Source organism: Pantoea sp. ACRSB, from assembly GCF_022346905.1.
Lineage (GTDB): Bacteria > Pseudomonadota > Gammaproteobacteria > Enterobacterales > Enterobacteriaceae > Pantoea > Pantoea piersonii.
The window spans coordinates 110,795-226,137 of record NZ_JAKRNL010000005.1; the positions used below are offsets into that span (position 1 = coordinate 110,795).

Consider the following 115,343-nt stretch of genomic DNA (forward strand, 5'->3'; position numbering starts at 1 on the left):
GGGCTTCGCCATGGGCGTCGGCATCTGGGCGATGCACTTTATCGGCATGCTCTCTATGACCATGGAGATGGTGATGAGCTACGACGCGTCGCTCACCGGCATCTCAATGGCGATCGCCGTTATCGCCTCAATCTTTGCGCTCTGGCTGGTCTGCCGGGGCGAATTGCCGATGAGAAAACTGCTGGGCGGCGCGCTGGTGCTGGGCAGCGGCGTGGTGGCGATGCACTACACCGGGATGGCGGCGCTGATGCTTTCACCCGGCATCAGCTGGAACTGGAGCTGGATTGCGCTCTCAGTGGTTATCGCGCTGGTGGCGTCAGGCGCGGCGCTGTGGCTGGCGTTTAACCTGCGCGACGGCACGACCGGCCGTACAACGCTGCTGCGTCTTGGCGCTTCGGTGGTGATGGGCCTCGCTATCGCGGGCATGCACTATACCGGCATGGCGGCGGCGAGCTTTCCGGCGCACAGCCATACGATCAAGATGGGCGTCAACAGCAACTGGCTGGCGATCCTGGTGACGGTGGTCACGCTGGCGATCCTCGGTATTACGCTGCTGGTGTCGATGCTCGACGCGCGCATGCAGGCGCGCACCGCGATTCTGGCGCGCTCGCTGGCGGAGGCAAACCGCGAACTGGCGCAGCTGGCGCTGCACGACAACCTGACGCGCCTGCCGAACCGCATTCTGCTGGAGGATCGTCTGGAGCAGGCGATCAATAAAGCCAACCGCGAGCGTACCCAGTTTGCGCTGATGTTTATGGACCTCGACGGCTTTAAGGCGGTAAACGACGCCTTCGGCCATCACGTCGGGGATAATCTGCTGATCGCCGTCACCGAGCGCATGAGCGAGCAGATGAAAGGGTATTACACGCTGGCGCGCATGGGCGGCGATGAGTTTGTGCTGCTGATTGAAATTAACGATCCCAACGACGCCGCCACGGTGGCGGATACGCTGGTCAAAGCCATCGAGCGTCCGTTTGCCATCTCCCGCTATGAACTGATGGTGTCGCTGAGCATCGGCATCGCGGTCTACCCTGGCGACGGCAAAGATGAGCGTGAACTGATGTTCAACGCCGACGCCGCGATGTACCACACCAAAAACAACGGGCGCAACGGACATAACTTCTTCCAGCCCTCAATGAACACGCTGGCGCAGACTCAGCTGCAGCTTAATAACGATCTGTGGCACGCGCAGGAAAATGGCGAGCTGCGGCTGTTCTACCAGCCGAAATATTGCGCGCCGCGCGGCCCGATTATCGGTTTTGAAGCGCTGCTGCGCTGGCAGCATCCAACGCGTGGCCTGCTGACGCCCGATATCTTCCTGCCGCTGGCGGAAAAGACCGGCATGATCGTCAATATCGGTAGCTGGGTGATCAACGAAGCGTGCCGCCAGCTGCACGAATGGCGTCAGCAGGGGCACAGCAACTGGTCGGTGGCGGTGAATCTCTCGGCGCTGCAGTTTGAGCAGAACAGTCTGGTGGGGACGGTGATGGCGGCGCTGGCGACGCATGATATTCCGCCCGAGCTGCTGACGCTGGAGGTGACGGAAACCACCGCGATGCGCGATCCGGACGAGAGCGTGCGTATTCTTACCGAGCTGACGCGGCTGGGAGTCAAAGCCTCGATTGACGACTTCGGCACCGGCTATTCGAGCCTGCTCTATCTCAAGCGCCTGCCGGCCAGCGAACTCAAGATCGACCGGGCGTTCGTCAATGAGCTACAGCATCACTCCGAGGATGCCACCATCGTTTCTGCTATCGTCGCGCTGGCGCAGTCGCTCGATCTTAAAGTGGTGGCGGAAGGGGTAGAAACGGCTGAACAGCAGGCGTTTTTAACCGGTTTAGGCTGCAATACGCTACAGGGGTATTTACTGGGTAAGCCTGTGCCGCCGGAGAAAGTCGCCGACCTGCCTGATTTCGCGCCGCTGGCAGAGCAGCAAAACAGCGTCACGTCGCCGCACACCCTTTGCGAAGCGCTGCCGGGATAAACCGGCAGCACAAAGTGACAGCATTGTTGCGTTGTTATTTGTGTTTGGTTAGCAAATACCTGCTTTTATGGTGTTTTTGTTGACGTGCGCACATTGCAACGGCCGCCAGGTTTGCCACACTTAGCTGAAAGCTAACCGGAGAACCTGTATGACTGCCCCCTCTTCCAGTCTGTTGTTAGTGATGTCCTTCGCGGCGGGCACCTTTGCCGCCGGATCGTCAAATAACCCGCAGCACCTGATGCTCGCCAGCCCATCGGGCGGTGTGCCGAACAATCCGCTGCCGCTTATCATCTGGCCGCGCGTAGCGCTGAATGAGATGCAGGATGACATGCAGGATGATGCGCAAAATGAAAAGCAGGAGGAAGAACCCGACTTTGCCGGCTGGTTTGAACAGACCTTCGCGCGTAACGGCTGGCCGCCCTCATGGCGCTACGACATCTTTCCCTACACGCATTTCCATCCCAATACGCATGAGCTGCTGGGTGTGGCGCAGGGCTGGGCGGAAGTGCTGTTCGGCGGTGAAACGGGCCGTATGGTAACGCTGCGCGCGGGCGATGCGGTACTGATCCCGGCGGGCGTCGGCCATAAGCAGGTCTATGCCAGCGAAGACTTTATGGTAGTCGGCGCGTATCCGGAGGGCTTTGCGCCGGAGACGCAGCGCGATGAGCCAGAGAAACTGCACGCGGCGCAGCAGCAGGTGAAAGAGGTGCCGCTGCCGACGCGCGATCCCTTTACCGGCAAAGAGGGCGCGATGACCGATATCTGGACACCGATCGCCGACCATTTCTGAGCCGCGCCGCGTCATAAATTTGAAAACATCTCGTCTTATTTTTGGCGTCACCATCGTCGAAAAAAGGCGCGTTATGTTCTCTGTCGATCAGGTTGTCGAACGCTTCTGGCCACAGGCTCGCCCCGCTGGCTGGCAGCGTCGGGTATTGCGCTGGGCCTTGCATGAAGAGGAGTTCCAGCGCTTCGCCGCGCGCTATCCCCATCTGAAAGGGCTGGATATGATCGAGCAGGTGCTGGAGCACCTCGACGTGCGCTGCGAGCTGAGCGAACGCGATCTGGAGCAGATCCCGCCGCGTGGGCCAGTTGTCATCGTCGCCAACCATCCTCTCGGCGCGCTTGACGGTCTGGCGCTGCTGTCAGCGGTGGCACAGGTGCGGCGCGACGTAAAAATCGTCGCCAACCGTATGCTGATGATGGTGGAGCCGCTTAATACCCTGATGCTGCCGGTAGACAATATGGGCAACCGCACCAGCCGTGACCAGCTTCAGCGCATGCAGCAGCACCTCAGCAATGATGGCGTGCTGATTATCTTCCCGGCGGGCGAAGTTTCACGCCTCAGCAGCCGCGGCGTGCGCGACGGCCGCTGGCACCACACCTTTCTGCGTCTTGCCGCGCGCGCCCGCGCCCCGCTGGTGCCGGTATTTATCGACGGGCGCAACAGTGGACTCTTCTACGCGGCGGCTAAAATCGCCCAGCCGCTGGCGCTGCTGATGCTGGTGCGCGAGATGTTTCGCCAGCGCGGCACGCGCATCAAGCTGCATATCGGCGCGCAAATTCCCTTTGCGCACTGGCACGACGGCCATACGCCGGGCAAAGCGCTGGCAAAACGGCTGCGCAAACACCTCTATCGCATCGGCCAGCAGCGTCCTGGCCTGTTCCAGACCGAAAAAGCGATCGCTCGCGCTGAGGATCGCGCCGAGCTGAAGCGGGCGCTGCGCGCGAGCGAGCATCTCGGCACCACCGGCGACGGCAAGCAGATCTACCTGTGGCGGCGCAACGGCGCGACCTGGGTGCCGCTGCTGCGCGAGCTGGGGCGTCTGCGTGAAATCGCCTTTCGCGCGGTGGGTGAGGGCAGTGGCCGCCGTCGCGACCTGGATAATTACGACGACGATTACTATCACCTTATCCTGTGGGATGACGCGCAGCTGGAGATCGTGGGCGCCTACCGCTTTATTCCCGGCGACGAGCAGCTCTCCAGGCGCGGGCTGGAAGGGTTTTACAGCCATAGCCTGTTCCACTACGACGAGCGCATGATGCCGATTTTGCAGCAGAGCATCGAGCTGGGACGCAGCTTTATTCAGCCTGCCTACTGGGGTAAGCGCGGGCTCGATTACCTCTGGCTCGGCATCGGCGCTTATCTGGCGCGCTATCCCCAGACGCGCTATCTGTTTGGGCCGGTCTCTATTTCCGGCGGGATGCCGCTGGCGGCGCGCGATCTGCTGGTGGCCTTCTACCGGCTCTATTTCCCTACCGAACTGCCGCTGGCGACGTCGCGCCGGCCCTATCCTGCGTCGCTGCCGGACGTGCTGGCGCAGTTTAGCGGCGACGACTATCAGGAAGATTTGCACAGGCTCAAGCTGCTGCTGAGTAATCTTGGCTGCGCCATTCCTACGCTCTATAAGCAGTATTCGGAGCTGTGCGAGTCTGGCGGCGTGCAGTTTATCGATTTCGGCAGCGATCCTGAGTTCAATCACTGCATCGACGGACTGGTGCTGGTGGATTTAACGCGGCTGAAGGCGTCGCGCTACGAACGGTATATTGCGGTACATAAGGTGGTGGCAGAGGCATCGGAGGGGTAAGCTCTGTGGCGCGTCACAGGTGACTGATTTTGTTATGCGCTAAGCCCGGCCGTCCAGGTCGGGCTTTTCGTGCATTTTCGCTTTTGCCTGCTTATCCTTTACCGTCTTAAACCCGCCATTACACAAGTTTATTTACAGTTGAACATTTTCTCGCCACTGCCGATAAAACACCTACTAACTTTCGTCATCCGCTTATTAGTGCTTGTCAAAACAGGGCATTTCGGATGTAGTCGGGGCCTTATTAAGACCTTTCTTAATTTCTGGGGACAACCTCAGGCAGCGCAGCAACAGGCTAATAACAATGGATAAAAATGCAGATGTTATGTATCGGTTACTGGTACAAAGCGTGATTGATTACGCCATCTATATGCTTAAACCAGACGGCACTGTCGCTAACTGGAATGCAGGGGCGCAACGGGCGAAAGGCTACACGCCGGATGAGATCGTCGGTAAGCATTTCTCACTGTTTTACAGCGAAAGCGATCGGCAAAAGGGCGTGCCGCAGCGCGGTCTGGATACTGCCGCGCGCACCGGCAGCTTCGAAACCGAAGGCTGGCGCTACCGTAAAGATGGCAGCGCATTCTGGGCGCATGTGGTTATCGATGCCATTCGCGACCCCCACGGCGAGCTGATCGGCTTCGCCAAGATTACGCGCGACTGCACCGAACAGCAGGCGCAGCAGCGCAAAGAGCGTGAACAGGAAGCGCGTTTCCGCCTGCTGGTTGAGGGCGTAACCGACTACGCCATTTATATGCTGGATCACGACGGGCTGGTCGTAAACTGGAACGCCGGGGCGCAGCGCGCCAAAGGCTATGTTGCCGAAGAGATTGTTGGCCAGCACTTCTCCCGCTTCTATAGCGCCCAGGATCGCAAGGCGCTTATTCCGCAAAAAAACCTCCAGACAGCCTATCGCACCGGTCGTTTCGAAGATGAGGGCTGGCGCTACCGCAAAGACGGCAGCGCGTTCTGGGCGCACGTCATTATCGACGCCATACGCGACGACGGCGGCAAGCTTATCGGCTACGCCAAAATCACCCGCGACTGCACCGAGCAGCAGGCGATGCTGCGCGCGCAGCGCGAGCAGGAGCAGCGCTTCCGCCTGCTGGTGGAAGGCGTCACCGATTACGCCATCTATATGCTGGATATCAACGGCTGCGTAGTGAACTGGAACGCCGGGGCGCAGCGCGCCAAGGGCTATGTCGCCGAAGAGATTGTTGGCCAGCACTTTTCGGTGTTTTACAGCGCGCAGGAGCGTTTGCAGCGCGCCCCGGAGACGAATCTGGCGACCGCGCTGAAGAACGGCCGCTTCGAGGATGAGGGCTGGCGCTACCGCAAGGATGGCAGCGCCTTCTGGGCGCACGTGGTCATCGACGCCATCCATAATGATGAAGGAAAGCTGATCGGCTTCGCCAAGATCACCCGCGACATTACCGAGCGCCGCGAGCAGGAACAGCAGCTGCTGCGCGCCAAAGACCTGGCCGAAGCGCAGAGCGCTAAAATGTCGGCGCTGTCGAAATTCCTCGATAACATCATCGCCAATATTCCCTCCTGCGTGGTGGTAGAAGACGCCATTACGCGTGAGATCCTGCTGGTCAACGATCGGTCGGAAAAGCTGTTCGGCCTGTCTAAAACGCTGCTGATCAATAAAAAGCCGCACGAGTGCATGTCGGCTGAACTCAGCGACTATTTCAACAGCCTGGCGGATATCGCGCTGCGCAGCGAGGGCATTCACCAGCGCGAGCAGCTGCTGCTTACCGCCAGCGGCGAACGCATCCTGCATACCCGCGCCACCACCATCGCCGGGCAGGATGCGCGCCAGAACTACATTATGCTGATCGTCGAGGATGTCACCGATCAGCGCGCTGCCGATGCGCGCATCCATCATATGGCGCATCACGATAACCTCACCAGCCTGCCGAACCGCATTCTGTTCCGGCAGCGGCTAAGCGAGGCGCTGCGGCATGATGCGCAGGGCAGCCGACAGACCGCCATGCTCTGTCTGGATCTCGACAATTTCAAGAACGTAAACGATGCGCTTGGCCACCAGATCGGCGACGAGCTGCTGCGCGCGGTTGCCAAACGGCTGCGCGCCGCGCTGCGCGATCGCGATACGCTGGCGCGTATCGGCGGCGACGAGTTCGCTATCGTCCTGCCTTCCGTGAGTAACGCGGAAGAGGCGGCGCTGGTTGCCCAACGCCTGATCGAAGCGATACGTCCGCCGGTTAACGTCGAAGGCCATAACCTGAGCGTCGGCCTCAGCGTCGGCATCGCCATGAGCGCGGCTATTACCAATACGCCGGAGCAGATGCTGCGCTGCGCCGATATGGCGCTCTATGAAGCCAAGCGCAACGGCCGCAACCGCTATGAGCATTTTACGCTGGCGATGGATGACGTGGCGCGTAGCCGTCGGGTGATAGAGAACGATCTGCGCGAGGCGATTGGCGGACGTCAGCTTAAGCTCTACTACCAGCCAATTACCGACGGCGAGGCGGTGCAGTCGATTATCGGCTACGAGGCGTTGATGCGCTGGCACCATCCGGTGAAGGGGCTGATTATGCCGAACGACTTTATTCCCATCGCAGAGGAGAGCGGCCTGATCCATATGCTCGGTGCTTATGCGCTCTACGAAGCCTGCCGCGAGGCGACAAGCTGGGAAGGCAAGCAGACGGTATCGGTCAACCTCTCGCCGCTGCAGTTTAAAAACAGCTCGCTGGTATCGGTCGTGGAGGCTGCGCTGCGCGATTCCGGCCTGGAGCCAGGCCGGCTGGAAGTGGAAATCACCGAGTCGGTGCTGCTTGACGACTCGCTCGGCAATATCCGCACGCTGGAGAGCCTGAAAAAGCTTGGCGTGCAGATTGCGCTGGATGACTTTGGCACCGGCTATTCGTCTCTCAGCTATCTGCGCTCTTTCCCGTTCGATAAAATCAAAATCGATAAATCCTTTATCAGCGATATGGGCGACAGTCGCGAAGCGCTGGCGATTATCCGCGCCATTACCGGCATGAGCCGCAGCCTCGATATTCAAATCACCGCCGAAGGGGTGGAGAGCAGCGAACAGTTCGCGAAGCTGCGCGAAGAGGGCTGTACGCTGTTCCAGGGCTACTATTTTGGTCGCCCGCAGCCGTCGGAGCTGCGGCTCAAAGCGCTCAACAACCCGGCCTAGTCATAGAGGCCGTGTTGCTGTACCGGCGCGTGGCTGGGGTTGTCGCGAATACGGCGTACCGACTCGCGCACCACCAGTTTGCCGTGTAGCAGCAGCGTGCCGGGCAGCGCCTGTGCGTTCAGGCGCATGCTCTGCACGATGCGCACCGCCTCCGCGCCCAGCTCGTCGCGCGGCACCTGCACAGACGTCAGCGGAATATCGTGGATGGCGGCAAGGTTAAAGCCATCCATGCTCATCACCGAGACATCCTGCGGCACGCGCAGTCCCGCCTGCTGCAACGCCTCCACCGCGCCGGCGGCGATATAGTCGCCGCTCGCCAGAATCGCCGTCGGCCGCTGGGCGAGCGGGCAGTGCTTCAGGTATTCACCCAGCCTTTCCGCCGCCTCAAGACGGCTGAAGCTGGTCAGCGTCAGCAGATGCTGGCGGCTGTCGAAGCGCAGATTCATGGCGTGCCAGGCGTCGCGCACCCCCTGTAAACGCTGCTCCATGGTGTAGCGGCGCAGGCAGTGCAGCGACAAAATCTGGCGGTGTCCCTGTTCAAACAGATAGCGCGCGGCGCTTTCGCCTATCAGCTGATGATGCGGTGAGACCGAAGAGAGCCGCATACGGCGGTCCATCGCATTGATCAACACACACGGCTTGTTTATCTCCGCTGCAAGCTGGTGGATATGATCGTCGTCAATACCCACCAGCAGCGCGGCGTCGGTCTGCTGCATCTTCTCCAGAAACAGCGACGTGTCGCTCTCATTCTCTTCCAGCGCGCAGTAGCGTAAACGCACCTCGTGCGGGGCGATCGCCTGCGCAATCCCCTGAATAACCTTGTAATAAAAGATATCGCTGCGCACGTCGAAGGCGCGCGGCGGCGCAAACACCATCAGATTATTCAGCAGCAGACGGCCGCTGTGCAGGTTATCCAGCACTCCCTGCTGCTGCGCCACCGCCAGCACCTTGTCGCGCGTGCTGGCGCGGGTATTGGCTTTGCCCGCCAGCACGCGCGAAACGGTGCTGATCGACACGCCGCTGAGCGCCGCAATTTCGCTGATTTTCAGCCTTTGTTTCATTTTGTGATCGTCCTCAAATCTGCCAATGAAAAATTTTTCATTGCATGCTGAATCGCGTCAGATAAGGCAAGTAATGTGGTTTAAACGCGCCGGAAAGTTTGCCATGAAAAAAGTTGCAAAAAAGAGGCTATACCGACGTTTCGCGCTTTTTTAAGGTGCCAGACAGGTTCACGCGGTACGCCAGAGGGCGGTGTGAAGGATCAATCTGGCCGTTAAAAGCCTGCACAGGAGCTGACAAATGAGCCTTGAATCTACAACTAAGCCTATCGGCGCGACGCGTACGATGCGCACCATCAAAAATCTGCGCTGGTGGATGCTGGGACTGTTTTTACTGGGCGTGACCGTTAATTACGTGACGCGCAATTCGCTCGGCATTCTGGCGCCGGAGCTGAAAACCAGCCTGAATATGAGCACCGAGCACTATTCATGGGTCGTCGCGGCGTTTCAGCTCGCCTATACCCTGTTTCAGCCGCTCTGCGGCTGGCTGATTGACCTGATCGGCCTGAAGATGGGCTTCCTGGTCTGCGCGCTTGTCTGGTCGGTAACCTGTCTGCTGCATGCTGGCGCAGGCAGCTGGCTGCATCTGGCGCTGCTGCGCTTTGTGATGGGCGCGTCGGAGGCGGCGGCGACGCCTGCTAACGCCAAGGCGATTGGCGACTGGTTCCCGAAAAAAGAGCGTCCGGTCGCCGCAGGCTGGGCGGGCGTTGGCTTTTCGGTCGGGGCGATGCTGGCGCCGCCGATTATCTATGTGGCGCATATCTCTTTTGGCTGGCAGGGCGCCTTTCTGCTGACCGGCGGGCTGGGGCTGCTGTGGGTCGGTCTCTGGTGGTGGGGCTATCAGTCGCCGGAAAAACATGGCCGCCTCTCTGATGAAGAGCGCGCCTGGATCACCCAGGACAACGAAGCCGTGGGCGAGAAGCTGCCGTTCTTTCAGGCGCTGAAAACCATCGGAAAAGAGAAAAAGTTCTACGGCATCGCTATACCGGCGTTTCTCGCCGAACCTGCCTGGGCGGTGCTCAGCTTCTGGGTGCCGCTCTATCTGGCTAACGAGCGCGGCATGGATCTCAAGCAGATTGTGATGTTCGCCTGGCTGCCGTTTCTGGCCGCCGATCTCGGCAGCGTCGCCAGTGGCTATCTGACCAAAATTTACGTGAAGTGGTTCGGCCTGACGCGCGTCAACTCTATCGTCGCCAGTTCGATCACCGGCGCGGTGCTGATGATCTCGCTGGCGCTGATGACACTCGTTAAAGATCCCTATCTGGCGATCGCCCTGATCTCTATCGGCGGCTTCGGCCATCAGGTGATCTCCTGCATGCTCAGCGCGCTGGTGGTGGAGCGTTTCGATCGCCGCCAGATGGCGACGGTTAACGGCATGCGCGGCTCCTGCGCCTGGATCGCCAGCTTTATCTTCTCTCTGATTATCGGCGTGACTGCCGACACCATTGGTTTTAACCCGCTGTTTATCGCCATGGGCTTTTTCGACCTGGTGGGCGCGATTTTCCTGGTGATGTTTATCGCCGAACGTCGTCAGCGCAGCGCTGAACAATAAGGACACTTTGATGAAAACCCTGAAGAACTGGACGCTGAGTCAGCAAGCGGATCATTTTGTCGAGCTGAAAGTGGATAACCGGCATCTGCTGCGGCTGTACGTGCTGGAACCGGGTCTGATACGCGTGCTGCTGAAGCGCGAAGGCAAGCTGGCGCTAAACCGCACCTGGAGCATCGCGCCGGGTGACGATGTGCCCTGGGAAGGGCGCGATCGAGAATCCCTCGACGGCTTTACGCTGCCCGCGTTTCAGCTGGAGCATGAGGAGAACCAGCTGCGTATCAGCACTGACCGTTTACGCGTGACGGTGCATCATCCGCTTTGTCTGAGCTGGGATCATTTTCATCAGGGGCAGTGGCAGCCGCTGGCGGCCGATCGCCATACCGGCGCCTATCTGCTGAACGCACACGGCGACGGCGTAGAGCACTATCAGCGCCGCCAGCCGCAGGATCGCGTCTACGGCCTCGGTGAAAAAACGGGCGATCTGAACCGCAGCGGTCGTCGCTTTGAGATGCGTAACCTTGACGCCATGGGCTATAACGCCGCCAGCACCGATCCGCTCTATAAGCACATTCCTTTTACCCTGACGCAGCGCGACGGCGTAAGCTTCGGTCTGTTTTACGACAACCTGAGCAGCAGCTGGCTCGATCTCGGCAACGAGCTGGACAATTATCACCTGCCGTATCGACGCTACCGCGCCGAAGCGGGCGATCTCGACTACTACATGATGCTGGGGCCGAAGCTGCTGGATGTGACGCAGGCTTTTGTGCGCCTGACCGGCCGCACTATTTTCCAGCCGAAGTGGAGCCTGGGCTACAGCGGTTCGACCATGCACTACACCGACGCGCCCGACGCGCAGCAGCAGCTACAGGGCTTTATCCGTCTCTGCCGCGAACACGAAATTCCCTGCGACTCGTTCCAGCTTTCGTCGGGCTACACCTCCATCAACAACAAGCGCTATGTCTTTAACTGGAACTACGACAAGGTGCCGAATCCCAACGGCATGAGCGAGGCGTTCCACGCCGCGGGCATGAAGCTGGCGGCCAATATCAAACCCTGTCTGCTGCAGGATCATCCGCGCTATCAGGAAGTGGCGTCGCAGGGACTCTTTATTCGCGACTCGGAGCAGGATCGCCCGGAGCGCTCGGTGTTCTGGGATGATGAGGGATCGCACCTCGACTTTACTCATCCGCAGGCGGTGCGCTGGTGGCAGGAGAACGTGACCACGCAGCTGCTGGAGAAGGGCATCGACGCCACCTGGAATGACAATAACGAATATGAAGTCTGGGACGGCGAAGCGCGCTGTCACGGCTTCGGCCAGAGTATCGCCATTAAGCATATTCGTCCGGTGATGCCGCTGCTGATGATGCGCGCCTCGCTGGAGGCGCAGCAGCGCTTCGCGCCGGAGAAGCGTCCCTATCTGATCTCCCGTTCCGGCTGCGCCGGTATGCAGCGCTACGTGCAGACATGGAGCGGTGATAACCGCACCAGCTGGCAGACGCTGCGCTACAACATCCGCATGGGGCTGGGCATGAGCCTGTCCGGGCTGTTCAACGTCGGCCACGATGTGGGCGGCTTCTCTGGCGACAAGCCGGACGCCGAGCTGTTTGTGCGCTGGGTGCAGAACGGCGTGATGCATCCGCGCTTTACCATCCATTCGTGGAACGACGATCACACCGTGAACGAGCCCTGGATGTATCCGGAGGTGACGCCGCTGATCCGCGAGGCGATCCGTCTGCGCTATCGTCTGATGCCCTACCTCTACACGCTGCTGTGGCAGGCGAGCACGCAGGATGAGCCGATGCTGCGTCCAACCTTCCTCGATCACGAAGAGGACAGCGAGACTTACCGGGAAAACGACGACTTTCTGCTGGGTCGCGATCTGCTGGTCGCCAGCGTGGTGGAAGAGGGCAGCCGCGAGCGCGAGGTCTATCTGCCGCGCAACGCCCACGGCTGGTATGACTGGCACAGCGGCCAGTGGCTGGCGGGCGGACAAACCGTCACGCTGGATGCGCCGCTTGACCGCTTGCCGCTGCTGGCGCGCGCCGGTTCCGCCATTCCGCTGGGACGCTGCGAAACCACGACCGATGCGCGGCTCGACAGGGTGCGCGAGCTTCAGCTGTGGCCTGTGCCAGGCGAGGCGCACACGGAGGGCGAGTTTTTCGATGACGACGGCGAAAGCCACGGCTGGCAGCAGGGCAATGCGCTCTGGATGCGCTGGACGCTGCAGAGCAGTCGCGAACGCCTTGAGCTGACGCTGGAGAAGCGCGGCGATTATCAACCCGCGTGGCGTGAAATTGAGGTGTTACTGCCCGCTGGCGAGACGCGTGAGCTATGGATCAACGGCGAGCAAACGGCGCGGTTCAGCCTGTAAGGCGCAGCGCCCCGCAAAGCAAAACGGCCCGCACCAGGGATGGCGCGGGCCGGGTGAGCACAGATGCCTTAAGCGACTTCACGGTCGGGCCGTTCGGCCCGCACAGGCACCTTAGCTGTTAGCGCCGTGGCTTTCCGTATTCATACGTCCCAGATCTTTGTCGACCAGGAACAGGCCTTCGCCTTTGTTGCCTACCAGCGCCAGCTTATCCAGTACGGTTTTGAATAGCTTCTCTTCTTCATGCTGCTCAGCAACATACCACTGCAGGAAGTTAAAGGTGGAGTAGTCGAGCGACGTAATAGCCGCATGCGCCAGCTCGTTAATTTTGCGGGTAATCAGCTTTTCATGATCCAGCGCCTGCTCCAGCAGTTCCGGCAGCGAGTTATAGGCGACCGGCGGCGCGGCGATGGTGCCCAGCACCGGCATAGCGCCCGTATCGCTCAGGTATTCAAACAGGCGCTGCATGTGCTCCATCTCTTCACGGGAGTGCTCTTTCAGAAATGCCGCTGCGCCTTCCAGACCTTTATCGCTGCACCACGCGCTCATCTGTAAATAGAGATTAGCGGAGAAAAATTCGAGGTTAAGTTGATCGTTAAGACGCGAAGTCATTTCAGCAGTCAGCATGGTCGATTCCTTTAAAGAGGCAAAATAATTAGCAGGGGAGAAGTGGTGAATTATGCACCATGAGACCGGGCAAAAGATAGCTTTTTACTAAAAAATTACATTTTATCCGATTGATTTAAATAGAATTATTTAGTTATTTGAATACGAGCGATTATCATTCTGCGGTACGTTTCCCGTCGCGCTCGCCTGGCGCGGCGCATCTGCACACTCTCGGTGCAACGCCGCCTGCATTGCCGGCCGGTTACAAAAACAGAAAGATATTCGCTGCCTCATTAGCTCGCTGAGAAATATAAACCGGCGCAGATTTAATCAATTATTTATTCAAAACGCAGGGAGAGAAAAACTTTATTTTCAAAAGAGAGCTTTTACGGCGGTTGGCATAAAACCTGCAGCTACCAGAGTTCCATATATTGCAACCAATAAACGACTTCGCGGGAATAATCATGTCTGACGAAAAAATAGCGCTGAGAAGCGAGCGCGTCTCAGCCAGTAAAGGAAGTTATCTGGCGCTGTTTGTCGCGGTGCTCTTTTTTTCAGGATTGCTCTACAAGATCGACGGCTTTCGCTGGCTGGGGGCCTTTGACTTTACCACGCTGGGCGGCAGCTTCGGCACCATGAAAGATCCCGCCAGCAACACCTTCCTCGGCGCGGGCGGGCTGAGCGCCAAAGCGGGCTTTCTGTTCGCGCTCTCGCTGACGCCGACCGTGATGCTGGCGCTGGGTGTGCTGGAGATTTTCACCCACTACGGCGCGATGCGCGCGGCGCATAAGCTGCTGACGCCGCTACTGCGGCCGTTGATGGGGCTGCCGGGACGCTGCGGGCTGGCGTTGATCACCGACCTGCAGAGCACTGACGCGGGCGCGGCGCTGACGAAAGAGATGTATGACCGCGGCCAGGTCACTAAAAAAGATATTGTGGTGATGAGCGCCTGGCAATATTCCGGCGCGGGATTAATCAATAACTATTTCGCCATCGGATCGGCATTATTCGCCTCAATGACGCTGCCAATTATTATTCCGCTCGCGTTAATGTTCGTTCTTAAATTTGTCGGTGCGGCGTTGACGCGTTGTGTGTTAAACAGTGTTTATAAAAAGGATTTCGACCATGGAAAATAACGGCGCGGTTAAAGTCAGCCAGAATCCCTTTGATATTTTCGTTACCGGCGCGCGCAAGGGTTTCCACATCGCTATCCATAACCTGATGCCTAATGTGGTGATGGCTTATGTGCTGGCGGAAGTGCTCAACCTGCTCGGCATCATGCCGTTTCTCGGCAACGTTTTCGCGCCGGTAATGGGCCTGTTCGGCCTGCCGGGCGAAGCCATTACCGTGTTGCTGACCGCCTGGCTCTCCTCCTCGGCCGGTACGGGAGTAGCGGTGAGCCTGCTGGCTAAAGGGGTGTTGACCGGCGCGGACATTACTATCCTCGCGCCTGCGATTTTCCTGATGGGATCGCAGCTGCAGTACATGGGACGTCTGCTGGGCGTGGCCGATGTGCCAAAAAAATACTGGCCGCTGCTGATGCTGGTGAGCGTTATCAATGCGGCGATCGCGATGTTCGTTATGCGTCTTTTTATCTAGGAGAGAAGCGGTGTCAAAGGTCTTAGAGCATTATCACTACCTGCATGAAATTCCGGAGCTGGGCTTTCAGGAATTTAAAACCTCTGCTTATATCGCCGAACAGCTGGAAAAGGCGGGGCTGAAGGTAACGCGTAATATCAACCAGACCACCGGTATCGTGGCGGAGATCGACAGCGGCGTGCCTGGGCCGGTGCTGGCGCTGCGCGCCGATATGGACGCGCTCGGCCATATTATCGACGGCGTGGCCTGCGCGCGCCATACCTGCGGTCACGATGGCCACTCCTCCGTGGTGCTGACCGCCGCGCAGGAGCTGCTGGCGGAAGGCGCGGTAAAAAAAGGACGCCTGAAAATTCTGTTTCAGCCAGCCGAAGAGCTGGGTGCCGGCGCGCTGGCGATGGTAGAAGGCGGCGCGCTGGATGACGTGGAGATGATCTTCGGTTTCCATCTGCGTCCGCTGGAGGAGTGCGTGGTCGGCCAGGCGACGCCAGCAGTACTCTATTCCGCCTGCTCGACGCTGGAAGCCACTATCAAAGGCGCGCCCGCGCACGCCGCGCGCCCGCATCTCGGCGTTAACGCGCTGGACGCGGCGGTGCAGGCGGTCAATGCGGTAAACGCGATTCACCTCTCGCCGGGGCTTAACTGGAGCGTGAAGGCGACCCGTTTTCTCTGCGACGCGGGCGTCACCAACTCGGTGCCTGACGAGGCGCGGGTGGTATGGGATCTGCGTTCGCAGGAGAACGCGCCGATGGAGGCGCTGAAAGAGAAGGTAACCCAGGCGATCCAGCACAGCGTCGCAGCGCTGGGCGGCACGGCGAACATCGTGGTGCTGAAAGAGATGCCTGCGGCGGAGATCGATAATGAGGCGACGGAGGTGATCCGCGCGGCGATTACCGAGGTGCTGGGCGCAGAGGGGCTGCTGGAGGCGAAAACCACGCCGGGCAGCGAGGACTTCTTCTTTTATCCGGTGAAGCGCCCGAACGTGAAGGCGGGCTTCTGGGGACTGGGCACCAACCTGGTGCCGGGCCTGCATCATCCCGATATGCACTTCGATCTTAACGCGCTGGAAAACGGCGTGAATATTTTCAAATCCTGCGTAAAAAGGGTGCTGGGGTAACCAGGCGAATGCCCGCCTGAGGGCGGGCTGTGCTGAAATTTTCCCTGCCTCTGTTCGCCGCCGCGCGCAAAATATTGTATGCTATGCCGCCTTAACGAAGACTGGGTAACCGGAATCGCCGCCAATGTAGAACGCGCATCAACCACCGCCTTCTGACGCTGTTGCGTCACGCCTGGCTCCGTTTACCTGCCGGATTTCCGGCCATCATGATTACTCTGCAGCGTCCTCTCGTGTGACGTTGCCTCGATGAGAAGAACTCACTCATGTCTAATTTCATGCAAGAGGTGGCGCGCCGCCGCACCTTTGCGATCATTTCGCACCCCGATGCCGGTAAAACCACCATCACTGAAAAAGTGCTGCTGTTCGGACAGGCTATTCAGACTGCCGGTACGGTAAAAGGCCGCGGCTCCAGCCAGCACGCTAAATCGGACTGGATGGAGATGGAGAAGCAGCGCGGCATCTCTATCACTACTTCGGTAATGCAGTTCCCCTATCGTGAGAGCCTGGTCAACCTGCTCGACACCCCAGGGCACGAAGACTTCTCGGAAGATACCTACCGCACCCTGACGGCGGTGGACTGCTGCCTGATGGTGATCGACGCGGCGAAAGGCGTCGAGGATCGTACCCGCAAGCTGATGGAAGTTACTCGCCTGCGCGACACGCCGATCCTGACCTTTATGAACAAGCTCGACCGCGATATCCGCGACCCGATGGAGCTGCTGGATGAGGTGGAGAGCGAGCTGAAAATCGCCTGCGCGCCGATCACCTGGCCTATCGGCTGCGGCAAGCTGTTCAAAGGGGTTTACCACCTCTATAACGACGAAACCTATCTCTACCAGACGGGGCAGGGCCACACCATTCAGGAAGTGCGCATTGTCAAAGGGCTGGATAACCCGGAGCTGGATAACGCGGTCGGAGAAGAGCTGGCGGCGCAGCTGCGCGAGGAGCTGGAGCTGGTAAAAGGCGCTTCGCATGAATTCGATCGCGAGCTGTTCCTGAGCGGCGAAATCACGCCGGTCTTCTTTGGCACCGCGTTGGGCAACTTCGGCGTCGATCATATGCTTGACGGCCTGGTCTCCTGGGCGCCTGCGCCGATGCCGCGCGCGACCGACGTGCGTACCGTTACCGCGCAGGAAGAGAAGTTCACCGGCTTCGTGTTTAAAATTCAGGCCAATATGGACCCGAAACACCGCGACCGCGTCGCCTTTATGCGCGTCGTTTCTGGTAAATATGAGAAGGGCATGAAGCTGCGCCAGGTGCGCACCGGCAAAGATGTGGTGATCTCCGACGCGCTGACGTTTATGGCGGGTGACCGCTCGCACGTAGAAGAGGCCTGGCCGGGCGATATCATCGGCCTGCACAACCACGGCACCATCCAGATCGGCGACACCTTTACTCAGGGCGAGAACATGAAGTTCACCGGCATTCCGAACTTTGCCCCTGAGCTGTTCCGTCGTATCCGCCTGCGCGATCCGCTCAAGCAGAAACAGCTGCTGAAAGGGCTGGTACAGCTGTCGGAAGAGGGCGCGGTACAGGTGTTCCGTCCGGTGCACAACAACGACCTGATCGTTGGCGCGGTGGGTGTGCTGCAGTTTGACGTCGTTGTGGCGCGTCTGAAAAGCGAATACAACGTCGAAGCGATCTACGAAGCGATTAACGTTTCCACGGCGCGCTGGGTTGAGTGCAGCGATGCGAAGAAATTCGACGAGTTCCAGCGTAAAAACGAGGTCAACCTCGCGCTGGACGGCGGCGACAACCTGACCTACATCGCGCCGACCATGGTGAACCTGAACATCACGCAGGAACGCTATCCTGACGTAATCTTCCGCAAAACCCGCGAGCATTAATCCGCGCTACAACAGGGCCGCCCAGCTTTGGCTGGCCCTGTTCTTCCCTTCCAGACTCCTCCTAAAAATGCTGTTTTTTCTCTTAACTGGCGTGTGATCAACCAGTTATTCAAGCAGAACGCGAAACACCGACTATGATTATTCTGTCGGACGGCAAAAGAGAAGTTACTTCTTAATGACGTCCAACGATGCAGCAGCGCCGTTTGCTGCTGTTGCGCCCACGGGTGTGGGTGAGCTCACTGACAGAAGGAAGATATCGATGAATAAGACTAAGATTGCCCAAACGCTGATGGCGGTAATGGTTGGTTCCGCCCTGTTAAGCGGCAGCGCCCTGGCTGATGACTCGCTGACGCAAAAAGCGCAGCAAAGCGCGGATAACGCCGGTGCGAAAATCAATAGTTCTATGAAAAAAGTCGATGGATTTATGGATGACAGCGCCGTCACCGCAAAAGCCAAAGCGGCTCTGGTGGATGACGAAGCAATAAAAAGTACGGATATCTCCGTGAAAACGCACGATGGCGTAGTGACCCTGAGCGGTTTTGTCACCTCGCAGGATCAGGCTGAAAAAGCCGTCGCCGCCGTGAAAAAAGTGGAAGGTGTGAAATCCGTCAGCGACAAACTGCACGTTAAAGACAGCAAATCACAAAGTATGAAGGGATATGCCGGCGATGCGGCAACGACTAGCGAAATTAAAGCTAAACTGTTAGCCGATGACATTGTTCCTTCGCGTAACGTCAAGGTAGAAACCACTGACGGCGTCGTCCAGCTCTCAGGAACCGTCGCGACTAAAGCGCAGTCGGATCGCGCTGAAAGCATCGCGAAAGCCATTGAAGGCGTGAAAAGCGTTAAGAATGACCTGACCGTGAAGTCTTAACGTCGTGAGCGCGGCGTCTGCGTGACGCCGTACTGACAAAACAAGACCCAAACTGGGAAGAAACAAGCAGTTCGATTTCACTATGGTAAGGAGAGGCTTATGTTTCGTTGGGGTATTATTTTTCTGGTAATTGCACTGATCGCGGCGGCGTTAGGATTTGGCGGCCTCGCCGGTACGGCAGCATGGGCGGCTAAAGTTGTCTTCGTTGTCGGTATTATCCTGTTCCTCGTGAGCCTGTTTACCGGCCGCAAACGACCCTGACCGGTTGTGTCATTCTGATTTTTGCAACGAGCATGCATAAAGCGGAGGCCAGCCAGCTGCCGCGCGGCGTTAAGGATAACGCACTACGCGCGGCAGCCGTCGCCAGAGAGAGTGGCGGCGGGTCGGGAGAAGAACATGGCTGGTTCTCCGGGATGCCGTTGCGTGAGTGGACTGATGCAACAGTAAACCTCAGAACCCTTCTGAGGAACAGAAGTGGGTATCCGGATCCCTGTAACGCTGGGCGCAACAGAGCCTTTAGCACTATCCCCCTTTAAAGCACAAAAAATCGCCCTGGTCTGCGAAGGCGGCGGTCAACGCGGCATTTTTACCGCAGGCGTGCTGGATGAGTTCCAGCGAGCGAAATTCAATCCCTTCGATCTTTTTATCGGCACCTCGGCGGGCGCGCAGAATCTCTCAGCCTTTGTCTGCGGGCAGCAAGGCTACGCGCGACGCGTTATTACGCGCTATACCACCAGCAAACTCTTTTTCGATCCGCTGCGTTTCGTGCGCGGCGGTAATCTGATCGATCTCGACTGGCTCATTGACGTTACCCAGCGCGAATTTCCGCTGGCGCTGGAGAGCGGCAGACTGTTGTTCGACGGCGGGCGCGAATTTTATATGTGCGCCTGCCGCAGCGACGACTACACGCCCGGCTATTTCGCGCCCACCAGCGCCAACTGGCACGATCTGATTAAAGCCTCAAGCGCCATCCCCGGCTTCTACCGGCTCGGCGTCGATCTGGAAGGCATCAGCTATCTCGACGGCGGCATCAGCGACGCCATTCCGGTGCGGGAAGCCGCGCGACGCGGCGCAGACACCATTGTAGTGATCCGCACCGTACCGTCGCAGATGTTCTACACGCCAAAATGGGTGAAGCGTATGGAGCGCTGGCTTAGCGCCAGCGCGCTGCAGCCGATGATCAATATCCTGCACCATCACGAAGCGAGCTACCGTGAAATTCAGCAGTTTATTGAGCAGCCGCCCGACGACCTGCGTATTATCGAAATCTATCCGCCGCACGTGCTGGCGAGTATGGCGCTGGGCAGCCGCATCTCCTCTTTAAATCAGGACTATCATCTGGGACGACGCTGCGGCTGCTACTTTCTCGCCACGCTGGGCAAGTGGTTAAGCGACGCCGAGCCGTTCACGCGCTATACCACCGTCACGCCGCCCGCGCCTGTGGCTAACGCGCCTGACAACCGGCCAGTTATGACGCCGCCGGTCGCGGGCAACGACGCAGACTATGATGAAGGTTCACTGGCATGAGATTTACCGATACCCACTGCCATTTCGATTTCCCGCCCTTTGTCGGCGATGAAGAGGGAAGCATTGCGCGCGCCGCCGAGGCGGGCGTGGAGCGCATTATCGTACCGGCGGTCGATGCCAGCCGTTTTGCGGGTATCGCCGCGCTGGCGGCCCAGCATCAGGCGCTATATGCGGCGCTCGGCCTGCATCCCATCGCCATCGATCGCCACGAGGATGCGCATCTCGACCAGCTGGAAAGCTGGCTGCAACGCAAACCGGCGAAGCTGGTGGCAATAGGCGAGATCGGCCTCGATCTCTATATGGAAAATCCGGATTTTGCGCGTCAGGAATATTTGCTGGATGCGCAGCTACGGCTGGCGAAGCAGTATGAACTGCCGGTGATCCTGCATTCGCGCCGCACCCACGACAAGCTGGCGCTGCATCTGCGCCGTCACGATCTGCCGCGCCGCGGCGTGGTACACGGTTTCGCCGGCAGCCTGCAGCAGGCGCAGGCCTTTATCAGGCTCGGCTACGCTATCGGCGTCGGCGGCACCCTGACCTATGCGCGCGCCAGCAAAACCCGCAACACCCTGGCGCAGCTGCCTCTGGAAGCGCTGCTGCTGGAGACCGACGCGCCCGATATGCCGCTGTACGGCTTCCAGGGGCAGCCGAACCGGCCAGAGCGCGCGCGGCTGGTGTGGCAAACCCTGTGTGAACTGCGCCCGGAGCCGCCGCAGGCGATCGCCGAGGCGCTGTGGCGCAACACGCAACGCCTGTTCAACCTGCCTGATTAATGCTCTCCTGATGTGATAATAGTAACATCACGCTTCTCTGCGTTATAATTAGCCCTAACGCATTCCGTTCATGGCGGCAGTGTGATGAATCCCACATAAAATGCCGCTTTCTGTTGTTAGAATTATCACATTCAACCGGCGCTTTAACGCCAGTTTGTTATCTGGAGAACACCATGACCGACATTACCGCTGCGGCGCAGCGCGCGCTGCAACTGATGGATCTGACCACCCTGAATGAAGACGATACCGACGAGAAAGTGATCGCGCTCTGCCGCCAGGCGAAATCGCCAGCGGGCAATACCGCCGCGATTTGCATCTATCCGCGTTTTATCCCGGTCGCGCGCAAAGCGCTGCGCGAGCAGGGCACGCCCGATATCCGCATCGCCACCGTGACTAACTTCCCACACGGCAATGACGATATTGATATCGCGCTGGCGGAAACCCGCGCAGCCATCGCCTATGGCGCAGATGAAGTGGACGTGGTCTTCCCTTATCGCGCCCTGATCGCTGGCAACGCCCAGATCGGCTTTGAGCTGGTAAAAGCCTGTAAAGAGGCGTGCGCGCAGGCTGACGTACTGTTGAAGGTGATTATTGAAAGCGGCGAGCTGAAAGATGAAGCGCTGATCCGTCAGGCTTCTGAAATCGCCATCGACGCAGGCGCAGACTTTATCAAAACCTCTACCGGCAAGGTGCCGGTCAACGCCACGCCGGAAGTGGCGCAAATCATGATGAGCGTGATCCGCGATAAAGGCGTGAAAGAGAAGGTCGGCTTTAAACCGGCGGGCGGCGTGCGCAGCGCGGAAGACGCAGCCATCTACCTCAAGCTGGCGGACGATATCCTGGGCGAAGGCTGGGCCGACGCGCGCCACTTCCGCTTTGGCGCATCCAGCCTGTTAGCCAGCCTGCTGAATGCGCTGGGCCATCAGACCGCTTCCAGCAAAGCGGGCTACTGATTGCGTGACGGCGGCCGCAGGCCGCCATTCTCATCACAACCCTGATTAAGGGGGCGACTTTGTTTCTGCCGCAAGAAATCATTCGTAAAAAACGCGACGGCCAGACGCTGAGTGAAGAGGAGATCCGCTTCTTCATCAACGGCGTGCGCGACAACAGCGTTTCTGAAGGACAGATCGCCGCGCTGGCGATGACCATCTTTTTTCACGATATGTCGCTGCCGGAGCGCGTGGCGCTCACCATGGCGATGCGCGACTCCGGCACCGTATTGAACTGGCAGTCGCTGAATCTCAACGGGCCGGTGGTTGATAAGCACTCAACCGGCGGCGTCGGCGACGTTACCTCGCTGATGCTGGGGCCGATGGTGGCGGCCTGCGGTGGCTATGTGCCGATGATCTCCGGACGCGGCCTCGGCCATACCGGCGGCACGCTGGACAAGCTGGAGGCTATTCCTGGCTTTGATATTTTCCCGGACGACGATCGCTTCCGCCAGATCATCAAACAGACAGGCGTAGCGATTATCGGCCAGACCAGCTCGCTCGCGCCGGCGGATAAGCGCTTCTACGCCACGCGCGATATCACCGCGACCGTGGATTCCATCCCGCTGATCACCGCCTCTATCCTGGCGAAAAAGCTGGCGGAAGGGCTGGATGCGCTGGTGATGGACGTTAAAGTCGGGTCAGGCGCCTTTATGCCGACCTTCGAAGCCTCGCTTGAGCTGGCTCAGGCGATTGTCGGCGTGGCGAACGGCGCGGGCTGCACAACCACTGCGCTGCTGACCGATATGAACCAGGTGCTGGCTTCAAGCGCAGGCAACGCGCTGGAAGTGCGCGAAGCGGTGCGCTTTCTCACCGGCGCGGAGCGCAATCCGCGTCTGCTGGAGGTCACGCTGGCGCTGTGCAGCGAAATGCTCATCTCCGGCAAGCTGGCGGCCAGCGAAGAAGAGGCGCGCCGTAAGCTGTTGCAGGTGCTGGAAAACGGCCAGGCGGCGGACGTGTTCGCGCGGATGGTCGCGGCGCAGGGCGGCCCGGCTGATTTTATCGAGCGCCACGAGGCTTATCTGCCGCAGCCGATGCTCAGCAAGGCGGTCTACGCCGATCGCTCCGGCATCGTCAGCAGCATGGATACGCGCGCGCTGGGGATGGCGGTGGTCGCGATGGGCGGCGGGCGCCAGCGCGCCAGCGACGCTATCGACTACAGCGTGGGGCTTAGCGATATGATTACCCTGGGCGAACGCGCCGATACGCAGCGTCCGCTGGCGATCGTGCATGCCAGCAGCGAGGCGAGCTGGCTGCAGGCGGCCGCGGCGGTGAAGGCGGCGGTCACGCTGAGCGACAGCGCGCCGGAAGCCACGCCCGTGGTCTATCGCCGCGTTAGCGCCAGCACATAACATTATCAGGCCGCAAAAGTGCGGCTTTATGCTGCCTCTGAGCAGGCATTCGGGTATACTGATCTGATCGCTTTTTTTTGACTTGTCACGCGCATATGCGCAGGAGACTTGCATGAAACGTGCTTTTATTATGGTGCTTGATTCCTTCGGAATCGGCTCAAGCAAAGACGCCGATAAATTCGGCGACGCAGGATCGGACACGCTGGGACATATCGCCGAGGCGTGCTTTAACGGCGAAGCGGACAAAGGCCGTAAAGGCCCGCTGCATCTGCCGAACCTGACCGCGCTGGGGCTGGGTAAAGCCGCCGAGCTTTCGACTGGCCGCTTCCCGCTGGGCCTCGATCCCAATGCGGAAATCAAAGGCGCTTACGCCTACGCCAGCGAACTCTCTTCCGGTAAAGATACTCCCTCCGGCCACTGGGAAATTGCGGGCGTGCCGGTGCTGTTCGACTGGGGTTACTTCACCGACAAAGAGAACAGCTTCCCGCAGGAACTGCTCGACAAGCTGGTCGAGCGCGCGAAATTGCCGGGCTATCTGGGCAACTGCCACTCTTCCGGGACGGTGATCCTTGACCAGCTGGGCGAAGAGCATATGAAAACCGGCAAGCCGATTTTCTATACCTCGGCGGACTCGGTGTTCCAGATCGCCTGTCATGAAGAGACTTTCGGTCTCGATCGCCTCTATGAACTGTGCGAGATTGCCCGCGAAGAGCTGACCGAAGGCGGCTACAATATCGGCCGCGTTATCGCGCGTCCGTTTGTCGGCGACAAAGCGGGCAGCTTCGAGCGTACCGGCAATCGCCACGACCTGGCTGTCGAACCGCCTTCGCCGACCATGCTGAAAAAGCTGGTGGACGAGAAGGGCGGCGAAGTGATCTCGGTAGGTAAAATTGCCGATATCTACGCTCATCAGGGCATTACGCAAAAGGTCAAAGCCACCGGTCTGGACGCGCTGTTTGACGCCACTATCGAGCAGATGAAAAACGCGCCTGACCAGTCGATCGTCTTTACCAACTTCGTCGATTTCGACTCGACCTGGGGACACCGCCGCGACGTCGTCGGCTACGCGGGTGGGCTGGAGCTGTTCGACCGTCGTTTGCCGGAGCTGATGGCGCTGGTAAAAGAGGATGACATTCTGATCCTGACGGCTGACCACGGTTGCGATCCAACCTGGCAGGGCACCGAGCATACGCGCGAGCATATTCCGATTCTGATCTACGGACCGAAAGTTAAACCCGGCTCGCTGGGCTATCGCGAGACGTTCGCCGATATCGGTCAGACGATTGCGCACTATTTTGGCCTGTCCGATATGGACTACGGCAAGAGCATGCTGTAAACAGAGCCGCTGAATTTAAAAAGGATAAACAACAATGGCAACTCCTCACATTAATGCAGAAATGGGCGATTTCGCTGACGTCGTGCTGATGCCTGGCGACCCGCTGCGCGCGAAGCACATCGCGGAAACCTTTCTGGAAAATCCGGTTGAAGTAAACAACGTGCGCGGCATGCTGGGCTATACCGGCACCTATAAAGGCCGCAAAATCTCCGTTATGGGCCACGGCATGGGCATCCCGTCCTGCTCGATCTACACCAAAGAGCTGATTACCGACTTTGGCGTGAAAAAGATCATCCGCGTCGGCTCGTGCGGCGCGGTACGCGCGGACGTTAAGCTGCGCGATATCGTTATCGGCATGGGCGCCTGCACCGACTCTAAAGTCAACCGCATGCGTTTCAAGGATCACGACTTCGCGGCGATTGCTGACTTCGACATGGTGCGCAACGCGGTTGACGCGGCTAAGGCGCTGGGCGTAGACGCGCGCGTCGGCAACATCTTCTCTGCCGACCTGTTCTACACGCCAGATCCGCAGATGTTCGACGTGATGGAAAAGTACGGCATCCTGGGCGTAGAGATGGAAGCGGCGGGTATCTACGGCGTGGCGGCAGAATTTGGCGCGAAAGCGCTGACCATCTGCACCGTTTCCGACCATATCCGCACCCATGAGCAGACCACCTCTGCCGAGCGTCAGACCACCTTCAACGATATGATTAAGATCGCGCTGGAGTCGGTGCTGCTGGGCGACTAAGCCTGCGCTTGCCTCTCCCCGTCTCGTCCGTATAAAACGCGAGACGGGGAATATCAGGCGATTTTCGTAACATTCTCACCAAATGACACACTTTTCACCACTCCTGTGCATCTTCCTGCTGGTGCTCACCTCTTAGCTGCCTATCATTAGCGCGACAACAAAAAATAACCTGTCCGCCAATGCCGCCTAATGAATTTTCGTAATTTCGAAGCTGAAGAAAAGCTCTTCGCGCGTCGCGCGCTGGTCGCCTTTGCGCTGGTCGTTATCTGTTTCACTATTCTCGGCGTTAACCTCTATCGACTGCAGGTGCGCGATCACAGCTACTATCAGACGCGATCTAACCAGAACGATATCAAAATGATCCCAGTCGCGCCGACGCGCGGGCTGATCTACGATCGCAACGGTATTCCGCTGGTGCATAACGTCACCTGGTACGACATTACGCTGACGCCGTACAAAATCGACGATATGCAGGCGACGCTGAAAGCGCTGACACCCATCGTTGACCTGAAGCCGGACGAGATCGACGCCTTTACCCGCGCGCTGAAGCAGAGCAGCCGCTACAAACCCGTGATGCTGAAAGAGGAGCTGACTGACGAAGAGGTGGCGCGCTTCTCGGTGAATCAGTATCGCTTTACCGGCGTCAGCATCGATACCTATCAGGATCGTGAATATCCTTACGGCGCGGACTTAGCGCACGTTGTCGGCTACGTCTCCAAGATTAACGACAACGACTATAAGCGTCTGAACGCCGCGGGCATCGCGGAGAACTACGCCGCCGACCATAATATCGGCAAGCAGGGCATCGAGGGCTATTACGAATCGCTGCTTCACGGCAAGCCCGGCTATCAGGAAGTGGAAGTGGATAACCATGGCCGCATCGTGCGCGTGCTGAAAGAGGTGCCGCCGGTCGCGGGTAAAAATATTACCCTGACCATCGATCTGCATTTGCAGCAGTACATAGAGAGCCTGCTGGCCGGGCAGCGCGCGGCGGTGCTGGTGGAGGATCCGCACGACGGCTCGGTGCTGGCGATGGTCTCCAGCCCCAGCTACGATCCTAACCCCTTTGTAAAAGGCATCAGCTATCAGTCCTACAAGACGCTGTTGCAGGACAAGAATCTGCCGCTGATTAATCGCGTCACTCAGGGACTCTATCCGCCTGCTTCAACGGTGAAGCCCTATATGGCGATGTCGGCGCTGCTGACCGGCGTCATCACGCCGCAGACCACTTTCTTCGGCGCGCCGACCTGGACGCTGCCGGGCACCGACCGCCGCTACCGCGACTGGAAAAAGAGCGGCCACGGCATGCTGGACGTCACCAAAGCGATTGAGGAGTCCGCCGACACCTTCTTCTATCAGGTGGCGTTTATGATGGGCATCGACCGTATTCACAGCATGCTCAGCCAGTTCGGCTACGGCAAATCAACCGGCATCGACCTAAACGAAGAGTACAACGGCCTGCTGCCGAGCCGCGACTGGAAGCTCAAGGTGCATAAAAAAGGGTGGTATCAGGGCGACACGGTCTCGGTGGGTATTGGGCAGGGCTACTGGATCGCCACGCCGATTCAGATGGTGAAGGCGATGGTAGCGCTGATCAATAACGGTAAAGTGATTGCGCCGCATCTGCTGGCAAAAGCGGAGCGCGGCAAATCGGTGGAGCTTTATCAGCCTGCGCTGCCTCAGCCGCAGATCGGCGACGCGCGCTCGCCTTACTGGGCGCTGGTGCGCCGCGCGATGTTCGGCATGGCTAACGCGCCGAACGGCACCGGCTATAAGTATTTCCATACCGCGCCTTACGGCATTGCGGCGAAGAGCGGCACCTCGCAGGTGTTCAGCCTGAAGCAGAACCAGACCTATAACGCGAAGATGATCCCGGTGCGCCTGCGCGACCATATCTTCTATACCGCGTTCGCGCCTTTTAACAATCCAAAGGTTGCGGTGGCGCTGATTCTGGAGAACGGCGGCAATGAAGGCGTGACCGCCGCGCCGGTTATGCGCGAGATCCTCGACCATATCTTCCTGCCGCCGCCGACCCCGGCGCCGGTCGAGACGGCGCATCAGCCGTAAAGCAGCGGCTTATCTGCCGTGGCAGAGCGTTACCGAAGTCCTCTTATTTACGCCCGCACTGACGCAAACGCTGCTTATCTGTTAAGCCGCTGCCAGCCAGATGAAGCATCTGGCTGGCGGCGCGATCAGCGGAAAAACACCCGATTGCGGCCATGCTTTTTCGCGTCGTAAAGCGCGGCGTCGGCGTTGTAGTAGAGGGTTTCAAAATCGCTGCCGGGCGCGCAATAGCTGACGCCCAGGCTGGCGGTCACCAGACGCTCCGGCAGCGCGTTAAGCGGCGAAGCGTTGAGCGAGGCGAGAATCGCGCCCGCTACGATCACCGCATCGGCCAGCCAGGTATTGGGCAGCAGCACCGTAAACTCTTCGCCGCCGATCCGGCCGATACTGGCAAGCGGCGGGAGGTTGCGCTGAATGCGCGCCACCATCTCACAGATGACTCTGTCGCCAACCGGATGACCATGCTCGTCGTTGATGCGCTTGAAGAAATCGATATCCAGAATAATCAGCGCCGCCGACGAGCGGGCCAGCGTCTGCGTAATGCGCTGAATAATGGCGCTGCGGTTCCAGACATCGGTCAGCGGATCGTGCGTCGCCTTATACTCCAGCTCGCGCGCCAGCTGCGCCAGGCGTTCATTGGCGCGGTTAAGCTCGCGTTCGGCGCGGTCGCTGCGCGAAATCATGCGCCAGGTTTCGCGCATCAGCCGCTGATAGTGCTGGTTTAACTGCTGCAGCGCGGCGCGGTAATCCTCCGCCTTCAGGCTGGGCTGCGCCGCCACGTCGCTGGCGCGGTTGAGCGCCTGGGTCTCTTCACTGAACAGCTCTTTCAGCTCCATCATTGCGGCGTTTCCGCATGCAGCTGCACCGTCAGCGCGTCGAAATCGAGCTGCAGCTCCTGACCAAACTCTTCCGAAACGTCATCTTCCTCGTCGTAATGCCAGTTCAGCTGAATGGTATTGCCGCGCTGCGCCAGCTGGTTGAACTGGTCAAACAGCCCGAACAGCATCTTGGTGCTGGAGCTGTTGAAGTAGCTCAGCGCGATCTCCACGACGACCGGCTCGTCCTGACGCGGCTGCCAGCTCTCCAGCGCGCTCTGTAACGGGCGATAAAACGCGGCGGCGTTTTCCGGCCAGGATTCCCCTTTCAGGGTAAAACGCTGCGCGTCGAAGTCGAAATCGACGTGGGGCGTGCAGTCGGTGGCGGCAAGTTGAATGGTTTGCATAGAGGGATCTTTAATCATGACAGATGGTAGCCTTAAGCCAGAAAGCGGAGAATTCGCCAGCTTCCAGCGGACGCAGGTCATACTCCAGCGGTTCGCTGACGTCGCGCGCCAGGGTTAACAGACCGATATTGGCCCCTTTGCTCCAGGCGGGGCTTTCCGCGCGCAGACCATGGCGATAGGCCTGTTTAATCTCCTCGCTGCTCATTACGCGCAGCGATTCCAGATTGTCGCGCAGCCGATCGCAGGCGTCGTGATCGACCAGGTTGGTGCTTTCCAGCGTATATTTTCCCGCATCATAGCGTAGACAGACCGAACCGAAGCGGTAAAGCTGCTCCTCATGGGGCAAGGCGCGGCTGTCCTGCGAATAGCGCAGGATATTCTGTGCGATTTCGACAAAGCTGGAGAAAAGACGGCGGCGTACTTTGGCGGACCCTTCGTGATTCTCCAGAAACAGCCTGACGACTTCGCCCATTGCCGTAATATTCTGCGGCGAGAAAAAACCTGTGTATTGAAGCGCGACCAGACTCTGCGATCCGGCGACACAGGGCGCTTCCCTCAACGACCCGTTGTTCATACTTTTCCCGGTGCGGTTAATAACGCAGGCCGAACCAGGTCACATCGTCGCGACGCGCCTGATTGCCCTGCCACTGTAAATAGTCCTGCTGAAATGCCTGCGACAAAGCGGGCATCGGCAGATGCTGATACTGGGTAAGCAGCCGCTGAATGCGCTTTTTACCGAACATGATGTTGCGTTCGCCGCCCAGCTGATCGCTTACGCCGTCCGTAAAGATAAACAGCATGTCGCCGGGATGCAGCGGCAGCACATGTTCGCGCCACACATAGGCTTCCGGCGTATCGGTATAGCCGACGCCGACGCGATCGCTGTTGAGCGAGATGGCACCGTCGCTGACCTGTCCCAGCAGAAAGGCCTGGGTGCGTGCGCTGGCCCAGCGCAGCTGATGCTGTTCGGTATCCACCGACAGCACCATTGCGTCGCAGCCGTCGTTCGACAGCGAGGTTTGCTGCGACGCGCTCAGCTGGCCGAGGGTGCGTTTTATATGGTGGTTCAGCGCCTGCAAAATAGCGGCGGGCGAGGCGAGATCGCCTTGCTTCATCGCATTCTCCAGCGCCGACTGCAAGATGACGGTCATAAACGCGCCTGGGATGCCGTGGCCGGTACAGTCGGCGATCACCGCCATCCAGCCGGTCTCGTGGCGGTGAAAGGCGTAGTAGTCGCCGCCGACGCCGTCGCGCGGCTGCCAGTGCAGACACCAGTCACTCAGCATGCGATCCATCAGGCGAGTGGAACGATCCAGCATGGCGTCCTGGATCACGCGGGCATAGTCAATGCTTTGCAGGATCTGCTGATGCTGCTGCGCCTGTAGATCCGACACGCGGCGGATCAGATCGACGCCTAATCCAATGCCGACGTAACGCTCCTGCTCGGTAAGAATAAAACCGTCCGCAACCGATTTGTCGCCGTTCTCTACTACCTGCTGCGCGACGCTCTCCAGAGAACTGTCGATATCGATCACCAGCGGGAACTTGTCCATAAAAGCGATGCAGCTTTTTCTGTCATACAGTTCGCGGAAAAAGGGACGCGCCATCTGCGACAGGAAAATATGGCGGTTGATCATGCCGAAGGGCTTGCTCGCTTCGACCACCGGCAGGCCAATCAGATCCTTATGCTCCGTAAACAGCGCCATCACTGCGGCGTTGTCGGTATCGGGCGTGACGAAAGGAACGCTGATGCAAAGCACGCGGGCGCTGTAGCGGCTGGAGGCGGACGTCATCGCCGAAAGGCTGTCGGGCAGCTGCATGATGACCAGAACAGGTTGGTTAAGATTAATCCTAGATTAAAGGCGCTTGATGACGCTTTTATGTCAAAAAAGAAGGCGGATAAAAAGAGGGGGTTTATCGTGTGCTAAGGCAAATTCCCACGGAAAAGCCGGCAAATGCCGGCTTCACTGACTACTACTGGCTCAGGGTTTCGGTGACGTGGCTGATGGCACGCACCACTTCCGACGAGCTGTCGCGCAGCTCGCTGATGACGTCGCCAGCCTGCTGGGCCAGTACCACGCCCTCATCGGCGCGCTTCATATTGGACGCAATGCCCTGCAACGCTTTGGTCGCCAGCAGCTGATTTTGCTGCATCCGGCTTTCGATCTCGCTGGTGGCCTGATTGATATTAGCCGCCAGCGTGCGCACCTCATTCGCCACCACGGCGAAGCTGCGGCCGTGTGTGCCCGCGCGCGCCGCCTCTACAGCAGCGTTAAGTGCGATCAGGTTGGTTTGATCGGCGATGCGGCGAATGCTGGCAACAATCTCACCGATACGATCTGAGGAGTCGCTGAGATCGGAGATATCGTCTGAGATGCCATGCAGCTCGCCCGCCAGCGCGTTAATCGTCTGCACGCTATTTTCAATCACGCTGGCGCCGTGACGGGTGCTCTCGCGGGTCTGCAATGCCGTCTTATAAGCCTGCTGCGCGGCGTCGCGCTCCTGCTGGTTTTTCTCGACCTGGGCCGTCACGTCGGTGGCGAACTTCACCACCTTATAAAGGATGCCTTCAGCATCAAAAACCGGGTTATAAGTCGCGCGTAGCCAGACGGTGCGGCCCTGTTTATTCACGCGCTGGAACTGGCCGGAGATAAACTCGCCGCGATTGAGCTTTTCCCAGAACGCTTTATATTCGGCACTCTGGCGCAGCTCCTCGGAGCAGAAGCGGCTATGCGGCAGGCCGATTACCTCATCGGCGCGATAGCCCATGGTGTTGAGAAAGTTAGCGTTCGCCTTCAGCACTTCACCCTTGAGGTTGAAGGTGATAACCGCCATCGAGCGATCGATGGCGGTAGTCATGGCGCGCTGCTCCTGAGCGTCGATAATGCGCGCGGTAATATCGGTGGCGAGCTTAACGATTTTTACCACGCGACCGGCGCGGTCTCGAACCGGCACATAGTTCGCCTCCAGCCAGACCGGACGGCTGTTTTTCGCCAGGCGTAAGTACTTGTCGCTAAAGCTTTCGCCGCGCTTCAGGCGCAGCCAGAAGTCACGGTATTGAGAGGACTGCACAAAGTCGGCGGTACAGAACAGGCTGTGATGCTGACCGATAACCTCGTTCAGCGCGTAGCCCATCCGGTCGAGAAACAGCGAGTTAGCGTTAAGAATGATACCTTCCGGCGTGAACTCGATCATAGCGATAGCGCTGTTAAGCGAGTTAAGCGTCGCCGAAGGGCGCGTTTGTTTTTGCCACGCAAGGCGTGACAGAAGACCTGATGGAATAGTGGAAAACATGGTGCACCTTATTATGAGTATGAAGTGTCGCTATCGTTATCGGCAAAACTGGTGAAAAAGTCAGCGCAGCGGTGCGCGAGTGCACGTTTTTTTATCAGCTGTTTGGCGGGTTGCTATAAAACTCAGCAGTCAGTGACAATTTGATGAAAAGCGTTTGACGCTGCGAGGGCATTAAGGTTTAATGCGCCCCGTTGCCCGAATAGCTCAGTCGGTAGAGCAGGGGATTGAAAATCCCCGTGTCCCTGGTTCGATTCCGGGTTCGGGCACCACAAATTAAAGAACCCAGCCTTATGGCTGGGTTTTTGCTTTTGTGCGGAACCCGTTATCGAACAGGTTCGATAGCCTCGCCGCCTCCCTGCGGCTCGCCCTTGCGGGTTTGCCGCGCGGGCGCAACAAAGCAAAAATGCCCTCGGCATTTTGTCCGGGTCGGGCACCACAAATTTGAAACCCTCGCTTCGGCGGGGGTTTTTGCTTTTGTGCGGAACCCACCGCAGCTAACGCGCGCGTATGCCCGGCAGCACTACCACCATCCCCAGCGCCAGCGCGGCAAAGCCCAGTAACGCTGCGCTTGCGCCCAGTCCGGCAGAGGCTAAGCCAAACAGCGCCGAGCCTGCGACCTGTCCGGCCGCCAGCATAAAGAAGGCGACGCCAACGCCCGATGCCGTCGAGGCGGGCGTGGCGGCCGCGCCATAGACCAGCAGCACGCCGGAAAGCGTCACGTAGCCTGCGCCGCCCAGCGCTACGGCGGGAAAAAGCCACCACGAAAAGCCATCCAGGCTCGCCAGCAGCAACAGCGGCAGCGCCATACAAATTTGTGACAGACGATAGATTTGCACCAGGCTGAGCGCGCGTCGCGCCACGCCGGTCAGCGCGCCCGCAATCCCCGCGCCGCCGCTTATCAGCCAGAGCAGGCTGCTGGCGCGCGCATCCAGGTGAAGGTGATTACGCAGCATATCCGGGCCAAAGCTCCACCAGGCCGCGCTGGCGGATCCGCTAATAAAAGCCACGATCGCCAGACGTATCAGCGATCCTTGCCGCGCAAGATCGCGCCAGCCAGCACGATCTTGCACTCTGGCGCGACGATCGTTGGGCAAATAGCGCCGCGCCGGAACTAAACAGATCAAGGCGAGCAGCGCAAAGGCGACGCAGGCCGCACGCCAGCCGCCGGGCAGCATCAGCAGCACCGGCACAGACAGCATAATGCCCGCGCTGGTGCCGGCATTAATCGCCGTATTGGCGGACTCCTGCTGCGCAGGCGGTAGCGTGTCGCCGACTGCGCTGGCGATGGCAGGTGAGGCGACGCCCGCGCTCAGCCCGGCGATAAAGAGTCCGGCGGCGAGCATCAGCGGCGAAAAAGCGCAGGCGAGCAGCAGCAGGCCGCCAGCGGCGCAAAGCGCGGCGAGATAAGCCGAGGCTCTGGCACCAAAGCGTGCCACCAGCCAGGGCGCGGCGGCGGTGGAGAGACAGTAGGATATATAGCTACAGGCGGTGACGATCCCGGCGAGATGGATGCTGAACGGAATTTCCTGCATTACCGCAGGCATCATCAGGCCCCATGAAAAGCGCGCCATACCGTAGGTGACGGCAATCAGGGAAAAGCCGGTGACGCCCAGCGCCACGGAGGATCTCACGACTGCTCCGCGCGCGGCAGCAGCCGCTCGGCGGCATCGCCCGCGTGCTTCGCCGCGTCCGGCCCCAGCATCAGCGCCGAGATCACCGCTCCTTCAAACAACATCCAGACCGCATTCGCCATGCGCTCATCCGGCACGCAGTCGCCGATATAGCGGCGCAGCGCATAGCGATAGTCGAGCGCATGCGCTGCCAGCATCGGCTCTTTCTCCGCATATTCGCCCCAGGCTTTGATGAAAAAGCAGCCCTGCGCCCCATACTGTTCCGTCCATTCGCCAAGGGTCTCAAACAGCCGTCGCAGCGCCTGCGGATGCTGCGCAGGCGGGAGATCGCCGAAAAAGCGCGCCCGGCGCGCCGCCATCACGCTGAGGGTCAGCGCTTCGCGCGAGGCAAAGTGATGATAAAGCGTGCGCGTCGAGACGCCCGCTTCCCGGCACAGCTGGTCGGTGCTGGTGGCGTGAAAACCGTTGGTATAGAACAGCCTTTCAGCCGCCTGCAAAATATCGTCGCGTTTGTTCATACTATTAAAAGTAAACCGATCGTTTTACTTTTGCGTAGTGGCACAGACGATTTATTTTTTGGGCGGCGCGGAATTCAGCCGAGGCAGCGCAGATAGCGCGCCCCGGAGCGCATAACGACCTCCTTCGCCTGCTGCGTCACATCCTGTCCTTCAAACGCGCCGTAAAGCCGCGAAAACGCCAGCGCGTCGCAGCGGCGCAGCATCTCGCTCACCGTCGCGGCGGAGAGCGGCAGCATATTGGGGTAGCTCCACATAAACGAGACCGCATCTTTCCCCGGCGCGACCTGAATAATATCGCCCGCCAGCACTACGCCGCCGTTGGCTTTCCAGTGCAGCACGCTGCCGCCGGCGAAATGGCCCCCAAGCCGCACGATATCAACCTCCTCGTTTAACGGCAGCGTTTCGCCCTGCCAGAACTGAATGGCGGGGCTGCTGCGCATGACCCATTCAGCATCATCAGCGTGCAGATAGATCGGCGCATTAAATTCCGCCGCCCAGTCCTGCATGGTGGTGTAGTAGTGCGGATGCGAGATAGCGATGGCGGAGATACCGCCAAGGGCATGGATGAGCGCGATGGTGGCGGGATCCAGGCTGGCGATGCAGTCCCAGAGAATATTGCCGCCGCCGCTGCGCAGCAAAAGGGCGCGCTGGCCAATGGCGAAGTTCGGTACGGTTTTAATGCTGAGCAGACCCGCCTCAAGCTGCTGCCATTTGTTCTGATGACTGCGGGTTAGCGTGGCGAAATCGGTCCACTGCTGTCCGGCGGCGGGCACCCACTGCCGTTCGTCCTCGCAGATTTTGCAGCGCTGGGGCGAGACCTCGGCATATGACGTGCCGCATGTGGCGCAAAGTTTCATTAGTACCTCCTCCTGGGTTAACCATGCTCTGACTATAGCCTCTGGCCGCGCAGAGGAATGATTGTCCTGCAAAGAGGGGAAATATGACGCGCTGCCGCTGAGTATGCGGAAAGCTCGATTTAAACCGGATAAAATATTGTGGTTGAGCGGATAAAGCGCGGCTCATCACGTTTCCAGCGCTTCTCTTTACAGAAATATCCGCACAGGCAAAATACATCTTATTTCTCAACGTCCGCGTGCCATGTCTGACGAAGCGTTACGCCAGCAGATACAGATTTTGAAAAAGCATAATGCGCGGCTTAAGCGTATAGCGCATGACGCCCGCAGCAAGCTCGACGCAGCGCTGGACGGCACCGGGCTCTGCCTGTGGCAGCTCGATATTCCCAGCGGCAAGCTGGTGATCTTCAACCGGCGCTGGGGCGCGATGCTGGGCTATCAGCCAAAAGAGAGCAAAGCGCTCTTTTCCGAGTGGAAAGAGAGCCTGCATCCTGACGATGCCACAGAGGTGCTGAAAGCCTTCTACGACCATATCAACGGCAAAGCGCCTTACTATGAGGCGCTGCACCGGATGATCGCCAAAAACGGCAGCGTCACCTGGGTGCTGGATCGCGGCCGCATCAGCGAATGGGATGAGCAGGGCAGGCCGCTGAAGGTAACCGGCACCCATATTGATATGACCAAAGAGAAACAGTACGAATCGCAGCTGGCGATGCTGGCGAATCACGATCCGCTGACGCAGCTCGCCAACCGCCATGCTCTGCGTAACGCCTATAGCCAGATGCGCAAGGAGAACGCGCTCTGCGTCGCCTTTATCGATCTCGACGATTTCAAACATGTGAATGATACCTTCGGCCATCGCAGCGGCGACCGTTTGCTGATCCAGCTCAGCCAGCGTCTGTGTGACGCCTGCCCGGAGCCGGTACTGGCTGGCCGACTGGGCGGCGATGAGTTTGTGCTGCTGATGCCGTTTGGTCAGGATGATCCTCGAGTGGCGCAGGTTGGTCGCGCCTGTCTGGAGGCAGCGCTCACGCCTTTTGAGCTAGAGAACGGGACGGCGACCATCGGCGCCTCTATCGGGATTGTGCAGGTGCAGCCGAATGAGGGATTCAACGCGGCGCTGAGCCGCGCCGATGAGGCGATGTATCGCATTAAGCGCAACGGAAAAAACGGCGTCGGGCTGGGATAACCCGCCTGGTCAGCCGGTCAAAACGCGAAGCAGGTGCCGCCTGGCGTCACTTCCGCCCTTTTATTTCTTTTCTTTAAAGCCTTTTGTCACGCGGTATTAATCTGTTTTTCAGTAAGCGCGTCAGCAGCACTATTCACAGCCAGACCAGCTACAGCGTGCCGTAGCTGGCAGGCAACAGGGTGCTTCGCAGCGTTATTTAGTGGCGATGGCTGGAACATTACAAAGGCTCTGCCAGGCTTGATAGCGGAATATCTTCGGCAAGCTGCCCAGGATTTTCTCACAATTTCCGATCGCTAAAATGCCTTAACGTCTTATCAAAATTTCTGCTTTAGGTTTCACCTCGCGTCCAGGTTAGCTTGATTAACAAGACACAACCTCACTGATAACGGAGACCAGATATGAGCACCTTTACGACAAAAGATGGCGTAAGCATTTACTTCAAAGATTATGGTAAGGGAGAGCCGGTGCTGTTCAGCCATGGCTGGCCGCTGGATGCTGATATGTGGGAGAGCCAGCTGGTTCACCTGGCCGAGAACGGCTACCGGGCGATCGCGTTCGACCGTCGTGGTTTTGGTCGTTCCGATCAGCCGTGGGAAGGGTATAACTACGACACCTTCGCCGACGATATCCACGGCCTGATTGAGCATCTGGGGCTGAGTGATATCACGCTGGTAGGTTTCTCTATGGGCGGCGGCGACGTAACGCGCTATATCGGCCGCTACGGCACAGAAAAAGTAAAAAGTCTGGTGCTGCTTGGCGCGGTCACGCCGATCTTCGGTCAAACCGCCGACCATCCTGAAGGGCCGGAAAAAGCAGTCTTCGACGGCATTATTGCCGGGCTGCGTAAAGATCGCGCGCAGTTCATTAAAGAGTTCGCCACGCCGTTCTATGGACTTAACGCCGGTCAGACCGTTTCCGACGGCGTACTGACGCAGACGCTGAACATTGCGCTGCTCGCTTCGCTGAAAGGCACTATCGACTGCGTTACCGCCTTCTCGGAAACCGATTTCCGCGCCGATGTGGCGAAAGTGGACGTGCCGACGCTGATCATTCACGGCAGCAACGACCAGGTTGTGCCGTTTGAGGCGACTGGCAAGCTGGCGCACGAGCTGATCGCCGGTTCAGAGCTAAAAGTTTACGATAACGGCCCGCATGGTTTCGCCGTCACGCATCAGGAGCGGCTCAACCAGGATCTTCTGGCATTTTTACAACAGCATTAATGCTGTTTTCTGTAAATCTCACTGCCAAACGCCCTTAAGGGCGTTTTTTATTTTTACGCCAACGCCTTTATAGCGCGGGATATAAAACAGGGAGTAAGGTTTTCCTGGAATCCGCCTTCTGATTATTTATTAGTCATATCTGACAGCTTCAGCAATAAAATAACTTTTTTAGCCGCTTCGTTTTATTAACTATTCACGGTTCGCTTATTTATTGAGGAATTATCTTATTTTGCAGCGAAAAGTGATCGTTTTATGATCAGCGGCTTCGCTTATAAAAATTTTCACTCCTTTTTTACCGCTCCGCTTAAATGATCCCATTCGTCCAGAATATCGGTTAAATAGACTCGTTTTCCGGTGTTATAAGGATAAATAAGGCATTGCCCTTGAGGTTTTTTACACGCTGATAACGCGAACGCATGATTTCCTCCAGAAACAGTTGGCTTGTTGATTTGTTTGCTGCTGCGGGTGCTTTTGTTAAACACAAAGACACGGAATACTTGATTCATTATTTTTAAAAGCTACATTTAACGCTGCGCTATCAAACTTGATGAAGCGTAGGCTGTGATATTTTTATTATTAATCCTTAAGAGGAACACAGTATGTCTCAATATCGTGGTGGAGCTGGAAACTTTGCGGTTGATCGTGAACGAGCAGCGGAGGCGGGTAGAAAAGGCGGCCAGAAGAGCGGCGGCAATTTCAAAAACAACCCAGAACGCGCTATCGAAGCCGGGAGAAAAGGAGGCAAGATTAGCCGTCGTGGCTGAAATATCAGTAAGTTAGATGGATAAGCTGTCAACATTTGACCGCGAGTGAGTCATATTTTTTCTCTTTTAGTTCTCCTTGCGAAACTTCCCTGACAATAGCATGTTCCTGTCTTTTTTTAAGAACCAGGATCGCCCTAATTAAACCGGACCAGGCCTGTTCCTTGTCCGGTTTTTTTAAACTCTGTTTATAAAAATGTGAAATTCACAAGCTTTAGTTTCAGATTTACATCTCCTGACATTGAAGACTAAAGCAATTCAATCCTGTCTTAATTTATACAACAACATGGTAAGTTGTACAATTATTCCGAGCGGAATAACAATTAAGTTGTACAACAACTATGAATAAACTCTTGGCTAACTCTTTGGTATAAATAGAAAAATGCATTTTGCATGCCACTTTTGCATAAGAGGCGATTAATTTTTTTAGATATTCACGCAAAAGCTGGACAGACTTTATTGGTAATGAAGGAAAGAAATTGCCAGAGATGGAGACCATCTCTTTTCTGCATCTGAAGAAAGGAAAGGTCTCGTACAGCGGTCAGCAGTTTGTAGCAGGAAGGAGAGCAGGCGGTCTCCATAGCGTTTTAGCCACAAGGAGGCAGCATTACACTTGCTGCTCACGGCTGCCAGGGCGTCACGGTTGGTTATTACCTGTTCCTTTAAATAAAGGTGGTCTCAGAAGCGTGCAATGTGAATAAGAAAGAAGCAAAGAGCATAGGTAATCTAAAAGATAAATTCAGATATCACGCCAATTACCGCGAAAGTATGTACTTACTATACTTTAGAGATTAAAGGTAAGGCGCTGGCCCTGATGAGCCAGCGGCATCATTAAGGCGTGGCGGGCTGCCAGGTATTGAGCGCTTTAGCATCAATGCGCTTCGGCAGGAGTTTCGCATCATAGAAAGCGTCCGCGATAGTTTGCTGCTCCGAGAGATCGCTTTTCTTCACCGGTACGACCTGATAGCTGCGCTGCGCGTTGGCTTTCTCAATGGTGGCTACCGGCAGCTTGCCCCATAACGGTGAAAGCAGCGCGGCCGCATCGGCAGGATGCGCTTTTAGCCAGGTAGCTTCCTGCGTCAGTGCCTGGTAAACGCTATTCAGCACCTGCGGATGCGCGCTGGCATAAGAGGTAGAGGCGAGGTAGTAGCGCTGATAGCTCGCCAGTCCTTCGCCGCTCGTTAGCACGCGTGCATGCTGCTCTACCTGCGCGCTGGTAACGTAAGGCTCCCAGGTGACCCATGCCGCTACGCTGCCATTCTCCAGCGCCGCGCGTCCGTCAGCGGGCGTCAGCCAGGCCGGGGAAATGTCGCTGAACGTCAGCCCCGCCTTTCTGAGCGCAGCGATCAGCAGATAGTGGCTGCCCGCCGCTTTAGTGACGGCTATTTTTTTCCCTTTAAGATCCTGTAGCGTTTTTACCGGCGAGTCGGCGGGCACCAGAATCGCCTGCGCCTGCGGCGATGGGGTTTCACGCGCATAGTAAGTGAGGTTTGCCCCCGCCGCCTGGGCAAACAGCGGTACGGTATCCGCTACGTCGGCCGAGAGATCGATGTTATTGAGATTAAGCGCTTCCAGCAGCGGCAGCCCGCTCGAGAATTCATGCCAGCTCACTTTTACCCCCTGCGCCGCCAGGGATTTGTCGAGATCGCCGCGCTGTTTGATTAGCGTAAGCAGCGTCGAGGATTTCTGGTAGCCGATACGGAGCGTTTCATCTGCGTGCGTAGAGAAAGAGAAAAGGGCAGTGAGCAAAAGCGCACTGCCCGACAACAAGCGGAAAGGTTTCATAGGCGTTTCCTGGGAAGGTTAATCATCAGATGATGATAAAAGCGCGTCAGGGACGCGCTAAACGCCTTTTTTGCATAAGCTTTGCGGCAGAGTGGGAAAGGGCTAGTTCGCCATCAGGTGGCCATACATCGCCATCAGACGACGCGTCACGCCGTTGGTCCAGCCGAAGCCGTCCTGCAACGGGTATTCGCCGCCGCCGCCGGGACGCGCGCGATCGCCGCTAATGTCATATTTCTCCACCAGCTTATGGTGCAACTGATAGAAATTGTTGACCGTCGTTAGCCAGTTCACCGCGATTTCCGTCGCCAGCGTCTCTTCACCATACTGATTGAGACCGATTACCGCCATCCACTGTAGCGGCGCCCAGCCGTTGGGTTTGTCCCACTGCTCGCCGCTTTCAACCATAGAGGCGACCAGTCCGCCGCTGGTCAGCAGCAGCTGGCGCAGCGCGATAGCCTGAAGATGCGCCTGCTTCGGCGTTGCGAGGCCGACAAACAGCGGCACGACGGCAGCGGCGGTAAACGCGCCGAAGCGCTCGCGTCGCCAGTCGTAGTCACGATACACGCCCGCCGTACTGTCCCACAGATAGCGGTTAATGGCGCGCTTACGCGCTTCGGCTTTTTTCTGCCACGCCAGCGCGGTCAGCTCCTCTCCCTTGGCATGAGAAAGCGTAGCGATCATCAGCTCCAGCTTGTAGAGAAACGCGTTCAGGTCGATCGGGATAAACTGCGTCGTACGGATGCTCGCCAGACGCTTAGGGTCGCGCAGCCAGCGAGAGGAGTAATCCCAACCGGATGCCGCGCCCGCACGCAGATCGCGATAAACTTCGCTCGCCGGACGGCGAGATTGACGCGCCGTCTCGACATCCTCAATCCAGGATTCATCGCGCGGCGTATCGCGATCGTCCCAGTAGCGGTTCAGCAGCGAGCCGTCGGCCATACGCACAACGTGGCGATACGCCTGACGCGGCATCAGCGCGCCCGCACCATCCATCCAGAACTGATACTCTTTCATCAGCTGGTCGAGATAGCGTTTTGCACCGCGCACACCATCTTCTTCAAACAGCTCTACCATCAGCGCGAAGACCGGCGGCTGCGAACGGCTCAGATAGTACGTACGGTTGCCGTTGGGAATGTGGCCGTAGTTATCGATCAGCCATGCGAAGTTATCCGCCATATGACGCAGCAGATCGTCGCGCCCGCTCTCCGCCAGGCCGAGCATGGTGAAGTAGGAGTCCCAGTAATAGGTCTCACCGAAGCGGCCACCAGGCACCACGTAGGGTTTCGGCAGCGGCAGCAGCGATGAATGCGGCAGATGCTGCTGCGGCATTTTAGTTAATACTGGCCACAGGGCATCAATATGTTCGTTGAGCGTTTTATCCGGGTTTGAAACGTAAAAACTTTCATTTATCGCCGGTAAATAAAAATGGTCCGCCACAAAGCGCGCCAGATCGAAATCACGGCTGCGTTTCTGACGACGATAACGCATCAGCACATCCAGCGGATCGTATTTAGGCGAGCAGTCTGGAAAGGTTTTGCTGTCTTCGAAGATGCGCGACATCTGCACATGCTCGAACAGTTCCATGTAGCGATCGGCAGGCGTGAGCGCATCTGGCGCCGGTAAGCCTTCAATCAGCTCCGGTTCCGGCTCGTGATCCTGCATACGATCTAGCTTGAGCTCGTGGGGATCGTATTGATACTCAACTTCCGCCCCTTTGCGAACCTCATCGAATGCGTTGAGTTGCTGGCGATAAGTATTAATAGCGGCCTCCTGGAGTCTGAGGGTTTCATAAAAGAAAAATTATAGACTTATGGCTGGCCCAAACAACAATGCAGAATATCTATGAACGTAATAAAAATTGTCTATCAATAGGTTATTTAGCGGAATTGCTCTGGTTATCAAGCAAATAACGCGCGCTCCTGAAACATTTATTTAGGAGTAATCTTTGAAGAAAGAAAATAACTAACGAAGAGTTGAAAGAAAGCGGCAAAAATTGACAAAAACCGACGTTGCCGCTGCGCTGTGGAATGAGCTATTTGTGGCATTTTTTTACGCAGCTGTAAAAAACGCCCGGTAAAAAGGGCGTTTGAACAGCGGCTGGCAATGTGTCAGCGCGGCCGGCAGGGGCCAATCGTCAAGACGTCCGGCGCGTCCGGCCCCGCCAGCCGCTTGCGGCCTTATTCGCTGACGCGGTAGCGCTCCAGCCAGTGCGCGTAAGGGGCAGGCAGCACCCATGACGGCTGCGGCTTGTCGAGCGCCAGCGCGGCCTGGTAAGGCCAGTGTGGGTTTTTCAGGTGAGCGCGGCCTACCATCACCAGATCAAGCTGACCCTTTTCAACGGTGGCGTTGGCAATAGCTGGCGCATCAATGCCCCATGCGGAAGCGACCGCAATATCAGCCTCGCGGCGTACGCGTTCGGCAATCGGTGCCAGGAACGCGGGGGTGCCCCACGGAATGTTTGCGTCCGGCGTAGAGAAGCCGATGCTGACGCTCAGCAGATCCAGACCGTTGGTGCGCCAGTAGCGCGTCAGGTCGATCGCCTCCGCCAGCGTCTCTTCATCGCGGCCGTCATACTCCAGCACGCCGAAACGGGCGGTCAGCGGCAGATTTTCCGGCCAGACTTCACGTACGGCGTCAAAGGTTTCGCGCAGGAAGCGGCTGCGGCCTGCGGCGTCGCCGCCATACTGGTCGGTACGCTGGTTGGCGTGCACCGAGAAAAAGCTCTGCGCCAGATAGCCGTGAGCGAAGTGCAGCTCCAGCCACTCATAGCCCGCATCGCGCGCGCGGATAGCCGCCTGCACGAAGTCATTGCGGACGCGCGCGATATCGTCGAGCGTCATTGCGCGCGGTACCTGCGGCAGGTTGTTACCGAAGGCGACTGCAGAAGGAGAGAGGGTCTCCCAGCCGCGTCCGTCGTCCGCCGCGATATGGTCGTCGCCTTCCCAGGGTTTGTTAGCGCTCGCTTTACGACCGGCGTGGCCGATCTGGATGCCCGGTACGGCGCCCGCCGCTTTGATCGCCTGCGCGACCTGCGCCAGGCCTTCAGCCTGCGCGTCATTCCATAAGCCAAGGCAGCCGGGAGTGATGCGGCCTTCCGGTGAAACGGCGGTCGCTTCGACGATCACCAGGCCTGCGCCGCCGCGCGCCAGCGCAGCGTAGTGGACGCGATGCCAGTCATTGACCAGGCCCTGTTCAGCGCTGTACTGACACATAGGCGGCACCGCGATGCGGTTGCGCAGCGTAACGTCTTTCAGACGGAATTCAGAAAACAGAGACATAGCACCCTCTTAATCATTGATCAGTTCGATCGCCTGCTTGCCCGCAACGTTACGGCGCAGTTGCGTCGTGAAGGAGCAGCAAGGAACGATTCGCTGTGCAATGTACCCTGAGAGCTTTCGCGCAGCCTACGCTCCCTGTGCTGCCGGACGGACAGTGAGGGAGCGCGACAGGCGGGAAAGGCAGAAAAGCGCCCGCCCGCCTCTGGCTTATTTCGCCAGCGTCGCCTTAATCACGTCCTGCCAGGCCGTGGTGGCGCGGCCGATCAGTTTGCTCAGGCTGCGTGAGTCATCAAACAGCCCGCCCTGCGACGCGCCTTTGTCGGAATCCGCCAGCATCTCCGCCAGGCCATCCGGCAAACCGGCGCCTTTCAGCGCGGCAGCGAACTCGGCGGGGGAAAGATTGACATAGTCCACCTGCTCGCCAGACTGACGCGCAATTTCAGCAGCGAACTCCGCCAGGGTGTAGCTGTCGTCGCCCGCCAGCTCATAGATTTTACCTGCCTGATCGTCGCGGCTAATCACCTCTGCCGCGGCTTCGGCGTAGTCCCGACGCGCCGCCGAGGCGATACGTCCCTCGCCAGCCGACCCGATAAACGCGTGGTGCGTCAGGGCAGGGGCGATGCTGGCCGCATAGTTTTCGGTATACCAGCCGTTGCGCAGCAGCGCGAAGGGAATGCCAGACGCCTGTAACAGCGCCTCGGTGGCGCGGTGTTCGACGCCTAGCCCCAGCGGCGAGCTGTCCGCATGCAGCAGGCTGGTATAGGCGATAAATTTTACGCTGGCCGATTTGGCCGCGTTAATCACCGCCCGGTGCTGTGCTTCGCGCTGGCCTACCTCGCTGCCGGAGATGAGCAGCAGCTTGTCTACGCCGGAAAAGGCTGACATCAGGGTATCGGGCTGGCTGTAATCCGCTTTACGCACCGTCACCCCTTTCGCCGCCAGGTCTGCGGCTTTTTCCGGCGACCGTACGGCAGCGACAATCTGCTCCGCCGGCACTTTTTTCAGTAATGCCTCAATGACCAGACGGCCTAGCTGGCCGGTTGCGCCTGTGACTGCAATCATTTTTCGCTCCTTAGTATTTGTCGTTGTCGAAAGCCAGAGTAGGATAAAGGCTAACTTTTAGTAAGTACTTACAGCTTTGTTAGTTTGAGAGAATTGAATTAAATGTCTGAAAAAATAAGTGAAAAATTTAGCCGCGGTGAGCTGCTGAACGTTAACTGCCCGTCGCGCGAGGTGCTTAAACGCGTTACCAGCCGCTGGAGCGTGCTGATTTTCCTCGCATTGCGTAACGACAGGCTGCGCTTCAGCGAGCTGCGCCGCGCCGTTGGCGGCATCAGCGAGCGTATGCTGGCGCAGACGCTGCGCCATATGGAGGAGGACGGGTTTGTCGAGCGCATCGCCTACAATGTCGTGCCGCCGCATGTGGAGTATTGTCTGACGCCGCTTGGCCGCGAGCTGGAAGGGCAGGTGGTCGGCCTCGCGGACTGGCTGGAACTTAACCTGAACCGGATTCTGGCGCAGCGCGAGAAAGCCTGACGGCGCGCCGCTACGCTACAGCTCGCATTTTGAATCGGCCTTATCCGCTGCAGCCTGCTTTCGCGGCGGGCTTTATCGCAGCGCGGCTTTACATCGTTATCAATACAGCGAGCCGCGCGAGGAGGTTTGCTGACGTTCTGTTCTCCCGTTTCTCTTTCCGCGTCGTGCCCGCAGTCGCTGAACAAAAAAGCGAAAACCAAACGGCTAAAACGAGGCGCGCCAATATCCGCCTGAATAAAAGCGTTGCTGCATCGGTTATTACCGCTGCGTAATGTTAGTTTTTTATTAACAACTTTATCTCATCTTTTTGTGACGGATTAATTAAGCGTGACGGAATAGTGAATAATGGCTGAGTGTCATAAATCACACTTTTTAAACGTAACGCCTTAAAAGCGATTCTTAAGCTTCTAAATGCTTAATTTGCATTAATTAAGGCCTGTACTAAACTGAAGGATTGCCCGTTTTCCTGCTGTGGGTATAGAGAAAATAACACGCCAAAACAGGGCGTTGCGTATGTAAAGAATTGCTATGTGACTTTCGTCACTCCCCTCACATAATCACGCAACAATAAATAACAAAGATGTCACATTAAAGCCTGTGAATTAACCTAAAACCTTGCGTTAAAATAGGTAATTACGGACAAAAACAATGACCAAAATCAAAAAACGCTGTTATAGTTTTCGCATCCCAGACTGTTTCTGTTTGTCAGGCGCGAGTTCCTATAAATTCGCGCCAGCAATAGGCTTAAGCACAGCGTAAATATTAACGCTGTGCTTTGGTTGTTAACTATAAGTAAATATATGGTGTTATATGTGGCAACGAGGTAAGCAATGTTCGGATTAGACGCCTTTCACCTGGCCAGGATACAGTTCGCGTTTACTGTTTCCTTTCATATCCTTTTTCCCGCCATTACCATCGGCCTCGCCAGCTTTCTGGCAGTGCTCGAAGGCATGTGGCTGAAAAGCCGTAACGAAACCTACCGCGATCTCTATCACTTCTGGTCCAAAGTCTTTGCCGTTAACTTTGGTATGGGTGTGGTATCAGGTCTGGTGATGGCCTATCAGTTCGGCACCAACTGGAGCGGCTTCTCGCAGTTTGCGGGCAGTATTACCGGTCCGCTGCTCACTTATGAAGTCCTGACCGCATTCTTCCTGGAAGCGGGCTTCCTCGGCGTGATGCTGTTCGGCTGGAACCGCGTCGGCCCAGGGCTGCACTTCTTCGCGACCTGTATGGTGGCGCTGGGCACCCTGATCTCTACGTTCTGGATCCTCGCCTCTAACAGCTGGATGCATACCCCGCAGGGCTATCTGATCCAGAACGGGATTGTGGTGCCGGAGGACTGGCTGAAAATTATCTTCAACCCGTCGTTCCCTTACCGTCTGTTCCATATGTCGGTCGCCGCCTTCCTTGCCAGCGCCTTCTTTGTCGGCGCGTCCGGCGCATGGCATTTGCTGCGCGGCAACGATAATCCGGCTATCCGCAAGATGTTCTCTATGGCGCTGTGGATGGCGCTGATCGTCGCGCCGATTCAGGCGATGATTGGCGATGCACACGGCCTGAACACCCTTGAGCATCAGCCAGCGAAGATCGCCGCGATTGAGGGACACTGGGAAAACCCGCCGGGCGAAGCGACGCCGCTGATCCTGTTCGGTATCCCGGATATGGATGAGGAGCGCACCAAATATGCGGTGGAGATCCCTTACCTCGGCAGCCTGATTCTGACGCACAGCCTGGATAAGCAGGTGCCAGCGCTGAAGACGTTCCCGAAAGAGGATCGTCCTAACTCGCTGATCATCTTCTGGTCATTCCGCGTGATGGTGGCGATGGGGCTGCTGATGATTACGCTTGGCGTGGTCAGCCTGTGGCTGCGTTATAAAGGGCGTCTTTACCAGTCGCGTCCGTTCCTGTGGTTTGCCTTGCTGATGGGGCCGTCTGGCTTGATCGCGCTGCTGGCGGGCTGGTTCACGACGGAGATTGGCCGTCAGCCCTGGGTGGTTTACGGCGTGCAGCGCACCATTGATGCGGTGTCTGGTCATGGCGATCTGCATATGAGCATCAGCCTGCTGGCCTTTATCCTGGTTTACTCTGCGGTGTTTGGCGTGGGTTATATCTATATGATCCGTCTGATTAAGAAAGGCCCGCTCACCGGCGAAGGCAAGGATGTGCGTCACGGCGGTCCAGGCCATGGCAAAACTCCGGCTCGTCCGCTCTCTGCGGCACATGAAAGTCTGAACGATCCGCAGGAGGGAAAATAAGATGATCGATTTTTCCATTATCTGGTTCGCGATTATTGTTTTCGCCACCCTGATGTATATCGTCATGGACGGTTTCGATCTCGGTATCGGGCTGCTGTTCCCCTTTAATAAGGATGCGGTCGAGCGCGACATGATGGTTAATACCGTCGCGCCGGTATGGGATGGCAACGAGACCTGGCTGGTGCTGGGCGGCGCAGGTCTCTATGGCGCTTTCCCGCTGGCTTATTCCGTGATCGCCGATGCGCTCTCTATTCCGCTGACGGCGATGCTGATTGGCCTGATCTTCCGCGGCGTTGCCTTTGAGTTCCGCTTTAAGGCGACCGAAACGCACCGCGCGTTTTGGGACAAGTCTTTCGTGGCAGGCTCTATCCTGGCGACCTTTAGCCAGGGCGTGGCGGTTGGCGCGATGCTTGACGGCATTCAGGTGACGGGCCGTCATTTCAGCGGTTCCGCAATGGACTGGCTGGCGCCGTTCCCGCTGTTCTGCGGCGTGGGTCTGGTTATCGCCTATGCGCTGCTGGGCTGTACCTGGCTGATTATGAAAACCGAGCATGAGCTGCATCGTAAGATGTCTGCGCTGGCGACGCCGCTGGTGATCGCGCTGCTGGTAGTGGTCGGTATTATCAGCCTGTGGACGCCGTTCAGTCATGATGCTATCGCGCAGCGCTGGTTTACCCGTCCGAACCTTTACTGGTTCCTGCCGGTTCCGGTGCTGGTGCTGCTCTGCTCGTGGGGCATTATTCGCGCCATTAAGCGCGAGGCGCACTATTCGCCGTTCCTGCTGACGCTGGCGCTGATTTTCCTTGGCTTTTCGGGCCTTGGCATTAGCGTATGGCCGAATATTATTCCGCCTTCCGTTACTATCTGGCAGGCAGCGTCTCCGGCGATTAGCCAGGCCTTTATGCTGGTAGGCAGTTTGTTGATTATTCCGATGATTCTTGGCTACACCTTCTGGAGCTATTACGTGTTTCGCGGGAAAGTCAAAGCAGACGAAGGATACCATTGATATGCGAACCGAAGTCGACAGCATGAAAAACCACAATGAAGCCAAAGCCCCGTTGTGGAAACGCATTCTGTGGCTGGTGGTGATCTATGGAGCAAGCGTGCTGGCGCTCGGTGTCGTGGCCATGCTGTTCCGGATGATGATGACCGCAGCAGGTATGCGAAGTCACTAACAGTTTTGGTTGATGTAAAGGCTGGCGTTGCCAGCCTTTTTTTATGCCTTTATATGGGCAGGGATAGGGGTTAGGCCGATGCTGGGGCAGGGCTGGTGCTGACGCCAATGGCATGGGCCGATCGCAAAGTCGCTCAAGGCATCCATGCTCGCTCGGCCCGCGACATCCCTGTCGCGGGACGCTTTGCTCTTCTGCCCATGCCATTAGCGTTTCAGGCATGGGTGCGATTGTCTTTTGTTTAAGGCAGTTCCTTCGCGAGGGCTTTGCTTTTTTGCCTGTGCCATTAGCGTTTCAGGCATGGGTGCGCTTGTCATTTGTTGAAGGCAGTTCCTTCGCGGGGCTTTGCTTTTCTGCCTGTGCCATTAGCGTTTCAGGCATGGGTGCGATTGTCATTTGTTGAAGGCAGTTCTTTCGCGGGGGCTTTGCTTTTTTGCCCATGCTACCCCCCATCGTCACCTGTAACCTGAAGGCTAGCTCCGCTAGCCTTTTTGCTTACCAGGCTAAGCATTAAATGCCTTTTACAGCCGCTTTGCTTGCGCTTTCTTTACCCTTTCTTACATGCGTAAGACGTTTTTGTTATGATTATGTGACTAATCTCGCAATACTTTCTACGATCCTCACAGAAATGCTCAGCCTGAACGTAAAAAAACAGTACATCAGCGATCTGGTTGACTGGATAGAGGCGAATCTGACCGACGATCTCAATATCGATCTGATTACCCTGAAATCCGGCTACTCCAAATGGCACATGCAGCGCATGTTTAAAGAGATGACCGGCCAGACGCTGGCGGCCTATACGCGCAAGCGTCGTTTGACGATGTCCGCTATGGCGCTACGTCTGACCCGCATGCCGCTGATCGATATCGCGGTGCGTTTTGGTTTTGATAACCAGCAGAACTTTACCCGCGTGTTCAAGAATCATTTCTCCCTCACGCCGGGCGCTTTCCGCCGCATACCTGACCTGCAGCTGAAAAGTTTTCACGGGCCTATCTCTATTCATGGCGAAATGATGCAGGCGCAGCTGGTAGAGCGCGATGAGCTACAGCTACGCGGCGAATTGATTGAGTGGGAGTGTAAATTCGGCGACTACGTGCGCGACCATGCGCAGACCGTTGCGCAGCAGGCGCGCAACTTTGTTCGTCTGGCTGGTCAAAAGGTCGATCGCGGCTGGCTCGGCTTTCAGTATGGCCCTGGCAACTCAGCGGAACAGCAGCATATCAGTCTGTTCCAGGCGCTGGAGAGTCAGCACGCCGATATTCTGGGGCCGAATATCGTCAACTGGACGTCGGCGCGCGGCCTTTATGCCACTCTCTCATGGCAAGGCTCGCCGGAACAGCTGACGCGCTTTATCGCCGATCTTTACTACGTGCATCTGCCCGCGCTGGGCGTCGCGCGCCGTCAGGGAAAAGATCTGCTGCGTCTGGATATGAAAGCCTCAACGCCTGATGCGCTGGTGGGTCTCTTCTCTGTGCCTGTCACCCAGAGCTGACAGCAGCTTTTCGTGCGGTGAAACGTGATAAACCGCACGATTTTATAAAACAGAAGCGCTTTCTGGCGTAAAATTCCTGCCTTAACCCAGAAGCTATGCGTATATCGTGCATAAGGCTGGCCGGACTGGATATTCATCTGCCTTTCAGGTTCTTTCCGAACCAGATATAAAACGACGACAATCATGAAACTTTCTTCGCTGTTACTTACTACGGCGCTTGCTGCTTTGCCGCTCTTTGCCAGCGCTCAGATGGCTGAACCCTTTACGCCGCCTGCTGGTCTGCATCCGCATGCCCAGCCGACCCAGCACGAAATCCAGGGCGATAACGCGCTGCCGCAGCATTCGCAGAAGCACTTCAGCTCAGACGCCTTAAACGACAACGTCTGATCGCTGCGCGCGCCGGTTCAGCGCGCCTTCGCTTTACTCTTTCTCCTTTACTTTTCGCATGCAGGCGCTGGCCTGCGTGCCCGTTCGGCTGCGCGGAAATAGCACAATCGATCCTTGCGCGTAAGATATATCATGAGTAATCTGAGCGTCTCAAATGAGAATCATTTCTGACTTTCTTACGCATTGACGTCCGCAGCCGGCGACGCTAACCGGCTTCGTAAAAGGAGAACCTATGCATTCCGACAACAGAGCGTCCAGAAGCCGCGCGCCGCAGCGCGTGCGCAACGAGCTGCGTTTTCGCCATATTACCGTCGCCAGCAAAACGCTGGTTGCGGGTGAATTCTGGCGCGTCACCTTTCACGGCAGCGATCTGGCAGGCTTTAATTCGCCGGGCTTTGACGACCATATCAAGCTCTTTTTCCCGCAGAACAGCGACGACGCTCAGCAACTGCCGCAGATGACTGATGACGGCATCGTCTGGCCGAATGGCGCGCGTCCGCCAGCGCGCGACTATACGCCGCTCGCCTTCGACGGCGAAGCGTCGCTAACGCTCGACTTTTACATCCACGACGGCGGCGTCGCCAGCAACTGGGCGCAGCAGGCGAAAGAGGGCGATCGGCTCATTATGGGCGGCCCGCGTGGTTCGCTGGTGGTGCCGACCGACTACGGTTTTCAGCTCTATGTCTGCGATGAAACTGGCCTGCCTGCCTTTAAGCGCCGTCAGGCGGCTATCGAGGCGCAGGAGCTGCATCTGTTCGCCTGCGTAGATGAAGCGACCGGGCGCGACTATCTGCCCGATTTAACCGGCGTGAATGCCCACTGGCTCGGGAGCGGCGCGGCAGAGGCGAATAAACTCGACGCGCTTATCGCCGCGCTGGATAACATCGCCGTTCCGTCGTCAGATTACTTTATCTGGCTGACCGGCGAAGGCGACTTCGCGAAAGCGCTCGGCGACTATTTTGTCGAGCGTCGCGGCCTGGATGCCACCTTTGTGCGCGCCGTCGCTTACTGGCACGCAAAATAAGCCGCCGCCGCCGCCCGTGTTGAATTTTGCCAGGCGGCGGACTACTATCTCCCTCCCGACAATACTCCCCCTTCAGGCAGGCAATGAAACAGGATCCGGCTTTCTCGTGTCATCAGGATTCCCCCGCGCGCGGTGGCTGCGGCGGTCGCCGTAAACGTCGTGAGAAGATGCTGGATGCCAGCGATATTCGCCTGTTAATGCTGCACTTTCTGGCGCAAAACGATGCGCATGGCTACGAGCTAATCAAATCAATCGAAGAGCTTTCCAAAGGGGAATACTCTCCCAGCCCCGGCATTATTTATCCTAACCTGACGCTGCTGGAGGAGATGGACGCTATCCGCGTAGTGGATTCGCAGGCCTCGCGCAAAGCCTATACGCTGAACGCGGCGGGACGTGCGCTGCTGGCAGAACAGCAGGCATCTGTCGAACATATTATCGAGCGTCTTTCCTCGCTGGCTATCCTGGTCAACAACCGCAGCATTCCTGATGTAGAGCAAGCCATCCATCGGATTCGTTCCGTGTTGAATAACCGCCTGTCGCAGGAAGCTATTACGCCGGAAGCGCTGGAGAATATCGTCGACGCGCTGAATGCGGCGGCGGATAAGATCGCCGCCAGCTAAAGCCTCTTTCTCAGCTTTTCTTCTTATCCACATGTCCCAGTGAACGCTCCGGGAAGCAGACGTCGCGCACGCGCTGCTTTAGCGCCGCCGCGTCTGGAAAGCCGCCGTCGCGCTTACGCTCCCAGAGAATTTCATCATTAATGGTAATCACGAAAACCCCGCCGGTGCCGGGCCGGAGCGTGACTGCCGCCAGATCGTCTGCGAAGGTATGTAAAAGTTCCTGTGCCATCCAGGCGGAGCGCAGCAGCCAGTTACACTGCGTGCAGTAGTGGATAGTGATGGTGGGTTTCTCAGTCATGGCGATTTTCCACAGTGGCAGTAGTCAATGACGTAACGCGCAGATTAGCAAATTGTGCGGTATAAGATACATCTTAACCTGCACCTAGTTGATAATGATTCCCACTTGCATTACAGTCCTTGCGTAATTAATCATAATAAAAACGGTGTTTCTTTTTACGGTTTTTATGTGCGAAACCGTAGTCTGACTACTGATAGCAAGTAAGTGAGCGAATACTAACATTTATAAAGGTATTTGCGCTTATGTCTTTAATGTTTCAGGGATTGACCCAACAGCGGCTTTGCAAAATTGCGCTGCTGGCCTCTTCAGTTCACGTAGCCTGCGGCTATGCCGACAGCGATACGCTTGCCGCTGAAAAAAACAGCAGCGAGCCTGTGATGACCGTTACCGCACCGAAACCTGACGCGGGAAATAAAACCACTCTTACCGCCGATGACCTTCAGAAACGCGGGGCGAACGATTTCGGCTCTATTATGCGTTACGAGCCGTTAATCAGCGCCAACGGAGCGGCAGGCGGCTCTTCAGTAGGTAAAAGCGGCTTCGACCGCGCAGGCTACACTGGCTACAACATTCGCGGTCTGGAGAGCAATCGCGTCGGACTCGACGTTGACGGCATTCCGCTACCGACCGCCACAGGCCGACCCTATGTCAGCCGCGTCGGCAATAACACTTTTGGTATTGGTCGCGGCGACTATATCGATCCCTATATGTTCGGCAGCATAGATATTGAAAAGGGTGCAACGGCGGTCAGCCAGCCTAACACCGCTATCGGCGGTAACGTCTCTTTCCATAACAAAAGCGCCGATGACTACCTGAGCAGCAGCAAACACACCTATTTCGGCTATCAGAGCGGATACGACTCCTCTAACCGTAGCTGGCACAACGGCATCACGGCGGCAGCGGGCGACGACGAGCTGCGCGGGGTGTTCGTCTACAGCCGCCGTGACGGTCAGGAAACCAGAAACAACAGCGGCGTGAAAGCATCTTATCCGGCCAACTGGCACTCTGATGCCTTTATGACCTCAGGCATCTGGCAGCCGAACGATCGGCATAAGCTGAGCGCCACTTTTGACTACTACCAAAAAACTAACCATACCCACTACGATGGCTGGAGCAGTGCCGGCACTGCCGTCTGGGGTACCACGCAGCAGCAGAGCGATACGCGCCGCTTCGGCGTCAGCCTCGGGGATGAATGGACGCCTTACAATGACCTGCTTGATACGCTGACCACGCGACTCTACTGGCAGAAAACCGAGTCGCACGACAACACCTGGATGCCGAGCAGCGCCAGCGCTTATAAAAGGGTCTGGTCGGACTACAACACCGATAGCCTGGGCTTTGACACCCGCGCCACTAAAACCCTGGGCCGTCATGAACTGAGCGCCGGTATTAACGCCCGCGGGGAAAAAACCGAGCGTCCGTTCCGCTCTACCTCAGCCTCGTCGTATGGTAACGCTGGCGCGATTATGCAGCCGCAGGCCGACAGTCGCAGCTATACCGTAGCGGGCTACGTCCAGGACAAAATCAATTTCGACCTCGCCAGCCATAACTTCGCGGTGATCCCCGGCGCGCGCGTGATGTACCAGAACACCAAACCGCGCGACCTCTCCGATCTCGCCTCCGGCAGCAGCGTGCTGGCCGCAGAACAGCTGGAAGCGCTTTACGGCTCCGGCAACAGCGATACTAAGGTATTGCCGTCGCTCACCCTCCAGTACGATCTGACGCCTGCGCTGATTACTTACCTGCAATACAAGCGTGGCGTGCAGTTCCCGACCGCCAGCCAGCTTTACGGCTCATGGAATATGGGCGCCAGCTATGCAGGCACCGCCCAGTATGCCTTGATCGGCAACACGGATCTGAAAACGGAAACCAGCAATAATATTGAATGGGGTCTGAAAGGCCAGGTGACGGAAGGCGTCACGGTGAATACCTCGCTGTTCTACAACCAGTACAAAAACTTTATCGCCTACACGCGCTACACCCGCTCTGGCAACCCTGAAAAATTTGTTAACGTGCCGAGCAATATCTACACCTCTTACCAGGCGGAAAACCGCGATAAAGCCTATATCTACGGCGCCGAACTGACGACCAAAGTTAACTTTGGCACCTGGTTTCAGCCGGTCGACGGGCTGAGCGCCACCTTTGCGCTGGGCTATAACGAAGGGAAGTCAAAATCGAACTACACGGGCGACAAATATGTCGATCTCGACAGCGTCGCGCCGCTGAAGGCGATCGTCGGCCTGGCGTGGGACGATGCGCAGCGCGGCTATGGCGCCGCCGTTACCGCGACCTTTGTTAAAGGCAAGCGCGCCACCGAGACCAACCGCGAAAGCTACAGCAATACAGGTTCGGCGATTACCGACTCCACCAGCGAATATATGCGCGTGCCGGGCTATGGCATGGTGGATGCTACCGCTTACTGGCAGGTTGCGAAAAATGTCCGGCTGAGCGGCGGCGTCTATAACCTGACCGACCGCAAATACTGGGATTACACCAGCAGCCGCCAGCTGACCACCGACACGGCGCAGGATCGCAATGATGTGGCGCTGGCGGTAATGCCGGGCCGTACGTATCAACTGGGCGTTAACGTCGAATTTTAATCACTCGTCCGCCCTGCGCAGGCGCAGGGCGCTTTCTGAAGGGAGCAACGCGCAATGAACCCACTTTGGCAGCAGTACCAGCTAGTGAAAAGCGAACATCCGAAAAAATATGCCCGCGACCTGGCGGCCCTGATGGGCATCAGCGAAGCCGAGCTGTGCCACGCCCGCGTCGGCCATGAGGCGCAGCCGCTGAAGCCGCAGTTTCGCGAGCTAATGCTGGCGCTGGAAGCGGTTGGCGAAACGAAAAATATCACCCGCAATGCTTATGCGGTGCATGAGCACCTTGGCCATTACCAGAACGTCAGGTTGGGCGACCACGCCGGGCTGGTGCTTAATCCACGCGCGCTCGACCTGCGGTTTTTCCCTGACCAGTGGCGCAGCGCTTTCTTTCTGCGCGAGCAGAGCGCGCGCGGCGAGCGGCAAAGTATCCAGATCTTTGACCGTTACGGCGACGCGGTACTGAAAATCTACGCCACCGACCATACCGATATGAACACCTGGCAGGTGCTGATTGCGCGCTTTGTTGATAACGCGCCCGCCGAGCTGAGAGTCGAGGCGGCGGAAGCGGCTAATTTCGCCTGCGATTTCGACGCCGCCGCCCTCGACAGCGAGTGGCGCGCCATGACTGACGTGCACCAGTTTTTCCGGTTGCTGAAACGTCATAACGTTTCACGGCTGCAGGCGTTCCGCGCGGCGGGAGACGATCTGGCGTGGCGCGTGGATAACAACTCGCTGGCGCGTCTGCTGGCGCAGGTGCAGGAGGAGGGGAATGAAATTATGATTTTCGTCGGCAATCGAGGCTGCACGCAAATCTTCACCGGCGCGCTGGAAAAGGTCGTGCCGACAGGAAACTGGCTCAACGTATTCAATTCAAACTTTACGCTGCATCTGATGGCGGATCGCATCCATGAGAGCTGGGTGACGCGCAAACCGAGCGGCGACGGCTTCGTCACCAGCCTGGAGCTGTTCGCCGCCGATGGCACGCAGATCGCGCAGCTCTACGGCCAGCGCAGCGAAGGCACACCGGAGCAGACGCGCTGGCGCGAGCAGGTGACTTCACTGAGCGCGGCGGGAGAGGCGGCATGAAACGGCTGATCCCCTGGCTGCTGTTGCTGGCGCTGCCGACGTTTGCAGCGGAGCGCATTATCTCCATCGGCGGCGACGTCACGCAGATCGTCTATGCGCTGGGGGGCCAGCAGGCGCTGGTGGCGCGCGACAGCACCAGTCAGCATCCGGCGCTGGCGAAGCGGCTGCCGAATATCGGCTATATGCGTCAGCTCAACGCCGAAGGCATTCTGGCGCTAAAGCCGACGCTGGTGCTGAGCAGCGCGCAGGCTAAACCTTCGCTGGCGTTGCAGCAGATCGCCCAGGCGGGCGTAAAGGTGGTGGAAGTCACCGGCGAGAACAGCCTCAAGGCTATCCCTGAAAAAATCACCACCATCGGCAAGGCGTTGCATCGCGATGAGGAGGCGCAGGCGCTGGCGGATCGGGTTAACCGGACGCTGGCGACGCTGCCAAATCAGCCGCTGCCGGTGAGGGTGCTGTTTATTATGACGCACAGCGGCATGAAGTCGCTGGCGGCGGGCAGCGATACCGCCGCCGACGGCGCTATTCGCAGCGCAGGCTTAATCAACGCAATGGGAACGATGCCGCATTATCAGACGCTGTCGCAGGAGGGCATTATCGCCGCCGCGCCGGATCTGGTGGTCATCGGCAGCGACGGGCTAAAAACCTTAGGCGATGAAGAGAAGGTGTGGCGACTGCCTGGCCTGGCGCTGACGCCCGCAGGCCAGCATAAAAACCTGCTGGTGATCGATGAGATGGCATTGCTCGGCTTTGGTCTGGATACGCCGGGCGCGATCGTTAAGCTGCGTAAAGCGGCGGAAGCGGCGCAACATGGCTAACCCGACCGCGTTGCGCTGGCTGGCACTGATGCTGCTTAGCATGCTGGCGGCGATGGCGATAGCGGCGAACCTGGGCGCGATGACACTCTCGCTGCGCGCGCTGTGGCAGGCGCCGCTCAGCGATATGGTCTGGCAGATCTGGCTGAATATTCGCCTGCCGCGCGTGCTGCTGGCGGTGCTGATCGGCATGGCGCTGGCGGTTTCCGGCGCGGTGATGCAGGGGCTGTTTCGCAACCCGCTCGCCGACCCCGGCCTGCTCGGCATCAGCAGCGGCGCGGGGCTGGCAGTAGCCATCGCCATTAGCCTGCCGCTGGCGCTGCCGCCGCTGCTGGCGCTCTGGCTGCCGACCCTGGCGGCCTTTCTCGGTAGCCTGGCGGTGATGGCGCTGATTTTTAGCCTCAGTCGGCTGGCGCTGGGCAATCTGGCGCGTCTGCTGCTGGTGGGCATCGCGATTAACGCGCTGTGCAGCTCGGTGGTGGGGGTGCTCTCCTGGCTGAGCAACGACCAGCAGCTGCGCCAGCTGTCGCTGTGGGGAATGGGCAGCATGAACCAGGCGCAGTGGTCGATGCTGGCGGTGTGTGCCGCCTTTATCCTGCCGTCGCTGCTGCTGACCCTGCTGCGCGCGCGCCATCTCAATCTGCTACAGCTGGGCGAAGAGGATGCCCACTATATGGGGATTGATGTCAGACGCACGCAGCGGCAGCTGCTGGTGCTGAGTGCGCTGCTGGTGGGCGCGGCGGTTTCGGTAAGCGGCATTATCGGCTTCGTCGGCTTAGTGGTGCCGCACATGATGCGCTTTTGTCTCGGCAGCGATCATCGCTGGATGCTGCCAGGTTCGGCGCTGGCGGGCGCCATCCTGCTGCTGCTGGCGGATACGCTGGCGCGCACCATAGTGGTGCCTGCCGAAATGCCGGTGGGCCTGTTGACCAGCCTGCTGGGCGGTCCCTGGTTTCTCTGGCTGATCCTGCGCCAGCAGCGAGGAGTGGAATAGTGGAACAGTTAGAGGCGCGCAACCTGCGCTATTCACGGGGTGGCAGGCTGCTGATCGATTCGCTGGATCTGTCGCTGGTGCCGGGCGAACTGGTGGCGCTGATTGGTCCGAACGGCGCAGGCAAATCGACGCTGCTGCGTATGCTGACCGGCTTTCTGACGCCCGATTACGGCGAGTGTCGGCTGGGCGACAGGTCTTTAGCCGAATGGCCGCGCGCGAGTCTGGCGCAGCGGCGCGCGGTAATGCGCCAGCAGAATCCGGTCGCCTTCTCTTTACCCGCTGCTGCCGTGGTGGCGATGGGCCGCGCGCCCTGGCCTGGCGGGGATACGCAAGCCGTGGTCGAAGAGGTGATGGCGTTGACCGACTGCGGAAAACTGGCCGAACGCGACTATCGACAGCTCTCCGGCGGTGAGCAGCAGCGGGTGCAACTGGCGCGCGTGCTGGCGCAGCTCTGGCAGAACGGCGCGCCGCGCGGCTGGCTGTTTCTGGATGAGCCGACCTCGGCGCTCGATCTCTTCTGGCAGCAGCAGGCGCTGCGCCTGCTGCATCGGCTTTCGCGCCAGAAAGATTTTAGCGTGTGCATTGTGCTGCACGATCTTAACCTCGCCGCGCTCTGGGCCGATCGCATTTTGCTGCTGCATCAGGGCAGGCTGGTGGCGCAGGGATCGGCGCAGGCGGTGATGACCGAAGAGACGCTGACGCGCTGGTATCGGGCAGACCTGCGCGTTTCTCCTGACCCTGAGAGCGGCAGACCAGGCATTCGGCTGCGCGCCTGAAGCCGTTTGGCTTACTATTCATAGCGTTAGCCTTTAACGGCGCGCCGATTTTCGACCATACTTTCTATTCTGAATCCACAAACAGGGAAGCAAAGTATGAACGATGCATTAGATCAGGCCGCCGAACAGCTTGGCGAGCGGCTTCTCTCCTCTGAGTGGCGGTTAGCGACCGCCGAATCCTGCACCGCCGGCTTGATCAGCATGACGCTGGCGAAGGTAGCAAACAGCGGCAACTTCTATACCAGCGGCTTTGTCACCTACAGCGATAATGCGAAAAGCCAGCTGCTGGGCGTGCGGCCGGAGACCCTTGAAGAGCATACCGCCGTCAGCGAACAGACCGCGCGCGAGATGGCGATCGGCGCGCGCGAACGTTCCGGCGAGCCGGTCAGCCTGTCGATTACCGGCTATGCCGGGCCAGACGGCGGCGAAGACGGCACGCCAGCGGGTACTATCTGGTTTGGCTGGGCGCTGCCTGACGGCAGCGTGGTGGCAGAGATGCGGCGCTTCGAGGGCGAGCCGAAATCGGTGATGGAGCAGGGCGCGCAGTTTGCGCTGGAGCGCCTTGCGGTGCTGCTGCGCGACGCCGCCCTGCATCAGAACGCTTAACGACAGTCAACGATCAGGCGGCCGCGCACCTTGCCGTCCAGCAGATCCTGCGCGCCCTGTTTCGCTTCGCTGAGCGGTATTAGCGTAGTGAGCTGCGTCAGAATATCGTCACTCAGCAGTTCCCCGAGCCGCTGCCACGCCTGCTGGCGCAGCGGTTTCGGGCACATTACGCTGTCGACGCCGGTCAGCGTCACGCCGCGCAGAATAAAGGGCGCGACGCTGGCGGGCAGATCCAGGCCCTGCGCCATGCCGCAGGCGGCAACCACGCCGTCCCGCTGGGTTGACGCCAGCACGTTGCTCAGCGTATGGCTGCCAACGCTGTCGATGGCGGCCGCCCAGCGCTCTTTCGCCAGCGGTTTCCCTGGCTGCGACAGCTCGCTGCGCTCGATAACTGAACGCGCGCCGAGGGTGTCGATCAGATAGCCCTCATCGCTGGCGCGTCCGCTGGCGGCAATCACCTCAAATCCCAGGCGTGCCAGCAGGTTAACGCTGAAGCTGCCGACGCCGCCGCTGGCGCCGGTGACCAGCACCGGGCCGCGATCGGGCGTGACGCCCTGTTTCTCCAGCGCCATCACGCACAGCATCGCGGTCAAACCCGCGGTACCAATCGCCATGGTTTGCAGCGGACTCAGAGTGGCAGGCACCTCCACCAGCCAGTCGCCAGGAACGCTCGCCTTCTGCGCCAGGCCGCCCCACTGTTTCTCGCCGACGCCCCAGCCGGTCAGCAGCGCCACATCGTCCAGCTGCCACTCCGCATGGCGGCTGGCGGTAACGCGGCCGACGAAATCGATGCCCGGCACCATAGGGAACTGCCGCACAATCGGCCCCTTATTACAGATGGCCAGCGCGTCTTTATAGTTCAGCGTGGACCAGGCGACATCGAGGGTGACGTCATGGTCGGGCAGCTGGGATTCGTTGAGATCTTTCAGGTTAGTGCGGTAGCCTTGCTCATCATTTTCAATGACTAATGCTTTAAACATGCAGCCTCCGGCAATAGGAAATATGCCGGTCAGTCTACTCCTCTGCGGCGGGAAGAGGTAGAGAAGGGGCACATGATGCCTGGACGCGCCGGCAGTTGCATAACATTTCATAAAGTTAAGATAATTAAGCAATTATCTGTAGGGGTTCTGATTTGACCCTTTAATTATCATCTGTTTAGCTTATGTTAGTCAGCAAGGTTATTTACTTTTGCCGGGTTGTCCTCGCGCGAGAAAAATGACATTATTGCGCCCTCTTTTCCGCTTACTCGTGAGGATGTCGTTATGGTCGGAACAATGCGCAACCGCACTTGCCTCCGCTCGCGTTACCCTGCGCGTAAGGCGATCTCCTCTGCTATCTTCGCTCAGCATTTCCCGCTCACCATGCGGTGAGGCCAGCTAAACGTTCGCTGTTGGGCATGCGTAAAGACAGACGCGCTCTGGCTTTACTGATGTCTATCGGGTGCGGCTTTACCTTTTGCTCCGCCTCCGCCTGACGTTATTCGCCGGGGAATCTTCCCCATTGCTGTGCCTCTGGCACCCACTCATCCTTCACCGTTGGGGATTTGTGTTATGACACCACTGAAAATTGCCGCCAGCGCTGCTGTGGCTCCCAGCCTTACCCTGAATACCGGGCGTGACGTAGTGACGCTGGACAATACCGATTTTACCGACGTGGCGGCAGTGGTCGTCTCGCTGGCCGATACGCGCAGCGGCGTGCTGGCGCTGTTGCGCCATACCGGCTTCAACCTGCCGGTATTTGTCGCCAACGCCTGGGAAGAGGAGGTGCTGCACCTGCCGGGCGTGACCGGCGAGCTGGACGGCTCTGCGGAAGCCTGGGCGGCGCTGGAAACGGCCGCGGCGGAGTATGAGGCGAACCTGCTGCCGCCGTTTTTCGACACGCTGATGCGCTACGTCGATATGCAGAACAGCACCTTCGCCTGTCCGGGACACCAGGGCGGGGCGTTTTTCAAAAAGCATCCGGCGGGGCGGCAGTTTTTCGACTTTTACGGGGAGAATCTCTTTCGTTCCGATATGTGCAACGCCGACGTCAAGCTGGGCGATTTGCTTATCCACGAAGGCTCGGCGAAAGATGCGCAGAAGTTTGCGGCGAAAGTGTTTAATGCGGATAAAACCTACTTTGTGCTTAACGGCACCTCCAGCGCTAATAAAGTGGTAACCAACGCGCTGCTGACGCGCGGCGATCTGGTGCTGTTCGACCGCAATAACCATAAATCGAACCATCACGGCGCGCTGATTCAGGCGGGCGCGACGCCGGTCTATCTGGAGGCGGCGCGTAATCCCTTCGGCTTTATCGGCGGCATCGACGCGCACTGCTTCGACGAGGCCTGGCTGCGCGAGCAGATCAAAGAGGTCGCGCCGCAGCGCGCCGGGGAAGCGCGTCCGTTCCGTCTGGCGATTATTCAGCTCGGCACCTACGACGGTACGGTCTATAACGCGCGGCAGGTGGTGGATCGCATCGGACACCTCTGCGACTACATTCTCTTCGACTCGGCGTGGCTCGGCTATGAGCAGTTTATTCCGGTGATGGCGGGCACTTCGCCATTGACGCTGGAGCTGACCGAGAACGATCCGGGCATTTTCGTCACCCAGTCGGTGCATAAGCAGCTGGCAGGCTTTTCGCAGACCTCGCAGATCCATAAAAAAGATAACCATATTCGCGGCCAGAAGCGCTTTTGCCCGCATAAGCGGCTAAATAACGCCTTTATGCTGCACGCCTCTACCAGCCCGTTTTACCCGCTCTTCGCCGCGCTGGACGTAAATGCCAAAATGCATCAGGGCGATGCGGGCCGTCAGCTGTGGCAGTCGTGCGTGACGCTCGGCATCGAGGCGCGCAAGGCTATCCTTGAACGCTGCGAAATGATCCTGCCGTTTGTGCCGGAGCAGGTAAACGGCGAACGCTGGCAGGATGCGCCGACGGAAAGCATCGCCAGCGACAGCCGCTACTTCAGCTTTGAGCCGGAGGCGCAATGGCACGGCTTTGCCGGTTACGCGCAGGATCAGTATCTGGTCGATCCCTGCAAGCTGCTGCTGACGACGCCGGGCATCGACGCGGCGAGCGGGGAGTACGCCGACTTTGGCATTCCCGCCACCATTCTGGCGAACTATCTGCGCGAGAACGGCATCGTGCCGGAGAAGTGCGATCTTAACTCTATCCTGTTTCTGCTGACGCCAGCGGAGAGCCCGGAGAAGATGGCGCATCTGGTAGCGATGCTGGCGCAGTTTGAACAGCATGTCCGAGAGGATGCGCCGCTGGCGGAGGTGCTGCCGACGATTTATCGCAAGAATCAGGCGCGCTACAAGGGCTATACCCTGCGTCAGCTCTGCCAGGAGATGCACGATCTCTATGTCAGCTTCGGCGTTAAGGATCTGCAAAAGGCGATGTTCCGGCAGAAAAATTTCCCGGCGGTGAAGGTGAATCCGCAGGATGCGCATCAGGCTTATATTCGCGGCGACGTCGAGCTGGTGCCGATCGCGAAAGCCGAAGGGCGTATCGCCGCCGAAGGGGCGCTGCCTTATCCTCCTGGCGTGCTCTGCGTGGTGCCGGGCGAAGTCTGGGGCGGCGCGGTGCAGCGCTATTTCCTGGCGCTGGAGGAGGGCATCAACCAGCTGCCGGGCTTCTCGCCGGAGCTGCAGGGCGTTTATACCGAGGATGACGGGCAGGGACGCAAGCAGCTGGTAGCGAATATGATGGTGGGATAGTGTCCGGGAGTTTCGCTCGCACGACAGGCGGGGGGCTTTGGTGCAGGTTTCGTTCGCTTAACAGCGGGGGAGCCTCAGCGCAGGTTTCGTTCGCCCGACAGCCGGGCAGTTTCATTTCGCCCTCTGCGGGCGACCGAGCAGGGCCGCAAGGCGTCGGCCCTGCACCCGCGCCCTGGGCCAGCTCCGCCGCCCGCTGCGCGGGTTCCTTCGCTTCGTCAGGATTTCTGACGGACCGGCTGGATTCGCCATCCCTGGCTCATGCCAGCCTCTTCGCGGCATCCCTGCCGCTCGTCCTGAAATCCCTCCTCCGCTCAGCGGCTGCGATGGCCCCCACAACCCTCGCTGCAAGTTCTGTGTTTTTATCGACGGCCTTATGGCTGTAAGCGCGATCAGACAATGCAATCGTTTATAAAAAAAAAGAGCTCACAGGCGAGGGTGTGACAGAGGCATCCGACGCGCTGAGGCGCGCGGCGGCGAGGACGGAGAGTCCTGATTCCAGAAGACGCAACCTTATCGCTGTAAGCGTCAGACAACGCAACCGTTTATAAAGAACGAGAAATCACAGGCGAGGGTGTGGCAGAGGTATCCGACACGCTGAGGCGCGCGTGGCGGCCAGGACGGAGAGTCCTGATTCCAGAAGACGCAACCTTATCGCTGTAAGCGTCAGACGATGCGGCCGTTTATAAAAAAATAAGAACTCACAGGCGAGGGTGTGACAGAGGCATCCGACACGCTGAGGCGCGCGCGGCGGCCAGGACGAGCCGACAGGACGTCGGCGAGAGCGCGGCATGAGCCAGGACGGCGAATCCGCGCGGTCCGTAAGGCTGACGTAAGCAACGAAGGGACCGCGCGGAGCGCGGCGTGAAGGCTGCCGGAAGCCGGGATTGTTAAGGGGCTGGCGAGCCCCTTAACACGCACGCCGGCAGCGCGGCTGCTGAAACTCCCCGACGCCTGGCGGGCGGAACCTGCACAGAGCCGTTCGCGCAGCGAACGCCATGCAAACCACCGGCGGGCGGAACCCGCACAGAGCCAGCCGTTCGCGCAGCGAACGCCATACAAACCACCGGCAGGCGGAACCCGCACAGAGCCAGCCGTTCGCGCAGCGAACGCCATACAAACCCCTGGCGGGCGGAACCCGCACAGAGCCATTCGCGCAGCGAACGCCATGCAAACCACCTGCGGGCGAAACCCGCACAGAGCCAGCCATTCGCGCAGCGAACGCCATGCAAATCATCAATACCGCCGATAGCTACGCTGCGCCGTACTCACTTTATAGAGATAGCGCCGCGACTCTGCAGACGGATGCTGCGTCGTCAGGGTGTTATAAACCTCACTCGGCGACATATTATTGATGGTGTTAAAGGCGCGATCCTTATCGCTGGAGAAAACGCGCAGTACGCTGCCTGCGCCGCCGTTGTAGGCGGTGATCACCGCATAGCGGCGCGACAGCGGATCCTGAATCCCGCCCAGGTAGCTGTTTTGCAGCAGCGACAGATAGGCGGTGCCCGCGTCGATATTGTTTTCCGGATCGAGCAGATAGCTGCGGCTCGGTTTGCCCCATTTGCCCTTCATACGGAACACATCAACACCCGCGGTATGCTGTACCACCTGCATCAGGCCCAGCGCGTCAGAATGGCTGACCGCATAGGGGTTGAAGCTCGATTCGGTCTGCATAATCGCCAGGATCAGCGATGCATCGACGCCATACTGCTCGGCGGCTTTACGCACTATCGGCAGATATTTGTGCGCACGCTTGTCGAGGTGGTTAGGCACCATGGGAATAGTGACCGAGTAGATAACATGCAGGCCGGAAACACGGCGCTGCAGTTTATTTTGCAGCAGGTAATCAGCGAAGTTGCCCGCGCGGCCCTGCCAGCGAATCGGCTGACCGGTATTATCCAGCACCTGGCCGTAGAGCAGCGGCTCTTTGCTGATCACAATATCGTTGGCGTCAGAGTAGAGATCGACATTGCCCGGATCGTCGCCGATCAGCAGCGTGGTAATGATCGCCTGGCGCAGGCTGGCCATCGGATCGGTACCGGAAATGGTTTCGATGGTGATGTTGCCGCTTTCGAAGTTGATATGGCTGCGGGTGTAATAGTTGTCGCTATATTTAACGTAGTCTTTCGGCCCGGCAATCAGGACTTCGTTAATACCCCAAATGTTCTCGATGTTATGCGCAAACTGGCCCATTAAAATATCGAAGCCGTTGGTGTCCTTTACCCACTCTTCGTGAAACTGCGAAGACTTCTTTCCTGAGCAGGAGACCAAAAGTGGAGCGATCACCAGCAGTGCGAGTAATTTCTTATTCATTGTAAATACGTGCCTGACCCGGAAAAGAGAGGGGCCTCAACGCTGAGGCCCTAAAATTTATGCTTCTGGCGGCGTATAGCCTTCGATGTGGACCTCTTTGCCTTCAAACAGGAAATTGACCATCTCCTTTTCCAGCACCTTACGGTCTTCCGGATTCATCATGTTGAGCTTTTTCTCGTTGATCAACATGGTCTGTTTGGCCATCCACTTCTGCCAGGCTTCTTTCGAGATCTCATTGTAGATGCGCTTACCCAGTTCGCCCGGATAGAGCTGAAAATCCTGCCCTTCAGCGTCGCGCTGTAGAAACGTACAAAAAATCGTGCGGCTCATTACTATTCCTCTTCAATCTCATGCCGGGGCAGGGCCAGCTGTTGCGGATGACGCAGCTCGTGCAAAAGCCGTTCAACCGGCGCCGCCAGCCCCACTGACGGCGGCTGGGCTAAGTTATACCAGAGACCGCCGGGTTCATCCATCGCCGCCCCGACAGATGGCCACGATAGCCACATTGGCACGATATCCAGATGAAAGTGGCTGAAGGTATGACGAAAAGCGGTTAACTGCTGCGGCTTTGACTCGATGCCGCGCGCCTGCAGCCAGTCGTGCAGCGCCTCTTCGGTGGTGAACTGCGGGAAGCAGAACAGACCGCCCCACAAACCAACCGGCGGACGCTGTTCCAGCCAGACGTCGTCGCCATCCTGTAACAGCAAAAACCAGCCGCTGCGCTCCGGCAATATCTGTTTCGGCTTTTTGCCGGGATAGTTCGCCTGGCTGTTGCTGGCGTAAGCGATGCAGCCGTTGTTAAGCGGACAGATGTCGCATTTAGGCTTTGAACGGGTGCAGACCAGCGCGCCGAGATCCATCATCGCCTGATTGAACTGGCTGACGCCCTCCGCTGGCGTCACGGTCTCGCTAATTTCCCACAGTCGCTTCTCGACATCTTTTTTGCCCGGCCAGCCGCCGACCGCGTAACAGCGGGCCAGCACGCGCTTTACGTTGCCGTCGAGGATCGGAAAGTGCTGCCCAAGCGACAGCGAGAGCACCGCGCCTGCGGTGGAACGCCCAACGCCAGGCAGCGCCGCAACATCGTCGAAATTGCGCGGGAACTCACCCTGATGCTGGTCGACAATGTGCTTCGCCGCCTTATGCAGATTGCGCGCGCGGGCGTAATAGCCCAGCCCGGTCCAGAGGTGCAGCACCTCGTCGAGCGGCGCGGCGGCCAGATCGGCGACGGTGGGAAAGCGCGCCATAAAGCGTTCAAAATAGGGAATAACGGTGGCGACCTGAGTCTGCTGCAGCATGACTTCAGAGAGCCACACTTTATAGGGCGTTTTCTCCTGCTGCCACGGCAGGGTCTTGCGGCCAAAGCGCTGATACCAGTCCAGCACCTGTTGCGCGAACTGCGGCGCTTGCATCATAAGAAGGAAATTTTCCGTGATTACTCTACACTCAGGCAGGCATTCCAGCACAGGCGCAGCCCCGGTGTAAACCTGAAGATTGCAAGGGCTTGCTTCTGCTAATTAACTTTGCATAATGCGCCTTTCCCCAAACAGGCTACTCAGCAGGCTACAACATGATTAATGACGTCATCACTCCGGAATTTGATGAGAACGGGCGGCCGCTGCGCCGTATTCGCAGTTTTGTGCGCCGCCAGGGGCGTCTGACGAAAGGACAGCAGCTGGCGCTCGACCAATACTGGCCGGAGATGGGCGTAGAGTTTCAACCTGAGCCGCTGGATCTGACGCAACTGTTTGGCCGCGACGCGCCGGTGGTGCTGGAGATCGGCTTTGGCATGGGCGCTTCGCTGGTGACCATGGCGCAGAATAACCCGCAGCAGAACTTCCTCGGTATTGAAGTGCACGCGCCGGGCGTGGGCGCCTGTCTCGCCTCCGCGAAAGAGGCGAACGTGGAGAACCTGCGCGTAATGTGTCACGACGCGGTAGAGGTACTGGAGAAGATGATCCCGGATAACTCGCTGCGCATGGTGCAGCTTTTCTTCCCCGATCCCTGGCATAAAGCGCGCCACAACAAGCGTCGCATCGTGCAGGTGCCTTTCGCCGAGCTGGTGATGCGCAAGCTGAAGCTGGGCGGGGTATTCCATATGGCCACCGACTGGGAAGCCTATGCCGAACATATGCTGGAAGTGATGAACAGTATCGACGGGTATAAAAACCTGTCGGAAACACAGGATTACGTGCCGCGTCCAGAGACGCGTCCACTGACTAAATTCGAGCAGCGCGGGCAGCGACTGGGCCACGGCGTTTGGGACTTAATGTTTGAGAGGGTTAAATAATGGCCACACATCGCAGCCGCCGTTTACGTAAAAAACTGCATATCGACGAGTTTCAGGAGCTGGGCTTCTCGGTTGCCTGGCGCTTCGCCGAGGGAACCACAGAGCAGCAGATTGATAAGACCGTTGACGACTTCATTAACGAAGTGATTGCGCCAAACGGACTGGCCTATGACGGCAGCGGCTATCTGGTGTGGGAAGGACTGATTTGCCTGCAGCGCACCGGCAAATGCACCGACGAGCATCGCGAGATGGTGCGCAAGTGGCTGGAAGATCGCCAGCTGAGCGACATCCAGGTGACCGAACTTTTCGACGTCTGGTGGGACTAAGTTCCGTATCAGCCTGGCTTATTTGCCTGGCCTACGGCTGACCTGTAATTACCGCGCCTGGTTCACATATTAGGGAGAGATTATGGTTCGTAAAACGCTTATCGCCGCGCTGCTGCTGGCAGCGACGCAGGCACAGGCTGCCTGGGAGTGCAGCGTAAAACCGCAGGATGATGTCGTGATCAAGCCGCAGAGCGTGCAGGTCGTCGGCGCGAACGGCAACCTGGAGATCTCCCCGCAGGGCGATGTGCAGTTTAACGGTCAGAAGATTGCGGTGAACAACGCGCAGCGCCAGCAGGCGATCGACTATCAGAATGCGCTGCGTCGCGATCTGCCGTGGATCGATACCGGTGCGACGACGCGTCTGGAGAAGGGCCGGGTGGCGCTGGATAAGGTGATTGTCGAGAAGCTCGGCTCCGACAGCAATGTGCGCAACCGTCTCACCACCCTGAACGGCCAGCTGAAGCAGCAGATGAACCGCATTATTGAGCACCGTGACGACGGCCTGACCTTCCATCATCAGGCGATCGACCAGGTGCGCGCCGATGGCGAACGCCTGGTGCAGAGCACTATGGGCGGCGTGTTGCAGGACAGCCTGAACGAAATGGGCACTAAGCAGGCGAGCGGCAGCAATCCGCTGCAGGCGATTATGGGCAACCTGGGCGGGCTGCAGCAGTCGATTCAGGCGGAGTGGAGTAATCAGGAGCAGGACTTCAAAAACTTCGGCCACGAAGTGTGTAACCGCGTGATTAGCCTGGAAGATCAGCGCAAGAAGCTGGTGAGCAGCGTTAAATCCTGAGCCGGTTACGTTAAGCGTTGGCCTGTCGGGGAAGTGGCAGCAGTGACAACGACCCCGACGGGCAACTTTGCGAGACTGACGTCATCCGCTTTACGCTCTGATTCGACTGGCTTAGCGCAGAGCGTCGGCACGTCTGGTGGTTACAGACGCGCCCCAGGGCGTTACTCGTTGCCCCACTGATTAAGAAACTCAGCGATCTCGTCAATGCGTAGCGCATTGATACCCGCTTCACCCGCCATCTCTTTCTGCGCCTCTTCGCTGATCTCCTCGTTATTCATTAAGCGAGTAATCAGCAGCTGGAAATAGCGCGCCAGAGCGTCACGCTCCGACTCGCTTACCGGCGTTTCGGTTTCCGTCGCGTACTCATCCGCAACGTCATAATATTTAAGTGGTATTTCATCGTTCATCATAATCTCCAGGGGTTAAACCTGCGTCACTTGCGGAGTGCAAAAGTTAGCGGCTGTCTGGGTGCGTCAGACCTTAAGCATTTTTACCGTGGCATCCACATCGATCTCATCTTCCGTGAAGATTAACGTCGTACCCTGAAAGGTCGTAATCGCCAGCTTTTTCATTGAGCGCATCTCATCGGGCTTAGCGGCTGTTTTCGGCCTGATATTGTTCAACAGCGTGCCCACGGAGAGTACGGTGTTTTTTTTATCTATGCGCGTGTCGGCAGGCACTTCCTCGCTGTAGACCAGGTAAGACTTGATCGAGGTGAGCTTGATGCGTTCGCCCGCGATAAAGATGTACTTGCTCGCCGGGACGACTTTGACCGCGTAAGCCGACAGGCCTTTATTATTGGTAGTAGGCTCGAAGGTTACTGCCGCATTTTTCTTGATCAGCTCAGGGTTGGCGACCTTGATCACATGAAAATAGCGATTGTCGCCGTTTTCATCTTTGATAAATCCAAAGCCCTTGTCCTGAAACCAGGTTGTGATCGTTCCGTTCATCGCGTTACCGCCTGTTTAATCGTTAATCTGCTCAGTTTTTTACAGCGCGCAGTGTAAAGCACAATGGCCCTACAGAACAGGGTAAGTGTGGATGATAAATTCAGGAGATGCGAGGGAGCAGCAGAGGGGTGAAAAGGGCCTTAAAAACAAAAACCCGCACAGGGCGGGTTAATTTTATTATCAGCAGAATTTAACTGCTCAGGCTGTTGCCTTCATCGCTATTGTAAGCGCCGCCGATAATTAGCGCAGCTTACAGCGGCGTGACGTTTCCAGCCGCTGGGCCTTTCGCACCATTTTCAATGGTGAAAGAAACCTGCTGGCCTTCGTCGAGGGTCTTGTAGCTGTCGCTCTGGATAGCAGAGAAGTGTACGAATACATCTTTGCTGCCGTCGCTCGGAGTGATAAAGCCAAAACCTTTATCAGAGTTGAACCATTTTACTAAACCAGTCATTTTGTTAGACATAGATACTTCCTTAATTGATGAGCCACTAAGAGCGGCGAAAATGGCCTGTAATTAGAGAGTGACTTATGGGGCACTTAGGAGGAGGCTCACGAAGAAGGGTATCTTTGGATAACACTTGAACTGAGGACTGCTTTACTAAAACTGCTTTCATAAGGTCTGTATTCCAAACCGATGACGCTATTAAGACACAGAGGATTTTATTTAGCAACTTTTATATAATTTATTTTAACCGTTTAAACGCTCAGATGGCTATATGGATGTTTGCTACAGCGAGGCTTTAATTTTGACAAAATTAATTGCTGGGAACCCGAAATGGCCGGCGCGTTTAATTTTATATTTCGCCCAGCGTCGCGATTAATTTTTGCATACAGGTCATTATCGTTCGCTCAGCAGCAACGATCTCCCTGAACATCCTGGCTATATGCCCACGCTCAAAAAAGAGGAGCAGCCGCCTTTTATCCAAGGTCAACGACGCGAAGCCCTGACCAGCATCGCTCCTCTGAGCGGGTAACCAGCACTGAGGGATCGTCGCTGATATCGCTTATCAACGAAACGATCCGGTCCATCAGGTTTTTAATCCCTTCTGAACCCACGTAGACAAACTCGTTGGTGGGCAGGGCGTAGGTAAAGCCCCTGTCGCAAACAACGCTTCGCGAAAAACCATTTTCGAGCATCGTGAACTGAAGATCGATGCGCATTTTTTCGGTCTGCTCTTTCAGCTCGACCCGGACTGTATAGCTGGCCATAAGCATGTCTAACCAGGGCTGGGATTTAAGAATACTTAAATTATAGCGGATGCCATGAGAGGAAAGGGCATTTAAGATATGTCCCATCCCTGCGGTAGACGCGCGCATTTTTGCCGCTTTTACGCTCTTGCTCGCTTTGCGCTGGACTCGATTCGCTTACGGCCGGACGCGCGGCCCCTGGCCCGTGTCGACCGCCTTCTGGCCTGCCTTTGCCTGAGATTGTAGCCAGTTCACAACTCTGGCTTTAGCCGATCATCCGCGCTCTTTTCGCGTGATAGTCTTCCTTTATGCCTCGCTCCGCTACAGATTCTATGAAACGCAGATTACCTTTTCAGGTGAAACTCTTTCTCTCGCTGGTGCTCTTTTCCTGCCTGCTGCTGGCTTTGCTGGGCGCTATCCTGTTTCATTTTATTGACCGGCAGCTGCATCATGATTTGGGGCAGCGCGCGCGCGTCCAGGCGAGCCAGATTGCGCTGATGCCCGGCCTGGCTGAGAAGGTGGCAAACCGCGATATCGCCGGTATCGCCAGTTTGATTCAGCCTCTACGCCGTCAGAGCGACGCCAGCTATATCGTGATCGGCGATGTGCATGAGCAGCATCTCTACCATTCAGAATCGCCAGAGCGCCTGAATTTGCCGCTGATTGGCGGCGACAATGCGGAGGTGCTGCAGGGGAAGACCATTATTTCAGTGCGCAGAGGGGGGATCGGCGTTTCATTGCGCAGTAAAGCGCCGATCTTTAACGCCCGGCATCAGGTTATCGGCATCGTTTCGGTCGGTTATCTCACCTCCTGGATCGCCAATATCAACGTCAGACTGCTGTGGCAGGCGAGCCTGTATGGGCTGGCCCTGCTTCTGCTGCTGTTTATTTTTTCATGGGTCTTTAGCCGCAACCTCAAGAAGCAGATGTTCTGGCTGGAGCCGAAAGATATCGCGCTGCTGGTACTACAGCAAAAAGCGCTGCTTGAGGCGATGTATGAAGGGGTATTTGCCGTTAATGCCGAGATGCAGCTGATTTTAATCAATCGCGCCGCCAGAGAGCTGCTGGATATCGATCGGAGCGAGCGAGAGCTGCTGGGCAAACCGCTCCATGAGGTGTTGCAGCTCCATCCCGCCTTTCTGAGCCAGAGCGCCACGGAGGAGAACGGCCGCCATCACGATCAGATAACCGTACTTAACCAGCGGCAGGTTATCGTCAACCGGGTGGCTATCGATCTCGAACCTGGCGAGCCAGGCGGCTGGGTATGCAGCTTCCGCGATAAAAACGATATCAATACCCTGAGCAGCCAGCTGAGCCAGGTGAAGCGCTATGCGGATAATTTGCGCATTATGCGCCATGAGCAGCTTAACTGGACCGCGACGCTGGTGGGCCTGCTGCAGATGCAGCGTTACGACGATGCGATGCGCTATATTCAGGCGCAGTCCGCCGGGGCGCAGCAGGTGCTCGATTTTGTCTCGGCGCGCTTCACTTCGCCAGCGCTGTGCGGGCTGCTGCTGGGGAAATATGTCAGCGCGCGGGAAAAAGGCGTTGAGCTTAAATTCGACCCCGCCTGCCAGCTGACCCGTATCCCTGCCGCGATGAGCGAAACGGCGCTGATGTCGGTGGTTGGGAATGTGCTGGATAACGCCGTCGACGCGACGCTCAACGTCGAAAGGCCAGCGCCGCCGGTCGAGCTTTATATCTCCGATCGCAACCACGAACTGCTGATTGAAGTCGCCGATCAAGGCTGCGGCGTGGATGAGCAGCTAAAACCGCATCTTTTTGAGCAGGGCGTAAGCAGCAAACCCTCCAGCGGTGATGAGCTGATGGGGTCGGAACACGGTATCGGGCTCTATCTGGCGGCAGGTTACGTTCATCAGGCGGGCGGCAGCATCGAAATCGCCGGCAACTCGCCGCAGGGCACTATCTTCTCGATTTTTATTCCCTTTCAGCACGCCGCTTCGACAGGAGTTTCCCATGAATAACGCGAAGGCACTGAATGTCGTGATTGTGGAGGATGAGCCGCATCTGGCTGATTTACATCGTGAGTTTATCGAGCAGCACTTTCATCTGCGCGTGGTGGGCATCGCGGCCACGCTGGAGCAGGCGCGCCAGCTAATTGAGCAGCATCAGCCGCGGCTGGTGCTGCTCGACAACTATCTGCCTGACGGCCAGGGCGTAACGCTGATTGACGATCCGCTGTTGAAACGCTTTGAATGCTCGGTGATTTTCATCACTGCCGCCAGCGATATGCAAACCTGTAGCCATGCGATGCGCAGCGGCGCGCTCGACTATCTGCTTAAACCGGTCTTTTTTCACCGCCTGCGCGCCTCGCTGGAGCGCTTTATGCTGCTGGTGCACTCAATGAGTCAGATAAAAAATGTCGATCAGCACGCGCTGGATAAGCTGTTCAATCTGCCCTCCAGCGAGGGGCCGGCGGCTCCTTCGACAAAAGGCATTGAGTCGCTGACCCTGACGCGGGTGAAAGATTTCTTTAGCGATGCGCCTGACAGTAGCTGGTCGGTAGAGCAGGTGGTGGAGAGCGTGGGGATCAGCAAAACCACCGGTCGCCGTTACCTGGAATATTGCGTGGAGATCGGCTTTATCGGCGTTGAGATGCAGTATGGCAATATCGGCCATCCGCGGCGGCTCTATCGTAAAATTACCGCCACGAAATAGTGTGATCGCGCGCAAACCCTGTGCGACGCCGACGTGGTTTTAATGGTGTTAATTGCCGAAAAAACGCCAATAATCACACTTCGCGAAGATAACGAACCGTCACCTCTTGCCTGCCTGAATCGATCGTTTATGTTGACCCTTAGTTCCCTGAGTGTAACTAAAAGGTTAAATATAATGACGAAAAATTATTCTCTCTCTCTGGTTGCCGCTACCGTATTCTTCTCCTGCTCAGCCTTCTCCGCGCCGCCGCAGGGCTATCCGGCTGATTATCAAAGCGTTATTGATGCCGCGACCAAAGAAGGCAAAGTCGTGATCTATTCCACCACCGACACGAAAGCCGCCGGGCCGCTGATCAAAGGTTTCGAAGCGACCTATCCCGGCATTAAAGTTGAATACAACGATATGAACAGCACCGAGCTGTATAACCGTTTTATCAGCGAGCAAGCCTCCGGCGGCACCAGCGGCGATGTGGTCTGGAGCTCCTCAATGGACACCGGCCTGAAGCTGGCGACCGACTATGCGCAGGAGTACCAGTCGCCTGAACTGGCGCAGCTGCCGAAGTGGGCCGTGTGGAAAAACAAGGCTTACGGCACCACCTACGAGCCGGTAGTGTTTATTTATAACAAACGGTTGATCCCCGCTGGCGACGTGCCCGATTCGCACGCCGCGCTGGCGAAGTTAATCGCCAGTCAGACCGATAAATTCAAGAGCAAAGTCACCACCTACGATATTGAAAAATCGGGTCTGGGCTTCATGCTGTCGGTGCAGGATTCCAAAGCGGATCCACACTACTTCCAGACCCTGGCTGATGTGGCGAAGGGCGGCTTAGCGGTGCAGTCTTCAACCGGCACCATGATGGAAAGGGTCTCTTCCGGCGAAAACCTGATCGGTTTCAACATCCTTGGCTCCTACGCTGAAGCGCGCGCCAAAACCGATCCTTCGCTGGGTATCGCCTGGCCGAAGGATTACACGCTGGTGCTGTCGCGCGTCTCGTTTATTAGCCAGCAAGCGCAAAACAGCCATGCGGCAAAACTGTGGCTGGATTATGTGCTCTCTGAGAAAGGGCAAAGCATCCTGGCCAGTCAGGCCGATATTCCTTCCCTGCGCAATGATATTGAAGGCAAAAACGATATTGATGGCCTGACCAAAATGTTAGGCAGCGCGCTGAAGCCTATCCCGGTCGACGAAAGCCTGCTGGAGTACCTTCAACCGAAAAAACGTCTCGACTATATCAAGCAGTGGCGCGCAGCCGCCGGTAAATAACGGCTGTATGGAAGCGCGGTCCGCTGCGTCGCGCTTCTTTTTCTCAGGATTTCGCCATTCAGGGTCTCAATATGAATGCATTGCGCAGAAAGTGGCAGAGCCTGCCGCGCGGCGTCGTGGTGCTGTTAACCGCGCTGGTTATCTACGTTCCGCTCTCCTTTATCGTCATACAGAGTTTTTTATCCGCGCCGTTCTTTGCGCCGTCTAAAGAGTGGAGCCTGGAGTCGTTTGAATTTATTTTTACCGATCCCGATTTCTACAAGGCGCTGAGAAGCGGTTTTATTCTGGCCTTTGGGCTGGTGATTATCGCCATTCCGCTGGGCGGTATTCTCGCCTTTCTGATGGTGCGTACCGATCTGCCGGGAAGACGTTTTATTGAGCCGCTGATCCTCGTGCCGATCTTCGTCTCGCCGATGGTGTTGGGGTTCGGCTATGTGGTGGCGGCCGGGCCGGTCGGCTTCTTCTCGCTGTGGGCGCAGTCCCTGCTGGGCTTTGTGCCCTGGAACATCTACGACATGTCGAGCATTGTGGTGATTGCGGGCCTGACGCACGTTCCCCATGCCTATCTCTATATCTCTTCAGCCCTGCGCAGCGTGGGATCGGATGTAGAAGAGGCCGCGCGTATCGCTGGCGCATCGCCGTTGCAGGTTATGACGGCGGTGAGCCTGCCGATGGTACGGCCCTCAATTCTCTATGCCATCGTGCTGCTGTTCTTCCTCGGGCTGGAGGTGTTTGGCCTGATGCTGGTGCTGGGCGACCCTGAAGGCAACATGGTGCTGGCAACCTATCTCTATCAGCTGACCAATAAACTCGGCACGCCTTCCTATCATCTGATGGCGGCGGTCGCGGTGGTGCTGATCTGTATTACTGTTCCACTGGTAATGCTGCAACGCCGCCTGATGCGCACCGCCAACCGCTTCGTGACCCTGAAGGGTAAAGCGTCGCAGGCGCGCGCTTTGCCGCTGGGGAAATGGCGCTGGGTAGCGGGCGCGGTGGTGGCGTTCTGGCTGACCGTGACCATCGGCGTGCCGCTGCTGGGCGTGGTGCTGCGCGCCTTTATCTCCAACTGGGGCGTCGGCGTCTCGCTGTGGGATGAGCTGTCGATCAAAACTTTCCAGACTATCTGGGCGCAGCCGAACCTGCTGCGTGCCATCGTCAACTCAATGGCGATTGGCGTTATCGGCGGCGCTTTAGCGGTGGGGTGTTACCTGTTTATCGGCATCGCCATGCACCGTAAACCTGACAACACCACGCGCTTCCTTGACTACAGCGTGCTGGTGCCGCGCGCGGTACCGGGGCTGCTGGCGGGCCTGGCCTTTCTCTGGGTATTTCTGTTTCTGCCGCTTTGGCTGGATAACTCACTCAAGTCGGGCTGGCTTGCCGATTTCGCCTGGTCTCAGTGGCTGCGCGATAACCTGATCGTCTGGCTGCGTTCGCTGCGCAGCACCATCTTCAGCGTCTGGCTGGCGTACACCGTGGTGTGGATGGCCTATGGCCTGCGGTTGATCTCCTCAACGCTGCTGCAGGTAGGGCCGGAGCTGGAAGAGGCGGCGCGCAGCACCGGCGCCACGCGCGGGCAGATTACGCGCCACGTCACTATTCCGCTATCCCGCTACGGCCTGATTGGCTCCTGGCTGCTGATGTTCCTGATTTTCGAACGCGAATACTCCACCGGCGTCTATCTGCTCTCGCCCGGTACGGAAACCATCGGCTCGATGCTGGTTTCCCTGTGGGCGGCGGGCGCCATCGATATCGTTGCTGCGCTCTCCTTTATTAACATCCTGCTGGTGGTGGTAGGCCTGGGTATTGCCCTGCGATTTGGAGTTAAATTACATGATTGAATTAACGGTTGAGAATCTGCATTTAACCTACGGCGACAACCCGGTTCTGAAAGGGGTCTCCATGAATTTACAGCGCGGCGAGGTGGTTTCGCTGCTTGGCCCCTCCGGCAGCGGCAAAACCACGCTGCTGCGCGCCGTCGCCGGGCTGGAAAAACCGACGCAGGGCAACATCACCATCGGCAAAAAACAGGTGTATGCCGGTACGCCGCGCAGCGAAATCCCGGCGGAAGAGCGCAACCTGGGGCTGGTGTTTCAGTCATACGCGCTGTGGCCGCATAAAACGGTGTTTGAGAATGTGGCCTACCCGTTAAAGCTGCGCAAAGTGGCTTCTGCGGAGATCAACCAGCGGGTGCAGGACGTGCTGACCCAACTGGGGCTGGGCCACCTCGGCAAACGCCATCCGCATCAGCTTTCCGGCGGTCAGCAGCAGCGCGTAGCGATTGGCCGCGCGCTGGTCTACAACCCGCCCGTTATCCTGCTGGATGAGCCGCTGTCGAACCTGGACGCCAAACTGCGCGAAGAGGCGCGCGTCTTTCTGCGCGAGCTGATCATCAAGCTGGGCCTCTCCGCGCTGATGGTGACGCACGATCAAAATGAGGCGATGGCGATTTCCGATCGCATCCTGCTGCTTAATAACGGCAAGATTGAGCAGCAGGGGACGCCGCAGGAGATGTACGGATCGCCCAGGACGCTGTTTACCGCGGAGTTTATGGGCAGCAATAACCGGCTACACGGTAAAATCACCGAGCTGCGCGACGGCAAAGCGCGTATCGAGGGCAAAGGCTGGGCGCTGTGGGGTATCGCAGGCGAAGGGGTGCAAAACGGTCAGGAGGCCACGGCGGTGATTCGAGTAGAACGCGTGAGGCTGGAGGAGGGGCCGGGTGAAAACCAGCTGGAGCTGCCGCTGCTGACCAGCATGTATCTTGGCGACCGCTGGGAGTATCTGTTCCGCACCGCAGGCGATGACTTTGTTATCCGCGCCTATGGCAACGAGGTGCGCGACCCTCAGCATTGCCGGCTGGCATTACCCGAAAACCATCTGTGGATCTTCCCGAAATCATAACGTCAGGGGCGGCTTTCGCCGCCCCTGTTGCCTGCGCTTACTCCTCTGCCAGAAAAAGCTCCAGCAGCGAGTTTAAAAACAGTTTGCCTTTATCCGTTATCTGCCAGTGCGTAGCGTTTTCCGCTACGTAACCGGCCGCGATCGCCGCATCCATCTGCGGCCGAATCTTGCTCTCGCTCAGACCGGTGTAGCGGGTAAATTCCTCGCGCGGCGCCGCTTCCAGCAGGCGAAAGCGGTTCATAAAGTATTCGAACGGCTTCTCGTCGTCGGCGACTTCATACTGCTTCTCCTGATAGCGGCCCTGCATAAAGCCGCGCGGATGACGCGTCTTCACGGTACGCACGATGCGCCCGTCCGGCTGGGTCAGCTTGCCGTGTGCCCCGCAGCCGATGCCGAGGTAGTCGCCGAAGCGCCAGTAGTTAAGGTTATGCTCGCAGCGGTAGCCCGGCTTCGCATAGGCGGAGGTCTCATACTGCTGATAACCCGCGGCGGTGAGCAGACGATCTCCTTGCTCGAAGATATCCCACAGCGCGTCGTCGTCCGGCAGCACCGGTGGCCGCGAGCCAAACAGCGTATTCGGCTCGATGGTCAGCTGATACCAGGAGAGGTGCGGCGGATTAAGCGCAATCGCCTGCTCCAGGTCGCTCAGCGCCTCCTCCAGCGACTGATCGGGCAGGCCATGCATCAGGTCGAGGTTGAAGCTGCGCAGATGCAGCCCCTCAGCCAGCTGCGCGGCGCGTTTCGCCTCTTCCGGGCCGTGGATGCGCCCCAGCCGCTCCAGCTTCTGCGGGCTGAAGCTCTGCACGCCGATAGAGATACGGTTAATCCCGGCGCGCTGGTAGGCGCTGAAGCGGTCCGCCTCTACGGTGCCAGGATTGGCCTCCATGGTGATCTCCGCATCCGCCGCCAGCGGCAGACGCGCACGCACGCCGTCCATCAGCATCTGCATCGCCTCGCTGCTGAGCAGGCTTGGCGTGCCGCCGCCAATAAAGATAGTGCGCACTTCGCGCCCCTGGGTCAGCGGCAGGTCGTTTTCCAGATCGCGCAGCAGGTGCTGCACATACTCAACGTGCGGCACCTCGCCTTTGAGCGCATGGGAGTTAAAGTCGCAGTAGGGGCACTTCTGCACGCACCACGGAATATGGATATAGAGGCTTAACGTCGGTAAATCAGGCATTGCGCATCGCTTCCAGCAGCAGCGTCAATGCTTTGCCCCGATGAGAAACCGCGCCTTTTTCCGTTTTGCTTAGCTCGGCGGCGGTTTTGCCCAGTTCGGGCACGTAGAAAACTGGATCGTAGCCGAAGCCGCCTTCACCCGCCGCTGAGCGAGTGATTTCGCCCGCCCAGCTGCCGTGGAACACCAGCGGCGTCGGGTCTTCCGCGTGGCGCAGATAGACCAGCACGCAGTGGAACTGCGCCTGGCGTGCGCCGTCCGGCACTGTTTCCAGCGCCTGAAGCAGCTTCTCAAGGTTCTCCCGATCGCTGGCCGCTTCTCCGGCGTAGCGCGCCGAATAGATGCCCGGCGCGCCGCCCAGCGCATCCACCGCCAGGCCGGAGTCGTCGGCGATGGCGGGCAGGCCGGTGATCTGCGCGGCGTGACGCGCTTTCAGAATGGCGTTTTCGATAAAGGTCAGGCCGGTCTCTTCCGCCGACTCCACGCCCAGATCGGTTTGCGCCACAATATCCAGGCCAAAGGCGGAGAGCAGATCCGCCAGTTCACGTACCTTGCCGGGATTGCCGGTGGCGAGCACAACTTTTTGCATAGCAGTTCCAGTCATATTTACAGCAGAAACCAGAGGCCTGGAAACAGGTCCATACCGAGGAAATTCAGCGCATAGAGCACCAGGATCACAATCATGGCGGAGAAGTCGATGCCGCCCATCGCAGGCAGCATGCGGCGAATTGGCGCCATCAGCGGCTCAGTCAGCTGGATCAACACATAGTCCAGCGGGCCGCGGCCCTGGCTGATCCAGCTCATCAGCGAGCGAATGATAATCACCCAGAACACCAGGTAGCCAGCGGACTTCACCAGCGACAGCAGACCGACCAGCAGGTTGGCCGGATCGACCGAGAAAGCGCCGACCTGGATCAGCAACAAAATCGGGTATTTCAGCGTCGTCAGCACAAACGCCAGCAGCAGCGAGGCGGTATCCACCGGGCCGATAGCCGGAATAACGCGGCGCAGCGGCTTGATAATCGGCTGGGTGATCTTGACGACGAACTGCGACAGCGGGTTGTAAAAATCGCAACGCGACCACTGCATCCAGATGCGCAGCAGCAGCACCATCACATACAGGTCGATCAGCGTTTTGACTAAAAACGTCAGTGTTAACATGAGGTTCCTCAATTATTGTTGTGGGTTGCGCACATAGTCCCGCGCGCCGAAAATCGCGGTGCCGATACGCACCATGGTGCTGCCAGCTTCAATCGCCGCTTCCATGTCGTCGCTCATTCCCAGAGAAAGCGTATCGACGTCGGGATAGTGCTGCTTCAGCTGGCGAAAAGCGTCAGCCATCTGCTGGCACACTGCCAGCTGACGCGAATAGTCGCTTTCCGGCGCCGGAATCGCCATCAGGCCGCGCAGACGCAGCTGCGGCAGCGCGGCGACCTGCTGCGCCAGCTCAGGCAAATCCTCCAGCATGATGCCAGATTTGCTGTTTTCGTCACTGATATTTACCTGAATCAACACATTCAGCGGCGGCAGCGAGGCGGGACGCTGGTCGCTCAGGCGCTGGGCAATCTTCAGGCGGTCCACCGTATGGCACCAGGCGAAATGCTCCGCCACCAGACGGCTTTTATTGGACTGTAGCGGGCCGATGAAGTGCCACTCCACCTGAGGATGTGCGGCCAGCGCCGCAATCTTTTCAACCCCTTCCTGCACGTAATTTTCGCCAAAGGCGATCTGTCCGGCGGCGATAGCTTCTTCGACCGCGCCCGCAGGTTTGGTTTTGCTCACGGCAAGCAGCGTAACTTCTTCTGGATCGCGCCCGCATTGCGTCGCGGCAGCGCGGATGCGCTGACGCAGTTGCTGTAGGTTGTGCTGGATTGAGGTCATCGTCAGGAGGCTGTCTATGGAGTTGGAAGAAATGGTGGCGCTTAGTGTAAAACATAATGCCGCCGATCTGCACCTGTGCAGCGGACATTCCCCGCGCTGGCGACGCCACGGCAGGCTGGAGCGCATCCCCGATCTCGCGCCGCTGACGGCCGACTGGCTGGAACGCTTCGCCGGGCGATATCTGGAGCTGCGGCAGCGCGATGAGCTGGCGGCGCAGGGGCAAACCGACTTCGCGCTCTCCCTTGCCAGCGGTCAGCGGCTGCGCGGCAATCTGTTTGTCCAGCGGCAGGGGCTGTCGCTGGCGCTGCGTACGCTGGCGACCCGTTGTCCGACGCTGGAAAGCCTGCGCCTGCCGCCTGCGGTGCCGCGCTGGCTGGAAATGGATAACGGCTTGATTTTAGTAACCGGCGCGACCGGCAGCGGAAAATCGACCACGCTCGCCGCAATGGTTGACGCCATCAATCGCCAGCAGGCAAAGCATATTATTACGCTGGAAGATCCCATCGAGTTTATCCACCAGAGCCAGCGCTCGCTGATCCAGCAGCGCGAGATCGGCGCGCACTGCGCTTCGTTCAGCCTTGGGCTGCGCGGCGCACTGCGTGAAGACCCCGACGTTATTCTGCTGGGCGAGTTGCGCGACGGCGACACCATTCGCCAGGCGCTTACCGCCGCCGAAACCGGACATCTGGTGCTCGCCACGCTGCATACGCGCGGCGCGGCGCAGGCGGTCGATCGTCTGGTGGATGCCTTTCCAGCGGAGGAGAAAAATCTGGTGCGCACCCAGCTGGCGGGTAGCCTGAAAGCGGTGATGGCGCAGAAGCTGGTGCCGTCGCGCGACGGCGAACGCATCGGATTGTTTGAGGTGCTGATCGCCACGCCCGCCATTGCCAGCCTGATCCGCGACGGCAAGCTGCATCAAATCGGCGCGCTGCTGCAAACCGGCGCGCAGGCCGGTATGCAGACCTTTGAGCAGAGCCTGCTGGCGCGCCAGCGGGAAGGGCTGATTGCGACCGAGACGGGCGAGGGCGGGTGGCCCGCCTGAGCTGGCGTCTCAGTGAGTTTCGAACCAGTCCTGCAGAATAATCGCCGCCGACTGCGAATCCACCGAGCCTTTATTCAGCGCGCGATAGCCGCCGCGCTCAAACAGACCGGCGCGCGCCTCTACGGTGCTGAGGCGCTCATCCTGCAGCTCGACGCGAACGCCGAAGCGGCCATGCAGGCGACTGGCGAACTTACGCGCGCGCGCCGTGAGCGGCTGTTCAGTGCCGTCCATATTCAGCGGCAGGCCGACCACAACGAAATCGGGCTGCCACTCTTTCAGCAGGCGCTCTATCTGCAGCCAGTCCGGGGTGCCGTCCTGTGCTTTCAGCGCGGCAAGCGGACGGGCGCTGCCGGTAAGCTGCTGACCAACCGCCACGCCGATGCTTTTCGTGCCGAAGTCGAAGCCCAGCAGGGTTTGCGTCGTCATCAGGCGTGTCCCGCATCGCTGGCGATGCTGTGGATATCGATGCCTATGCTGCGTGCCGCTTCGCGCCAGCGATCGGCAATCGGCGTCTGGAACAGAATATTGCTGTTGGCAGGTGTGGTAAGCCAGGCGTTCTCCATCAGCTCGTTTTCCAGCTGATCTTTCTCCCAGGCGCAATAGCCCAGCGCCACCAGCACATGCTCCGGCTGCGAAGCAGTGCCGAGCGACTCCAGCACGTCGCGCGAGGTGGTGATCACCGTGTTGTCGGAGATGCGGATGCTGGACGAGAAGGTGCGCTGCGCGGAGTGAAGAATAAAGCCGCGATCCTCAGCCAGCGGGCCGCCGCTGAATACCGGTTTGTCCAGACGAACCGCAGGATCGCGCTCGCCGGAGGTGATTTTCAGCTTCTTTAAAATGCCTTCGACCGTCAGGTTTTCCATCGGCTTGTTGATAATCAAACCCATCGCCCCCTCTTCATTGTGCTCGCAGATATAGACCACGGAGCGCTTGAAAAAAGGATCCTGCAGTGAAGGCATGGCAATCAAAAAATGATGCTGTAAATTCATTCTCACTCGATGTACCAAAAATAGCCGGCGCGGGTATGCGCCGGTTTGGGTTGATCACGGAGCCTGGCTCCAGGGTCATGCTCAGCCCAGACGCTTCTCGATAGCATCCATCAACATACCGGTGATGGAGATCGGGAACGCGGCTTCGATTTCACGCACGCAGGTCGGGCTGGTGACGTTCACTTCAGTGAGTTTATCACCAATGATATCCAGGCCGACAAAAATCAGTCCTTTTGCTTTCAGCGTCGGGCCGACGCGGCGGGCAATTTCCCAGTCGCTTTCGCTCAGCGGACGCGCTTCGCCACGACCGCCTGCCGCCAGGTTGCCGCGCGTTTCGCCGCCCTGCGGGATACGCGCCAGGCAGTAAGGCACCGGCTCGCCGTCTACCACCAGCACGCGTTTGTCCCCTTCTTTGATGGCTGGCAGATAGTTCTGCGCCATACAGAAGAACTGGCCGTGGTTGGTCAGCGTCTCGGTGATCACGCCGAAGTTCGGGTCATCCTGCTTAACGCGGAAAATCGACGCGCCACCCATGCCGTCCAGCGGCTTCATAATGATGTCGCCATGCTCCTGCCAGAAGGCGCGCAGTTTCTCTTTGCTGCGCGTCACCAGCGTATCCGGCGTAAATTCTGAGAACCAGGCGGTATAGAGCTTCTCGTTACAGTCGCGCAGGCTCTGCGGCTTGTTGACGATCAGCGTGCCTTGCTCTTCGGCGCGCTCCAGAATATAGGTCGCGTAGATAAACTCGGTGTCGAACGGCGGATCCTTACGCATCAGGATCACGTTGAGATCGGCCAGTTTGATCTCCTGCTCGCTGCCGAACTCATACCACTTATCATAGTTCTGTTCGACGCTCAGCAGGCGAGTGCGGGCATAAGAAACGCCGCCGCGCAGAGAGAGATCGGCCATCTCCATGTAGTGAATTTCGTAACCGCGGCGCTGTGCTTCCAGCAACATGGCGAAGCTGGTGTCTTTTTTAATGTTAATGGACGAGATCGGGTCCATAACGATGCCAAGTTTAATCATTATTCTCTCCTCAGAGAGGCGGTTTTTCCGCCCCGTTCTGTGCGGTCAGCGCAGGCTGACCAGTCAGGACGCCAGTAAGTGCTGTGCGCGTCTTAATATAAACCCTGATTATTCCCTAGCCGAGATCGCCAAACCTCACCTGGAGTGCCGTAATTGCGGTGAGTGCGGTCGTTTCCGTACGCAAAACGCGCGGGCCGAGCAAAATATCGGTAAAACCGTACTCGCCGGTCATGGCGATCTCCTCGGCGCTCAGGCCGCCTTCCGGGCCAATCAGCAGGCGTACCCGCTCAACCGGCTGCGGCAGCGTATTGATGCTGTGCTGCGCGCGCGGATGCAGGTTCAGCTTCAGGCCGTCGTCGGCTTCTGCGCACCAGGCCTCCAGCGTCATCGCCGGACGGATTTCCGGCACGCGATTGCGGCCGCACTGTTCGCAGGCGGCGATAGCGATCTTTTGCCACTGCTGGAGTTTTTTCGCCAGCCGTTCGGCATCAAGCCTGACGCCGCAGCGTTCGGAAAAGAGAGGCGTAATAACGCTCACACCCAGCTCAATCGATTTCTGGATAGTGAACTCCATCTTTTCGCCGCGCGACATCACCTGGCCGAGGTGCAGAAACAGGGGCGATTCACGATCGTCGGGCTGGCCTTCAAGGACACTTACTTTTACACGCTTTTTGTCTACAAGAGTGATCTCTGCCGCAAAAGTCAGATTAGTGCCATCAAAGAGCTCCAGACGCTGGCCGGTGGTCATGCGCAGAACGCGGCCAACGTGATTTGAAGCGTCTTCGTCCAGCGTGATTTCACTGCCGCTGGTTAAAGGTTCGGAATGATAAATGCGAGGTATGCGCATACAGGCCCTGAAAGCTAAGCGCCGCGCACCCGGCGCGGCGGAATCGAGAAGACGTTAGTGTAGGGCACTGTTTTTAACGCTGGCAAGCCTGCAGCACATAAGGATTGTGATTGCCCTGTACGCGCGCGATGCGCTGGTCGCGTTCGCACTCCCAGCGAGAGACCGGATAGAGTTTGTCCCAGACGGTGAAAAGCTGGGTCTGCTGGCGCGACAGGCGCAGATGATACTGGTCGCGCATATAGAAGTAGGTGCGCGCAATGGCGCCGCGAGCGCGAGCAGGCGGCTCGGCCTGTTTGTTTTTGAAGTCTATCTTCATGGCGCACTGACCGTACTGGCCTTCGCCGCCGTTCCACTGGCTGTAGGGGAAATTGCCGCGATCGCCGTTCACCTCGCCGACAGCGGGCTGCAGGTTATGCAGGTCGCTTTCAATACGGCGATAGTCGGCGTCTTTGCTGCAGCTTTTACGGCCGCCGTTCTGCCAGCACTGGCGCTGGTGGCCGAATTCCCAGGCGGGCATCACATGCTCCCACTCGATGCGACCGGCGCGGTTGGCGTTTTTTCGCACCTGATAGCCGCAGCTGTTGAGATCGGGCACGCCCTTTTTACCCTGCCAGTTAATCTTACAGCCGCAGTAAAAGGAGCCGGGCGCATCGGCGTTAATCGCCGCAGCGAAGGTTTTCGCCTGCTGAAAGTTATTCTGATGATAATCGTTCAGCGAGATTGCCTGGGCGGCGAAAGGGGAGAGCAGCAGCGCGATGGCGGCGATAAGTTTGCGAGACATTTTTCAGAGCCTACTCGGTCGGTAAAAAAGGGCGGCAGGGTAGCAGAACGGCGCGGCGAGCGGAATGAGAATTCCGCTCAGGCTGGCGAATAGTCGCCGGGTTTGAGCAGGCTTTTGCAGCGCACGCAGCGATACTCGCTTTCACCGCGCAGCACGCGGTTGTGGCGCCGGACGGTAAGGTGATGCTGCTGGCAGCCGCAGCGGTAGGGGAAAGTAGCGGCGCGCACCGAGGCGATCTCAAACTGATGGGTGCGGCGGGCGGGCACGCCAAGCACCTCCTGCATCATCCACTTCCACTCTTTGCCGTGTGGCGGCACGCGGCCAAAAACTTTCCATACCAGCAGGTGCGCCAGTTCGTGCGGCACCACCTCTTCGATAAACGCCTGCTGATTTTCTATCAGCAGCACCGGATTCAGGCGAATCTCCCACTTTTCCAGCCAGGCGGTGCCTGCCGCCGTACCGCGCTGCTGGTAGACCAGCGCCGGTTCAGCAAAAGGACGTTCCAGCCTGTCGCTGGCAAGCTGTAAAAAATGACGCAGCGAGCGCATTACTGCCTGCTGCAGGGCGATAGGAAGTCGGGGCGTTTTCATGCAGAAAAGGATAAGCGGCGGCGAAAGGGAACTCAATCAAATAAAAAAGGCGGGCCGCAAGGCCCGCCTTTAAATGCTTATATGCGGCGCGGGTATGGTGGCCCGCTAACCGCCAAAGATTAGTTGTTTGAACCGATATCGCGCAGTTTCTTGCCTGACATCAGGTTGCGTTCGATATGCTCCAGCGAGACGTTTTTGGTCTCTGGGATCAGCATAACCGTCAGCAGAATGAAGAAGACGTTCAGCAGGCCATAGACCCAGAAGGTCGGCGCGTTGCCCAGCGTATTCAGCATGGTGAGGAAGGTCGCGCCGACAATCATGTTGGCGATCCAGTTAGTTGCTGTAGAGACGGTAATACCGAAGTCGCGGCCTTTCAGCGGCTGGATTTCCGAACACAGCACCCAAATCAGCGGGCCGGCGCTCATGGCGAAGCCGACGATAAACATCAGCAGCATGGCGATAGCGAAGTACTGCGCGCCCTGTGAGTGGATGCCCATATGCAGCATCGTGCCCAGTACGCCCATACCCGCTGCCATCACCAGGAAGCCCAGGATCAGCGTCGGCTTACGGCCCCAGCGATCCACCAGACCAATGGCGATAAAGGTCGCGAGCACGTTGACCAGACCAACGATCACGGTGCCCCACATCTGCTCGGTGGTATTGGAGAAGCCAGCAATCTCAAAAATCTTCGGCGCGTAGTACATGATGACGTTCATACCGGTGAACTGCTGCATGACCTGCAACAGCACGCCGAGGAACACCGCGCGACGGAAATTGCTGTTGCTCTGGAACAGCTGCCAGCCGGACTGCTTGATCTTCAGGCTCTCGCGGATCTCTTCCAGCTCGCGTTTCGCCTGCTCGCTGGTGTCGCGCAGGCGATCCAGCACGCGCTGGGCGTCGCGGAAATCGCCTTTAGCCGCCAGCCAGCGCGGGCTGTTAGGCAGGAAGAAGACGCCTACCAGCAGCAGCACCGCCGGGATAGTGATGATGCCCAGCATCCAGCGCCAGTCGCCGGACGCGCTGAAGGCCGTGTCGGAGAGGTAAGCGCCGAGAATACCGATGGTGATCATCAGCTGATAGAGCGAAATCATACTGCCGCGGATTTTTTCCGGGGCGATTTCAGAGAGATAAAGCGGAGCGGTATAGGAGGCGACGCCGACGGCCAGGCCCAGCACCACACGCGCAACGATCAGCATTTCCGGGTTTGGCGCCATGGCGGACCAGAGCGAACCGATAACAAACAGAATAGCGCCCGCCATCAGGCTCTTTTTACGACCGAGACGTGACGACATCCAGCCGGAGCCAACAGCGCCGACGGCCGCGCCGAACATCATGGAGCTGACGATCCACTCCTGCTGGTGTGCGGTAACGTTAAAGTCTTTGGCGATAAACGGCAGCGCGCCCGCAATAACGCCGATATCCAGTCCAAATAACAGGCCTGCAAGGGCCGCAAGAAAGCAGACAAACAAGGTCATCGCCTTGTTTGAGGTTCTGCTTTTGTGAGTATTGCCAGGCATTTTGCCTCCGAGTTTATCCATCATTGTTGTTATCAATGTTAAAAAACCTTTTTCGGGGAAAAAGTGAGGGCGATCACGCTAATGTAATCGCTTACACACGCTGAAACCCTGAAATTCAGCATATTCAGCCCGAAAAGGTTAAGTAACCAGTAAGGTATAGCATCTGTTAAGTTTCTGACATGGCGTCAATAATCGGCTATCAGAGGACGCTGAAAATAACGCATTTTCAGCCGAATAACCACGGCGGCTAAATCCTAAATAGCAGATAAATAAAGCGTTTCAATTTGTAATCGGTAACACGCTTGCTGTTGACGGGTGTCAGAAGTGTAGTTGAGAAAAGAAAAGTTGCTGGACGGTGGGAGAAGGGAGAAGAAAAGGGGCTTAAAAAACAAGGCTCTCCCCGGTAGAGCAGGAGAGCCTGACGAGAAAAACCTTACAGGCCTGCGGCTTCGCGCAGCTGAGCGGCTTTGTCGGTTTTTTCCCACGGGAAATGTTCGCGGCCGAAGTGACCGTAAGCGGCAGTCTCTTTATAGATTGGCTGCAGCAGATCCAGCATCTGGATCAGACCATAAGGACGCAGGTCGAAGAACTCGCGCACCAGCAGGGTCAGCTGTTCGGTCGAGATCTTCTCGGTGCCGAAGGTTTCCACCATGATGGAGGTCGGTTCCGCGACGCCGATAGCGTAGGAGACCTGAATCTCGCAGCGGTCGGCCAGGCCAGCGGCAACGATGTTTTTCGCGACATAGCGCGCCGCGTAGGCTGCGGAACGGTCAACTTTTGACGGATCCTTACCTGAGAAAGCGCCGCCGCCGTGACGCGCCATACCGCCGTAGGTATCGACGATGATTTTACGTCCGGTCAGGCCGCAGTCGCCCATCGGGCCGCCGATAACGAAGCGTCCGGTCGGGTTGATATGATATTTAGTGTTGGCGTTGATCCACTCGCTCGGCAATACCGGCTTGATGATCTCTTCCATTACCGCTTCGCGCAGGGTGGCCTGATCGATATCTTCCGCGTGCTGGGTTGAGAGCACCACCGCGTCGATGCCGACGATTTTGCCGCCGTCATACTGGAAAGTGATCTGGCTTTTCGCATCCGGACGCAGCCACGGCAGCGCGCCGTTTTTACGCACTTCAGACTGACGCTGTACCAGACGGTGCGCATAGGTTACCGGCGCTGGCATCAGCACGTCGGTTTCGTTGGTGGCGTAGCCGAACATCAGACCCTGGTCGCCCGCGCCCTGTTCCAGCGGATCGGTGCGGTCAACGCCCTGATTAATATCAGGCGACTGCTTGCCGATGGCGCTCAGTACGGCACAGGAGTTGGCGTCAAAGCCCATATCGGAATGAACATAACCGATTTCACGTACGGTATTACGGGTGATCTCTTCGATATCGACCCATGCGCTGGTGGTGATTTCACCGCCAACCAGCACCATACCGGTTTTTACGTAGGTTTCGCAGGCCACGCGCGCTTTGGGATCCTGTTCGAGGATAGCGTCCAGTACGGCGTCAGAAATCTGGTCAGCGATTTTATCAGGATGTCCTTCTGATACGGACTCGGACGTAAAAAGGTGTTTAGCCATTCTGTTCTTTACCTTACAAATGGTTTGAATTCGACTGCATAGCGTAAGTGAGTTGAACTTACTTGACGCCCCTTCAGGCAAAGCCGCGAGCAGTTTAAGAAGTGTCAGTATGTCAGATGTAAAACGCCTGGATGTTAACCAGTTTAGATGGAAAACCATCTGGACGGCTATTTTAGGTTAAGGCGTGAACGAAATGCCAGCCCTTTTTCTGTTTCCGCATTTTTCGAAAACCCGCCGCCTGGCAAAAAAACGTGACGCGAAACGGCGCCAAACCAGCGAAACGCTTTGCATTTTTAGCCGTCAGGCGGTATAAAACGCCGCTGCTGCCCTGGCGCATCCATCGGGACGCCGCCGCCGCGCGTAGCCACTGTCAGAGCTTCTCTGACGTTCACCCAGTTTGTTTCCACATGCGAAAACATGTGTGGAGGTGACAGAAGTAATGAACCACGCTTTCCTCTCTTGCGGTTCTCTGCGCTCTACCGGCGCGCTGGCGTTCTCCTTTCCTGCCTTTTCTCTGATTTGCCGACGTATCTCCTGTTGCGGTCATTCGCCCGACATGCGCGCCGGTTAATCTGTACGTCCTTATTGACTCTTACCGGCCAGCGCGCGTTGGTGAACGTCGTAACGCATTCGCGGTCCATTTACACGTAACGGGCCTGGGTGTTTTACACTTAGTTTTATGCTTTTTTGATCCTGACTTCGCCGTCAGGCAGACGGGGCAAAGCGTTTTATGCGGCAACTCATTAACAGACAGAGCGTGACGAAAGCGCGTAACTGTTTCACATTCCAACAGAAATTAGAGGTTCGTGATGTCTGACGACATGAAGACTATCAAGGGTTCGTCAGCTGGCGAACAGGGTGTGCTCCGCTCGATGCAGGAGGTTGCAATGAACGACCAGGATGCCAGCAAAATGCTGCGTACCTATAACGTTGCCTGGTGGGGCAATAACTACTACGACGTCAACGAACTCGGCCACGTCAGCGTCTGTCCAAATCCGGATGAGCCGACGCTGCGCGTCGATCTGGCTAATCTGGTGAAAGAGCGCGAGGCCCAGGGCCAGCGTCTGCCCGCGCTGTTCTGCTTTCCGCAGATTCTACAGCATCGCCTGCGCTCCATTAACGCGGCGTTCAAGCGCGCGCGCGAATCCTACGGCTACCGCGGTGACTACTTCCTGGTCTATCCCATTAAGGTCAACCAGCATAAGCGCGTAATCGAATCGCTGGTTAACTCCGGCGAACCGCTGGGTCTTGAAGCGGGATCGAAAGCGGAGCTGATGGCGGTGCTGGCGCACGCCGGTAAAACCCGTACGGTTATCGTCTGTAATGGCTACAAAGACCGCGAATATATCCGTCTGGCGCTGATTGGCGAAAAACTTGGCCACAAAGTCTATCTGGTGATTGAGAAGATGACCGAAGTGCGCCTGGTGCTGGAAGAGGCCGAGCGTCTGAACGTGGTGCCGCGCCTGGGCATCCGCGCGCGCCTGGCGTCGCAGGGCTCCGGCAAGTGGCAGTCGAGCGGCGGCGAAAAATCGAAGTTCGGCCTGGCGGCGTCGCAGGTGCTGCAGCTGGTAGAGATTATGCGCAACGCGGGCCGTCTCGACAGCCTGCAGCTGCTGCACTTCCACCTGGGCTCGCAGATGGCTAACATTCGCGACATCGCCACCGGCGTGCGCGAATCGGCGCGTTTCTACGTTGAGCTGGCTAAGCTCGGCGTCAATATAAAATGCTTCGACGTCGGCGGCGGTCTGGGCGTCGATTATGAAGGCACGCGTTCGCAGTCTGACTGCTCGGTTAACTACGGTCTGAACGAATACGCCAACAACGTAATCTGGGCAATTGGCGATGCCTGCGAGGAGCATGGCCTGGAGCACCCAACGGTGATCACCGAGTCGGGTCGCGCCGTGACCGCGCACCATACCGTACTGGTCTCCAACATTATCGGCGTCGAGCGTAACGAGTTCATTACGCCGCAGGCACCGCAGGAAGATGCGCCGCGCCCGATCCTCAGCATGTGGGAAACCTGGCAGGAGATGCACGAACCAAACGTGCGTCGTTCGCTGCGCGAGTGGCTGCACGACAGCCAGATGGATCTCCACGATATTCATACCGGCTACGCCTCCGGTACTTACGATCTGTCGCAGCGCGCCTGGGCGGAACAGCTTTACCTCAGCATCTGCCACTATATTCAGCAGCATCTCGATCCAAGCAACCGCGCGCACCGTCCGATTATCGACGAGCTGCAGGAGCGCATGGCGGACAAGATGTACGTTAACTTCTCGCTGTTCCAGTCGATGCCGGATGCCTGGGGTATCGATCAGCTGTTCCCGGTGCTGCCGCTGGAAGGGCTGCATAAAAAGCCGGAGCGCCGCGCGGTGCTGCTGGATATCACCTGTGACTCCGACGGCACTATCGACCACTACGTTGATGGCGACGGTATCGCCACCACGATGCCGATGCCAGAGTACGATCCTGAGAACCCGCCGATGCTCGGCTTCTTTATGGTGGGCGCTTATCAGGAGATCCTCGGCAATATGCACAACCTGTTCGGCGACACCGAGGCGGTTAACGTCTATGCGCGTGCGGATGGCGAAGTGGAAGTGGAATTGTCGGATGAGGGCGACACCGTAGCGGATATGCTGGAGTATGTGCAGCTTAATCCAGACGAGCTGATGACGCTGTTCCGCAATCAGGTTAAAGAGACCGATATTGACGACGAGCTGCGCGCGCAGTTCCTCGAAGAGTTTGAGAGTGGTCTGTACGGCTATACCTATCTCGAAGATGAATAAATAGCTTCACGCTGGGCCTCGTCAGAGGCTCAGTTTTTCTCTCTCCCGCCTGCTTTTTCCACCTTTTACTGCTTTTGTGATCTTCGTCACCGTTTAGTGCTGCATTAATTTTCTGAAAACCCACTCATTTTGTAGGCCATTTCTGCGCCGCTTAATTTTTCTGAAAAAACGAGGCGTTACCAGCCGCGTCGTTTGAGTCTGGCTTGATTGTTAAATTAACGTCGAGTATGACGCCCTTATTTACCCTTTATACATTATAAAAATTAAAGGTTATAACTAAAGCGCAATTTAAAAACGTGGCTCGGTTTAAGATTTTACTGGAATCTATTGGAGCGTTATCTTCCAGTAAAATTTATCAGCTAAAGTGATGTTTATGGGTAATGCCATAAATTATTTTATATTAAAATCAATAGAGTAAATAATAGTGAATTCGTCAAGTTCGAGTCAACAATTAATTTTAAGCATGCTTTATGATTCTTATATCTTAAAACAACGCTTTAAAATTCATTATTGATTGGTTTTGGCTATCGAAAATTTCTTCTGGTTTGGCTTAAATCTATTTTTCAAAATGTAAGTTGTACGTTAGCATCTGGTTAAGGTGTTAAGATTCTTCTGGGTTTTCTTAACGGTCGCATAAGTTTTCCTGACATTTCCGTTGCTGTTTTCAGGTGGCTGACTTATCGGGTGGATCAGGTAGCAGCAGAATGGGTCGCCAACTAAATCTTCGTCAGCATTACGTCTTTCTGCTCGAGCCGATTCATGCCCTTTCCGGGGAAGTGATGGCGTGGGAGCTGTTGACGCGCTCCATGCAGGGTAACGAGAGTGCCGGTCAGGCAGATGCCGACAGCGGTCACCACCTGTTTGACTGCCTGCTTGAGGCGGAAAAATGGCAGCTGTTTCTGCTACAGCTCGAACGGATCGACGCGCTCTATCAATCGGGCTTCTCGCATATTCTCAGCCTTAATATCGACAGCGATATTATTCGCGGCATTCTGAATAACCACGCGGTTCAGCAAAAACTCGACCAGCTGCCTCTGTTACGCCTCGAAATTTCCGCCTTTTTCACTGCGCGTTATCACGCCGCCGATCGCCTGCTGCTGCAAAAACTGGCGGGTATTACCCCGGCGTTATTATGGCTTGATGATTTTGGCGCAGGCAGTTCGACCTTATCTATGCTGAGCAGCGGCATATTTGAATATGTAAAAACCAGCCGAAGTTTCTTCTGGAAATATGGCACAGGCTACGCCTTCGATACGTTGCTCAATCACGTCAACGATTTCTGCAAGGGCGTCATCATTCAGGGCGTTGATACGCAGCAGCAGCTGGCGCTGACGGCGAACAAACAGGCGGTGGGTTTACAAGGTCGCTGCTGGAATTCGGTCTATCTGGATGATTTTATTGATGAACCAGTAAAAAGACCGCTGTCCAGAACGCTAAAAAAACAACAGGCCGCAACAATAAACTACCGAAACTTTTTGTGATATGCCGCCTGCTCTCGTTATTACGGAAGCGGGCAAACCCATTGCGGTTATTAAAACAAATAAAAGTGATTCCCTCACCAGGATAAAGACTCAACACGGCTCAGAGCGATTTCGTCAAAAGGATGGGGTCGACAAAGAGGGGAGTGAATAGCACACAGCGTTATTCACGGCTAAACCGGGATCTCAGGGTGCCGGGCATTTTTATGAATATTAATAACCTCAGTGGGATATACATAACATGAATAATATCTCAGTAACGCCTAAAGGCGGCACCATCGCCTCGCAGCTGAGTGGCAGCGATGTCAATTTAAACGCTCCAAGCGTGGTTAAGCTCAACCTCAATCGAACCGACATTAAATCTTTTGCGCGCAACGGCAATGACCTGGTCGTCACTACGAAATCTGGGGAAACAGTTGTTATTCATAATTTTTATAGCCCGGCAGGCGAAAGCGACCTGGTGCTGCAGGACGATCGTGGCGCGCTGTGGTGGGTAGAAGATCCGGGCCAGCAGGGCTTCCAGTTTGTCTCAATCGACAGCACCGAAGGGCTGCTGGCGGATAACATCACCAACGACGGCGCGATTGCCGCTTATGGTATCGGCGGCGGGGCGCTGGCGGGTATTGCCGCGATGTTCGCTGGTTCAAACGGCGGCAATGGCTCAGGCGATAACGGCGGCGCGGCCGACGGCGGTACGGGCAGCGGTGACAATGGTGGCACGGGCGGTGGAACAGACGGCGGCACCGGCGGTGGCACGGGCGGCGACACCACCGCGCCCGGCGCAGTTGCCGATCTGACTATTAGCGATAATGTCGGCAGCACGCAGGGCGCGATTACCGCAGGCGCCTCCACCGATGACAATACGCCTGTTTTAAGCGGAACGGCTGAAGCGGGTGCCACCATCAGCGTTTACGACAACGGCACGCTGCTGGGAACGGCGACGGTCAACGCAGACGGCACCTGGAGCTTTACTTCACCTGTGCTGGCGGATGGCCAGCACAGCCTGACGGCGACGGTTACCGATGCCGCAGGCAATACCAGCAGCGCCACCGCGCCGGTTACCTTCACCGTCGATACTGTCACTCCGACGCTCTCGGATGTCAGCGCCAGCAGCGATAACGGCACGCCCCTGACGCCCATCGCCGCCAGCGGCGCGACCAATGACGCCACGCCTCTGCTGCAGGGCACTACCGAAGCGGGCAGCACCGTCACCCTCTCTGATAACGGCACCCTTCTGGGCACCGTTATCGCAGGCAGCGATGGACGCTGGTCCTTCAATACGCCCGCGCTGAGCGAAGGCAGCCATACGCTGAGCATCACCGCCGCCGACGCGGCGGGCAACGTCAGTCCGGCGACCACCCTCGCGTTTACCGTTGATACCCTGGCGCCGGCTGCGGCCAGCAACCTGCAGCTGACGGATAATGTCGGCGTCAGCCAGGGGCCACTGACGTCCGGCGAATCGACCGATGATAATACCCCTGAGCTAAGCGGACAGGCCGAAGCAGGCGCGACCGTCAGCGTTTATGACAGCAGCACGCTGCTGGGTACGGTGACGGCAGGCGCAGACGGCGTCTGGCGTTTTACCACGCCGACGCTGAGCAACGGCAGCCACAGCCTGACGGCGACCGTGACCGATGCGGCTGGCAATGTCAGCGCGCCGACGACGGCGATCGTTATCAACGTTGCGGCGGGTTTGCCGCCAGCAACCAGCTCGCTGGAAATTACTAACGACAACGGCAGTGGACTGGTGCCGATAGCGGACGGCAGCAGCACCAACGACGCGACGCCGGTGCTGAGCGGCGTGACTACTGCCAGTGCGGTGGTGACGATTTATAACGGCGATCAGCTGCTGGGCAGCGTGACCGCCGACGGCAGCGGCCAGTGGAACTTTACGCCCGCCACGCTGGCAGACGGCACCTATGCCTTTAGCGCCGCCAGTACGGACGCAAACGGCAGCGCTACCACGTCGCCGACCATTACTATCACCGTTGATACCCTTGCGCCGGATGCCGCATCCAGCCTGCAGTTGAGCAATGACGGCGGCGGCGCGATCGCCTCCGGCGGGGCGACCAGTGACAATACGCCGACGCTGGGCGGAAGCGCTGAGCCTGGCAGCACCGTCTCTGTTCTGGATGGCGATACGCTGCTGGGCACCGTCACCGTAGGCAGCGACGGGCTCTGGAGCTTTACTTCTCCCGCGCTGACCGATGGCAGCCACAGCCTGACCGCCACCGTCACCGATACGGCGGGCAACGTCAGCGCGCCGTCCGCGCCGCTGAACTTTACGGTCGATACCCAGGCGCCCGCTGCGGTCAGCGGTCTGGTGGTGACCGACGACGCTGGCACCAGCACTGGCCCGCTGACCTCTGGCGACACCACCGACGACAACACGCCTCTTCTCAGCGGCCAGGCGGAACCCAGTTCGCTGCTGACGATTTACGATAACGGCGTCGCCATCGGAAGCGTGACGGCAGGCGCCGACGGCACCTGGAGCTTCACCACGCCGACGCTGAGCAACGGCGCGCACAGCCTGACCCTGACCCAGACCGATGCGGCAGGCAACGTCAGCGCGCCGACCACGCCGTTTGATCTTACCGTCGCCGCAGGCGATCCGCCTGCCACCCTGACGCTGGTAGCCACTGACGACAGCGGCAGCGTGCCGGTCGCGCTGGCCGATGGCGCCAGCACGCGCGACACCACCCCCGTACTGAGCGGCGCGACCCTCGCTAACGCGCTGGTAACGCTCTACAACGGCGATCAGCTGCTGGGCAGCGCCACCGCCGATGCGAACGGGCAGTGGAGCTTTACGCCCGCCGCGCTGGCGGACGGCACCTACGATTTCCGCGCGACCGCGACCGACGTCGCAGGCAATACCATCAACTCCGCGACGCTGGCGCTCACCGTTGATACCGTCGCGCCAACAGGCGCAACCGGCGTTTCGCTGGCTGACGCCAGCGGCGATCCGATCGTCAGCGGCGGCCTGACCAACAGCGGCGCGCCGGTGCTGAGCGGCAGCGCCGAGCCGGGCAGCACCGTCACCGTTTCCGACGGCGACACGGTGCTGGGCAGCGCCACGGCCGGAACAGACGGCAGCTGGAGCTATACGCCAGCAGGCCTTGCTGACGGCAGCCACAGCCTGACGGCGGTCGTGACCGATCCGGCAGGCAACGCCAGCGCTGCGACCGCGCCGGTTTTCTTTACCCTGGATACCCAGGCACCTGCCGCCGCTGCCGATCTGGCGCTTAACAGCGACAGCAGCGGCGTTTCTGTGCCGGTCACTGCGGGCGGTACGACAAACGACGCGACGCCGGTGCTGAGCGGTACGGCGGAGCCAGGCAGCATCGTTACCGTCTCTGACGGCGATGTAGCGCTGGGCAGCGCCACGGTTGGCGCAGACGGCCGCTGGAGCTTTATCGCGCCGACGCTTGCCGAGGGCAGCCACAGCCTGACCACAACCGTCACCGATCCGGCGGGCAACACCGGGCCGGTTTCTGAGCCGCTGCTGTTCAGCGTGGATACCCTTCCACCAGCGGCGGTCAGCGGGCTGGTGGTCAGCGACAACGTGGGCGCGACGCAGGGCGAACTCGTCCCGGGCGCCACCACCGACGACAGCACGCCAACCCTGAGCGGCCAGGCACCCGCGAGCAGCCTCGTCAGCATCTATGACGGCGACACGCTGCTGGGTACCGTCACCGCCGCCCAGGACGGCAGCTGGAGCTTCACCACCCCTGCGCTGAGCGACGGACAGCACAACCTGACGGCGACCGTGACCGATGCGGCAGGTAACGTCAGCACGCCGACGGACGCCTTCGCTCTGACCGTTGACGCAGGGGTGCCGCCTGCTACCAGCTCGCTGGTCGTGACCGACGACAGCGGCAGCACTCAGGTGCAGCTGGCAAACGGCGACAGCACGCGCGATGCGACGCCGGTACTGAGCGGCCTCACCACCGCCGGTGCGCTGGTGACGCTCTATAACGGCGATCAGGTGCTTGGCTCCGTCACCGCTGACGCAAACGGGCAGTGGAGCTTTACGCCGGACGCGCTGACGGACGGCAGCTACGCCTTCCGCGCCGCCAGCGATGACGGCACAGGCACCGTTACCGACTCGCCTGTGCTTAATATCACCGTCGACACCGTTGCGCCGGAAAGCGCGGCGGGCGTCACGCTGACGGATGCGAACGGCAATGCTATTGCCGTCGACGGCGTTACCAGCAGCAGCACGCCTGTGCTGAGCGGTACGGCGGAACCGGGCAGTATCGTCACCGTGTCTGACGGCAGCAGCGTGCTGGGCAGCGCTACCGTGGCGCAGGACGGCAGCTGGAGCTTCACCACGCCGACGCTTGCGCAGGGCGTCCACAGCCTGACCTCGACCATCACCGATGCGGCGGGCAACGTCAGCGCGCCTGCCACGGCGGTGACGTTTACCCTTGATACCACCGCGCCGCAAACGGCCTCGGGCATTATTGTCACCGATAACGTCGGCAACCAGCAGAGCGTGCTGGCGTTCGGCGACACCACGGATGACAGCACGCCGACCCTGAGCGGCCAGGCGGAAGCGAGCAGCATCCTCAGCGTCTATGACGGCAATACGCTGCTGGGCAGCGTCACGGTTAACCCCGACGGCAGCTGGCGCTTTACTACGCCGACACTGAGCGACGGGCCGCACAGCCTGACGACCACGGTGACCGATGCGGCAGGCAACGTCAGCGTACCGACGGCACCTTTCGACCTGACTGTGGCGACCGGTCAGCCGCCTGCCACCCTGACGCTGGTGGCGACTGACGACAGCGGCAGCACGCCGGTCGATCTGACCGACGGGGCCAGTACGCGCGACGCGACGCCGGTGCTGAGCGGCGTTACCACTGCCGGTGCGCTGGTGACGCTCTACAACGGCGATCAGCTGCTGGGTTCCGTCACCGCTGACGCAAACGGGCAGTGGAGCTTTACGCCGGACGCACTGACGGATGGCAGCTACGCCTTCCGCGCCGCCACCGCTGACGGCGCAGGCACCGTTACCGACTCGCCTGTGCTTAATATCACCGTCGACACCGTTGCGCCGGACGCGGTCAGCAATTTGCAGCTGAGCAGCGACAGCAGCGGCACGCCGGTTGCCGTTACCACGGGCGCGACTAACGATACGACCCCGCTGCTGAGCGGCACGGCGGAGCCGGGCGGCATCGTCACCGTTTCTGACGGCGACAACGTGCTTGGCTCGGTAACCGCTGCCCAGGACGGCAGCTGGAGCTTCACGACGCCCGCACTGAGCGAAGGCGACCACAGCCTGAGCGCGACCGTCACCGATGCGGCGGGCAACGTCAGCAGCGCCTCCGCGCCGGTCACCTTTAGCGTCGACAGCACGCCGCCAGCGGCGGCAGCCGATCTGGTGCTGAGCGACAGCCGCGACGGCACGCTACAGCCGGTAGCCGCAGGCGGCTCCACCAGCAGCACCAGCCCCACCCTGAGCGGGACGGCGGAGCCGGGCAGCATCGTTACCGTTTCTGACGGCGACGCGGTGCTGGGCACCGCCACGGTCAATACCGACGGCAGCTGGAGCTTTATTACGCCAGCGCTGGACGAGGGCGGCCACAGCCTGACCACCACGGTGACCGATCCGGCGGGCAACACCGGCGCAGCCTCCGCTCCGCTGGCCTTTACCGTCGATACCACCGCGCCAGCGGCCGTTAGCGGCCTGGTGGTGACAGATGACTACGGTGACGTTCAGGGAACGCTCGCCTCAGGCGACACCACCGATGACCGCACCCCGACGCTGAGCGGGCAGGGTGAAGCAAACGCGCTGGTGACCATCTATGACGGCCAGACCGTTCTGGGTTACACCACCGTCGATACCGACGGCAGCTGGAACTTCACCACGCCGACCCTGAGCAGCGGCCTGCACACCCTGACCACCACCGTCACTGACGCGGCAGGTAACGTCAGCAGCGCCTCCGACCCCTTCGATCTCACTATCGAGGGCGGCCTGCCGCCCGCTACCACGCCGCTTGAGGCGGTTAATGAAACGGGCAGCACGGTCACGCCGCTGGCAGATGGCGCGACCACTAATAACGACAGCCCGGTACTGAGCGGCCTCGCCGATGCAAACAGCGTGGTCACGCTCTATGACGGCCAGACGCTGGCAGGCAGCACCACGGCAAACAGCAGCGGCCACTGGTACTTCAGGCTCTTCTCGCTGTCGAACGGTTCGCACGCCTTCTTTGCCACCGCGGTCAGTCCGACCGGGGCCACAACCACCTCTGGGCCGCTGACCATCAACGTCGATACTGTCGCGCCAGCGGCGGCCGACAACCTGCAGCTCACCGATGACGCGGGCAGCACCAGCGTGCCGATCGGCGCAGATGGCGCCACCAGCGATATCTCGCCGGTACTGAGCGGTACGGCCGAGCCGGGCAGCACCGTCACCATTTCCGACAGCGGCAATCTGCTGGGCACAGCGACAGCGGATGCCAGCGGCAGCTGGCGCTTTACCTCGCCAGCGCTGGCGGAGGGCGCGCACAGCTTCACCACCACCGTGACCGATGTCGCCGGCAACGTCAGCCCGGCGACAGCGCCGCTTACCTTTACCGTTGATACCACGCCGCCAGCCGCCGCCAGCGGGCTGGTGGTAAGCGATGACGTTGGCGGCACGCAGGGGCCGTTGACCTCTGGCGACACCACCGATGACAACACGCCGACTCTGAGCGGCCAGGCCGAGGCGGGCGCGCTCGTCAGCATCTATGACGGCGACGTGCTGATCGGCACCGTCACGGCGGATGGCGCAGGCAACTGGAGCCTGACCACCACCGCGCTGAGCAACGGCAACCACAGCATGACCGTCACCGTTACCGACGCGGCGGGCAACGTCAGCCTGGCGACATCCGCCTTTAACCTGAATGTTCAGGCGGATCTGCCGCCCGCGACCCTCTCTTTGCAGGCGACCGATGACAGCGGCAGCCAGCTGGTCACCCTGGCCGACGGTGCCACGACGTCAGATGCGACGCCGCTGCTGAGCGGCCTGGCGACGGCGGGCGCGCTGGTGACGCTCTTTAGCGGCGATGTTGCGCTGGGCAGCGTGACCGCGGATGGCAGCGGCCAGTGGTCCTTTACCCCTGCGGCGCAGACGGACGGCACCTACACCTTCCTCGCCAGCTATACCGATGCGACCGGCAACCTGGTGACATCCACGCCGCTGACCCTGACTATCGACACCACCGCGCCGGCAGCCGCGACGGGCGTTACGCTCACCGACGCCAGCGGCACGCCGGTCGCTACCGACACGCCGACCAGCAACAGCGCGCCTGTGCTGAGCGGCAGCGCCGAGCCGGGCAGCACCGTGACCGTGTCTGACGGCGACACGGTGCTTGGCTCGGTAACCGCTGCCCAGGACGGCAGCTGGAGTTTCACCACGCCGACGCTTTCCGACGGCGCGCATAGCCTCACCACCTTGGTCACCGATGCGGCGGGCAACGCCGGAGCGGCTTCCGCCCCTGTGACCTTCACCGTTGACACCCAGCCGCCTTCCTTGCCTGCGGATGTGGTGTTGAGCAACGATGGCGCGCCGATCGCCTCTGGCGATGCGACCAATAACGCGACGCCGACGCTGAGCGGGACGGCCGACGCAGGCAGCATCGTGACCGTTTCCGACGGCGCTACGGTGCTGGGCAGCGTCACGGCGGGCAGCGACGGCAGCTGGAGTTATGCCGCGCCAGCGCTGGCAGACGGCGATCACAGCCTGACCGCCACCGCCACCGATCTGGCGGGCAACAGCAGCGTGGCCACAACGCCGCTTCTCGTCACCGTTGATACCCTGGCGCCGACAGCGGCGACCGGCCTGCAGCTCAGCAACGACCAGAGCGGCACGCCTGTGCCGGTTACCGGCAGCGTCACCAACGATCCGACGCCGGTGCTGAGCGGAACCGCAGAGGCGGGCGGCATCGTCACCGTTTATGACGGCGCGACCGCGCTCGGCTCCGCAACAGCGGGCACAGACGGCAGCTGGAGCTTTACCGTCCCGGCGCTGAGCGAAGGGGGCCACAGCCTGAGCGCTACCGTCACCGATGCGGCGGGCAACGTCGGTCCGGCCTCTGATGCGCTGGCCGTTACAGTCGACACCACGCCGCCAGCGGCGGCGGCCGATCTGCTGCTCAGCAGTGAGAACGGTACGGCTATCGTTTCCGGCGGGCTGACCAACTCTGACACGCCGGTGCTGAGCGGCACCGCCGACGCGGGCAGCCTGGTTACCGTCTCCGATGGCGATAACGTGCTGGGCTCGCTCACCGCTAACGCCGACGGCAGCTGGAGCTTTACTTCCCCTGTGCTGGCTGACGGCCTGCACAGCCTGACGGCGACCGTAACCGACGGCGCGGGCAACGTCAGCCCGGCGACCGACGCGCTGAGCTTCACGGTAGATACCCAGCCGCCGACAGCGGCGCAGGATCTCTCGCTCAGCAACGATCAGAGCGGCGCGGTGATCCCTGCGGACGGCACCACCAGCGATGCGACGCCGGTACTGAACGGCACCGCGGAGCCGGGCGGCACCGTTACCGTTTCTGACGGTGGCACTGTGCTGGGTACGGTAACCGCGGCAGGTGACGGCAGCTGGAGCTTCACGACCCCAGCGCTGGCGCAGGGCGAACACAGCCTGACCGCTACCGTCACCGATCCTGCCGGCAATACCGGCCCGGCCTCGGCGGCCTATCTCTTTAGCGTGGATTTGACGGCACCAGCGGCAGCGACGAACCTGGCGCTCACCAATGACGCCAGCGGTACGGCAATTGCGGCGGGCAGCCAGACCAATGACACCACGCCGGTGTTGAGCGGCACCGCCGCAGCTGGCACCACCGTCACCGTTTCTGATGGGGCGACCGTACTGGGCAGCACGTCGGCCGACGGCAACGGCAACTGGAGCTTTACCGCTCCGACCCTTAGCGAAGGCGCGCACAGCCTGAGCGTGGTGGTGACTAACGCCGCTGGCAACAGCAGCGCACCGTCTGGGGCGATCGGCTTTACCATCGACACCTCTGCGCCAGCGGCGGCGACCGATCTGGCGCTCACCAGTGACGCCAGCGACACGGCGATCGCGGCGGGCGGCTCGACCAATGACGCCACGCCGGTACTGAGCGGCACAGCGGAGCCGGGCGGTACGGTGACCATTTCTGATGGCGCTACCGTACTCGGTACGGCGACCGTCGGCACTGACGGTAGCTGGAGCTTTACGTCCCCCACGCTGGCCGAAGGCGCGCACAGCCTGATCGCCGCTGTTACCGATGCGGCGGGCAACCTTGGCCCGGCGTCAACCGCCTTTGGCTTTAGCGTCGATACCACCGCGCCAGCGCTGGCTGGCAACGTGCTGATCAACAACAACACCGGCCAGACGCTGACGCCGATTGCTGACGGCAGCACAACCAACGACGCCACGCCGGAGCTTACCGGTACGGCTGAAGCGGGCAGCATCGTCACCCTCTATGACGGCGCCGCAGCGATCGGCTCGGTCACCGCAGGGCCAGACGGCAGCTGGAACCTGAGCACGCCGACGCTGGCGGACGGGCTGCACAGCCTGAGCGTCAGCGTGACGGATGCGGCGGGCAACAGCAGCGGCACTACCACGCCGGTTAGCTTTACCGTCGATACCGTCGCGCCTGTGGCCGCGGCCGGGCTGACGCTGACCAACGACGCGAGCGGCACAGCTATTCCAGATGGCGGACTGAGCAATGACAACACGCCGGTGCTGAGCGGCACCGCAGAGGCGGGCACGGTGGTTACTGTGCTGGACGGTACGGTGGTGCTCGGCACCACCAGCGTGGATGGCAACGGCAACTGGAGCTTTACCACGCCGACACTTAACGACGGCGCGCATAGCCTGAGCGCTGTCGTGACGGATGCGGCGGGCAACGTCGGCCCGGCAAGCGACGCAATCGCGGTAAACGTCGATACCCAGCCGCCTGCGGCGGTCACCAGCCTGGCGCTGAGCAACGACAGCGGCGCGGTGGCGGTGGCGATACCGGACGGCGGTCTTACCAGCGACAACACCCCGGTGCTGAGCGGCTTTGCGGAGGCGGGTGGTACGGTCGCCGTCTATGAGGGCGCAGCGCTGCTGGGTAGCGTCGCGGTCAACGCCGACGGCAGCTGGAGCCTGATTTCGCCTGTGCTTGCCGACGGCACCCACTCCTTTACCGTCACGCCTGTCGATGCAGCGGGCAACGTCGGCGCCTCCGCCGCTATCAGCGTGGTGGTTGACGCCACCGCGCCAGCGACGGCGGCGAATATCACGCTCAGCAGCGATAACGGCGCAACCGCAGTGGCGATCGCCGACGGCGGCACTACCAGCGACAGCACGCCGCTGATGAGCGGCAGCGGAGAGGCGGGCACTATCGTCACTGTTTATGACGGCACCACAGTGCTGGGCACCACCACGGTGGGCGCCAGCGGGCTGTGGAGCTTCTCGGTGCCGACGCTGAGCGACGCCGCTCATAGCCTGACCGTGACCCTTACCGATGCGGCGGGCAATACCAGCCTGCCTTCGGCGGCGATCGGCTTTACGGTCGATACGCTGGCACCGGCAGCGACTGCGCTGACGGTCAGCAATGACAATGGCGCGGAAAATGTTGTGCTGACGCAGGGCGCCACCACCAGCGATAACACGCCGCTGCTGACGGGTACGGCGGAAGCCAACAGCCTGGTTACTCTCTATGACGGCGATGTGATTATCGGGTCGACGACGGCAGGCGGCGACGGCGCGTGGAGCTTTAGCTCGCCGACGCTGGCGGAGGGCACCCACGCGCTGAGCGCGACGGTCACCGATGAGATCGGCAACGTCAGCGCGCGTTCTGCAACCTTTAACGTAGTGGTTGACGTGACGCCGCCGGAACCGGCTGGCGCGCTGACGCTGCGTAACGATGGCGGCACGATTATTGCCGACGGCGGCATGACCAACGACAGCACGCCCGCCATCAGCGGTACGGCGGAGGCGAACAGCCTTGTCACCGTCTATGACGGCACGTCACCGATTGGATCGGTGCTGGCGGACGGCGCGGGCGCATGGAGCCTCACCCCCGCTGCTGCGCTCTCCGACGCCACCCATACGCTGAACGTCACGGTGACCGATGCAGCGGGCAATATCAGCGCCACCTCTTCAGCCACCCTGACGGTGGACACCGTTGCGCCGCAGCCGGTTGCCACCTTCGATATTTACGATACTGACGGCGCCAAGCCGCTGTTAATTGCCAATGGCGGCTATACCAACGACGCCACGCCAGTGCTGCGCGGCACCGCCGAGGCGGGCACCACGGTCAATATCTATCAGGGCAGCGATCTGATCGGCAGCGCCACGGTGAACGAAAGCGGCGTCTGGCGTTTTGAAACCGGCGCGCTCACTGACGGTCAGTACGCCTTTACCGTATCGGTCACCGATGCGGCGAACAATACCAGCGCTGAGGCGCAGCCTTACACGATTAACGTCGATCTGACGCCTCCGGCGGCAATCGCCGATCTGGCGGTAAGTGACGATGCGGGCGCGACTACCGGCCCGCTGGCCAACGGTGCTACCACCGACGACAACACCCCGACCCTGAGCGGAACCGCGGAGCCAGGCAGCACCGTTACCCTCTATGACGGTACGACGCTGCTGGGTACGGTTACGACGGCTGCGAACGGTGGCTGGAGCTTTACGGCGGCGGCGCTGAGCAACGGGTCGCACAGCTTTACGGTGACCCAGACCGACGTAGCGGGCAACGTCGGCGCGGCGTCGGCGCCTTTCGTCATCAACATAGAGAATGGCCTGCCGCCGACCACCAGCACGCTGCAAATTACCGACGACAGCGGCAGCACGCTGGTTAATCTGGCGGACGGCGCGTCAACGGGTGACACCACGCCGGTACTTAGCGGTACGGCGACAGCGGGCGACGTGATCACCATTCTGGATGGTGCCTCCACGTTGGGCAGCGTTACCGTTGGCGCGGGCGGCATATGGAGCTTTACGCCAGCGCCGCTGACGGAAGGGGCGCATACGTTCTCTGTCACCTCTGTGGACGCAGAAGGCAACCCGGGCGCAGCCGTTCCTCCCGTTACCATTACCGTCGATACCACCGTCCCGACCACGGCCACCGATCTGCTGCTGAGCAACAATAACGGCACAACAGCGGTTAACATCCCTGACGGCACCGCTACCAACGACAACACGCCGCAGCTGAGCGGAACCACCGAAGCTAACGCGCTGGTCACCGTTTACGATGGCGATACCGTTATCGGCTCCACCACGGCGGGCGGCGACGGCGTATGGAGCTTCACCGCGCCGCTGCTGACTAACGGGGCGCACGCGCTGAGCGTCACGGTGACGGATGTCGCCGGTAACCTGAGCGGTCGTTCTGATGCGATCGCCTTTACCGTGGATACCGTTGCGCCTGCGACGACGGCAAATATGGTGCTCACCAACGACGCCACCAGTGGGGTCGTGCCGAACGGCGGCCTGACTAACGATGACACACCGGTACTCAGCGGCACCGCCGAAGCGGGCAGCCTGGTAACCGTCTACGACGGTACGACGGCGCTCGGCTCTGTCACCGCAAACGCAGGCGGCAGCTGGCGCTTTGTCTCCCGCGCGCTCGCTCAGGGTACGCATACGCTGAGCGCCCGCGTCACGGATGCGGCGGGCAACGTCAGCGTGCTTTCCGGCGCCACCACGGTGATAGTGGATACCACGCCGCCTGCCGCCGTGACGCTGACCGCCAGCAATAACAACGGCTCGACCACCACGCCGATCGCCAGTAATGGCATCACCAACGACAGCACGCCAGTGCTGACAGGTACGGCAGAGGCGGGCAGCCGCATTACCATCACCGACGGCACCACGCTGCTGGGCAGCGTAACGGCGGGCAGCAATGGCCAGTGGAGCTTCACCACGCCGACGCTGGCCGACGGGCCGCATACGCTGAGCGTGACCGCAACCGATGCGGCGGGCAACGTCAGCGAGGCTGCGTTGCTGACGATGACGGTGGCGACCGCCGCACCGGCGCCCGTCGCTGACCTGACGGTTACCGATAACGTCGGCGCGACGCAGGGCAGTCTGACTAACGGCGGCGTAACCGACGACAGCACGCCAACCCTTAGCGGCACTACCGGCGCGGGCAATATTGTGACCGTCTACGACGGCGCGACGCTGCTCGGTACGGTAACGGCGGGCGCGAACGGCGCATGGAGCTTCACCACCGGCACGCTGAGCAACGGCGCGCATACGCTGAACGTGACGGTGACCGATGCGGCTGGCAACACCAGCGCCGCGACACCGTTTACCCTGACGGTGGATACCGTTGCGCCAGCCGCCTCGACGCTGGCTATCACCAACGACGCCGCCAGCGTGACGGTGCCGAATGGCGGATCGACCAATGACAACACGCCGGTGCTGAGCGGAACGGCGGAAGCGGGCAGTACCGTTACTCTCTATGACGGCGCTGCGCCGCTCGGCTCGACTACCGTCGGCACCGACGGCGGCTGGAGCTTTACCACGCCGGTGCTCGCTGAGGGCGTGCATGCGCTGCGCGTCACGGTAACGGACCTGGCGGGCAACGTCAGCGGTGCCACCACGGCCAGCATTACCGTGGACACCACGCCGCCCGCCGCTGTTACCCTGACGGCGAGCAACAACAACGGCAACACGCCGGTGCCGATCGCCAGCAACGGCAGCACCAACGACAACACGCCTGCGCTGACCGGTAGCGCCGAGGCGGGCAGCCGCATCACCATTACTGACGGCACGACGGTGCTGGGCAGCACGACGGCGGGCAGCAACGGACAGTGGAGTTTCGTCACGCCGACGCTGGCGGACGGGGCGCATACCCTGAGCGTCACCGCCACCGATGCGGTGGGCAACAGCAGCTCGCCGACCACGCTGACGCTGACCGTCGATACCACGGCGCCCGCGGCGGTGACCGATCTGACGGTCAGCGATAACGTCGGGACGATTCAGGGCAACCTGACGAACGGCGCGGCCACGGACGACAATACGCCAACCCTGAGCGGTACGGCGGAGGCGGGCGCGACCGTTGTTATCTTTGACGGCACTACGGCGCTCGGATCCACCACGGCGGGCGCAAACGGCGCATGGAGCTTTACCACCAGCGCGCTGAGCAACGGCGTGCATCCGCTGAGCGTGACGGTGCGTGACGCGCTGGGCAATACCAGCGCCGCGTCGCCCACGGTTTCTATTATCGTGGATACGGTGGCACCAGCGGCCTCGACGCTGCAGATCGTTAACGACGTTACCGGCACAGCGGTGGCGAACGGCGGCTCGACGAACGACAATACGCCGACCCTGAGCGGTACGGCGGAGGCGGGCAGTCGCGTCACTATCTTTGACGGCACGACGCTGCTGGGGACGGTAACGGCGGGCGCGAGCGGTGCCTGGAGCTTTACCACCAGCGCGCTACAGCAAGGCTCGCATCCGCTGAGCGTGACGGTCACCGACCCGGCCGGCAACGTCAGCGGTTCTACCTCGTCGACCATCGTGGTCGATACCTCGGCACCAGCGGCGGTCACGGCGCTGGCGGTAAGCAATAACAACAGCAGTACGCCGGTAACCATCCCGAACGGCGGCGTCACCAATGACAATACGCCGCTGCTGAGCGGCAGCGGTGAGGTCGGTGCGCGTATCACTGTCTATGACGGCGCTACGCTGCTGGGCAGTACAACGGTGGGCAGCAACGGGCAGTGGAGTCTGATTACGCCGGTGCTGGCCAGCGGCGCGCACACCCTGACTGTCACCGCGACCGATGCGGCGGGCAACGTCAGTCCGGGCGTGAATACTACCCTGACCATCGATACCACGGCTCCGGCGGCCAGCACCCTGGTGATCACTAACGACTCGGTTACGCCGAACGTGACGGTACCGAGCGGTGGGGCAACGCGCGATACCACGCCGGTACTGAGCGGTACGGCGGAAGCGGGCGCGGTTGTTACCATTTACGACGGTACGGCGCTGCTGGGCAGCGTAGTTGCGGGCAGCGGCGGCGCCTGGAGCTTTACCACCGCCACGCTGTCGCAGGGCGCCCATCCGCTGAGCGTGACGGTGACGGATACGGCGGGCAACGTCAGCACCACCACTGCGGCAAACGTGGTAGTGGACAGCGTGGCACCGACGGCGGTCTCCGGGCTGGCCATTAATACGGCGGGCACCACCCTGACCGGCAGCGGCGAAGCGGGCGCGACGGTTACCGTACGCGACGCGGGCGGCAACGCCATTGGCAGCGGTACCGTGGCGGCCAACGGCAGCTTCTCGGTGGCGCTGACCACCGCGCAGACCACCGGCGCGACGCTGTCGGTGACCCAGGCTGACAGCGCAGGCAACGTTTCGCCGATCGCGACGGTACTGGGGGCGATCCGCGTGGTAGCGGCCAATGATGTGAGCACCGTGGATTACGCCACCCAGACGGGCACCATCACCAACACCAACAGCAGCCATACCGGTGTTTCGCTGCTGAACGTCAATCTGGGCGGCGTGGTAACGCTCGATGTCCTGCAAAGCGCCAACGCCTATCAGTTCAGCGTGGGAACCGGCGATACCCGTACGGTAACGCTGCACGCTTCGGCGACCAGCCTGGTGGCGCTGACCTCTACCTATACGCTCTACCTCTACCAGCAGCAGGCGAACGGCACCTGGGTGGTGAAATCGAGCAACGCCAACTACATCTCCACCTTCCTGACGGTGGGGACGCAGACCGGCAGCAACGTCACCTACAGCAACCTCGGCACAGGCAACTACGCCGTGTTGTTGGGCACCAGTAGCGGCGTGGGCGTCCTGCCTTCCACGACCGTCACCACCACCTCCGATATCACCACGCTGGCGGTGACGGTGGCGGCCACCGTGACGGGCAACCTGCTGACGAACGACACCAGTTCGGTGGCCGGTACGATACCGACGGGCACGCAGGTGACAGCCGTTTCCGGCAGCGCCATCTCAGCCACGGGCAATACGGTTATCAACACCACCTACGGCACCCTGACCATAGATGCCAAAGGCAACTACACCTACGCGCTGAAAGCGGGCCTGGATGCTGATACGGTGCCAGCGACCGATGTGTTCAGCTATTCGGTGCGCGACGCCAGCGGCGCGGTAACCTCGGCCACCCTGACGGTCGATCTGCACAACGGTCCGGCAGTCACGCTGCTCTCCGTAAACAGCCTGTTTGCGGAAACCAGCGTCGATGACGGCACCACGGCGAGCGGCAGCATCTACGGCGACAGCACAGCAACCCATACCGGCGCGCTGAGCATCACCAACGAGGCGGGCCTGACCACTGCCGTCAGCAGCAGCGGCGTTACGCTGGTGGCGGGGGACTACGGCACCCTGAGCATCACCGCCGACGGTCACTACACCTACGCGCTTAACAGCGCCGTCAATGCGCAGGAGATCGCCCATAAAGAGGTGTTCAGCTATAGCCTGGCGGCAGCCGACGGCACCATTACCACCAACAGCTTCACCATCGATCTGCATCCGACCATTACCGGAACCGCAGGGGCGGATGCGCTGACCAGCAGCGCCTATGACGACACCATCACGAGCGGAGCGGGCGCCGATACCCTGGTGTATCACCTGCTAAACAGCGCGGATGCCGTCGGCGGCAACGGGCATGACACCTGGACCGATTTCTCTGTCGCCGACGGCGACAAGATTGACGTCAGCAGTCTGCTCGTCGGCTGGAACGACAGCACCAGCAACGTCAACGATTTCGTGAAGGTGGACCATACCGCGGATGGCAATACCGTCCTGTCGATTGACCGCGACGGCACCGGCACCGCCTATAGCAGTACGCAGCTGGTCACGCTGGAGGGGGTTAACGTTTCACTGGAGGAGCTACTGCAACAGCCGCACCAGGTTCACACGGTCTGATCGCCGTGATGTCTGGCAGGGAAGCATTATCGGGCGCAGGGATGCGCCCCTTTCTCTAACTGATGAGTGGAAAACGATGGATCGGATGCAATCAAGCGCAATATATCGCCGTTCTTTTAAGCTCAGCGTTCTCTGTGCTGGCATCGCTTTTTTTATAACTTCCCCTCTGGCGGCCGGCAGCGACGTCGCGCAGACGGCCAGCCAGATCACCGCAACCGGCCTGGCGAAACAGCAGGATCTCCCTTCATTAACCGGCGAGAGCGCCGAACCCGCGCTGGCGCACGTCCCTGACACCCTGACGATCAATCAGGCGGTGCAGCGGGCGATCCAGTGGCATCCCGATATCGCCGAAGCGGTGGGAAAACTGCTCGAACAGGCCGATCAGGTCGACGTGGCGAAAGCCAAATATTATCCGCAGGTCAGCGCCGGTATGAATAACGGCTACAGCAACAGCTACAGCGAGAAAGGGTTCAGCCCCTCGTTCGTGCTGTCGGTTTCGCAGATGCTCTACGATTTCGGCAAGGTCAGCAGCTCGGTGCGCTCCGCCGAGGCGGGCGTCGCCCAGCAGCAGGCCAACGTGCTGCTCAGCATCGATACCGTGGCGCACGATACCGCCGCGGCGCTGATTCAGGTGCAGGGTTATCAGCAGCTGGTGAAGATTGCGCAGGAGCAGCTGACGGCGCTGATGAAAATCGGCGATCTCGCCCGCCAGCGCAACGATGAAGGCGCCGCCTCGCTCTCCGACGCGACGCAAACCGACGCCCGCATTGAAGGCGCGCGCACCCTGCTGACGCAGTACCAGGCGAACCTTGACCGCTGGCGCGCCACGCTGGCGACCTATCTGGGCTGGCCGCTGGTGAAAAAAGTCAGCGACGACTTTCCCGCCAGCCTGACGCGCTCCTGCGATGTCGCGAAGGCGGATGACCGGACCAACCCGGCGGTGCTCGCCGCCTGGGCGCAGGCCAACGAGGCGCAGGCGAAGCTGGACAACGCCAACGCGCAGATGCTGCCTACCATCTCGCTGGAGCCGCAGGTGACGCACTACCTTAACAATCACTACGCCAACAGCGAGACGCTGGATCGCACGCAATATTCAACCTGGGTCAAGGTCGAGATGCCGCTCTATCAGGGCGGCGGCATGACCGCCAGCCGCAATGCCGCCGCCAACGCGCTGAACGCCGCCAACGCCGCGGTGAATTCGGCGCGGCTGAAGGCGCGCCAGCAGCTGAGCGAATCGCAGAGTCAGTCGCAAAGCCTGGCGCTCAGCCTGGCGATTCAGGCGCGGCAGCAGCGGCTCGGCGAGAAAACCCAGTCGCTCTATCAGGATCAATATCTGCAGCTCGGCACCCGTCCGCTGCTCGACGTGCTCAATGCCGAGCAGGAAGTATTCCAGACCCGCTTCACGCTGCAGCAAACCATCAGCCAGTTACGCTCGCTGCAGCTCGACTGCCTTTACAGCACCGGCCATATGCGGTCGGCGTTTGCCCTGAATAATCAGCGGATCCAGTCCGTGGAGATCCAGCCATGACGCAAATGCAGCTTCCAGAGTCGCCCGCCGGAAAGCCCGACGGGGCCGAAGGCGGGGTGCCGTTACAGGGCTGGGCGACAGCTATTATCCTGATCGCCGGCCACTATCGCTTGCCCTGCTCGCCGGGCATGATCCTTGCCGCCAGCGAGTGGCAGGGCAAGCAGACGCGCGACAAAGCGCTGCGCCATCTGGCGCGCCAGGCGGGCATGTCGCTGCAGCTTTATCAGGATAATAAATGGGAGATTAACCACTGGCGGCTGCCCCTGGCGGTCGAGCTGGCGGACGGGCAGGTCGGGGTGATTACCAGTTTCGACGGTGAAGATGAGGTGCGGGTGCACTTCAGCGGCGATGAGCAGCCGACGCCACTGTCGCTGGGCGCGCTGCTGCCCGATATTCGCTTCGCCGCCGCCTTTCGTCCGCTTACCGCCGCAAAAGACAGCCGCGTTGACCGCTATCTGGAGACCATCAAGCCCGACTGGCTGCGTCGCCTGGTGCTGCGCGATCTGCGCCCCTACGGCTACGTCATGCTGGGATCTTTTCTGATCAACCTGCTGGCGCTGGTAGGCATCATCTTTTCGATGCAGGTTTATGACCGGGTCATCCCGGCACAGTCCTATCCGACCCTCTACGTGCTCTACGGCGGGGTAATTATCTCGGTGATCTTCACCTATATCCTGCGCGTCGGACGCGATCATGTTACCGATCTACTGGGCAAGCGCGCCGATATGCGCGTCTCCGATCGGGTGTTCGGCCATGCGCTGCGCCTGCGCAACAGCGCTATCCCGCGCTCTACCGGCACCTTTATCTCGCAGCTACGCGAGCTGGAGGCGATCCGCGAAATGGTGACCTCAACCACGGTCAGCTCCATCGTCGATATGCCCTTTTTCCTGCTGTTTATGCTGGTGATGGCGATTATTGCGCCGCAGCTGGCGTGGATCGCGCCGGTGGCGGTGATCCTGATGATCCTGCCCGGTCTGCTGCAGCAGAAAACGCTGGCGAAGCTGGCGCATCAGTCGCTGAAAGAGTCAACGCTGCGCAACGCGGTGCTGGTGGAGAGCGTGCAGGGGCTGGAGGATATTAAGCTGATGCAGGCGGAGGATCGCTTTCTGCAGCAGTGGAACAGCTATATCCGCATCACCGCGCAGTCCGGCGTTGAGATGCGTAAAGTGATGCACTCGCTGATTAGCTGGGGCGTTACGGTGCAGGGGCTGGTCTACGCCAGCGTGATCGTTATCGGCGCGCCGATGGTAATTAACGGCGATATCACCACCGGCGCGATTGTGGCGGCGTCGCTGCTCTCGTCGCGCATGATCGCCCCGATGGGCACCCTGTGCGGCGTGCTGGCGCGCTGGCAGCAGGTCAAGGCGGCGAAAAGCAGCCTGGACGCGCTGATGGCGCTGCCGGTAGAGAACAGCAAAGATGAAACTCGCATCCACTGTCCGGTACTGTTCGGCCACTACCAGTTCAGCGAGGCGATGTTTCGCTACTACAGCGACTCCGCCACTATTGCGCTGCGCATCAAGAGCCTGACGATCAAGCCTGGCGAACGCGTCGCGGTGCTGGGCCGCAACGGATCGGGAAAATCGACGCTGCTGCAGGCGATGATCGGCGGCATGGATCTGGTGGGGGGCGAGCTGCGGCTCGATAACCTGAGCCTGCCGCATATCGATCTTGCCGACGTACGGCGCAATGTCGGCCTGATGACGCAGAATGCGCGGCTGTTTCACGGCACGCTGCGCGAAAACCTGACGATGGGCGCGGCGCACGCCAGCGACGAGGCGATCTTCGCCGCGCTGACGGTGAGCGGCGGCGCGGACTTTATTCGTCGCCTGCCGCTCGGCCTGGATCATCCGGTGATGGAGGGTGGCGTCGGGCTGTCCGGCGGACAGCGGCAGTCAGTGCTGCTGGCGCGCATGCTGCTGCGCGATCCCAATATTGTGCTGCTGGATGAGCCGACCGCCTCGCTGGACGATCACACCGAAAAAGAGTTTATCGAACGGCTTGGGCAGTGGCTGAATGGCCGCACGCTGATTGTGGCGACCCACCGCGCCGCCATCCTCGCGCTGGTGGATCGCGTGCTGGTATTAAAAGAGGGGCAGCTGGTGATGGACAGCCCGAAAGAGAGCGCGCTGCCACCGGCGCGGCCGTCGCTTAACCGGCCGGAGGATAAGGCATGAGCGAGCTATCGACAAAACTGCGGCTGGTCGCGCCCGAAGCGGAAACGTCAGACGATATCAACGGCGATCTGCGCTCGGAAAGCTACTATAGCGGCGCGGTGCGCCTGATTGTCATCAGCTTCTTTCTGCTGCTGGCCGGGCTGATCTGGGCGTGGTTCGGCGTACTGGATGAGGTCTCGACCGGCACCGGCAAAGTGATCCCCAGCTCACGCGATCAGGTGCTCAGCTCGCTGGAGGGCGGGATCCTCGCCGAGCTTAACGTGCACGAAGGGGATCGGGTCGAGGCGGGGCAGATCGTGGCGAAGCTCGATCCGACGCGATCCGTCTCCAGCGTCGGCGAGAGCGCGGCGCGCTATCGAGCCGCGCTGGCGGCCAGCGCGCGGCTCTACGCCGAGGTGAACGACCAGCCCTTGCGCTTTCCGGCAGAGCTAAAGGCCTTCCCCGACCTTATCGCCTCTGAAACGCGGCTCTACAATACCCGCCGCGCGCAGCTGAAAGACTCGACGGCGCAGATTCAAGAGTCGCTCGGACTGGCCAACCGCGAACTGGCGATTACCCAGCGGCTGGCGAAAACCGGCGCCGCCAGCAGCGTCGAAGTGCTGCGGCTACAGCGCGACAAGTCCGATCTGGAGCTAAAGCTCACCGATATGCGTTCGCAGTATTACGTGCAGGCGCGTGAGGATCTGGCGAAGGCGTCGGCGGAAGCGGACAGCCTGGCGCAAACGGTGAAGGGACGCGAAGATACCGTCACCCGCCTGACGCTGCGTTCGCCGATGCGCGGCATCGTGAAAAACATCAAGGTCACTACCGTTGGCGGGGTGATCCCGCCCAACGGCGAGCTGATGAATATCGTGCCGATGGACGATCGTCTGCTGATTGAAGCGCGCCTCTCGCCGCGCGATATCGCCTTTATCCATCCGGGCCAGAAGGCGCTGGTGAAGATCTCCGCCTATGATTACGCTATTTACGGCGGGCTGCATGGCGTGGTGGAGAGCATCTCGCCCGATACCATTCAGGATGAGGTCAAGCCAGAGATCTACTACTACCGCGTCTTTATCCGCACCGAAACGGATTACGTGCAGAACAAAGCCGGACGCCGCTTTGCTATCAGCCCCGGCATGGTCTCTACGGTGGATATTAAAACCGGCGAGAAAACGGTCATGGATTATCTGGTCAAGCCGTTTAACCGCGCCAAAGAGGCGCTGCGGGAGCGGTAATGGCCTCCCAATACTTTTTTATTCAGGCGCGTCGCGGATTGCAGCGCGCGCCGAACTCCGCAATAATTGCGTAAAATGCGGCAACGCAAAATCCCTTCCTCGTCGGGTTTAACGACGCGGAGGGGATTTTTTTTATCAAGTCTTTTATCACCTGTAACTTAACGCCACGCGGCAGTGAGGATGATTTATGTATAACACCCTGGGCAATCAGTATGACAATTCGCTGGTCTCAAACGCCTTCGGCTTCATGCGTTTTCCTGTGAACTTCCAGCCTTACGACAGCGACGCCGAGTGGGTGATCACCGGCGTGCCTTTTGACGCCGCCACCTCTGGCCGTCCGGGCAGCCGCCTGGGCCCGGGCGCGATCCGTCAGATCTCCACCAACCTCGCCTGGGAAGGGTGCCGCTGGCCGTGGGATTTCGACCTGCGCCAGCGCCTGAACGTCGTGGACTGCGGCGATCTGGTCTACGCCTTTGGCGACTCGCAG

89 protein-coding genes and 1 tRNA gene (2 of these 90 running past the window's edge) are annotated in these 115,343 nt (G+C 59.2%); 54 read left to right on the plus strand and 36 right to left on the minus strand.

Annotated features, from left to right (window positions below; all coding sequences use genetic code 11):
- The 4 genes from MHZ89_RS15795 to MHZ89_RS15810 all read left to right on the plus strand — a co-directional run.
- On the plus strand, window positions 1-1,984 hold the 3' portion of the coding sequence (locus MHZ89_RS15795) for an EAL domain-containing protein (protein WP_311783811.1). The gene continues 140 nt to the left of window position 1, outside the view; only the last 1,984 of its 2,124 coding nucleotides appear in the window; the start codon falls outside the window, past its left edge; it ends in the stop codon at window positions 1,982-1,984.
- 148 nt (window positions 1,985-2,132) lie between these two features.
- Window positions 2,133-2,774, plus strand: coding sequence for a cupin domain-containing protein (locus MHZ89_RS15800; protein WP_311783812.1), 642 nt, complete (start codon window positions 2,133-2,135; stop codon window positions 2,772-2,774).
- Between the two features lie 73 nt (window positions 2,775-2,847).
- On the plus strand, window positions 2,848-4,572 hold the full coding sequence (locus MHZ89_RS15805) for a lysophospholipid acyltransferase family protein (protein ID WP_311783813.1): 1,725 nt from the start codon (window positions 2,848-2,850) through the stop codon (window positions 4,570-4,572).
- 301 nt (window positions 4,573-4,873) lie between these two features.
- Window positions 4,874-7,735 (plus strand): bifunctional diguanylate cyclase/phosphodiesterase, encoded by a 2,862-nt coding sequence (locus tag MHZ89_RS15810; RefSeq protein WP_311783814.1) that lies wholly within the window; start codon window positions 4,874-4,876, stop codon window positions 7,733-7,735.
- Here MHZ89_RS15810 and MHZ89_RS15815 read toward each other — a convergent pair.
- Window positions 7,732-8,796: a LacI family DNA-binding transcriptional regulator gene (locus MHZ89_RS15815; protein WP_120454721.1), complete on the minus strand. Its 1,065-nt coding sequence runs from the start codon at window positions 8,794-8,796 to the stop codon at window positions 7,732-7,734. The genes MHZ89_RS15810 and MHZ89_RS15815 overlap by 4 nt on opposite strands.
- A gap of 238 nt (window positions 8,797-9,034) precedes the next feature.
- Between MHZ89_RS15815 and MHZ89_RS15820 the strand changes: the two genes are divergently transcribed.
- Together MHZ89_RS15820 and MHZ89_RS15825 are read left to right on the plus strand one after the other, a co-directional pair.
- Window positions 9,035-10,345: an MFS transporter gene (locus MHZ89_RS15820; RefSeq protein ID WP_311783815.1), complete on the plus strand. Its 1,311-nt coding sequence runs from the start codon at window positions 9,035-9,037 to the stop codon at window positions 10,343-10,345.
- A 10-nt stretch (window positions 10,346-10,355) separates the two neighbouring features.
- Window positions 10,356-12,716, plus strand: a complete 2,361-nt coding sequence (locus tag MHZ89_RS15825; RefSeq protein WP_311783816.1) for a glycoside hydrolase family 31 protein — start codon at window positions 10,356-10,358, stop codon at window positions 12,714-12,716.
- A 111-nt stretch (window positions 12,717-12,827) separates the two neighbouring features.
- Here the strand turns inward: MHZ89_RS15825 and ftnA are convergent, their stop codons facing one another.
- Window positions 12,828-13,340: a non-heme ferritin gene (gene ftnA, locus MHZ89_RS15830; protein ID WP_311783817.1), complete on the minus strand. Its 513-nt coding sequence runs from the start codon at window positions 13,338-13,340 to the stop codon at window positions 12,828-12,830.
- A gap of 443 nt (window positions 13,341-13,783) precedes the next feature.
- Between ftnA and MHZ89_RS15835 the strand changes: the two genes are divergently transcribed.
- The 13 genes from MHZ89_RS15835 to mrdA all read left to right on the plus strand — a co-directional run bounded on the left by MHZ89_RS15835 (window position 13,784) and on the right by mrdA (window position 27,545).
- A complete protein-coding gene (locus MHZ89_RS15835; protein WP_311783818.1) occupies window positions 13,784-14,455 on the plus strand; it encodes a nucleoside recognition domain-containing protein in 672 nt (223 codons plus the stop codon).
- Complete coding sequence (locus MHZ89_RS15840; protein WP_311783819.1) at window positions 14,445-14,918, plus strand: YjiG family protein; 474 nt, start codon at window positions 14,445-14,447, stop codon at window positions 14,916-14,918. The genes MHZ89_RS15835 and MHZ89_RS15840 overlap by 11 nt, the downstream gene beginning before the upstream one ends.
- A gap of 10 nt (window positions 14,919-14,928) precedes the next feature.
- Window positions 14,929-16,032, plus strand: a complete 1,104-nt coding sequence (locus MHZ89_RS15845) for a M20 peptidase aminoacylase family protein (RefSeq protein WP_311783820.1) — start codon at window positions 14,929-14,931, stop codon at window positions 16,030-16,032.
- Between the two features lie 263 nt (window positions 16,033-16,295).
- On the plus strand, window positions 16,296-17,879 hold the full coding sequence (gene prfC / locus MHZ89_RS15850) for a peptide chain release factor 3 (RefSeq protein WP_120454707.1): 1,584 nt from the start codon (window positions 16,296-16,298) through the stop codon (window positions 17,877-17,879).
- Window positions 17,880-18,138: 259 nt separating this feature from the next.
- The gene (gene osmY, locus MHZ89_RS15855; protein ID WP_269950307.1) at window positions 18,139-18,753 is read left to right on the plus strand and encodes a molecular chaperone OsmY; all 615 of its coding nucleotides are present in this window, start codon (window positions 18,139-18,141) and stop codon (window positions 18,751-18,753) included.
- Between the two features lie 99 nt (window positions 18,754-18,852).
- Window positions 18,853-19,014 carry a DUF1328 domain-containing protein gene (locus tag MHZ89_RS15860; protein ID WP_065426276.1) on the plus strand — a complete coding sequence of 54 codons (162 nt, stop codon included), beginning with the start codon at window positions 18,853-18,855 and terminating at the stop codon, window positions 19,012-19,014.
- Between the two features lie 213 nt (window positions 19,015-19,227).
- A complete protein-coding gene (locus MHZ89_RS15865; RefSeq protein WP_311783821.1) occupies window positions 19,228-20,280 on the plus strand; it encodes a patatin family protein in 1,053 nt (350 codons plus the stop codon).
- The gene (locus MHZ89_RS15870; RefSeq protein ID WP_311783822.1) at window positions 20,277-21,053 is read left to right on the plus strand and encodes a TatD family hydrolase; all 777 of its coding nucleotides are present in this window, start codon (window positions 20,277-20,279) and stop codon (window positions 21,051-21,053) included. Before MHZ89_RS15865 ends, MHZ89_RS15870 begins: the two co-directional genes overlap by 4 nt.
- A gap of 173 nt (window positions 21,054-21,226) precedes the next feature.
- The gene (gene deoC, locus MHZ89_RS15875; RefSeq protein WP_126690304.1) at window positions 21,227-22,006 is read left to right on the plus strand and encodes a deoxyribose-phosphate aldolase; all 780 of its coding nucleotides are present in this window, start codon (window positions 21,227-21,229) and stop codon (window positions 22,004-22,006) included.
- Window positions 22,007-22,065: 59 nt separating this feature from the next.
- Complete coding sequence (deoA, locus tag MHZ89_RS15880) at window positions 22,066-23,394, plus strand: thymidine phosphorylase (RefSeq protein WP_311783823.1); 1,329 nt, start codon at window positions 22,066-22,068, stop codon at window positions 23,392-23,394.
- A 112-nt stretch (window positions 23,395-23,506) separates the two neighbouring features.
- On the plus strand, window positions 23,507-24,730 hold the full coding sequence (gene deoB / locus MHZ89_RS15885; protein WP_311783824.1) for a phosphopentomutase: 1,224 nt from the start codon (window positions 23,507-23,509) through the stop codon (window positions 24,728-24,730).
- 34 nt (window positions 24,731-24,764) lie between these two features.
- A complete protein-coding gene (gene deoD / locus MHZ89_RS15890; RefSeq protein ID WP_033752378.1) occupies window positions 24,765-25,478 on the plus strand; it encodes a purine-nucleoside phosphorylase in 714 nt (237 codons plus the stop codon).
- Window positions 25,479-25,667: 189 nt separating this feature from the next.
- Window positions 25,668-27,545, plus strand: coding sequence for a penicillin-binding protein 2 (gene mrdA / locus MHZ89_RS15895; RefSeq protein WP_311783825.1), 1,878 nt, complete (start codon window positions 25,668-25,670; stop codon window positions 27,543-27,545).
- 125 nt (window positions 27,546-27,670) lie between these two features.
- Here mrdA and MHZ89_RS15900 read toward each other — a convergent pair whose 3' ends face one another.
- The 5 genes from MHZ89_RS15900 to MHZ89_RS15920 form a co-directional block, all read right to left on the minus strand.
- Window positions 27,671-28,381, minus strand: coding sequence for a GGDEF domain-containing protein (locus MHZ89_RS15900; protein ID WP_120454691.1), 711 nt, complete (start codon window positions 28,379-28,381; stop codon window positions 27,671-27,673).
- On the minus strand, window positions 28,378-28,764 hold the full coding sequence (locus MHZ89_RS15905) for a DUF1987 domain-containing protein (protein ID WP_311783826.1): 387 nt from the start codon (window positions 28,762-28,764) through the stop codon (window positions 28,378-28,380). Before MHZ89_RS15905 ends, MHZ89_RS15900 begins: the two co-directional genes overlap by 4 nt.
- A gap of 10 nt (window positions 28,765-28,774) precedes the next feature.
- On the minus strand, window positions 28,775-29,338 hold the full coding sequence (locus tag MHZ89_RS15910; protein WP_311783827.1) for a SiaB family protein kinase: 564 nt from the start codon (window positions 29,336-29,338) through the stop codon (window positions 28,775-28,777).
- Window positions 29,339-29,354: 16 nt separating this feature from the next.
- A complete protein-coding gene (locus tag MHZ89_RS15915; RefSeq protein WP_311783828.1) occupies window positions 29,355-30,584 on the minus strand; it encodes a SpoIIE family protein phosphatase in 1,230 nt (409 codons plus the stop codon).
- A 154-nt stretch (window positions 30,585-30,738) separates the two neighbouring features.
- Window positions 30,739-32,058, minus strand: coding sequence for a PAS domain-containing methyl-accepting chemotaxis protein (locus tag MHZ89_RS15920; protein WP_311783829.1), 1,320 nt, complete (start codon window positions 32,056-32,058; stop codon window positions 30,739-30,741).
- Between the two features lie 193 nt (window positions 32,059-32,251).
- Between MHZ89_RS15920 and MHZ89_RS15925 the strand changes: the two genes are divergently transcribed.
- A tRNA-Phe gene (locus MHZ89_RS15925) sits at window positions 32,252-32,327 on the plus strand.
- 225 nt (window positions 32,328-32,552) lie between these two features.
- Here the strand turns inward: MHZ89_RS15925 and MHZ89_RS15930 are convergent.
- The 3 genes from MHZ89_RS15930 to MHZ89_RS15940 all read right to left on the minus strand — a co-directional run bounded on the left by MHZ89_RS15930 (window position 32,553) and on the right by MHZ89_RS15940 (window position 35,064).
- Window positions 32,553-33,689 carry an MFS transporter gene (locus tag MHZ89_RS15930; RefSeq protein WP_311783830.1) on the minus strand — a complete coding sequence of 379 codons (1,137 nt, stop codon included), beginning with the start codon at window positions 33,687-33,689 and terminating at the stop codon, window positions 32,553-32,555.
- Complete coding sequence (locus MHZ89_RS15935; RefSeq protein ID WP_311783831.1) at window positions 33,686-34,207, minus strand: TetR family transcriptional regulator; 522 nt, start codon at window positions 34,205-34,207, stop codon at window positions 33,686-33,688. The genes MHZ89_RS15930 and MHZ89_RS15935 overlap by 4 nt, the downstream gene beginning before the upstream one ends.
- 74 nt (window positions 34,208-34,281) lie before the next feature.
- On the minus strand, window positions 34,282-35,064 hold the full coding sequence (locus MHZ89_RS15940) for an MBL fold metallo-hydrolase (protein WP_311783832.1): 783 nt from the start codon (window positions 35,062-35,064) through the stop codon (window positions 34,282-34,284).
- A gap of 241 nt (window positions 35,065-35,305) precedes the next feature.
- Between MHZ89_RS15940 and MHZ89_RS15945 the strand changes: the two genes are divergently transcribed.
- The 3 genes from MHZ89_RS15945 (at window position 35,306) to MHZ89_RS15955 (ending at window position 38,234) form a co-directional block, all read left to right on the plus strand.
- On the plus strand, window positions 35,306-36,250 hold the full coding sequence (locus MHZ89_RS15945; protein ID WP_311783833.1) for a sensor domain-containing diguanylate cyclase: 945 nt from the start codon (window positions 35,306-35,308) through the stop codon (window positions 36,248-36,250).
- A gap of 398 nt (window positions 36,251-36,648) precedes the next feature.
- Complete coding sequence (locus MHZ89_RS15950; RefSeq protein WP_311783834.1) at window positions 36,649-37,470, plus strand: alpha/beta hydrolase; 822 nt, start codon at window positions 36,649-36,651, stop codon at window positions 37,468-37,470.
- Between the two features lie 599 nt (window positions 37,471-38,069).
- Complete coding sequence (locus MHZ89_RS15955; protein ID WP_311783835.1) at window positions 38,070-38,234, plus strand: general stress protein; 165 nt, start codon at window positions 38,070-38,072, stop codon at window positions 38,232-38,234.
- Between the two features lie 828 nt (window positions 38,235-39,062).
- Here the strand turns inward: MHZ89_RS15955 and MHZ89_RS15960 are convergent.
- The 4 genes from MHZ89_RS15960 to MHZ89_RS15975 all read right to left on the minus strand — a co-directional run bounded on the left by MHZ89_RS15960 (window position 39,063) and on the right by MHZ89_RS15975 (window position 44,356).
- Window positions 39,063-40,016, minus strand: a complete 954-nt coding sequence (locus MHZ89_RS15960) for an aliphatic sulfonate ABC transporter substrate-binding protein (protein ID WP_311783836.1) — start codon at window positions 40,014-40,016, stop codon at window positions 39,063-39,065.
- A 102-nt stretch (window positions 40,017-40,118) separates the two neighbouring features.
- The gene (locus tag MHZ89_RS15965) at window positions 40,119-41,777 is read right to left on the minus strand and encodes an alpha,alpha-trehalase (RefSeq protein ID WP_311783961.1); all 1,659 of its coding nucleotides are present in this window, start codon (window positions 41,775-41,777) and stop codon (window positions 40,119-40,121) included.
- A gap of 416 nt (window positions 41,778-42,193) precedes the next feature.
- The gene (locus tag MHZ89_RS15970) at window positions 42,194-43,294 is read right to left on the minus strand and encodes an NADH:flavin oxidoreductase/NADH oxidase (RefSeq protein WP_311783837.1); all 1,101 of its coding nucleotides are present in this window, start codon (window positions 43,292-43,294) and stop codon (window positions 42,194-42,196) included.
- Between the two features lie 207 nt (window positions 43,295-43,501).
- Window positions 43,502-44,356 carry an SDR family oxidoreductase gene (locus MHZ89_RS15975; RefSeq protein WP_311783838.1) on the minus strand — a complete coding sequence of 285 codons (855 nt, stop codon included), beginning with the start codon at window positions 44,354-44,356 and terminating at the stop codon, window positions 43,502-43,504.
- A gap of 102 nt (window positions 44,357-44,458) precedes the next feature.
- Here MHZ89_RS15975 and MHZ89_RS15980 point away from each other — a divergent pair, with 102 nt between their 5' ends.
- From MHZ89_RS15980 to MHZ89_RS15995, 4 genes are all read left to right on the plus strand, one after another.
- The gene (locus MHZ89_RS15980; RefSeq protein WP_311783839.1) at window positions 44,459-44,830 is read left to right on the plus strand and encodes a helix-turn-helix domain-containing protein; all 372 of its coding nucleotides are present in this window, start codon (window positions 44,459-44,461) and stop codon (window positions 44,828-44,830) included.
- Window positions 44,831-45,660: 830 nt separating this feature from the next.
- Window positions 45,661-47,085 (plus strand): cytochrome ubiquinol oxidase subunit I, encoded by a 1,425-nt coding sequence (locus MHZ89_RS15985; RefSeq protein WP_126690292.1) that lies wholly within the window; start codon window positions 45,661-45,663, stop codon window positions 47,083-47,085.
- 1 nt (window position 47,086) lies between these two features.
- Entirely contained in the window at window positions 47,087-48,091 is a 1,005-nt protein-coding gene (gene cydB / locus MHZ89_RS15990; protein ID WP_120454654.1) for a cytochrome d ubiquinol oxidase subunit II, read from the plus strand.
- Window position 48,092: 1 nt separating this feature from the next.
- Window positions 48,093-48,260 carry a DUF2474 domain-containing protein gene (locus MHZ89_RS15995; RefSeq protein ID WP_120454651.1) on the plus strand — a complete coding sequence of 56 codons (168 nt, stop codon included), beginning with the start codon at window positions 48,093-48,095 and terminating at the stop codon, window positions 48,258-48,260.
- Between the two features lie 291 nt (window positions 48,261-48,551).
- Here MHZ89_RS15995 and MHZ89_RS16000 read toward each other — a convergent pair whose 3' ends face one another.
- On the minus strand, window positions 48,552-48,698 hold the full coding sequence (locus tag MHZ89_RS16000) for a hypothetical protein (RefSeq protein WP_311783840.1): 147 nt from the start codon (window positions 48,696-48,698) through the stop codon (window positions 48,552-48,554).
- A gap of 187 nt (window positions 48,699-48,885) precedes the next feature.
- Here MHZ89_RS16000 and MHZ89_RS16005 point away from each other — a divergent pair, with 187 nt between their 5' ends.
- The 4 genes from MHZ89_RS16005 (at window position 48,886) to MHZ89_RS16020 (ending at window position 51,780) form a co-directional block, all read left to right on the plus strand.
- On the plus strand, window positions 48,886-49,749 hold the full coding sequence (locus tag MHZ89_RS16005; RefSeq protein ID WP_311783841.1) for a helix-turn-helix domain-containing protein: 864 nt from the start codon (window positions 48,886-48,888) through the stop codon (window positions 49,747-49,749).
- A gap of 183 nt (window positions 49,750-49,932) precedes the next feature.
- Entirely contained in the window at window positions 49,933-50,136 is a 204-nt protein-coding gene (locus MHZ89_RS16010; protein WP_311783842.1) for a hypothetical protein, read from the plus strand.
- A 232-nt stretch (window positions 50,137-50,368) separates the two neighbouring features.
- The gene (locus tag MHZ89_RS16015; protein ID WP_311783843.1) at window positions 50,369-51,160 is read left to right on the plus strand and encodes a siderophore-interacting protein; all 792 of its coding nucleotides are present in this window, start codon (window positions 50,369-50,371) and stop codon (window positions 51,158-51,160) included.
- An 83-nt stretch (window positions 51,161-51,243) separates the two neighbouring features.
- Window positions 51,244-51,780 carry a PadR family transcriptional regulator gene (locus tag MHZ89_RS16020; protein WP_311783844.1) on the plus strand — a complete coding sequence of 179 codons (537 nt, stop codon included), beginning with the start codon at window positions 51,244-51,246 and terminating at the stop codon, window positions 51,778-51,780.
- Window positions 51,781-51,790: 10 nt separating this feature from the next.
- Here MHZ89_RS16020 and MHZ89_RS16025 read toward each other — a convergent pair whose 3' ends face one another.
- On the minus strand, window positions 51,791-52,078 hold the full coding sequence (locus tag MHZ89_RS16025; protein WP_311783845.1) for a SelT/SelW/SelH family protein: 288 nt from the start codon (window positions 52,076-52,078) through the stop codon (window positions 51,791-51,793).
- Between the two features lie 242 nt (window positions 52,079-52,320).
- On the opposite strand from MHZ89_RS16025, the gene MHZ89_RS16030 reads away from it, so the two are divergent.
- From MHZ89_RS16030 to MHZ89_RS16055, 6 genes are all read left to right on the plus strand, one after another.
- A complete protein-coding gene (locus MHZ89_RS16030) occupies window positions 52,321-54,678 on the plus strand; it encodes a TonB-dependent receptor domain-containing protein (RefSeq protein ID WP_311783846.1) in 2,358 nt (785 codons plus the stop codon).
- A 54-nt stretch (window positions 54,679-54,732) separates the two neighbouring features.
- Complete coding sequence (locus MHZ89_RS16035) at window positions 54,733-55,764, plus strand: ChuX/HutX family heme-like substrate-binding protein (protein WP_311783847.1); 1,032 nt, start codon at window positions 54,733-54,735, stop codon at window positions 55,762-55,764.
- Complete coding sequence (locus tag MHZ89_RS16040; RefSeq protein WP_311783848.1) at window positions 55,761-56,582, plus strand: hemin ABC transporter substrate-binding protein; 822 nt, start codon at window positions 55,761-55,763, stop codon at window positions 56,580-56,582. Before MHZ89_RS16035 ends, MHZ89_RS16040 begins: the two co-directional genes overlap by 4 nt.
- A complete protein-coding gene (locus tag MHZ89_RS16045) occupies window positions 56,575-57,573 on the plus strand; it encodes an iron ABC transporter permease (protein ID WP_311783849.1) in 999 nt (332 codons plus the stop codon). Before MHZ89_RS16040 ends, MHZ89_RS16045 begins: the two co-directional genes overlap by 8 nt.
- Window positions 57,573-58,349, plus strand: a complete 777-nt coding sequence (locus tag MHZ89_RS16050; protein ID WP_409373294.1) for a heme ABC transporter ATP-binding protein — start codon at window positions 57,573-57,575, stop codon at window positions 58,347-58,349. Before MHZ89_RS16045 ends, MHZ89_RS16050 begins: the two co-directional genes overlap by 1 nt.
- A gap of 96 nt (window positions 58,350-58,445) precedes the next feature.
- Window positions 58,446-58,955, plus strand: coding sequence for a CinA family protein (locus MHZ89_RS16055; RefSeq protein WP_311783850.1), 510 nt, complete (start codon window positions 58,446-58,448; stop codon window positions 58,953-58,955).
- On the opposite strand, the gene MHZ89_RS16060 is transcribed toward MHZ89_RS16055, so the two are convergent.
- Complete coding sequence (locus MHZ89_RS16060) at window positions 58,952-59,935, minus strand: MDR family oxidoreductase (RefSeq protein ID WP_311783851.1); 984 nt, start codon at window positions 59,933-59,935, stop codon at window positions 58,952-58,954. The genes MHZ89_RS16055 and MHZ89_RS16060 overlap by 4 nt on opposite strands.
- A 570-nt stretch (window positions 59,936-60,505) precedes the next feature.
- Here MHZ89_RS16060 and MHZ89_RS16065 point away from each other — a divergent pair.
- Window positions 60,506-62,656 (plus strand): ornithine decarboxylase, encoded by a 2,151-nt coding sequence (locus MHZ89_RS16065; RefSeq protein ID WP_311783852.1) that lies wholly within the window; start codon window positions 60,506-60,508, stop codon window positions 62,654-62,656.
- A gap of 1,233 nt (window positions 62,657-63,889) precedes the next feature.
- Here MHZ89_RS16065 and mltC read toward each other — a convergent pair.
- From mltC to mutY, 3 genes are read right to left on the minus strand one after another with little or no spacing between them, the layout of a single operon-like run.
- Window positions 63,890-64,969, minus strand: coding sequence for a membrane-bound lytic murein transglycosylase MltC (mltC, locus tag MHZ89_RS16070; RefSeq protein WP_311783853.1), 1,080 nt, complete (start codon window positions 64,967-64,969; stop codon window positions 63,890-63,892).
- Window positions 64,970-65,026: 57 nt separating this feature from the next.
- Window positions 65,027-65,299, minus strand: a complete 273-nt coding sequence (locus MHZ89_RS16075) for an oxidative damage protection protein (protein ID WP_033792153.1) — start codon at window positions 65,297-65,299, stop codon at window positions 65,027-65,029.
- 2 nt (window positions 65,300-65,301) lie between these two features.
- Window positions 65,302-66,384 (minus strand): A/G-specific adenine glycosylase, encoded by a 1,083-nt coding sequence (gene mutY / locus MHZ89_RS16080; protein ID WP_311783854.1) that lies wholly within the window; start codon window positions 66,382-66,384, stop codon window positions 65,302-65,304.
- Window positions 66,385-66,539: 155 nt separating this feature from the next.
- Between mutY and trmB the strand changes: the two genes are divergently transcribed.
- The 3 genes from trmB (at window position 66,540) to MHZ89_RS16095 (ending at window position 68,381) form a co-directional block, all read left to right on the plus strand.
- Window positions 66,540-67,259, plus strand: a complete 720-nt coding sequence (gene trmB / locus MHZ89_RS16085) for a tRNA (guanosine(46)-N7)-methyltransferase TrmB (RefSeq protein ID WP_311783855.1) — start codon at window positions 66,540-66,542, stop codon at window positions 67,257-67,259.
- Window positions 67,259-67,585, plus strand: coding sequence for a YggL family protein (locus MHZ89_RS16090; protein WP_311783856.1), 327 nt, complete (start codon window positions 67,259-67,261; stop codon window positions 67,583-67,585). Before trmB ends, MHZ89_RS16090 begins: the two co-directional genes overlap by 1 nt.
- Before the next feature lie 82 nt (window positions 67,586-67,667).
- Window positions 67,668-68,381 (plus strand): DUF2884 domain-containing protein, encoded by a 714-nt coding sequence (locus MHZ89_RS16095; protein ID WP_120454606.1) that lies wholly within the window; start codon window positions 67,668-67,670, stop codon window positions 68,379-68,381.
- A gap of 161 nt (window positions 68,382-68,542) precedes the next feature.
- Here the strand turns inward: MHZ89_RS16095 and MHZ89_RS16100 are convergent, their stop codons facing one another.
- The 4 genes from MHZ89_RS16100 to MHZ89_RS16115 form a co-directional block, all read right to left on the minus strand.
- Window positions 68,543-68,788 carry a DUF2543 family protein gene (locus MHZ89_RS16100; protein ID WP_126690107.1) on the minus strand — a complete coding sequence of 82 codons (246 nt, stop codon included), beginning with the start codon at window positions 68,786-68,788 and terminating at the stop codon, window positions 68,543-68,545.
- A gap of 66 nt (window positions 68,789-68,854) precedes the next feature.
- Window positions 68,855-69,331 carry a cold shock domain-containing protein gene (locus tag MHZ89_RS16105; protein ID WP_311783857.1) on the minus strand — a complete coding sequence of 159 codons (477 nt, stop codon included), beginning with the start codon at window positions 69,329-69,331 and terminating at the stop codon, window positions 68,855-68,857.
- 250 nt (window positions 69,332-69,581) lie between these two features.
- Complete coding sequence (gene cspA, locus MHZ89_RS16110; RefSeq protein ID WP_120454600.1) at window positions 69,582-69,794, minus strand: RNA chaperone/antiterminator CspA; 213 nt, start codon at window positions 69,792-69,794, stop codon at window positions 69,582-69,584.
- A gap of 455 nt (window positions 69,795-70,249) precedes the next feature.
- Window positions 70,250-70,648, minus strand: coding sequence for a hypothetical protein (locus tag MHZ89_RS16115; RefSeq protein ID WP_311783858.1), 399 nt, complete (start codon window positions 70,646-70,648; stop codon window positions 70,250-70,252).
- A 203-nt stretch (window positions 70,649-70,851) separates the two neighbouring features.
- Here MHZ89_RS16115 and MHZ89_RS16120 point away from each other — a divergent pair, with 203 nt between their 5' ends.
- From MHZ89_RS16120 to MHZ89_RS16140, 5 genes are all read left to right on the plus strand, one after another.
- Window positions 70,852-72,504, plus strand: a complete 1,653-nt coding sequence (locus tag MHZ89_RS16120) for a sensor histidine kinase (protein WP_311783859.1) — start codon at window positions 70,852-70,854, stop codon at window positions 72,502-72,504.
- The gene (locus MHZ89_RS16125) at window positions 72,497-73,198 is read left to right on the plus strand and encodes a response regulator (RefSeq protein WP_311783860.1); all 702 of its coding nucleotides are present in this window, start codon (window positions 72,497-72,499) and stop codon (window positions 73,196-73,198) included. The genes MHZ89_RS16120 and MHZ89_RS16125 overlap by 8 nt, the downstream gene beginning before the upstream one ends.
- Before the next feature lie 174 nt (window positions 73,199-73,372).
- Window positions 73,373-74,461 (plus strand): ABC transporter substrate-binding protein, encoded by a 1,089-nt coding sequence (locus MHZ89_RS16130; RefSeq protein WP_126690051.1) that lies wholly within the window; start codon window positions 73,373-73,375, stop codon window positions 74,459-74,461.
- Window positions 74,462-74,532: 71 nt separating this feature from the next.
- Entirely contained in the window at window positions 74,533-76,302 is a 1,770-nt protein-coding gene (locus tag MHZ89_RS16135; RefSeq protein ID WP_311783861.1) for an iron ABC transporter permease, read from the plus strand.
- Window positions 76,295-77,365 (plus strand): ABC transporter ATP-binding protein, encoded by a 1,071-nt coding sequence (locus MHZ89_RS16140; protein WP_311783862.1) that lies wholly within the window; start codon window positions 76,295-76,297, stop codon window positions 77,363-77,365. The genes MHZ89_RS16135 and MHZ89_RS16140 overlap by 8 nt, the downstream gene beginning before the upstream one ends.
- Window positions 77,366-77,402: 37 nt before the next feature.
- Here the strand turns inward: MHZ89_RS16140 and hemW are convergent, their stop codons facing one another.
- From hemW to MHZ89_RS16160, 4 genes are read right to left on the minus strand one after another with little or no spacing between them, the layout of a single operon-like run.
- Window positions 77,403-78,542 carry a radical SAM family heme chaperone HemW gene (gene hemW / locus MHZ89_RS16145; RefSeq protein WP_311783863.1) on the minus strand — a complete coding sequence of 380 codons (1,140 nt, stop codon included), beginning with the start codon at window positions 78,540-78,542 and terminating at the stop codon, window positions 77,403-77,405.
- Complete coding sequence (locus MHZ89_RS16150) at window positions 78,535-79,128, minus strand: XTP/dITP diphosphatase (protein WP_311783864.1); 594 nt, start codon at window positions 79,126-79,128, stop codon at window positions 78,535-78,537. The genes hemW and MHZ89_RS16150 overlap by 8 nt, the downstream gene beginning before the upstream one ends.
- A gap of 17 nt (window positions 79,129-79,145) precedes the next feature.
- A complete protein-coding gene (locus tag MHZ89_RS16155; protein ID WP_311783865.1) occupies window positions 79,146-79,700 on the minus strand; it encodes a YggT family protein in 555 nt (184 codons plus the stop codon).
- A 12-nt stretch (window positions 79,701-79,712) separates the two neighbouring features.
- Window positions 79,713-80,420 (minus strand): YggS family pyridoxal phosphate-dependent enzyme, encoded by a 708-nt coding sequence (locus MHZ89_RS16160; protein WP_311783866.1) that lies wholly within the window; start codon window positions 80,418-80,420, stop codon window positions 79,713-79,715.
- Between the two features lie 16 nt (window positions 80,421-80,436).
- Here MHZ89_RS16160 and MHZ89_RS16165 point away from each other — a divergent pair, with 16 nt between their 5' ends.
- Window positions 80,437-81,462: a type IV pilus twitching motility protein PilT gene (locus tag MHZ89_RS16165; protein ID WP_311783867.1), complete on the plus strand. Its 1,026-nt coding sequence runs from the start codon at window positions 80,437-80,439 to the stop codon at window positions 81,460-81,462.
- A 9-nt stretch (window positions 81,463-81,471) separates the two neighbouring features.
- Here the strand turns inward: MHZ89_RS16165 and ruvX are convergent, their stop codons facing one another.
- From ruvX to metK, 8 genes are all read right to left on the minus strand, one after another.
- Window positions 81,472-81,888 (minus strand): Holliday junction resolvase RuvX, encoded by a 417-nt coding sequence (ruvX, locus tag MHZ89_RS16170; protein WP_081140873.1) that lies wholly within the window; start codon window positions 81,886-81,888, stop codon window positions 81,472-81,474.
- Window positions 81,888-82,451 carry a YqgE/AlgH family protein gene (locus MHZ89_RS16175; protein WP_120454575.1) on the minus strand — a complete coding sequence of 188 codons (564 nt, stop codon included), beginning with the start codon at window positions 82,449-82,451 and terminating at the stop codon, window positions 81,888-81,890. Before MHZ89_RS16175 ends, ruvX begins: the two co-directional genes overlap by 1 nt.
- Window positions 82,452-82,532: 81 nt before the next feature.
- On the minus strand, window positions 82,533-83,477 hold the full coding sequence (gshB, locus tag MHZ89_RS16180; protein WP_120454573.1) for a glutathione synthase: 945 nt from the start codon (window positions 83,475-83,477) through the stop codon (window positions 82,533-82,535).
- A 115-nt stretch (window positions 83,478-83,592) separates the two neighbouring features.
- A complete protein-coding gene (gene rsmE, locus MHZ89_RS16185; RefSeq protein ID WP_311783868.1) occupies window positions 83,593-84,324 on the minus strand; it encodes a 16S rRNA (uracil(1498)-N(3))-methyltransferase in 732 nt (243 codons plus the stop codon).
- Window positions 84,325-84,397: 73 nt separating this feature from the next.
- Entirely contained in the window at window positions 84,398-85,105 is a 708-nt protein-coding gene (endA, locus tag MHZ89_RS16190; RefSeq protein WP_311783869.1) for a deoxyribonuclease I, read from the minus strand.
- Window positions 85,106-85,182: 77 nt separating this feature from the next.
- The gene (locus MHZ89_RS16195) at window positions 85,183-85,695 is read right to left on the minus strand and encodes a SprT family zinc-dependent metalloprotease (protein WP_311783870.1); all 513 of its coding nucleotides are present in this window, start codon (window positions 85,693-85,695) and stop codon (window positions 85,183-85,185) included.
- Window positions 85,696-85,814: 119 nt separating this feature from the next.
- Window positions 85,815-87,212: a sugar porter family MFS transporter gene (locus MHZ89_RS16200; RefSeq protein ID WP_311783963.1), complete on the minus strand. Its 1,398-nt coding sequence runs from the start codon at window positions 87,210-87,212 to the stop codon at window positions 85,815-85,817.
- A 433-nt stretch (window positions 87,213-87,645) separates the two neighbouring features.
- On the minus strand, window positions 87,646-88,797 hold the full coding sequence (gene metK, locus MHZ89_RS16205; RefSeq protein ID WP_311783871.1) for a methionine adenosyltransferase: 1,152 nt from the start codon (window positions 88,795-88,797) through the stop codon (window positions 87,646-87,648).
- Window positions 88,798-89,606: 809 nt separating this feature from the next.
- Between metK and speA the strand changes: the two genes are divergently transcribed.
- The 7 genes from speA to speB all read left to right on the plus strand — a co-directional run.
- Complete coding sequence (gene speA / locus MHZ89_RS16210; RefSeq protein ID WP_311783872.1) at window positions 89,607-91,583, plus strand: biosynthetic arginine decarboxylase; 1,977 nt, start codon at window positions 89,607-89,609, stop codon at window positions 91,581-91,583.
- A 704-nt stretch (window positions 91,584-92,287) separates the two neighbouring features.
- Window positions 92,288-93,064 carry an EAL domain-containing protein gene (locus tag MHZ89_RS16215; RefSeq protein ID WP_311783873.1) on the plus strand — a complete coding sequence of 259 codons (777 nt, stop codon included), beginning with the start codon at window positions 92,288-92,290 and terminating at the stop codon, window positions 93,062-93,064.
- A 238-nt stretch (window positions 93,065-93,302) separates the two neighbouring features.
- The gene (locus MHZ89_RS16220) at window positions 93,303-109,934 is read left to right on the plus strand and encodes an Ig-like domain-containing protein (RefSeq protein ID WP_311783874.1); all 16,632 of its coding nucleotides are present in this window, start codon (window positions 93,303-93,305) and stop codon (window positions 109,932-109,934) included.
- Window positions 109,935-110,010: 76 nt separating this feature from the next.
- A complete protein-coding gene (locus tag MHZ89_RS16225) occupies window positions 110,011-111,462 on the plus strand; it encodes a TolC family outer membrane protein (protein ID WP_311783875.1) in 1,452 nt (483 codons plus the stop codon).
- 5 nt (window positions 111,463-111,467) lie between these two features.
- Entirely contained in the window at window positions 111,468-113,639 is a 2,172-nt protein-coding gene (locus tag MHZ89_RS16230) for a type I secretion system permease/ATPase (RefSeq protein WP_409373300.1), read from the plus strand.
- On the plus strand, window positions 113,636-114,856 hold the full coding sequence (locus MHZ89_RS16235) for an HlyD family type I secretion periplasmic adaptor subunit (protein WP_311783877.1): 1,221 nt from the start codon (window positions 113,636-113,638) through the stop codon (window positions 114,854-114,856). The genes MHZ89_RS16230 and MHZ89_RS16235 overlap by 4 nt, the downstream gene beginning before the upstream one ends.
- Before the next feature lie 187 nt (window positions 114,857-115,043).
- Window positions 115,044-115,343 carry the 5' portion of an agmatinase gene (gene speB / locus MHZ89_RS16240; RefSeq protein WP_311783878.1) on the plus strand. 624 nt of this gene lie beyond the right edge of the window, so the window shows 300 of its 924 coding nt (coding positions 1-300); the start codon lies at window positions 115,044-115,046; its stop codon lies off the right edge, out of view.

Bases quoted from the DNA above. Each gene is read 5' to 3' on its own strand.
- MHZ89_RS16130 (WP_126690051.1), top strand. From the start codon at position 73,373: ATGACGAAAAATTATTCTCTCTCTCTGGTTGCCGCTACCGTATTCTTC.
- MHZ89_RS16105 (WP_311783857.1), bottom strand. From the start codon at position 69,331: ATGAACGGAACGATCACAACCTGGTTTCAGGACAAGGGCTTTGGATTT.
- MHZ89_RS15900 (WP_120454691.1), bottom strand. From the start codon at position 28,381: ATGATGGAGCTGAAAGAGCTGTTCAGTGAAGAGACCCAGGCGCTCAAC.
- speA (WP_311783872.1), top strand. From the start codon at position 89,607: ATGTCTGACGACATGAAGACTATCAAGGGTTCGTCAGCTGGCGAACAG.
- endA (WP_311783869.1), bottom strand. From the start codon at position 85,105: ATGTCTCGCAAACTTATCGCCGCCATCGCGCTGCTGCTCTCCCCTTTC.
- mltC (WP_311783853.1), bottom strand. From the start codon at position 64,969: ATGAATAAGAAATTACTCGCACTGCTGGTGATCGCTCCACTTTTGGTC.
- MHZ89_RS16160 (WP_311783866.1), bottom strand. From the start codon at position 80,420: ATGACCTCAATCCAGCACAACCTACAGCAACTGCGTCAGCGCATCCGC.
- prfC (WP_120454707.1), top strand. From the start codon at position 16,296: ATGTCTAATTTCATGCAAGAGGTGGCGCGCCGCCGCACCTTTGCGATC.
- deoD (WP_033752378.1), top strand. From the start codon at position 24,765: ATGGCAACTCCTCACATTAATGCAGAAATGGGCGATTTCGCTGACGTC.
- MHZ89_RS15915 (WP_311783828.1), bottom strand. From the start codon at position 30,584: ATGCAGCTGCCCGACAGCCTTTCGGCGATGACGTCCGCCTCCAGCCGC.
- MHZ89_RS15835 (WP_311783818.1), top strand. From the start codon at position 13,784: ATGTCTGACGAAAAAATAGCGCTGAGAAGCGAGCGCGTCTCAGCCAGT.
- deoB (WP_311783824.1), top strand. From the start codon at position 23,507: ATGAAACGTGCTTTTATTATGGTGCTTGATTCCTTCGGAATCGGCTCA.
- MHZ89_RS15920 (WP_311783829.1), bottom strand. From the start codon at position 32,058: ATGTTTTCCACTATTCCATCAGGTCTTCTGTCACGCCTTGCGTGGCAA.
- MHZ89_RS16195 (WP_311783870.1), bottom strand. From the start codon at position 85,695: ATGAAAACGCCCCGACTTCCTATCGCCCTGCAGCAGGCAGTAATGCGC.
- MHZ89_RS16010 (WP_311783842.1), top strand. From the start codon at position 49,933: ATGAAACTTTCTTCGCTGTTACTTACTACGGCGCTTGCTGCTTTGCCG.
- MHZ89_RS16055 (WP_311783850.1), top strand. From the start codon at position 58,446: ATGAACGATGCATTAGATCAGGCCGCCGAACAGCTTGGCGAGCGGCTT.
- MHZ89_RS16215 (WP_311783873.1), top strand. From the start codon at position 92,288: ATGGGTCGCCAACTAAATCTTCGTCAGCATTACGTCTTTCTGCTCGAG.
- MHZ89_RS15800 (WP_311783812.1), top strand. From the start codon at position 2,133: ATGACTGCCCCCTCTTCCAGTCTGTTGTTAGTGATGTCCTTCGCGGCG.
- cydB (WP_120454654.1), top strand. From the start codon at position 47,087: ATGATCGATTTTTCCATTATCTGGTTCGCGATTATTGTTTTCGCCACC.
- MHZ89_RS16220 (WP_311783874.1), top strand. From the start codon at position 93,303: ATGAATAATATCTCAGTAACGCCTAAAGGCGGCACCATCGCCTCGCAG.
- MHZ89_RS15955 (WP_311783835.1), top strand. From the start codon at position 38,070: ATGTCTCAATATCGTGGTGGAGCTGGAAACTTTGCGGTTGATCGTGAA.
- MHZ89_RS15910 (WP_311783827.1), bottom strand. From the start codon at position 29,338: ATGAACAACGGGTCGTTGAGGGAAGCGCCCTGTGTCGCCGGATCGCAG.
- MHZ89_RS15815 (WP_120454721.1), bottom strand. From the start codon at position 8,796: ATGAAACAAAGGCTGAAAATCAGCGAAATTGCGGCGCTCAGCGGCGTG.
- MHZ89_RS16060 (WP_311783851.1), bottom strand. From the start codon at position 59,935: ATGTTTAAAGCATTAGTCATTGAAAATGATGAGCAAGGCTACCGCACT.
- MHZ89_RS15945 (WP_311783833.1), top strand. From the start codon at position 35,306: ATGTCTGACGAAGCGTTACGCCAGCAGATACAGATTTTGAAAAAGCAT.
- MHZ89_RS16175 (WP_120454575.1), bottom strand. From the start codon at position 82,451: ATGAATTTACAGCATCATTTTTTGATTGCCATGCCTTCACTGCAGGAT.
- MHZ89_RS15975 (WP_311783838.1), bottom strand. From the start codon at position 44,356: ATGATTGCAGTCACAGGCGCAACCGGCCAGCTAGGCCGTCTGGTCATT.
- MHZ89_RS15980 (WP_311783839.1), top strand. From the start codon at position 44,459: ATGTCTGAAAAAATAAGTGAAAAATTTAGCCGCGGTGAGCTGCTGAAC.
- MHZ89_RS16235 (WP_311783877.1), top strand. From the start codon at position 113,636: ATGAGCGAGCTATCGACAAAACTGCGGCTGGTCGCGCCCGAAGCGGAA.
- MHZ89_RS16015 (WP_311783843.1), top strand. From the start codon at position 50,369: ATGCATTCCGACAACAGAGCGTCCAGAAGCCGCGCGCCGCAGCGCGTG.
- MHZ89_RS15905 (WP_311783826.1), bottom strand. From the start codon at position 28,764: ATGCAAACCATTCAACTTGCCGCCACCGACTGCACGCCCCACGTCGAT.
- MHZ89_RS16040 (WP_311783848.1), top strand. From the start codon at position 55,761: ATGAAACGGCTGATCCCCTGGCTGCTGTTGCTGGCGCTGCCGACGTTT.
- mrdA (WP_311783825.1), top strand. From the start codon at position 25,668: ATGAATTTTCGTAATTTCGAAGCTGAAGAAAAGCTCTTCGCGCGTCGC.
- MHZ89_RS16090 (WP_311783856.1), top strand. From the start codon at position 67,259: ATGGCCACACATCGCAGCCGCCGTTTACGTAAAAAACTGCATATCGAC.
- MHZ89_RS16095 (WP_120454606.1), top strand. From the start codon at position 67,668: ATGGTTCGTAAAACGCTTATCGCCGCGCTGCTGCTGGCAGCGACGCAG.
- MHZ89_RS15820 (WP_311783815.1), top strand. From the start codon at position 9,035: ATGAGCCTTGAATCTACAACTAAGCCTATCGGCGCGACGCGTACGATG.
- osmY (WP_269950307.1), top strand. From the start codon at position 18,139: ATGAATAAGACTAAGATTGCCCAAACGCTGATGGCGGTAATGGTTGGT.
- MHZ89_RS15840 (WP_311783819.1), top strand. From the start codon at position 14,445: ATGGAAAATAACGGCGCGGTTAAAGTCAGCCAGAATCCCTTTGATATT.
- MHZ89_RS16200 (WP_311783963.1), bottom strand. From the start codon at position 87,212: ATGCCTGGCAATACTCACAAAAGCAGAACCTCAAACAAGGCGATGACC.
- MHZ89_RS15810 (WP_311783814.1), top strand. From the start codon at position 4,874: ATGGATAAAAATGCAGATGTTATGTATCGGTTACTGGTACAAAGCGTG.
- cspA (WP_120454600.1), bottom strand. From the start codon at position 69,794: ATGTCTAACAAAATGACTGGTTTAGTAAAATGGTTCAACTCTGATAAA.
- MHZ89_RS15860 (WP_065426276.1), top strand. From the start codon at position 18,853: ATGTTTCGTTGGGGTATTATTTTTCTGGTAATTGCACTGATCGCGGCG.
- MHZ89_RS15825 (WP_311783816.1), top strand. From the start codon at position 10,356: ATGAAAACCCTGAAGAACTGGACGCTGAGTCAGCAAGCGGATCATTTT.
- MHZ89_RS16045 (WP_311783849.1), top strand. From the start codon at position 56,575: ATGGCTAACCCGACCGCGTTGCGCTGGCTGGCACTGATGCTGCTTAGC.
- MHZ89_RS16230 (WP_409373300.1), top strand. From the start codon at position 111,468: ATGCAGCTTCCAGAGTCGCCCGCCGGAAAGCCCGACGGGGCCGAAGGC.
- MHZ89_RS16225 (WP_311783875.1), top strand. From the start codon at position 110,011: ATGGATCGGATGCAATCAAGCGCAATATATCGCCGTTCTTTTAAGCTC.
- MHZ89_RS16020 (WP_311783844.1), top strand. From the start codon at position 51,244: ATGAAACAGGATCCGGCTTTCTCGTGTCATCAGGATTCCCCCGCGCGC.
- MHZ89_RS15995 (WP_120454651.1), top strand. From the start codon at position 48,093: ATGCGAACCGAAGTCGACAGCATGAAAAACCACAATGAAGCCAAAGCC.
- MHZ89_RS16115 (WP_311783858.1), bottom strand. From the start codon at position 70,648: ATGCGCGCGTCTACCGCAGGGATGGGACATATCTTAAATGCCCTTTCC.
- ruvX (WP_081140873.1), bottom strand. From the start codon at position 81,888: ATGACGACGCAAACCCTGCTGGGCTTCGACTTCGGCACGAAAAGCATC.
- MHZ89_RS16075 (WP_033792153.1), bottom strand. From the start codon at position 65,299: ATGAGCCGCACGATTTTTTGTACGTTTCTACAGCGCGACGCTGAAGGG.
- ftnA (WP_311783817.1), bottom strand. From the start codon at position 13,340: ATGCTGACTGCTGAAATGACTTCGCGTCTTAACGATCAACTTAACCTC.
- MHZ89_RS16120 (WP_311783859.1), top strand. From the start codon at position 70,852: ATGAAACGCAGATTACCTTTTCAGGTGAAACTCTTTCTCTCGCTGGTG.
- MHZ89_RS16025 (WP_311783845.1), bottom strand. From the start codon at position 52,078: ATGACTGAGAAACCCACCATCACTATCCACTACTGCACGCAGTGTAAC.
- hemW (WP_311783863.1), bottom strand. From the start codon at position 78,542: ATGCCTGATTTACCGACGTTAAGCCTCTATATCCATATTCCGTGGTGC.
- MHZ89_RS16035 (WP_311783847.1), top strand. From the start codon at position 54,733: ATGAACCCACTTTGGCAGCAGTACCAGCTAGTGAAAAGCGAACATCCG.
- MHZ89_RS16165 (WP_311783867.1), top strand. From the start codon at position 80,437: ATGGAGTTGGAAGAAATGGTGGCGCTTAGTGTAAAACATAATGCCGCC.
- metK (WP_311783871.1), bottom strand. From the start codon at position 88,797: ATGGCTAAACACCTTTTTACGTCCGAGTCCGTATCAGAAGGACATCCT.
- MHZ89_RS16135 (WP_311783861.1), top strand. From the start codon at position 74,533: ATGAATGCATTGCGCAGAAAGTGGCAGAGCCTGCCGCGCGGCGTCGTG.
- MHZ89_RS16100 (WP_126690107.1), bottom strand. From the start codon at position 68,788: ATGAACGATGAAATACCACTTAAATATTATGACGTTGCGGATGAGTAC.
- deoC (WP_126690304.1), top strand. From the start codon at position 21,227: ATGACCGACATTACCGCTGCGGCGCAGCGCGCGCTGCAACTGATGGAT.
- mutY (WP_311783854.1), bottom strand. From the start codon at position 66,384: ATGATGCAAGCGCCGCAGTTCGCGCAACAGGTGCTGGACTGGTATCAG.
- MHZ89_RS16065 (WP_311783852.1), top strand. From the start codon at position 60,506: ATGACACCACTGAAAATTGCCGCCAGCGCTGCTGTGGCTCCCAGCCTT.
- MHZ89_RS16125 (WP_311783860.1), top strand. From the start codon at position 72,497: ATGAATAACGCGAAGGCACTGAATGTCGTGATTGTGGAGGATGAGCCG.
- rsmE (WP_311783868.1), bottom strand. From the start codon at position 84,324: ATGCGCATACCTCGCATTTATCATTCCGAACCTTTAACCAGCGGCAGT.
- MHZ89_RS16140 (WP_311783862.1), top strand. From the start codon at position 76,295: ATGATTGAATTAACGGTTGAGAATCTGCATTTAACCTACGGCGACAAC.
- MHZ89_RS16155 (WP_311783865.1), bottom strand. From the start codon at position 79,700: ATGTTAACACTGACGTTTTTAGTCAAAACGCTGATCGACCTGTATGTG.
- MHZ89_RS15805 (WP_311783813.1), top strand. From the start codon at position 2,848: ATGTTCTCTGTCGATCAGGTTGTCGAACGCTTCTGGCCACAGGCTCGC.
- MHZ89_RS15985 (WP_126690292.1), top strand. From the start codon at position 45,661: ATGTTCGGATTAGACGCCTTTCACCTGGCCAGGATACAGTTCGCGTTT.
- MHZ89_RS15940 (WP_311783832.1), bottom strand. From the start codon at position 35,064: ATGAAACTTTGCGCCACATGCGGCACGTCATATGCCGAGGTCTCGCCC.
- MHZ89_RS15960 (WP_311783836.1), bottom strand. From the start codon at position 40,016: ATGAAACCTTTCCGCTTGTTGTCGGGCAGTGCGCTTTTGCTCACTGCC.
- MHZ89_RS16005 (WP_311783841.1), top strand. From the start codon at position 48,886: ATGCTCAGCCTGAACGTAAAAAAACAGTACATCAGCGATCTGGTTGAC.
- gshB (WP_120454573.1), bottom strand. From the start codon at position 83,477: ATGATTAAACTTGGCATCGTTATGGACCCGATCTCGTCCATTAACATT.
- MHZ89_RS15870 (WP_311783822.1), top strand. From the start codon at position 20,277: ATGAGATTTACCGATACCCACTGCCATTTCGATTTCCCGCCCTTTGTC.
- MHZ89_RS15970 (WP_311783837.1), bottom strand. From the start codon at position 43,294: ATGTCTCTGTTTTCTGAATTCCGTCTGAAAGACGTTACGCTGCGCAAC.
- MHZ89_RS15935 (WP_311783831.1), bottom strand. From the start codon at position 34,207: ATGAACAAACGCGACGATATTTTGCAGGCGGCTGAAAGGCTGTTCTAT.
- MHZ89_RS16000 (WP_311783840.1), bottom strand. From the start codon at position 48,698: ATGGGCAAAAAAGCAAAGCCCCCGCGAAAGAACTGCCTTCAACAAATG.
- MHZ89_RS16150 (WP_311783864.1), bottom strand. From the start codon at position 79,128: ATGCAAAAAGTTGTGCTCGCCACCGGCAATCCCGGCAAGGTACGTGAA.
- trmB (WP_311783855.1), top strand. From the start codon at position 66,540: ATGATTAATGACGTCATCACTCCGGAATTTGATGAGAACGGGCGGCCG.
- MHZ89_RS15950 (WP_311783834.1), top strand. From the start codon at position 36,649: ATGAGCACCTTTACGACAAAAGATGGCGTAAGCATTTACTTCAAAGAT.
- MHZ89_RS16030 (WP_311783846.1), top strand. From the start codon at position 52,321: ATGTCTTTAATGTTTCAGGGATTGACCCAACAGCGGCTTTGCAAAATT.